Source organism: Actinomadura pelletieri DSM 43383, assembly GCF_003634705.1.
GTDB classification, from domain to species: Bacteria; Actinomycetota; Actinomycetes; order Streptosporangiales; family Streptosporangiaceae; genus Spirillospora; species Spirillospora pelletieri.
On record NZ_RBWU01000007.1, the window covers coordinates 1 to 115,343 of the forward strand.

The window sequence follows — 115,343 nt, forward strand, 5'->3', positions numbered from 1 at the left end:
CGGAAGTTAAGCTCTTCAGCGCCGATGGTACTGCATGGGAGACTGTGTGGGAGAGTAGGACACCGCCGGACATTTTTTGTAGGAAAGGGCCCCGCCGTTCGGCGGGGCCCTTTCTCGTTTTCGGGCTTGAAAGTCCCCCAGGGGCTGGCGTCGTGTTGCCCTGTCGTGATGGTGGACATCGAATACGGCGTCGATAGGTCCCGTCGCGTACAGCGCAACGTCAACCCTGTTGTCCTCGTGATCTTGATGAGCGGCGATACCTCGTCCGACATCGTCGAACTGGGCTCACGCTGCTACCAGCAGGGCTCGCTCGGGAGTCTGGCGCGGGGGCGCCATGGATCGCACGGTATTGTCCGCGTGGCGTGGAGCGCTGTGGCACGTATCTGTGGCTGACCTAGGCTGGAGGACGTGGAACGTATCCTGGTCAGCTCCTGCCTGGTGGGACGGCCCGTCCGCTATGACGGAGCGGCCAAGCCGCTGGACGCCGACCTGTTCGAGCAGTGGCGCGGGGCTGGACGTCTCGTTCCGTTCTGCCCCGAAGTCTCCGGCGGGCTCGCTGTTCCCCGCCCACCCGCCGAGATCATCGATGGTGACGGCCATGCCGTTCTGGACGGCTCCGCCCAGATCTACACCACCACGGGCCGGGACGTGACCGCCGAATTCCTGCACGGTGCCCGCCAGGCCCTCGCGGCGGCCCGCCGCACCAATGCCCGCATCGCCATCCTGAAGGAGGGCAGCCCGTCCTGCGGTACCCACCGCATCTACGACGGCACGTTCACGGGCGCCCGTATCCCCGGCGAAGGCGTCACCGCCGCACTCCTGGAACGCGAAGGCATTCACGTCTTCAGCGAGAAAGAACTACCCGCTGTGGATTCCCTCCTTCGCACACTCGAAGCCGCTGAGGACCCCACCTAGGTCACCGTTCTCAGCGCATCAGGGATCGAGGCGACATCCGGTCTTCCCCCGAACTCTCGCGACCGAGATGCATCACTCCACGTCCTACACGACATCGGTGGCATCGAGGTCGACTGCGGCCCGGCCGCTCACGCACTTCCCGCACTGATCGCCCTTAAGGACGCTGCTGCAGTCAGGACTCGAAGCGTTGGGAGTTTCGGTGATCAGTACCGTGTGCGTTCCGTTGCCGACACAGAACGGTGAGAACTTCTCCAACTACTTCGCCACTGACTCGCACATGCGGCCGAATGCACGTGTCGGGAAACATGCAGGCCAAGAGGGCGCCAGTCAACCAGTGCCACTCAACACCGGCCATCGGTGCACCCCGCGACCACAGGGCGTCGTTCAGCGAGGTGGGGGTGGTCCGCCGCGGGGGTGGACGAGGGCGTTGTCGAAGGCGAAGACGACCGCCTGGATGCGGTCCCGTAGGTCGAGTTTGGCCAGGACGCGCTTCACGTGCGTCTTGGTCGTCGCCTCACCGATGTAGAGGCGGGCGGAGATCTCGGCGTTCGACAGGCCGCGTCCCATCAGCAGCAGGACCTCGTGTTCACGATCGGTGAGGCGGTCCAGACGGCGCTGTGTCTCGGTGTCCGGTGGGGCGGGTGAGGTGCGCGCGAACTCGGCCAGCAGCCGCCGGGTCACCGAAGGGCCGAGCAGGCCTTCCCCGGAGGCGACGGTCCGCACGGCGTCGATCAGCGCCTCCGGCGGGGTGCGTTTCAGCAGGAAACCGCTGGCTCCCGCGCGTACGGCCGCGAAGACGTACTCGTCCAGCTCGAACGTGGTCAGGACCAGGACCCGGGAGGCGGGCTGCCGGGCGGTGATCTCCGCGGTGGCGGCGACCCCGTCCATGATCGGCATTCGCACGTCCATCAGCACCACGTGCGGTGCGAGCGAGACGACGCTCCGGACGGCCTGCGCGCCGTCCGACGCCTCCCCGACGACGGTGATGTCGGGCTGGGTGCGCAGCATGACGCTTAGCCCGGCGCGCATCAGCTCCTCGTCGTCGGCGAGCAGGACCCGGATCATGTGACGGCCCGCATGGTGCTGGGGACGGTGGCCTCGACACGCCAACCGCCGTCCGGGGCGGGGCCCGCGCGCAGCGTCCCGCCGAGCCGGGTGGCGCGTTCCCGCATCCCGTCGATGCCGCGGCCGGAGGGGCGCGGTGGGCCGGGCGTGGCGGCGCCGTCGTCGGTGATCGTGACACGCATCTCGTCACCGGTGGGCGCCACGACGATCCGGACGGTTCCGGCGCGGGCGTGCCGGACGACGTTGGTGAGCGATTCCTGGACGATCCGGTGCAGCGTCCGGGTGACCGGCTCCGCGATCGTGGGCAACCCACCTTCGATGATCAGTTCGGTGCGCAGTCCGGGCGGAAGACCGGCGATCAGGTTGCGTAGCTCGTCCGCCAGGTCGGACGGGTCCGCGGTGTCCGTGCCGTCCAGCAGGCCGAGGACGCGGTCGAGGTCGCCGAGGGCCGCGCGCCCGACCTCCTCGATGCCGCTCAGCGATCGGCGCACGTCCGGGCGGTCGTCGCCGAGGGTCAGCCGGGCCGCTCCGGCGTGGGTGACCATGACGGTGACGGCGTGCCCGACGGCGTCGTGCAGTTCGCGGGACATCCGGTCGCGCTCGTCGGCGAGCGCGCGCTGCCGGACGGCCGCGGCGCGTTCGGCCTCGTGCGCCCGCAGCGCGATGTCCGCCTCCCAGCGGGACCGGGCCGTGTCCCCGGCGAGCAGCGCGCCGCCGTGCAGAAACGCGCCGAGCACAACGGTCTCGGTGTTCACGGTGGCGAGCGCGGCGAGCGCCACCGCGACCGGGACGGCCGCGACGGCCAGGGCGCGCGGGCGGGGCCGGGTCTGCGCGACCATCGTCAGGGCCAGCGCGGACGCCGCCGACAGATTGGTGAGCGGCTGGTCGGCGACGGCCATCGCGGCGGTCGCCGTCGCCGCCGCGCCCAGCGCGGTCGCCGGGGCGAACCGGCGACCGGCGATCGCGGCGAACCACACCACGGCGGCGACCCGCGCGACGACCGGGCCGTGGAACGGCGACGCGGTGACATCGGATTCGCCGATGGTGATGGTCGCCGACACGTACGCGACGAGCACGTCCAGCGCGACCCAGGACCAGCGGCGTCCGGCGGTCCTGTCGGCGGACCACGGTCGGCGCGGCACGGTGCTGGACGGCATGGTCGTCAGCGTACGAAACGTCTCTGACGTGCGGGATCGACCTGTGGGAGGAGAATCCGTACCCCCGCAGGAGGACGAACCGCGTCCCGCTCGAGGGACGACCGCGACCCGCCTCCGTTCCTAGCGTCGCGGCATGACATCGACACCGATCTCCATGACCGCGTCGCTGCCGCGCCGGTTCGGTGGCGGCGCCCTGCTGTTCGTGGGTGTGCTGCTCGCCCCGTTCGCGGCGATCGTCGCGTTCCTGCTCGCCGCCGCCGCAGGCATACCGCTCCACGGGTGCTCGGCGGCCGCGCTCGTTGCCGCCGCCGCCGTCTCCGGAGGCGTCGCCTACTTCGGCGGCTGGCTCGTCCGCCTGCGCCGCCGCGGATTCGTCGCGATCGCCGTCGCCGCGGTGATGGCCGTGGTCACGACGGCCGCGGGCGTCTGGCTGGTGTTCCGCCCGCTCGGCATCGACTCCATGCCCCTGCCTCCCCAGGACACCCGGTACTGGCAGCTCTCGACCGGGTCGCGCATCGCCTACACGTTCACGCCGGGGCAGGGGCGGCGGCGGCCGGATCCCGTCGTCCGGCTGCACGGCGGCCCCGGCACCCCAGGCGCCGGACCGGACGACCTGGACCGCGCGCTCGTCACCCTCGGCTTCGACGTCTACACCTACGACCAGCTCGGGTCCGGCAGGTCGCAGCGACTGGCCGACCCCAACGGGTACACCGTCGCCCGGCAGATCGCCGACCTGGAGGCGATCCGGACGCAGATCGGAGCGAACCGGTTGATCCTTGCGGGCGGCTCGTGGGGCGCGACGCTCGCCGCCAACTATCTCTCCAGGCACCCGGGGCGCGTGTCGCACACCGTCCTCACCTCGCCCGGCGCGCTGTGGCCGAAGCGGTGGGAGAAGTCCGGCGAGGGCGAGATCTGGGACCGGCTCACCCCCGCCCAGCGCAAGGCCATGGACGAGTTGGAGAACCGTCCCCAGCTCATCGCCTGGTCGTTCGTCATGGCCGTGAACCCGCGCACCGCGCACGCCCTGCTGCCCGACAAGGACGTCGACGCGCTCTTCGACAAGCTGCTGGCATCGGTCGGGTCGGCCGCGACCTGCAATCCGGGCCGCCCGCTGGAGGAGCCCGCGTCGCGGTCGGGCTTCTACTCCAACCAGATGACGGCCGAGGACGCGCTGAAGATCCCCGACCCGGTGCCCGCGCTGCGCCGCACCGCCGTGCCGACCCTGATCCTGCGCGGCCAGTGCGACTACAAGAATTGGGAGATCGCCCGCGAGTATCGCGATGCGATCCCCGGCGCGAAGCTCGTCCAGGTCCCGAACGCCGGGCACGTCATCGACGCCGAGCAGCCGGAACTGTACCGCTCCACGGTCACCGCGTTCCTCACCGGACGTCCGCTGCCGCTGACGCCCTACACCGGTCAGGCGCCTCCCACGCCCGGCGCGCGCCGCTGACCGTCCGGTCGCCGGACCGCCGGGGACGTGGCCGATCGTCGCGCAGTGCCTCGCCGGGCGCATCTCCCCGCCTGACAGCGCGCGGCGCGGCACGGCGCGACGATCATCAGGCGCGTCGTAGATCATGGGCAGATGGCACGACTCGGTGACATCGTGTTCGACTGCTCTCATCCCGCGGCCACAGCCCGCTTCTGGGCCGCCGCTCTGGACGGTTACGCCGTCGCACCGTATGACGACGAGGAACTGGCACGGCTGCGCTCCCTGGGGATCACCAGTAGCGAGGACGATCCGACCGTGCTCGTTGAGCCGCCCGAGGGAGGGCCTCGTCTGTGGTTCCAACTCGTGCCAGAGGCCAAGAGAGTGAAGAACCGCGTCCACTTGGACCTGCTTGCTGTGGACCCGGAGGCAGAGATCCAACGGCTGGCCGCTCTCGGTGCGACCGTTCAGGCTCGGCACCCGGACAACGTCGTCCTGGCCGATCCCGAGGGGAACGAGTTCTGCTTGTCCCTACGACCTGCTTCGTGACGCTTGGCCGGCTTGGTGCCGGTGTCCTCGCGCCTGTCGGTCCGTCAGTTCCGCTGACGGGTGCGGATCATGCACCGCGCACCGCTGCCGGTGCTCGCCCGGTGCCCGACGGCGCGCTGGTGTCCGTGCGGGTTCCACCCGGCATGTTCGCCGCCAGGGATGTAGTAGTGGTCGCTTCGACGGCGCGGTGGTGCCGGCTCGTCCGGATTCGTGGTGTACCGCCGTTGGCGTACGCGGAGGTGTGGCGGTGCTTCGTGGGGAGCAGGCGGGGTGCCTCTTCTGACCCGACGACGGGCGGTGATGCGTGACGCGACGATCCGGGGCATGGGAAACGCAGCAGAAGCAAGGCGATCGATCAACGAGACATCGGGCGTGGTCACCGAGAGAGGCGGCGCCCGTACGGTCAAGCTCACCAAGGTGTACGGGTCCGGTGACATGGCGGTGCGCGCGCTCGACGATGTCAGCGTCGTGCTCCCGGCCGGGCGGTTCACCGCGATCATGGGTCCGTCCGGCGCGGGGAAGTCCACGCTGATGCACTGCGTGGCGGGGCTGGAGGACGCGACGTCCGGGAAGGTCTACGTCGGCGACCTGGAGCTCGGCGCGCTGTCGGACCGGCGGTTGACCAAACTGCGGCGGGAACGGATCGGGTTCGTGTTCCAGGCGTTCAACCTGCTGCCGACGCTGACCGCGCGCGACAACATCGTCCTGCCGATGACCCTCGCGGGGACGAGTCCCGACGCGGAGTGGCTGAACACGGTCGTGCGCGTCCTGAAGCTGGGGGAGCGGCTGTCGCACCGTCCGTCGGAGATGTCGGGCGGGCAGCAGCAGCGGGTCGCGCTGGCCCGCGCGCTCGTCACCCGGCCGCAGATCATCTTCGCGGACGAGCCGACCGGCAACCTCGACTCCCGCACCGGCGGTGAGGTGTTGAAGCTGCTCCGCGATGCCGTGGACGACCTGGGCCAGACCGTCGCGATGGTCACTCACGACCCGGTCGCGGCGGGCCATGCCGACTCGGTGGTGTTCCTCGCCGACGGGCGGATCGTCGACGTCATGGACGCGCCCACGCCCGACCGGGTGCTGGACCGGATGCGCGGGCTGGGTGACCACCGATGACGGGTCTCGTCTTCAAGGAACTCTGGGGACGCAAACGCCGGATGGTCGGCTCCCTTCTGGCCGTATTCCTCGGCGTGACGTTCCTGACGGGAACGCTCGTGCTCGGTGACACCCTCGCGGGCAGTATCGACGGGTACTACTCCAAGGCGTTCGGCCGGACGGACGTCAGCGTCCGTAACTCGACGAGCGTCAGTGACGAGCCGTGGGGGTCCCGTGGTCAGATCGACGCGTCCGTCCTCGACCAGGTGCGCCGGGTGGACGGTGTCGCCAACGCGGAACCCGTCATCGAAGGGTCCGGGCAACTGCTCGCCAAGGACGGCACGATCGTCGAGTCGCGCGGCCCGCGCCGGGCCGGGAACTGGCTGACCGACCCGAAGCTCAACCCGTACCGGCTCGCGGAGGGGCGTGCGCCCCGCGCGCCGAACGAGGTCGTCATCAACAAGATGTTCGCCGACGAGGGCAAGTTGAAGGTCGGCGACCGGACGGCGGTGCTCATGCCGGAGAAGGTCCCGGTGACCGTCGTCGGGATCAGCATGTTCGGTGACGAGGAGGCGTTCGGTGAGACGTCGTTCACGGCGTTCAGCCTGGAAGGCGCCCGCACGTACGTCGCGAAGGCGTCCGGCCGTATCACCGGCGTGTCCGTCCGGGCGGAGGACGGCGTCGGCCAGGACGCGCTCGCGGCCCGCATCAAGCCCGTCCTGCCCGCCGGGACCGAGGCCGTCACGAACGAGGCGCAGGTCGAAGAGGGCATGTCCAAGATCGAGTCCGGGTTCCTCCAGGTCTTCCGGACGGTCCTCGGCGCGTTCGGCGGGGTGGCGCTGCTCGTCGCCGCGTTCAGCATCCACAACACGTTCGCGATCACGATGGCGCAGCGGACCCGGGAGTCGGCGCTGCTGCGCGCCCTCGGCGCCGGCCGCCGCCAGGTCATGACGATCGTCGGGTTCGAGGCGCTGGTCATCGGCGCCGCGGCCACGCTCGCCGGGCTCGGTGGCGGACTCGGGTTCGCGCAGCTGCTGCGGTGGCTGTTCATGGAGTTGCGGATCGGGATCGCCATGGAGGGCCTGACCGTCTCCGCCACCTCGCTCATGATCGCGGTGCCGGTCGGGTTGCTGGTGACGCTGGTCGCGGCGCTCGGGCCCGCGGTGAAGGCGTCCCGGGTGGCGCCGCTGGCCGCGCTGCGCGAGGTCGCCGCCGAGTCGGCCCGGCCGAGCGACACCCGCGTCATCGTCGGTGCCGTGCTCGGCGCCGTCGCCGCCGGGACCGTCCTGTTCGGCGCGCTCACCGAGCAGCCGGCGATGGCCGGTGCGGGCGCGATCCTGTGCGTCGTCGCGATGGTCGCGCTCGGCCCGGTCGTGGCGCGTCCCGTCGCCGCGCTCATCGGCGGCCCCGCGGCGAGGGCGCGTGGCGTGTCGGGGACGCTGGCGCGTGACAACGCGTCCCGCAGCCCGAAACGCACCGCCGGGGCCGCGACCGCCCTGATGATCGGCGTCGGGGTCGTCACGTTGATGACGGTGTTCATCGGGTCGCTCGGCGCGTCGCTGGAGAACAGCGTCGCCGGGTCGTTCAAGGGACCGCTCGTCGTCAACGCCGGGAACAACCAGACCGGCGGGTTCAGCACGGGCCTCGCCCGCGACGCGGAGAAACTGCCGCAGGTCGAACGGGTCGCGGGCGCCGGAACCGGCAGCCTGCGGGTGGACGGCGACGCGTCCACCGTGAGCGTCGCCGACCCGTCCGCCCTCGGACGCGTCCTCGACCTCGACGTGACCAAGGGAGCGATGGCGGACGCGGGCACGTTCGCCGTGTCCACGAGCGTCGCCGACGACAAGAACTGGCGCGTCGGCTCGCAGGTTCCCGTGACGTTCGCCGACGGCACGTCGCAGCGGCTCACCGTCGGTGCCGTCTACGACAACACCGACATGACCGGCGACTACCTCGTCCCGCGGACGGTGTGGGACGCGCACGACAGCCAGCCGCTCGACACGCGCGCGTTCGTCGTCCTCAGGGACGGCGCGTCCGTCACCGACGCGAAACGGGCCCTCACCGCGCTCGTCGAACCGTACGGCGCACCGGACGTGCAGACCACGGACGAGTTCGTCACCGCCCAGACCGAGGAGGCGCAGGGTTTCATCAGCGTCGTCTACGGGATGCTGATCCTCGCCATCGTCATCGCGCTGCTCGGCATCGCCAACACGCTGTCGCTGGCCGTCCACGAACGGACCCGGGAACTCGGGCTGCTGCGCGCGGTCGGCGCGACCCGCCCGCAGATCAGGTCCATGGTCCGCTGGGAGTCGGTGATCGTCGCGGTGTTCGGCACGGGCGGCGGGCTCGGACTCGGCCTGTTCCTCGGCTGGGGCCTCGGCGGTTCGCTCGGCAACCCGTTCGCGCCACCCGTCGTCACCCTCGTGGTGGTCGCGCTGGTCGGCGCGGTCGCGGGGGCGCTCGCCGCGATCCGTCCCGCCCGGCGCGCGGCGCGGCTGGCGATCCTGTCCGCGATCTCCACGCCGTGACGGCGTTTCCCGTCCCCGCGCCCGCCGCGCGAACCGGCGCGGGGACGGGACACGCCGCTATGGTGTTGTCCATGCAGGTCAACCAGTCGGGCAAGCTCACCAGTGTCTGTTACGACATCCGCGGTCCGGTCCTCAAGCGCGCCAAGCAGTTGGAGGCCGAGGGCAACAACATCCTCAAACTGCACATCGGCAACCCGGCCCCGTTCGGCTTCGAGGCCCCGCCCGAGCTCCTCCAGGACATGATCCGCAACCTGCCGGAGGCGCACGGCTACAGCGACTCCAAGGGAATCCTGCCCGCCCGCCGCGCCATCGTGCAGCGCATGGAGGACGACGGCGTCACCGGCGTCGACGTCGAGGACGTCTACCTCGGCAACGGCGTCTCCGAACTGATCGTCATGACCTTGCAGGCGCTGCTGAACGACGGCGACGAGGTGCTGATCCCGGCACCCGACTACCCGCTGTGGACGGCCGCGGTGTCGCTGTGCGGGGGGACGCCCGTCCACTACCTGTGCGACGAGTCCGCCGACTGGGCGCCCGGCCTCGACGACATCGAGGCGAAGATCGGCGACCGGACGCGGGCGCTGGTGCTGATCAACCCGAACAACCCGACCGGCGCCGTCTACCCGCGCGAGGTGCTGACCGGCATCGTCGAACTCGCCCGCCGCCACAACCTGATCATCTTCGCGGACGAGATCTACGACCGGATCCTCTACGACGACGCCGAGCACATCCCCATCGCGTCGCTGGCCCCCGACCTGCTGTGCCTGACGTTCGGCGGGCTGTCGAAGAACTACCGCGTCGCCGGGTTCCGCGCCGGATGGGTCGCGCTGTCCGGGCCGAAGGAGCACGCCGAGTCCTACATCGAGGGCCTCGACATCCTCGCGAACATGCGGCTCTGCCCGAACGTCCCCGGTCAGCACGCCATCCAGGCGGCGCTCGGCGGCTACCAGAGCATCGACGACCTCGTCCTGCCGACCGGGCGGCTCGGAGAGCAACGCGACCGCGCCTGGAAGCTGCTGAACGACCTGCCGGGCGTGACGTGCGTCCGTCCCATGGGAGCGCTGTACGTGTTCCCGCGCCTCGACCCCGAGATGTACCCGATCGAGGACGACATGCGGTTCGCCCTCGACCTGCTGGAACAGCAGAAACTCCTCGTCGTGCAGGGGACCGGGTTCAACTGGCCGGCCACCGACCACTTCCGTGTCGTCACGCTCCAGTACGCCGACGACCTCGAAGACGCCATCGGCCGCATCGGAGATTTCCTCCGCACCTACCGCCGATGACCAACACACTTCAGGGCCTCTTTCAAGTGCCCTCAGCCCGGCCCGCGAACGCGTGACCCGCCCGGCACAGCGACGCCGAAGGCAAGCGAAACCTGGCGGATCGCGAATCGATGCGCGTTCGCCCAGCCCCGGTCATGTGGCGAGCCGTCAGGCGAGCGGAGTGGGCTGGTCCTGTAGTGAACACAGTGGCCTCGGCCTCGCGCGCGAACGCGTGACCCGCCCGGTGCAGCGACGCCGAAGGCGGGCGGAGCCGGGCGGTTCGCGAAGCGATGTCGCGTTCGCCTCAGGTCCGGTCATGTGGCGAGCCGTCAGGCGAGCGGAGTGGGCTGGTCCTGTAGTGAACACAGTGGCCTCGGCCTCGCGCGCGAACGCGTGACCCGCCCGGTGCAGCGACGCCGAAGGCGGGCGGAGCCGGGCGGTTCGCGAAGCGATGTCGCGTTCGCCTCAGGTCCGGTCATGTGGCGAGCCGTCAGGCGAGCGGAGTGGGCTGGTCCTGTAGTGAACACAGTGGCCTCGGCCTCGCGCGCGAACGCGTGACCCGCCCGGTGCAGCGACGCCGAAGGCGGGCGGAGCCGGGCGGTTCGCGAAGCGATGTCGCGTTCGCCTCAGGTCCGGTCATGTGGCGAGCCGCTAGGCGAGCGGAGTGGGCCGGTCCTGCAATCAACACAGCGAGCCGCTAGGCGAGCGGAGTGGGCCGGTCCTGTGAAGATACAGCGTCGAGGCGGCGGAGCGCGCCGCGGACCACGTCCGGGTCGGTCGTGGCCCAGAACGGCGGCAGCGTGCTCTTGAGGAAGCCGCCGTACCGTGCCGTGGCGAGCCGCGGGTCGAGGACGGCGACGACGCCCCGGTCGTCCATGGACCGCAGCAGCCGGCCCGCGCCCTGCGCGAGCAGCAGCGCGGCGTGCGTCGCGGCGACCGCCATGAAGCCGTTCCCGCCGCGCGCAGCGATCGCTCGCGACCGCGCGGACGACACCGGGTCGTCGGGACGCGGGAACGGGATGCGGTCCATGATGACGAGTTGCAGGGACGGCCCGGGGACGTCCACTCCCTGCCACAGCGACAGGGTGCCGAACAGGCACGTGCGCTCGTCCTCGGCGAACTGTTTGACCAGCAGGGACGTGGAGTCGTCGCCCTGGCACAGCAGCGGATGGGACAGGTGGTCCTTGAGTTCGTCGGCGGCCTGCCGGGCCGCCCGCATCGACGAGAACAGGCCGAGGGTGCGGCCGCCCGCCGCCTCGATCAGCTCGGTGATCTCCGTCAGGTACGCGTCGGCGAGGCCGTCGCGTCCCGGTTGCGGCAGATGCCGCGCGACGTACAAGATGCCCGCCTTCGGGTGGTCGAACGGTGACCCCACGTCCAGCCCCGACCAGACGACCTTGGTCTCTTCGCCCTTCTCCGTCGCGGTTCGCGCCAGGCCCTCGGCCGCCGCCTTCGCGTCCCCGGAGGCGCTCTCGTCCAGCGGCGGCAGGCCCCACTGCCGGGCGAGCGGCTCGAACGATCCGCCGAGCGTCAGCGTCGCCGACGTCAGGACCGCGGTGCGCTGCTCGAACAGCGTCGTCCGCAGCAGCCCGCCGACCCCGATCGGCGCGACGTGCAGCGCCGGTGGACGCTTGGGCCGCCCGTCCTGGACGAACGGCTTCTCCAACCACACCACGTCGAATCGTTCGGCCATCGCCGGTTGGAACGCCTCCAACGTCCGCACGGCCGTGTCGTGCAGCTCCTCCAGCGACGACCGGGCCGCCTTCCGTGCCGCCATGTCCCCCGGGTCCGCGTCCTTCTTCTCCGGCCCGAGCGCCGTGACGCACGCGTGCGCCGCGTCCCGGACGGCCGCGAGAGTGTTGCCCAGAGCGGGGGACAGGACGTCCATGCGAGCGGCGGGCAGATCCTCCAACAACAGCCCGAGACCTTCCGCGGCCTCCTTCAACCGGTCGGCGGTGGCCTCCTCGATGAGCCGCCCGCACCGGCGGGCCGCCATCTCGACGGCGGCCGCGCTCAGATCACCGGTAGCGACCGACGTGACCCGGTCGACGAGCTCGTGCGCCTCGTCCACGATCACCACGTCGTGGTCCGGGAGTACCTGGAACTCCTCCAACGCGTCGATCGCGAGCAGCGCGTGGTTGGTGACCACGATGTGCGCGTCACCCGCCTCCGCCCGAGCCAGTTCGGAGAAGCACACGGTGCCGTGCGGGCAGCGCTGCGCGCCCAGACACTCCCTGGCGGTGACGGCGACCTGCCGCCATGCCTGCTCGCTCACCCCCGGCACCAGCTCGTCACGGTCGCCCGTCTTGGTCTCCTCGGCCCACTCGTTCAGCCGCTTCACCTGCCGTCCGAGCGTGGACAACTGCTGCGGATCGAACAGGCTCGGCCCTTCGTCCTCCTCCGGCACACCGGTCTGCACCCGGTGCAGGCACAGATAGTTGCGGCGGCCCTTGAGGATCGCGAACTTCAGCTCCGTCCCGAGCAGCGGCCCGAGCGCCTCCGCGAGCCGCGGCAGATCACGGTCGACGAGCTGACGCTGCAACGCGATCGTCGCCGTCGAGACGACGACCGTCGTCTGCTTCTCCACCGCGTGCCGGATCGCCGGGACGAGATACGCCAGCGACTTGCCGGTGCCGGTCCCGGCCTGCGCGGCGACATGTTCCCCGGACGTGATCGCCTTCTCCACCGCCCGCGCCATCGTCACCTGCCCGGGACGCTCGGCCCCGCCGATCGCGGACACGGCCGCGCTGAGCAGCGTCGCCATGTCGGGAATCCGGGTATCGCTGTCGCTCAACAGATCAGGGGCGGGCACGTCGCACAACGCTACAGCCCGCGACGGACACCCGCGTCCCGCGCGGAGTTATCCACAATCCGCAAGCTGGTGTTCGACCAGGGTGCGTGACTGAGAGTGTCGAAGACATGACTCCCCTGGTGATCCGCACCGCAGAAGACGCCATCGCCGCCGTTCCGTACCTGTTGGGGTTCCATCCGTCCCGCAGCCTCGTCGTGATCGGTTTCGACAACCCCGTCCACGGCACCTGCGCCATCCGGCTCGACCTGCCCGCGTCCGACGCCGCCGACCGGGTCGCGGCGCTCCTCGCCGGCAACGGGTTCCGGCGTTCGCTGCTCCTCGGCTACGGCCCCGACGACGAGGTCCGCGAGTCCGTGGCCGCCCTCAGCCCCGCCCTCGCCTCCGCGGACGTGCCCGCCGCCGAGGCCGTCCGCGTAGCCGACGGCCGCTGGTGGTCCCTGACCTGCGACGACGCCTGTTGCCCCGCCGAAGGCGTCCCCTACGACAGCTCCGCCACCGTCGTCGCCGCCCAGGCGACCTTCGCGGGCCAGGTGGCCCTCGCCGACCGCGCCGAACTCGTCCGCTCCGTCCAGCCCTTCGACGGCCCCGTCCGCACCTCCATGCGCCGCGCCACCGACCGCGCCGAAAGACGCGCCCGCACCCACCCCGACACCACCCACGAGGCCGTCACCTTCATCTCCACCGTCCTCGCCCGCGCCCACACCGGCACACGCCCGACCGACGACGAAGTCGCCCGACTCGGCATCCTCCTCACCGACCTGCGCCTCCGCGACGAGGCCTGGGTCCGCATCGACGAGGAGTCCCCGACAGCCGACATCGCCTTCTGGCGCGACATCGTGCGCCGAGTGGAGGAACCGTACGTCCCGGCCCCGGCCTCCCTTCTCACCTTCGCCGCCTACGCCGCAGGCGACGGCGGCCTGGCCAACGTGGCCCTGGAACGAGCCCTGGACACCGACCCCACCTACTCCCTGGCCCGCATCCTCCGCGAGGTCATCAACGCCGGAATCCCACCCACCAAACTCCGCCTACGCATGACCCCCGACGAACTGGCCACCGCCTACGACACCCACCCCCCAAAAGCATGCTGACCCCACCACAACACAACCCACCCCCGCCCCCGACAAACTGACCACCACCCCCAACACCCACCCCGAAAGGCGCCCCTTGAACACACCTGAAGACGCCGACGTCAGGCCAACAACGTCGCTGCGCATGACCGCCGACGAGTGGGCCTCACTCCGACGACCACCACCGAAAGGCGGGCTGCCACAACTTTGATGTGACTCATTGCCGCTGAGGGGTGCACAAGAGTGGTGAACCGGCTTCGGGCGGGCCGTTCTAGGCGGTTTGGCCTCGGTGCGGGGTGGGTGGCCTGTCGGGAGCTCGGAAGAAGGGGGAGGAGAGGCGGGGATGATCAGGGGGATACGGCCTGGCCTGGGGTGCCGGGGTCGAGGCGGCGGCCGGGGTTGCGGGCGTTCCAGTCGCGCATGCGGGGCGGGTAACCGACGATCTGGACGTCGTATACCGGGAGGCCGAGGTCGCGGGCCACCTTGCCGATGACCTTGGGGGAGCCGACGCGGCGGCGGGTCCATTCGCCGTCGTGGGCGACGGCGACGGCGGTCGTGTCGGTGGCGAAGGTCTCCGGTTCGACGAAGAACTCGACGCCCCGGCGCGAGCGGGCGAAGTCGATCAGTGCCTCGATGTCGGAATCGGTCGCCTCGCGGTCGAACCTCGTCACCGTTGATCCGCGGTTCTTGCGGATACCGAATCGGTCCCGGAACCTCATTGCCCGCCCTGTCGTCCTGTGCCCCGGACCGGTTCCGGGGTCGGTCGTGGTGTAGACGATAACGACGGTCCGGCGTTCCCGGGTTCCCGACACAGGTGCGGCGTCCCCGGCGGCGCGGGGCCCGAGCCCTAGACTGGCCGCTCAGGGGGATCAGCAGCGGGGGTGTTGATGGACGGGCCGAATCTGGTCCGGAGGGGGGCCGCCGCGGTGCTCGCGGCCGCGATCTGCGGTTGGCTGAGCACGCTGGGTCAGACCCCCGCACCGGTCGAGCTCCTCGCCGCGACGCGGGGTGAGGAGCCTCCGCCGAAACCCGCTCCGAAGCCGAAGCCGCCGCCCCCGGACTGCGCTCGTGCGAAGTGCGTGGCGTTGACGTTCGATGACGGTCCGGCGGAGAGCACGAGTGAGCTGCTGGACATCCTCGCCGCCCGCAAAGTGAAAGCGACGTTCTTCCTCATCGGGGAGAACGTCGCCAAACACCCGGACCTGGTGCGGCGTGAGCATGCGGCCGGGCACGAACTCGCCGACCACAGCTACACGCACGCCGACCTCGGGGCCGCGTCCAAGGAGGACGTGCTCTCGGAACTGACGAGGACACAGGACGCGATCCGGCAGGCGTCCGGGGTGACGCCCGTGCTGCTGCGTCCGCCGTACGGGTCGACGTCCGACCGGCTGGCCGGGATCACGCGGCGGATGGGCCTGGCGCAGGTGATGTGGTCGGTGGACCCGCTGGACTGGAACCATCGCGACTCCGAGTACGTCGAGCGCCGGGTGCTGAAGGCGGTGAAGCCGGGTGACATCGTGCTGTTGCACGACATCCACCGCACCACGGTGCGAGCCGTCCCGAAGATCATCGACCGGCTGGCGGCCGAGGGGTATGTGTTCGTGACCGTGACGGAGCTGTTCGGCGAGCGCCTCAAGCCCGGGGAGGAGTACGTCCGGCGGAACTCAGGGGAGCCTCAGGGTCTTCCCTGATGGTCGGGCGCGACGGCGGCGCCGAGGATGGAAAGCATGAAGAGCAGTTACGCGGTGGGGGATCTGAGAGTTTCGGACGCCGAACGGAACGGAGTCGTCGAACGCCTTCAGGACGCGTACGCCGAGGGCATGCTGGAGCACGACGAGTTCGACATGCGCGTGCAACTCGCGATGACGGCCAAGACGCGCAGTGACCTGGCCGCCATCACCGGAGATCTGGCTCCCGCGCCTCGGTTCGGGGCGGTCGACGAGGCGCCGACGGGTGAGGACCGGATGCTCGCGGCGGCGGCGCACGCCGTAGCGGTCCCGACCCTGTTCGTCGGGCCGCTGGTGCTGATGCTGGTCAGCGGCAAACGGTCGGAGTACGTCCGGCGGCAGGCGGCGGAGGCCGTGAACCTCCATGTGACGCTGCTGCTGATCACGATCGTCACGTTCGGGGTCGGCGGCCTGCTGTACGCGGTGACATGGATCCTGCCGATCATCGCGGCGATCCACGCCCTGGCAGGCCGCACGTTCCGCTACCCGTGGATCCTGCGCCTGGTGAAGGACCAAGGCCCCGGCATCAGCGGCTGAGGCAGGCGCCTGCGCGGCGTGCCGTATCTCCCGCTGACCCCCCACACGCAGCCCGGCGCTGCGGCGGTGTCCTCTGGCCCCGTTGGGATGCTTCACGAAGAGACGGCTGTCGCGAGGTCCCTGCAGGTCCGGCCGGCGCGGTCGCATGACCCGGCCTCCATGAGCACTGCGGGGCTTCCAGCGGTGGAGCGGGTGGCCTTGCGGGGGCGGGTCGCTTTGGTGCTGGTGTAGCTCTGGCGGGTGGTCTCGTGGGCGGGTGTCCGTGTGTGCGCTTGGGCTTTCGTCGTGGCGTGTTTCGGGCTGGGGCTTGTGGTGGGTGCGTGAGGGCGTGGGGCGTCTTTGGTGTCAGGCCCCTGTGACACTGTGGGCTTTGGTGGTCGTGTTCGTGGGTGTGATGGTCTTGCCGGGGGTTGATGTTCGTGTGTTGGGCGAGGGAGTCGCGCCATGTGGCACGGTGGGGTTCTTAGGGGCGGTGTGTTCGGGGGTGGTTGTTGGGAGGGTGGGGGAGGTTGGTTTGTTCGGGTGGGGCATCGGGGAAAGTTGAGCGTGGCCGGCTTCTTGCGGTCGCGTCGCCTCCTGGAGATGAAACGACACCGATGTATGCGCCTGTGGCCTTATTCCCCTTCCTACCTGTGACTCCCCTAACGTCCGGGTCGTATGGACCGTCCATGGGATGATCGATTAACTGTGTCCGGGAGGGGTAGATGACGGAGCTTGCGATCAAGGGCGGTCACGAGCGCGCGGTGGAGGCGCTTCGGCGCTCCTATGAGGCGATTCCGGCGGGGACGCCGGTGCGGTTGGCCAAGCGGACCTCGAACCTGTTCCGGTGGCGCGACCCCTCGGAGGCGCCCGGGCTGGACGTGTCCGGGTTCGACAAGGTGCTGAGCGTCGACCCGGACGAGCGGACGGCGCAGGTGCAGGGGATGACGACGTATGAGGCGTTGGTGGACGCGACGCTGCCCCACGGCCTCATGCCGACGGTCGTCCCGCAGTTGAAGACCATCACGCTGGGCGGGGCGGTCACGGGGCTCGGGATCGAGTCGACGTCGTTCCGGGACGGGCTCCCGCACGAGGCCGTCCTGGAGATGGAGGTCCTCACCGGAGACGGCCGGATCGTCACCGCCACGCGCGACAACGAGCACGCCGATCTCTTCTACGGCTTTCCCAACTCGTACGGGACGCTGGGGTACACGCTCCGGCTGAAGATCGAGCTCAGGGCGGTCAGCCCGTACGTCCGGCTGCGGCATCTGCGGTTCCGGGACGCGGCGGAGCTGTCCCGGACGATGGGGGAGATCACCGAGTCGGGGACGTTCGAGGGCGAGACCGTCGACTTCATGGACGGCACCGTCTTCGGCGCCGACGAGCAGTACATCACGCTCGGCTTCTTCGCGGACTCGGCGCCCTACACGTCCGACTACACCGGTCAGAAGATCTACTACCGGTCGATCCGGCAGCGGTCGGTCGACTTCCTGACGATCCGCGACTACCTGTGGCGCTGGGACACCGACTGGTTCTGGTGCTCGGGCGCGTTCGGCGTCCAGAACCCGACCGTCCGGCGGCTGTGGCCCGACAAGTACAAGCGCTCGGACGTCTACCGCAAGCTCGTCACCTATGACCGGCGGTACCACATCGTGGCGCGCGTGGACCGGTGGCGGGGGCAGCGGCCACGCGAGGACGTCATCCAGGACATCGAGGTGCCGGTCGAACGGCTGCCGGAGTTCCTGGAGTTCTTCCACGACAAGGTCGGCATGAGCCCGGTCTGGTTGTGCCCGTTGCGCGCGAAGGAGCGGTGGCCGCTCTACCCGCTGGAGACGGGACGGACGTACGTGAACGTGGGCTTCTGGGGGACGGTGCGGCTCCCACCCGGGCAGATCCCCGAGTACCACAACCGGCTCATCGAGCGTAAGGTCGCGGCCCTTGACGGCCACAAGTCCCTGTACTCGACCGCTTTTTACAGCAGGGACGAGTTCTGGCGGAACTACGACGGGGAGACCTACCGGCGGCTCAAGGGGAGTTACGACCCCGGCGGGCGGCTGTTGGACCTCTACGACAAGTGCGTGCGCGGACGCTGACCATGCGGCCGCAACGGGGGATTGCCCGAGCGGGAGCGGCGACCTGTGCCGTCCCGGGCGGGTGAAGAGACAGGAGGGATCACCATGACGCTGGCCAGGGTCTTCGAGCAGCTCGCCGGGGCTGCGGCGCCAGTGGAGTTCACGGCCTACGACGGGTCCCGGGCGGGGTCACCCGGCGCCGACATCCGGGTCGACGTCCGTTCGCCGTACGCGGTGTCGTACCTGCTGCACTCGCCGGGGGCGCTCGGCCTGGCACGCGCCTATGTCAGCGGCATGATCGACATCGATGGCGACATGATCGCGGCGTTGACCACGATGCAGCAGATCCTCGGGGAGGTGACACCGCGCGACAAGGCGCGGATCCTCCGCTCGGTGCTGCGCGACCCGCTGTTGCGCGGCGCGGTGACGCGCCGGCTGGACCCTCCGCCGCAGGAGGCGCCGTTCAGCCGCATCCCGTCGTGGCTGCGGCACTCCAAGAGGCGCGACGCCAAGGCGATCTCGCACCACTACGACGTGTCCAACACCTTCTACGAGTGGGTGCTCGGCCCCTCCATGGCCTACACGTGCGCGTGCTACCCCCGAGAGGACGCGACGCTGGAGGAGGCGCAGTTCCACAAGCACGATCTGGTGGCGAGGAAGCTCGCGTTGAAGCCGGGGATGCGGCTGCTGGACGTCGGCTGCGGCTGGGGCGGCATGGTGATGCACGCCGCGCGGGAGTACGGCGTCAAGGCGCTCGGCGTCACGCTGTCGAAGCAGCAGGCCGAGTGGGCGCAGAAGGCGATCGCCGACCGGGGGCTGTCCGACCTGGCGGAGGTCCGTCATCTGGACTACCGGGACGTGAGCGAGTCCGGTTTCGACGCGGTCAGCTCCATCGGTCTCACCGAGCACATCGGCAAGCAGAACCTGCCGTCCTACTTCTCTTTCCTGTACGGAAAGCTGAAGACGGGCGGGCGGATGCTGAACCACACCATCACCCGTCCGGACAACCTGACGCCGCCCCGCAAGGAGAACGGATTCATCAACCGGTACGTATTCCCGGACGGTGAACTCGAAGGCCCCGGTTTCATCCAGATGAAGATGAACGACGCCGGGTTCGAGATCCGCCACCAGGAGAATCTGCGCGAGCACTACGCCCGCACGTTGACCGGTTGGTGCAGGAACCTCGACGAGCGGTGGGACGACGCCGTCGCCGAGGTCGGTGACGGAACCGCCCGAGTGTGGCGTGTGTACATGGCCGGCTGCGTGCTCGGCTTCAACCAGAACTGGATCCAGCTCCATCAGACGCTGGGCGTCAAGCTGGACGCGGACGGTTCGAGCCACATGCCGCTGCGTCCCGACTGGGGATCGTGACCCTGTAAGAGTTGGGTCCGCGGACCATGACGAGCCGACCGGGTGCCCGGTCGGCTCGTCGGCGTTTCGGGTCTCAAAGGTGCCCAACCCCGGGTCAACATTCGTCCTGCCGGGATATCGGCGCAGGTGGGGAGGGGTAGGCGAGGCTCAGGACCGTCGAGCTCGGGGGGACGCGAGGCATGCACATCCGGTCCCCGGTGCGGCCGATGCTGGCCACGGCCATCGACCGGATCCCGCCGCCGCGGTCGTGCCCGGGCGGCTGCCGGTACGAGCCGAAGTTCGACGGGTTCCGGGCGATCGCGATCGTGGACGACGGCGGTGCCGTCCGGCTGTCGTCCCGGCGCCGGACCCGCCTGGACGACGCGTTCCCCGAGATCGTGGCCGCCGTCCGTGAGCGGCTCGCCCCCGGAACGGTCGTCGACGGCGAGATCGTCCGCTGGGGGAGAGACGGACGCCTCGACTTCGGCGCGCTGCAACGCCGCCACGCCGCCGGACGCCGCCGGGCCGAACTCGCGAGGACGGAACCGTGCCACTACGTCGTGTTCGACGTCCTGGAATCCGGGGGCGAGGACCTGCGGCCTCGCCCGCTGCGTGACCGCCGCGCGGTCCTGGAGGCGCTGCTCGGCGACGCCGGGCCGTCCGCCCGGGTCGTGATCACACCGCAGACCTCCGAGGTGGAGGAGGCGACGGTCTGGTTCGACGCCCTCGCCGTCCAGGGGGTGGAGGGCCTCGTCGTCAAGGACGCCGACGGTCCGTACCTGGAGGGACGCCGCCGCTGGCGGAAGGTGAAGCGCCGGGTCACGACCGAGGCGATCGTCGGCGGTGTCACCGGGACACGGCAGGCCCCCGAGTCGCTGATCCTCGGCCGCTACGACGAGGACGGCCGGCTCCGGGTCGTGGCGCGGACGACGCCGCTGCCGCCCGACGCGCGCGCCGCGCTCGGTGACCTGCTACAGCACGCCGGACCCGACCATCCGTGGCCCGCGGAACTGCCCGCCGGGCTCGCGGGCGGCGTGTACGGGTCGCATCCGCCGATCCGTTACGTCCGGACGGAACCGGAGACGGTCGTGGAGATCAGCGCGGACGCGGCCATCGAACGGGGACGCTGGCGACACGCCGTCCGGTTCGTCCGCGTCCGGCCGGATCTGGAGCCGTGGCAGGTCCCGCCGTTCGGCGCCTGAGCTACCCCAGCCACTTCAGGACGTGACCGTTCACCTCGGTGGGACGGTCGAGCTGGAGGAAATGCCCCGCACCGGTCACCAGGTGGGCGCGGGAGCCGGTGGGAAGCGCCGCGAGAACGCCGCCGAGGTCACCGCGCGGCGCCACCACGTCCGCGCCCAGGCAGCCGTCCTCGGAACCGTGCAGATACAGGACGGGCACCTGCCCGGCGCCGCCGGGCGGGGACTCGGACGGACGCAACGAAACGGAGAACATGGCGCGGTAGTAGCCGATCGCGGCGGCGATGTTGTCCGGGGTGGCGAGGCAGCCCATGGCGTGGTCCACGTCCAGCGTGTGGTCACCGGACCCGGCCGGGGACCAGTCGCGCCACAGCCCCTCGACGAACGCGCGGTCGACGACCGCCTCGGCGAGCGGGGTCTGGAAGAGGAAGACGTAGAACGAACGCTTGACCTGCTCGTAGTCGAGGAACGTCGCGGCGGTCACGGGAAGCGGCGGCACGGACATCGCGACGGCCCTGCGCCACCGTCCGGAAGCGAGACCCACCGCGCCGTACGCGGCGAGGGCGCCCCAGTCGTGACCGATGAGGACGGCGTCGGAGCCGCCGCCGAGGGCCTCGTGCAGGGCGACCACGTCGGCGGCGAGGGTGTCGCCCCGGTAGTCGCCGTCGCCGGGCACACCCGTCGGCGCGTAGCCGCGCAGGAAAGGCGCGATGGCGCGGTAACCGGCGGCCGCCAGCTCAGGCAGGAGATGCCGCCAGGTGTGCGCCGAATCGGGAAAGCCGTGCAGGAGGAGCGCGAGCGGGCCGTCCACGGGACCCGCCGTGAGCAACCCGAACCGCAGCCCGTTCGCCGTGACCGTCCCGGTGGTGATGTCGCCCATGCCGCCTCCTCGGTCCGTCGCGCACGCTACCCCGCGGCCGCACCGTGCGTAGTGTGATGCGCGTCACTCGGGTGATCGGTGCGCGGACGCCGCTTTACTTTGAGAGGCTGCCTGTAAACCGAACTCGGGTGTGAAGCGATGAGGGGGCGCGGACGGTGCTGAAGGTCGACGACATCAACCTGACGGACTGGGAGTTCTGGAGGAGCCCGCACGACCACCGGCACGAGGCCTTCAAGGCACTGCGCGAACATCCCGAACTCGTGCTCTTCGAGGAACCCGACGTCGTCTTCGTGCCGCAGGGCCCCGGCTACTACGCGGTGACCCGGCACGCCGACCTCCTGGAGGCGTCCCGGCGGCCGCTGGACTTCTGCTCCGGCAAGGGCGCCACCAGCATCTGGGACATGCCCGGCGACCTGCACGAGTACTTCGGCTCGATGATCAGCATGGACGATCCGCGGCACGCGAAGATCAGACGGATCGTGTCCCGGGCGTTCTCCCCGCGGATGATCCAGCGGTTCCAGGACCAGGTCGAGACCGTGGCCGCCGAGATCATCGACCGGGTCATCGCGGGCGACGGCACGGGCGACTTCGTCTCCGACATCGCCGCCCGGCTGCCCTTAAAGATCATCTGCGACATGATGGGGATCGCCCCGGAGCACTACCAGACCGTGTTCGACTCCACCAACACCATCCTCGCGGGCAACGACAGCGAGTTCATCCCGTCCGACGACCCGGAGCAGATGGGCCTGGCGCTGCTCGGCGCGGGCGAGACCCTCAAGGGCCTGGTCGAGGAGCTCGGCCGGCAGCGTCGCGCCGACCCCACCGACGACCTGACGTCCGCGCTCGTGAACGCCAACATCGACGGCGAGTCGCTGACCGACCAGGAACTCGGGTCCTTCTTCATCCTGCTGGTCGTCGCCGGCAACGAGACCACCCGCAACGCCATCGCGCACGGCCTCGACCTGTTCACCCGCCACCCCGACCAGCGCGCCCTGCTCACGGACGACTTCGAGGCCCGTATGCCCGGCGCCGTCGAGGAGATCGTCCGGTACGTGTCACCGGTGATCTGGATGCGCCGCACCGCCACCCGCGACACCATGCTCAACGAGCACGAGATCAAGGAGGGCGACAAGCTCCTCCTCTACTACTGGTCCGCGAACCGGGACGAGTCCGTCTTCACCGACCCGGAGCGGTTCGACATCCTCCGCGACCCGAACCCGCACGTGGGTTTCGGCGGACCCGGACCGCACTTCTGCCTCGGCGCGCACCTGGCACGCCGCGAGATCACCGTGGCGTTCCGTGAACTGTTCCGCCGGACGCCCGGCATCCGCGCCACCGGCGAACCCGATCGCCTGGAGTCCAGCTTCCTCAACGGCATCAAACGCCTGCCCTACACCTTCTGAGCCGCCCACCGGACCCAGGGAACACACGCACAGAGGACTTCCGCGACGGACCCGCCACGGGCGGTGCCCCGCCCGCGCCGCCCAGGGAAAGCCCGCACAGGGGACGTTCGCGCAGAAGGGCCGCACGGCGGGGCGCCGTCCCGCCCGTGCCGCTCAGCGCCGGGACCACCTGTGCGGGGAGCCTTTGCGAGGGGCGACCGCCTCGCGTCGCTCGGTGCAGGAACAGGCGTGCAGGGAGCCTTGCGAGGGCGATCGGGCGCGTCGCTCGGTGCAGGGGACCGCGCGAGGGTGACCGCCCCGCGTCGCTCAGCGCGGGAAAATGCGCAGGGAGCGGGGGACCGTCCCGCGTCGCTCGGTGCAGAACACCTGTGCGGGGAGCTTGCGAGGGCGATCGGTGCGTCGCTTGGTGCAGGGGACCGCGGGAGGGTGACCGTCCCGCGTTGCTCGGTGCGGGAAAATGCGCAGGGAGCGGGGGACCGTCCCGCGTCGCTCGGTGCAGAGCACCTGTGCGGGGAGCTTGCGAGGGCGATCGGTGCGTCGCTTGGTGCAGGGGACCGCGGGAGGGTGACCGTCCCGCGTTGCTCGGTGCGGGAAAATGCGCAGGGAGCGGGGGACCGTCCCGCGTCGCTCGGTGCAGAGCACCTGTGCGGGGAGCTTGCGAGGGCGATCGGTGCGTCGCTTGGTGCAGGGGACCGCGGGAGGGTGACCGTCCCGCGTTGCTCGGTGCGGGAAAATGCGCAGGGAGCGGGGGACCGTCCCGCGTCGCTCGGTGCAGGAACACTTGTGCGGGGAGCCTTTCGAGGAGGGCGGCGTGGCGGTCAGCGGAGTTCGCGTTTGAGGATCTTGCCGGTGGCGGTCATGGGGAGTTCGTCCCGGAACTCGATGATTCGCGGGTACTTGTAGCTCGCGAACTGCTCCTTGCCCCACGCGACCAGGTCGTCCTCGGTGACGGTCGCGCCCGGTGTCCGGATCACGTACGCCTTGATCTCCTCGCCGAGGGACGGATGTTCGACGCCCACGACCGCGGCCAGCGACACGTCCGGATGGGTCATCAGGACCTCTTCCACCTCACGCGGGTACACGTTGTAGCCGCCGCGGATGATCATGTCCTTGGAGCGGTCGATGATGAAGTAGTAGCCGTCCTCGTCGCGGCGGGCCACATCACCGGTGCGGAACCAGCCGTCCTTGATCGCGTCGGCGGTCGCGTCGGGACGGCCGTGGTAGCCCTTCATGATGTTGTGCCCGCGGATGGCGATCTCGCCGGGCCCCTCGCCCTCGATCTCCTTCCACTCCTCGTCGATCAGTTTCATCTCGACGCCCCAGACGGGCAGGCCGATCGAACCGGGCTTGGTCGGACGGTCCGGACGGTTGAACGACGCCACCGGCGACGTCTCAGACAGCCCGTAGCCCTCCAGGACGTCCACGTCGAACTTCTGCTTGATCCCCTTGAGGACCTCCATCGGCAGCGCCGAGCCGCCCGACACCGCGACCCGCAGATTTTCCCGGATCGTCGCGATGTCCTCGTCGGAGGTGGCGTGGGTCAGGAGCCCCCAGTACATCGTCGGGACGCCCGCGAAGACGCTCACCTTCTCCTTGACCATCAGCTCGACGGCCTGCTCGGCCTCGAACCTGGTCTGCATGACGAGCGTCGCGTGACGGTAGAACCCCACGTTCATCACGCAGGTCTGCCCGAAGATGTGGAACAGCGGCAGTGTCGCCAGCATCGTGTCGTGCAGCGTCCGGTAGAAGAGCGTGTCGTCCACCATGGCGTTCAGCAGCAGGTTGTGGTGTGTCAGCTCGGCGCCCTTCGGCTGCCCGGTCGTCCCGCTCGTGTAGATGATGACGGCGGTGTCGTTCGGCTCCGTTTGTACCGTCTCGAACGTGTTCGGCTGGGCGCCGAGCGCCGCCCAGAACAGTTCCGCCCCCTCGATCGGAGACTCCGTCGCCGCGGGGTTCACCGGCAGCAGGACGAAGTGCTCGCAGCCCTCGGCCTGCTCGAAACCGGCGTGGCCCATCTCGCCGAGCGGCAGCTCCGGCGTCCCCTCGAAACAGAACAGCACCTTCGCGTCGGAGTCGCCCAGGTGGTAGCCGATCTCCCGCGGCTTGAGCAGCACGTTCAACGGGACGACCACCGCGCCCGCCTTCAGCGCCCCGAAGTACACCATCGGGAAGTACGGGAGGTTGGGGCAGGACAGGGCCACCTTGTCGCCGGGCCGGACACCACGGGCCCGCAGCAGGTTCGCGACCTGGTTCGCGACCGAGTCGATGAACGAGTAAGAGAGCCGGATGTCGCCGAAGACGACGGCGTCACGGTCTGGCGTCTCCCTGGCGGCGTCCTCCAGCAGCACGGACAGGTTGAGCATGGCACTCCTCGCGCGGAACGGTGACCGGCCGGTCGGTTACCGAAGGGTCCATGACCCGTTTCGCACATCCTCATACATGGCGTCCACCGGCGCCATCCTTCGCGCCGCGTCGACAGGCGGTTTCCGGGCGGCGGGACGGGGGAGTGCCGAGCGCCGCAGCGCCCGGAAAAGAAGGAGGGACCGGGCGGGAGCGCGGTCCCGCCCGGTCCCTCAGGTGCGGGCGACGGAGAGCGACGCGGCCCGCGGAGGGTGGTCTTGTGTCAGCTGAACTCCACGTCGGAGCACTGGTAGAACGCGTTGCCGGTGTCGGCGATGTCCCACACCGCGAGCAGAAGGTGCCTGCCCTGCTTGGGCGGCAGCGCGACCTCGTGGGAGAGGGTGCTCGGCGGACGCCGGCCACCGCCGCTGAAGGTGCCGAGCGGCTTCGATTCCAGGTCGGCGCGCGTGAGCGGCTTCGTGGGGTCCCAACCGTCCTTGGTGATGTAGTAGTGCCACGAGGTGGTGGCGTGGGGGACGGCGTGACGCCAGGTGAACGTGAACGACTGGCCGCTCGTGAGCTTGTTCGTGGGCCACTGGCCGTTGCGCGGGTCGTCGAGCTGCTTGAAGCGGCCGACACCGCCCGCGCAGATCGTGCCGTCCCGGGGGCCGCGCTGCGGGAACCCCTTCGGGCCTTCGACGCTCGAGGGCTCGTACTGGATCTCGCCACAGTTCCGCGCGGTGCCCTTCTGGCAGAAGAGGGCACGGCTGATCGGAGCGGTGGTGTAGCCGTGGGAGAGCGCCGGGGCGGTCGTCACCATGGTGATCCCGGCGGCCGCGACGGCCGCGTACGCGAATGTGCGTTTTCTGGGGGTACGGAGGTTGGCGGGCATACTCGGTGCTCCTGGCGGGGGGTGGGGCGACCTTGGTCTCGGAGTTCGGTAGCCACGAACGGACGGATGGACATCAGGCGGGGAAGCTTTTTATAGGAAACCTTCCTATTAGATTTGAGGATGGAGGATGGACGCCCATCGCGTCAAGCCCCGAATTTCCGCGATCCTCCTCCGGTCGTCCGGACCGTGGTGGAGCCGTCCCCATCGGTCGAATCCCGCCCCATCGCCCACCCCCGCACCGTTACGATGTGCGACTTCCACCGAGAAGAGGTGCGCCATTTTGATCATCTTCGGCTGGCGGGTGGTGTTCTTCACCCTGACCAGGGGAATCTTCCACTGTCCCAACTGCGGCGGCGACCGCGACTACCGGCGCAGGCAGGGCCGCAACTTCTTCACCCTGTTCTTCGTCCCCGTCATCCCGCTCACCAAGGCGGGCGGCGAGATCGTCGAGTGCGACGTCTGCCATGGACGCTGGGAACCCGCCGTCCTCGACGTGCCGACCACCGCGCAGCTCGCCCAGATGCCCGCGATGCTCCTGCGCATGACGATCGCCCAGGTCCTGCGGTCGGGCGACTACACCAACACGATCGCCCGCGGCCGCGCCGTCGCCGTCGTCCGGCAGGCGGGCGAGCACACCTACGACGACAACGCCCTCACCGCCGACCTCGGCCGACCGTTCGAGGAGGTCCGCGTCGAGATCGGCCACGCCGCGCCCGCCCTGGCGCCCGAGGCCCGCGAGAGCATTCTGCGCGCCGCCGCCGAGATCGCCCTCGTGGACGGCCCCCTCAGCGTCTCGGAGGAGGAGACCCTGTCCGCCGTCGGCGCCGACCTTCGCCTCACCCGCGTCCAGGTCACCGGCGTCATCTCCCTGGCCCGCCAGGAATCCGGCCACTGAACCGGTGTAGAGAACCCGCGGCCCGGCTTGCGATTGCGCTACTGTTGAGGTATGTCGGCAAGGCTGCTCCTCGAACGACCACGTTGACGAACCGACGTCAACGTGGTGGCCCCTCCTGCGCGAGGGGCCCTTTCATGTCAGAGGACGGCCCACCGCCTTTGGTGCAGGCAGCGAACGAGCAAGAAACCGGAGTCTGGAAACGTGAGCAGCGACGTCACCCCTCGCGCGACGACGAGGGGAGCAGGAGGGTCGTCCCCCCTGAACGACTCGTACGATCCACGGGCCGTTCAGGACAAGTGGCAGGCCCGATGGGCGGAGCTCGAACCGTTCGCGGCCGACGAGAAGGACGACACCCGGGAACGGCGCTATGCGCTGGACATGTTCCCCTACCCGAGCGGTGACCTGCACATGGGCCACGCGGAGGCGTTCGCCATCGGCGACGTCCCCGCCCGGTACTGGTTCCAGCGCGGCTTCAACGTCCTGCACCCCATCGGCTGGGACTCCTTCGGCCTGCCCGCCGAGAACGCGGCCATCAAACGCGACTCGCACCCCGCCGAATGGACCTACGCCAACATCGAGACGCAGGCGACGTCGTTCCACCGCTACGCGCCGTCGTTCGACTGGACGCGGCGGCTGCACACCTCCGACCCCGAGTACTACAGGTGGACGCAGTGGCTGTTCCTGCGTTTCTACGACCGCGGCCTGGCCTACCGTAAGGGCGGCCACGTCAACTGGTGCCCGAAGGACCAGACCGTCCTGGCCAACGAGCAGGTCGTCGGCGGGCACTGCGAACGCTGCGGCACCCTGGTCGAAAAGCGCGTCCTGACCCAGTGGTACTTCAAGATCACCGACTATGCCGACCGGCTGCTGGACGACATGGAGCAGCTGGAGGGCAAATGGCCCGAACGCGTCCTGCTGATGCAGCGCAACTGGATCGGCCGCTCCACCGGCGCCGACGTCGACTTCGTCATCGAGGGACGCGACGAGCCCGTCACCGTCTACACCACCCGGCCCGACACCCTGTTCGGCGCGACGTTCATGGTCGTCGCCGCCGACGCCGCCCTGGCCGAGGAGATCTGCGCCCCCGACCAGCGGGCCGCGTTCGAGGCGTACCGCGAGGAGGTCTCCCGCGAGAGCGAGATCGACCGACTGTCCACCGAGCGTGAGAAGACCGGTGTGTTCCTGGGCCGCTACGCGGTCAACCCGGTCAACGGAGAGCGACTGCCGATCTGGGCCTCGGACTACGTCCTGGCCGAGTACGGCCATGGCGCGATCATGGCGGTGCCGGCGCACGACCAGCGTGACCTGGACTTCGCGCTGAAGTTCGGCCTGCCCGTCCGCGTCGTCGTCGACACCGGCCTGCCCGACCCGGCCGACACCGGCGTCGCCACACCCGGCGACGGCGCGATCGTCAACTCCGGGCCGATCGACGGGCTGGCGAAGGACGCGGCGATCCCCCGCATCATCGAGATCCTGGAGTCGCGGGGCACCGGCCGCGCCGCCGTGAACTTCCGGCTGCGCGACTGGCTGGTGTCACGGCAGCGGTTCTGGGGCTGCCCGATCCCGATCGTGCACTGCGAGGCGTGCGGCGAGGTCCCCGTCCCCGACGAGCAACTGCCGGTGACGCTGCCCGAGGGGCTGCGCGGCGCCGACCTGGCCCCGAAGGGCACCTCCCCGCTGGCCGCCGCGACCGACTGGGTGAACGTCGCGTGCCCCAAGTGCCACGGCCCGGCCAAACGCGACACCGACACCATGGACACGTTCGTCGACTCGTCCTGGTACTTCTTCCGCTACTGCTCGCCCCACTACGAGGACGGCCCGTTCGACGTCGAGCAGGTCCGTAGGTGGATGCCGGTCGACCAGTACACCGGCGGTGTCGAGCACGCCATCCTGCACCTGCTGTACAGCCGGTTCTTCACCAAGGTCCTGTACGACATGGGCATGGTCACCTTCACCGAGCCGTTCCGCCGGCTGCTGAACCAGGGCCAGGTCATCAACCAGGGCAAAGCGATGTCGAAGTCGCTGGGCAACGGCGTCGACCTGGGCGAGCAGATCGCCGAGTTCGGGGTGGACGTCGTCCGGCTGGCGATCCTGTTCTCCGGACCGCCGGAGGACGACATCGACTGGGCGGACGTGTCCCCGCACGGCATGGCGAAGTTCCTGTCCCGCGTGCACCGCATCGCCACCGAGGTCACGTCCCCGCCCGGCACCGACGCCACGTCCGGCGACCAGGCCCTGCGCCGCGTCACCGCCCGCACCATCGACGAGGCCACCACCCTGATCGAGGCACAGCGGTTCAACGTGGCGATCGCCCGGATCATGGAACTGGTCACCGCGACCCGCAAGGCCATCGACTCGGGCCCCGGCCCCGCCGACCCCGCCGTCCGGGAGGCGGCCGAGGCCATGGCCGTGATGCTGTCGCTGTTCGCGCCCTACACCGCCGACGAGATCTGGGAACTGCTGGGCCGCACCGCACCGGTGATCAACGCGGGCTGGCCGACCGCCGACCCGGCCCTGCTGGTGGAGGAGTCGGTGACCTGCGTCGTCCAGGTCGCCGGAAAGGTCCGCGACCGCCTGGAGGTCCCGCCCGGCATCACCGAGGCCGACCTGGAACGCCAGGCCCTGGCCTCGACCAAGATCCAGGACGCCCTGGCCGGCGCCGAGATCGCCAAGATCATCGTCCGCCCGCCTAAGATCGTCAACATCGTCCCCAAACGCTGACCCCAGGGCTCACGCCGCATCCCGTCGACGTTCACGGCGCCCAACCGGGCGCCGTGAACCGCTGGTGGTGGCCGAGAACACCTGGCCGAGGCCGCCTTGCGGCGAGGACGACGCTCGGGCGCGGACGGCACCGACGCCGCCCGGCCGCCCCTCGCCCATGACGTGAAGAGTGATTCCGGCGGCGCCTCCGGCACCGCCCTTCAGCGGATCGAGGACCAGGGCGACGGCATCGAACGCGATCGGCGGCCGGGCCGCATGGTCCGGTCGAGCGTTGCGCTCAACCTCATCCGGCATCGCCGGGTCTCAGGGCCCGGTCGTTCACCCCCCGACCCCGCGCTTGGAGCGCTCCATGGTGACAACAAGTGCCTCAACCAGGACTAAGGGCGGGCCACCGATGGTCGACGGTGGTCCGCCCCTGGTTCGTTGCCCGGGACGGGCGCGGGGGTCACATCTTGCGGAGGACCGCCACGACGCGTCCGAGCACCGTCGCGTCATCGGCGGGGATCGGCTCGTACGCGGGGTTCTGCGGCAGCAGCCAGAGGTGCCCGTCGTCGCGGCGCTTGAACGTCTTCACCGTCGCCTCGCCGTCGATCATGGCGGCCACGATGTCGCCCTGCTCGGCCACCGGCTGCTGCCGGACGACCACCCAGTCACCGTCCGCGATCGCGGCCTCGATCATCGAGTCACCGGTGACCTTCAGCAGGAAGTGCGTGCCCTCGCCGACGAGTTGCTTCGGCAGCGTGAACACGTCCTCCACGGCCTCCTCGGCCAGGATCGGGCCACCCGCGGCGATCCGTCCGACCAGGGGCACGTATGCGGGCGCGGGCTGCGCGGAGGCGGACTGGACACCCGTGGACTCGTAGGTCTCCTCGTCCGTCCGCACCGGCGTGGCGCCGGGTACCCGCACCTCGACCGCGCGCGGCCGGTTGGGGTCGCGGCGCAGGAAACCCTTGCGCTGCAGCGCCCGGAGCTGGTGGGACACGCTGGAGGTGCTGGTCAGGCCGACCGCCTCACCGATCTCGCGCATCGAGGGCGGGTACCCACGGCGCTGGACCGAGTCGCGGATCACCTCCAGCACCATGCGCTGCCGCTGCGTCAACCCCGTCTCGTCCATGGGGCCGTCGGGCAGCTCCCGGACCTTGCTCATCGCTCGTCGCCTCCCGGGCGCCTCGATCCGTCACTCCTTGTCATGAACGCTATCGCGTCGGAGCGCGATGATCAAACAATTGTTCGAAGTGGTGCTCGCTTTCTCTCGGCGCCTCCTGGTAGAACATCGTACAGACGTTCGATCGAAAATGCATTCGACGTCGAGGAGGGTTGAGATGTCGGGTTCACCCCACAGTGAGCATGCCCCGATCCGGCTGACCCGCCGTGGACGCGCCGTCATCGTCGGCTTCGCCGCGACCTTCACGCTCGTTTCGCTGTGGCTCACCGTCGGCCCCGGCGCACTGGCCGGGGGGCGCGACTCCCGAGACGCCCCGTCCCGTGCCACCAGAATCGTCGTCGTGAAACCTGGCGACACTCTCTGGGACCTTGCCAGTGAAGCCGATCCCGACGCGGATCCCCGCCGTGTCGTCCAGCGCATCATCGACCTGAACGGCATGGGCGGCGACCCCACCGTCCAACCGGGCCAGGAACTCCGCCTTCCCGTCCGATGACAGCCTTCGCGGTGGGTGCGCGCGACCCGTTAGCGCCCCTCGGGCCCGCATTGTGGCAAAGGACCGTCTCTGATCTGAGACCGCCGTCCCCTCCGCGGGCCGGGTGTGTGTCCGCTGTGTCCGGGGTTGGTGGCCGTCTGGCCGTCGAACCCCTTGATTGCAGGGACCGGTGGGACGCATGCCGCCAGATGCCCCGATTGTGACGTCCGAGAGTCGTGGGAAGCGACACGCCCGGGGAGGAAGACGGAACAGCCGAACGTGAGCTGGCCGGACGGGCCCGATGTGACCTTCGAGGCACCGGATCAGGTTGCACATGCCTGCGCCGAGCCGTACGGTTGACCACAACATCTAGTAGTCACATCAATGTGCTTTACCCATATGTAGCATCACTCGGCGGTTGAAGCGCTTTCGTCAGGGGAGGGGACCAACGTGCACTGCCCGTTCTGCCGCAACCCTGACACCAAAGTGATCGACAGCCGTGCGACCGACGACGGGGGCGCCATTAGGCGTCGCCGGTCGTGCGCCGAATGCGGTCGGCGATTCACCACACAGGAGAATGTGCTCGTGATGGTGGCCAAGCGAAGCGGGGTCACCGAGCCGTTCTCCCGGGAAAAGATCATCGCCGGGGTGCGCAGAGCCTGCCAGGGCCGCCCGGTCGACGAGGATGCGCTCGCGAAGCTGGGGCAGCGGGTCGAAGAGGCGATCAGATCGTCCGGGTCCGCGGAAATCCCCTCCCATGAGGTCGGACTCGCGATCCTGGGGCCGCTTCGCGAACTCGACGAGGTCGCATATCTGCGATTCGCCTCGGTCTACCGGAGCTTCGAGTCCATCGACGACTTCGCCAAAGAGATCGAAGCACTGCGGCGGACCGGTTCCTCGGGGGAGCCCGGCCCGTCCCGCTAGGGACGGATTCTGAAGACACAGCAGCACAGGTAAGAGCGCCTCCGCGCGGGCATGGCCCGTGCGGCGGCGGGGTTGTTCCTGAACAGGGCCCCGGCGGGTGGGCCCGAGAGGGGGAAGGTCATGACGGAGACGGTGAGCGGCTCGACGGCACGGCGCGGCAAGGGGGGCCGCAAAGGGCTGAAGGTCGAGCGGATCTTCACCACGCCCGGCGTGCATCCGTACGACGAACTGCGCTGGGAACGTCGTGACGTCGTCATGACCAACTGGCGCGACGGCTCGGTGAACTTCGAGCAACGCGGCGTCGAGTTCCCCGACTTCTGGTCGGTGAACGCCGTCAACATCGTCACCTCGAAGTACTTCCGAGGGGCGGTCGGCACGCCACAGCGGGAATGGAGTCTCAAGCAGCTCGTCGACCGGGTCGTCCGCATGTACACGGACACGGGCCTCAAAGAGGGCTACTTCGCGTCCGAGCAGGACGCCGAAATCTTCGACCACGAACTGAAGTACGCCCTCGTCCACCAGCTCTTCAGCTTCAACTCCCCCGTCTGGTTCAACGTCGGCACCAAGTCCCCCCAACAGGTGAGCGCGTGCTTCATCCTGTCCGTGGACGACACGATGGAGTCGATTCTCGACTGGTACAAGGAAGAAGGCGTCATCTTCAAGGGCGGGTCCGGCGCCGGGCTGAACCTGTCCCGTATCCGGTCCAGCAAGGAACTGCTTTCGTCCGGCGGGACGGCCAGCGGGCCCGTCTCGTTCATGCGCGGCGCCGACGCGTCGGCCGGAACGATCAAGTCGGGTGGCGCGACGCGGCGGGCCGCCAAGATGGTCGTGCTGGACGTCGACCACCCCGACATCGGGGAGTTCATCGAGACCAAGGCGCGCGAGGAGGACAAGATCCGCGCGCTGCGGGACGCCGGGTTCGACATGGACCTCGGCGGCAAGGACATCGGCAGCGTCCAGTACCAGAACGCCAACAACTCGGTCCGCGTCTCGGACGAGTTCATGCACGCCGTCGAGTCCGACGGCGAGTTCGGGCTGCGCGCCCGGATGACCGGCGAGGTCGTCGAGACCGTCAAGGCCAAGGAACTGTTCCGGCTGATGGCACAGGCCGCCTGGGAGTGCGCCGACCCCGGCATCCAGTACGACGACACGATCAACGACTGGCACACCAACCCCGAAACCGGACGTATCACCGCGTCCAACCCCTGTTTCCCCGCCGATCAGCGGGTCGTCACGGACAAGGGGCTGGTGCGCATCGGTGACATGGTCCGGCGCGCGGCGATCGGGGAGACGTACGGGATCTACACCAACGACCTGACGTCCGAGACCGACCCGCAGGACCGCATCGTCGCGACCGACCCGGTGCGGTACATGGTGACCGGAACCAACGAGATTCTTGAGTTGCGGTTCTCGGACGGCTCCCGACTGCGCTGCACACCCGGCCACCGGATCTGGACCGCCAACCGCGGTTGGGTGCACGCCGAAGACCTGACCGAGGACGACAAGGTCGTGCGGTCCTTCCACCGCGCGAGTCGCGCCGCGGCGACGGGTGAGATGCCGATGGCCGCCCACCACGCGGCGCAGGCGGCGGCGACCCGGCACGCGCTGGAGCTGCCGGAGAAGTGGGACGAGGAGTTCGCCCACTACCTCGGCTGGTTGATCGGAGACGGCTGTGTCACCGATTCCAGTGTCGTGACGGTTTACGGCACCGAGGCCGAGCAGGAGACGGTGATGCCTCGGCATGAGGCTCTTCTGCGCGGTATCACCGGCACGGACCGCAAGCCCAGCGTCCAGGCGAACGGCACGCAGCAGCTCCGTGTGGGCCATGAGGCGTTCCGCGCGTTCCTTCGCGCGCTCGGCGTCTCCGACGGTCGCGCCGCCGACAAGACCGTTCCGGCCGCCGTCTACGAGGCTCCCGAAGAAGAGTTGGTCGCCTTCCTCCAGGGGCTCTTCGACGCCGACGGGTGCGTCGTCGACCTGGCGAACGGCACCCGGTACGTCGGCCTCGGAAGCCGTTCCGAGGAACTGCTCATCGGCGTCCAGGAACTTCTCGCCTCGCTGGGCATCGCCGCCCGGATCTACCGGACGGACGCAAAGAAGGAGAGCTTCCGCTACACCCGCAAGGACGGGAGCGAGGTGACCTACGGCTCGGACGGCCCGAGTTTCGATCTACGGATCAGCGGCCGGTCCATGGTCGAGTTCGCCGCGGTGGTCGGCTTCGGGTCGGCGGGCAAGCAGGACGCCCTGCTCCGCCTTCTGGACACCACGAAGCGGTACAAGAAGGACCTGTCGGTCCGCATGGTGTCCCGTGAGTCCAAGGGCTTCGAGACGACCTACAACCTCACCGAGCCGCGGAACCACTCCTACATCGTGAGCGGTGTGGTGGTCGCGAACTGCAGCGAATACATGAGTCTGGACAACTCGTCCTGCAATCTGGCGAGTATCAACCTGCTCAAGTTCCTCACGGACGAGGGCACGTTCGACGTGCCGAAGTTCGTGAAGCTCACCGAGCTGATCATCACGGCGATGGACGTCTCGATCACGTTCGCCGACTTCCCGACGGAGAAGATCGCGGAGACGACGCGTGACTACCGGCAGCTCGGTATCGGGTACGCCAACCTCGGTGCGCTGCTCATGGCGACCGGGCACGCCTACGACTCCGAGGGCGGACGGGCGATCGCCGCGGCGATCACGTCGCTGATGACGGGTGTCGCCTACCGCCGGTCGGCGGAGATCGCCGGTGTGGTCGGCCCGTACGCGGGCTACGCGCGCAACGCCGAGGGGCACAAGCGCGTGATGCGCAAGCACGCCGCCGCGAACGACGGCATCCGCACCCTCGACGCGATGGACAAGGCGATCCACGCCGCGGCCGCGAAGCAGTGGCAGGAGTGCCTGAAGCTCGGTGAGAAGCACGGCTACCGGAACGCCCAGGCCAGCCTGCTCGCGCCGACGGGGTGCCTGACGGGCGACACGCTGGTGACGACCGACCGCGGCCTGATGCGCCTGTCCGAGATCGGCGACGTGTACGGCGATCGCTGGCAGGACTTGGACATGATCGTGTCCACCGACGAGGGGCCGCGTCAGGCGACCAAGTTCTTCGTCAACGGTGAGGAGCCGACCCGCCTCATTCGTACCCGGGGTGGTTACACGATCCAGGGAACTCTGACTCACCGCGTGAAGGTGGTCGAGGCAGGGACGGGCGCATGGGTGTGGCGTCGATTGGCGGACATCCGTGAGGGTGACCTGGTGCCCATGCAGACGCGGACGCTCGTCGGCGACCGTCGACAGGTTCCGCTGCCGGTCCTCGATCAGGCCTACTACGCCGGTGACCGGCATATCGAAGTTCCCGACGCCGTCACTCCGGAGCTGGCCGAACTCGTCGGCTACTTCATGGGGGACGGGAGCCTTCACGCGAAGGGCCTGCGACTGTGCGTGGCGGACGACTCGTTCGACGTCGCCGAGCGGTTGCAGATTCTCGCGAAGGACCTGTTCGGCATCACGCCTGTGGTGGTCGAACAGCAGGGACATCGCGAGGTGACCCTCTCATCCATGCGGCTCGCCCGGTGGTGGAAGGCGGCGGGCTTCGCAAAGGACCTGCCCGGCGCCGACCATTCGGGCAAGGGCTGGACGCCCCGGGTGCCCTCCGCGATCCTCGAAACGAATGACGTCGAGGTCTACGCCGGGTTCCTGCGGGGGCTCTTCGAGGCGGACGGGACGGTGACCGAAGGCGTCCCCAGCCTGTCGACCGCCTCCGAGTCCTTCGCGGGCGAGATTCGGACGCTTCTGCTCGCGCTGGGCCTTGCAACGACCACACGTACGACCGTCAGCGGCTTCGGTGGGGACATCTACCAGGTTCGTCTCCGGAACCTCGACCATGCGTTGAGCTTCGACGAGATCGTGGGCTTCATCGGTGAGCGGAAGGCGCGGCTCATGGCCGCGTTGGAACCGGGGCGATCCGCGAAGAACGACTATGTGGTGCTCTCTCGGACTGATTGGGACGAGATCGTTCCGGTGGGTCATCCCTTGAGGGCCGCCGTCCTCCAGTCGATCCGGAAGAACGGTGGCGTCCCCCGGATGGTGGCGCGCTCCCTCTTCACCGAGACGTTCCATGAGCGACTCGGACACGCGCTGGAATACCTGTTCGAGCGCGTGGCGGCCAATGAGGACGGCGGCGTCCAGCCGACGTACGACCTGTCCGTGCCGGAGAACGTCACTTACGTGGCCAACGGCATGGTGAGCCACAACACCATCGGGCTGATGATGGACTGCGACACGACCGGCATCGAGCCCGATCTCGCGTTGATGAAGTTCAAGAAGCTCGTCGGCGGCGGGTCCATGCAGATCGTCAACCTGACGGTGCCGCGGGCGCTGGAGAAGCTCGGTTACCAGCAGGAGCAGATCGAGGCGATCGTCGAGTACATCGCCGAGCACGGGCATGTCGTAAACGCGCCGGGGCTGCGTCCCGAGCACTACGAGGTGTTCGACTGCGCGATGGGCGAGCGGGCGATCAGCCCGATGGGGCACGTCCGGATGATGGCGGCCGTCCAGCCGTTCCTGTCCGGCGCGATCTCCAAGACGGTGAACATGCCGGAGAAGGCGACCGTCGAGGACATCGAGAAGGTGTACTTCGAGGGGTGGCGGCTCGGCCTGAAGGCCCTGGCGATCTACCGGGACAACTGCAAGGTCGGCCAGCCCCTGTCGGCGGCGGGGAAGAAGGAGGCCGTCAAGGAGGTTCCCGCGGCGACCGGGCCGACGCCGCCGGTGCGCAGGCGGCTGCCGAAGCAGCGTCCCGCGACCGTCACGCGCTTCTCCGTCGCGGGCGCCGAGGGGTACATGACGGCTTCGTCGTACCCGGACGACGGTGTCGGCGAGGTCTTCCTCAAGCTGGGCAAGCAGGGTTCCACGCTCGCCGGTGTGATGGACGCCTTCTCGATGGCGATCTCCATCAGCCTCCAGTACGGCGTGCCGCTGGAGACCTGGGTGGAGAAGTTCACCAACATGCGGTTCGAGCCCGCCGGAATGACCGACGACCCCGACATCCGCATGGCCACCTCGGTGATGGACTACATCTTCCGTCGGCTGGCCCTCGACCACCTTCCCTACGAGGAGCGCGCGGGTCTCGGCATCCTGACCGCCGAGGAGCGGGCGATGCAGGCGAACGGGGAGGATCCCGCCGCCCTGCACGCCGAGGACGAGGTCGACCACGAGTCGCTGGCGCAGTCGGCGGCGATCGCCAGGCCCGCGGAGCCGGTGTCCGCTCCGGCGAGCGAGGCGCACTCGTCCATGGAGGTCATCGAGAGCCGGCAGGGCCGTACGGCGGACGCGCCGCTCTGCCTCACCTGCGGGACGAAGATGCGCCCGGCGGGCAGTTGCTACGTGTGTGAGGGCTGCGGCTCCACCAGCGGGTGCAGCTGACGCGTCAACGGGTTGAAGTGACGGGTCAGGGGAGCCGACTTCGGTCGGCTCCCCTGACCTGCGTTTTCGGTCGAAGCGGGGTTCTGGAGGAGGCCGCGGTTCTAGGCTCCGGCGGCTTCTTCCGCTGATTCGCCGAACGGTGTCGGCCTGGTTTCCAAGGCGGAGATGACGGAGAAGACCGCATCGCAGGTGCCGCATGTCGCGTCGCCGAAGACGTGTGTGAGGCCCCGGGCGAGCCTCGGTCGGGCGTCTCTCACCGCTGCGTGGTGCAAGTGCTGTTGGACGTGCCGTAGGTCGTTCGGGGAGGCCGGACGGAGCGGGATGGGGTGCACGTCACCGAGGTTCCAGTCGCGAATCGATGAGTAGCAGCCGTAGTCGCCGATCACGATGCTGACCTTGTCGGAGCACTGGGGGCAGGGGACGTCGCAGCAGAAGTCCAGGAAATCGTCGAGCATGTCGCTCAGCACGGGGAAACCGTCCAGCGCCAGTTTCGCGCGGAAGTAGGTCCGGTAGTCGGCTGGACGTTCCGACAGGCATTGGTCGGCCGAGGCGCTGAGCATGGCGACGGGTCGGCGGAGTTCCTCCGTCTCTTTGAGGGGCCGCCCTTCTCGCAGACCGGCGCCGAAGATCGCGCCGGCGAGTTCGACCGCGGGAAGCCTCACCGCCCGGTTCGTGTGTCGGGAGAGGGAGGCCAGCGTCGGTAGCGCCGCGATGCCGGCGTCGCAGGTGGTCTCCTGGTGCCAGAGCCGAGCCCACAGTCCTTCCCAGGCATCGTCGGCGCCGGTCTCCGCTGCCTGGAGTAGTGCGGGGACGTCGTGCGCCGGGCCGTACATACCGTGCAGGCGTGCCCAGTCGATCATCGCCGGAGTCAACCATGAACGGTGTGGTCGCGCGTCGTCCGTGGGGCCTGACGTGGGCCGGTTGGCCGGTGCGTTCGGGTGGTCAGCGGGTGCGGCCGCGGGGTTTCAGGGGGGTGGCGGGCAGGGTGGGGGCGGGAATCGGTGGGCCGTCGTAGCCGTGCACTTCGCCGAACCGGTCGCCCGTCATCCAGTCCTGCCGGGCCTGGGTGATCTCTTCGCCCATGCGCGCGACGAAGTTCCACCACATCACCAGTTTCTCCGCGAACGGTTCGCCGCCGAGCAGGACGAGTCCGCTGGTGCCGTCGGTCGCCCGGAGGGGGAGTTCGCGGCGGCCCGAGCCGAGGTACAGCATCGAGCCGGGCTCAACGAGCATTCCGTCTATTTCCGTTATTCCGGACATGGTGAGGGCGGCGTACTCGAAGTCGGGTTCGACCGGCAGCCGTGCCTCGGCGCCGTCCGCCAGGGTGATGTCCGCGCCCATGATCGGGGTGAAGGTGGTGCCGGGCGAGGTGGCCGTGTCGAGTCGGCCGAGGATCACGGTGGCGTCGAAACCGGGGCCTCGCACGGTGGGGAGTTCGGTGTGGTGCTCGAAGGCGGGGTCGGTGTCGCGGTGGGTGTCGGGAAGCGCGACCCACAGTTGGGCCCCGTGGAGGATGGGGGCGTGTGCGCGCGGTGACTCCTCCGAGTGGGCGATGGCGCGTCCGGCGGTCATCAGGCCGAGTTGTCTGGGGAGGACGGTCTGGAGGCTGCCCAGGCTGTCGCGGTGCAGGACTTCGCCGTCGTGGAGCCAGCTCACCGTCTGCAGCCCTATGTGTGGGTGCGGGGGTACCTGCATGCCGGGTTCGTCGGTGATGTCGTCCGGGCCGTAGTGATCGACGAAGCACCAGGCGCCGACCATGCGGCGTCCCAGGCTCGGCAGTAGTCGACGGACGACCGTGCTCTCCCCGAGTGGGACGCGCCGGGGAGGAAGCAGTTCGCGCACGGGACGGCCCGGCACGTCGTCCCGTCCACCGCACTCGACCGTCTTCGGTCGCACATCGAGGTTGCTCACCTGCGCCGTCCTTCCGCGCTCGCCACCGTCAACGGTTCCCCGGGACCGGTCCGTCAAGCCGACCGGAATCAGCGGTCGGACGGCGGGGTTCGAATCTACGTGATGCACGGTGAGTACAAGGTCCCCGGTGGCAAGCTCGTCGTCGCCGACGTGGACGTCGTGGACGGGCTCCTGCGCGGGCCGAGGATCAGTGGTGACTTCTTCCTGGAGCCCGACACGGCCCTGGAGGACATCAACGCGGCTCTGGAGGGCCTGCCCGCGGCGCTGGACGCCAGGGCGATCGGCGAGCGTGTCGAGGCGGGGCTGCCGCAGGGCACGGTGATGCTCGGCCTCACCGCGGAGGCGGTGGGGATCGCGGTGCGGCGTGCCGTCACGCGGGCGTCCGACTGGCGTGACCACGCCTGGCGGTTGGTCCATGAGGCCCCGCAGGATCCGGCGTTGCACATGGCGCTGGACCAGGTGCTCGCCGAGGAGGTGGGCGCCGGACGGCGTCCACCGACGCTGCGGGTGTGGGAGTGGGCGTCGCCCGCCGTGGTCATCGGGAGTTTCCAGTCGCTGCGGAACGAGGTGGACGCGGAGGCGGCCGGACGGTACGGCGTGGAGGTCGTCCGTCGAATCAGCGGTGGCGGCGCGATGTTCATCGAGCCCGGCAACACGATCACCTATTCGCTGTACGCGCCGGAGTCGCTGGTGGCGGGCATGTCGTTCGTGGAGAGTTACGCGTTCCTGGACGACTGGGTGCTGGGCGCGCTCGGCGAGTTGGGGATCAAGGCGTGGTACCAGCCGTTGAACGACATCACGTCCGACCAGGGCAAGATCGCGGGGGCGGCGCAGAAGCGGCTCGCCGCCGGCACGGTGCTGCACCACGTGACCATGGCCTACGACATCGACGCGGAGAAGATGCTGCGGGTGCTGCGGATCGGCCGGGAGAAGATCTCCGACAAGGGGGTCGCCAGCGCGGTGAAGCGGGTGGATCCGTTGCGCCGCCAGACGGGTCTCGCCCGCGAGGAGATCATCGACCGGATGATCGCGCATTTCCGGGGCCGGTACGGCCTGGTCGACGACCGTCTGGGCGAGGACGAGGTGCGGCTGGCCCGCAAGTACGTGACCGACAAGTTCAGCACGCCGGAATGGACGGCTCGCGTCCCCTGAGGTGCCGTTTCCGTGGGGAGGGCGGCGTGCTCTTCCCGGCGGGCCACGCTCTTCGAAACAGGTGTCGACGGTCGGACCGGAACTCCCCATGATTTCCGTGCGTCCCTCATTGCAGGTCGCGGGGCCGTGCGAGGGCCCGTAGGTTTGGGGACGTCGTTCGATGATGGGGAGCGTTAATGTCGATGCAGAAGGGCGCCAACACCGCGGTGCCGGTTCCCTCGGTCAGGGTCGAGCTGGGGTGGCAGGGTGGTCCGGGCGTTCCGGACGCGGACGCGTCCGCGCTCCTGCTGGCCGACACGGGTCGGGTGCGTTCGGACGAGGACTTCGTCTTCTACAACCAGCCGGCGCACAAGTCGGGTGCGGTCCGGCATGACGGGAAACAGCGGGGGCCCACGGTCCTGGACGTCCTGTCGATCGATCTGGACCGCGTCGAACCCGCCATCGACAAGATCGTCGTGGCGGCGTCGTCCGACGGGGGTACGTTCGGCCGGTTCCAGGGGTTGTACGTCCGTGTGGTGGACGCCGGGACGGGAGCCGAGGTCGCGCGGTTCGACAGCCAGGGCGCCACGACCGAGACGGCGTTCGTGCTCGGTGAGCTGTACCGGCGGCAGGGCGCGTGGAAGTTCCGTGCGGTCGGCCAGGGTTACGACTCGGGGCTCGCCGGTCTGGCCACCGACTTCGGGATCTCGGTCGACGACCCCGGTCAGGCGGCCGCGCCTCCGCCGCCCGCCCCCGCGCCCCCGCCCGCGCCCGCGCAGCCGCAGACGGTGCCGCCTCCGCCGCCCCCAGGCCAGTACCCGCCCCCGCCTGCGCCGCCCGGTGGCCAGTACACGCCGCCTCCGCCGCCCGGAGGTCAGTACGCGCCCCCGCCGCCCGGTGGCCAGTACGCACCTCCTCCGCCGCCCGGGCAGTACGCGCCCCCGCCTCCGCCCCCGCCCGCGCCGCCTCAGGCGCCGCAGCCGCAGGGCGGTACGGTCTCGCTGACCAAGAACTCTCCGTCGGTCTCGCTCACCAAGCACGGCGCGACGTCCGGTCACATGCGGGTCAATCTCAACTGGACCGCGCGTGAGGGCGTCGCCAAGGGGCGGTTCGGGAAGCGGCGCCGGGGCGTCGACCTCGACCTCGACCTGTGCTGCCTCTGGGAGCTGAAGAACGGTCAGAAGGGCATCATCCACGCGCTCGGTGACATGGGGGCGCTGGAACGTCCGCCGTACATCAAGCTCGACAAGGACGACCGCACGGGCGCGATCGAGACGGGCGAGAACCTGCACATCAACCTCGACCACACCGCGGAGTTCAAGCGGATCCTGGTGTTCGCCGAGATCTACGACGGCGCCGACGACTTCCGTGGCCTGGACGCGGTCGCGACGCTGTACCCGGTGGGCGCGCCGCCGATCGACATGCGCATGGACGACTGCGCCGACGCGTCCCGTGACGCGGTCCTCGCGCTCATCGAGAACGTGAACGGCGAACTGGTCGTCCGCAGGGAGGGCCGGTTCATCCTGCCGCCCCCCGGCCGTCCCCGCTGGGGGAAGATGACGGTCGACCAGGCGTACGGGTGGAACCTGGAGTGGGTCGCCTCACGCGGTAAGGACTGAACGTCCCCGGTCCGCATATGTGCTGGTACGGGCCCGGAACATTGGCTGATCCTGCCGATTGCTCCGGGCCCGACCGCGAGGGTAGGAACGTCGCATGAGTTCTGAGCGGCAGTATCCAGTTGTCCCCGCACCTCGTTTCGAGGTTCCGGAGGGGGAGGCGGTCCAGCGCGTCGAGGCGTTCGCCGACACGATGACGTTGCGCCGCACCGTGCGCGACTTCTCCCGCCACCCGGTGCCGATGGACGTCATCGACCACGCGATCCGTGCGGCGGCGACCGCTCCGAGCGGCGCCAACCTGCAACCGTGGCGGTTCGTGGTCGTCACCGACCCGGAACGCAAGCGGAGGCTCAGAGAGGCCGCCGAGCAGGAGGAACGCGAGTTCTACGAACGGCGTGCCTCGCAGGAGTGGCTCGACGCGCTGGCGCCGCTCGGAACGGACTGGCGTAAGCCGTTCCTGGAGGACGCCCCCGCCGTCATCGTGGTCTTCGAAGTGCACAAGGGCCCGGAGACGCCGCGTCCCTACTACGTGAAGGAGTCGGTGGGGATCGCCGTGGGGTTCCTGCTGGCCGGGCTGCATCAGGCGGGCCTTGCGACCCTCACGCACACGCCGAGCCCCATGAGGTTCCTGAACGAGGTGTGCGACCGTCCGCAGGAGGAACGGGCCTACGTCGTGATCCCGGTCGGGTATCCGGCGGACGACGCGATGGTTCCCGACATCACGCGGAAACCGGTCGAGGAGGTCATCGTCCGGCTGTGATCTCGTCGGGGCGGAGGGCCGCGTAGGGCCGCGTTGGGGCGCTCCGGCGACCTACGCGGCCTTCAGGGTGTCGGCGAGCTTCTTGTCGCGGGCGACCCGTACCAGGGCGGCGGTCAGCCGCGCCAGGTCCTTGTCGGGCACGGTGGAGGCGAGTTCGCGGGCGTCGGTGGGCAGGCCGAGCCGTTCGGCGCCCTTCTTCACCTGGCCGTCGACGTAGGGGCGCAGCCAGGGCCAGATGGACTGGGCCTCGCGGCAGAAGATGTCCACGCCGGTGGGGCCGATGCCGGGGAACTCCTGGAGCAGTTCGGCCGCCTTCCGCGGGTCGCGTCCGGCGTCGATGGCGAGGCGTCGCAGGTCTCCCTTGTACTTGTCCTGGACGATCCGCGCGGTGTCGCCCAGGCGGGACGCGGTGCTCTCGTCGTAGCGGACGTAGTGGCCGCGTCCGAGTGCGTCGACCCGTTCCTGCCAGGTCAGTCTGCTCATTCCGCGTGGTGTTCCGCCGCCCGCCTCGAACAGTTCACGGGCGGCTGCGACGGCGATGTCGGACGAGATGCGCGCGCTCAGCAGGTTGGCCAGGACGAGGAGTTTGAACAGCGCGGCCGGTTGGTCCTTCAGCGGGATGCCGGCCTGTTCGGCGAACGTCTCACCGGACTCGTGCAGCAGCTTCTTCACGACGGTGTCCATGGCATGTACCTCCCGTTGTCGCCGCCTTACCCGGGTCCGTGGAGATGACTCATGCCGGGACGCCGAACGGGGGACCCGAGGCGCGGTCACAGGAGGCTGAGCTGCCCTTCCCCTGCGAGCGGGTCGCGGTGCTTCTTCAGATGCCGCCAGCGCGGCAGGTCGTCGAGATAGGACCACGACATCCGGTGATGCGGCGTCGGCCCGAACTCCGCAAGGGCTTTCTGATGCGCGGGGGACGGGTAACCGGCGCTGTCCGCGAATCCGTAACCGGGGCATTCTTCGTCCAAACCTGCCATCAGCCGGTCGCGATGAACCTTGGCCAGGACGGAGGCGGCCGCGACGGTGACCGACCTCTGGTCGGCCTTGACCTCGCAGCGCACACGCCAGGGGCGGCGCAGAAAGTCGTGCTTGCCGTCGAGGATGACGACATCGGGCGGTAGGGGCAGCGACTCCAACGCGCGGACGGCGGCGCGTCGCAGGGCCTCGGTCATACCGACCTCGTCGATCTCCTCGGGACCGGACTCGCCGATGGCGTGACCGACGAGCCATCCGGGCAACAGTTCGGCGAACGACTCGCGGTGCGCCTCGGTCAGGAGCTTGGAGTCGGTGAGCCCGACCGTCCTGTCGCCGCGTCCCTGGAGGACGGGCGGCGGGGTCAGATCCGTGACCGCCGCGCACACCACGACGGGGCCCGCCCACGCGCCGCGTCCGACTTCGTCCACCCCGGCGATCGTGGTCGGACGGCCGCCCGGGACCGACAGGGCGAGGAGCTGGTCCTCGATCTCGTAGCCCGCGACGCGCGAGATCTCCTCGGCGGCGGGGCCGGGGGCCGGGGTGAGGCCGGGCAGCGCGCCCGGGTGATCGGTCGGGGAAGCCATGCGCTCATCATTCCAGCCGCCGCCGTCGACCGTGGGCAAGCGAACCGCTACTTCTGGACAGCACAAATGTGGTGGTGCCGAGACGCAGGTCTTCCCTGTTCCGTAGCAGGCAGGCGTGGGGACGCCAACGAACCGGGCGCGGGGAGTGCCGTTCCGGGCGGTCCTGCGCTTTACTCGCTTCTGATGGCATTGTTCGGCAGGTCTCGCTCCCGTGCGGCGAAGGACGCCGCGGCGCGGGATCTTTTCGAGCGCCTGCGGTGGCGGTACTTCCAGGTGACGCCGGGGGTGCGGTTCCTGGGCGGCCTGTTGCTCCTCGCCCTGGTGGTGTCGGCGACGGTGGTACTGGACGGGCCGTTCCTCGCCGCGGCGGCGTTCACGGCGATCCTGCTCGTCGTCGTCCATCTGACGTTGCGTTCGCCCACGGGCATGGCGGTCGTCGCCGTCGTCATGGCCTGGCTGCTCCTCCTGATTCCTCTGGGAAGGCTCTACCCGAACGACGAACACCCGCCGTATCTGAGGCCCGAGCTGCTCCTGGCGTTGCTGGCGCTGCCGGTGGCGTTCGTCGCGTTCCGGTTGCGCGGATACACGCCGTGGCGTTCCACGCTCATCGCCTTGGGCGCCGCCGGGCTGACGACGGCGGCCGCGGCGCAGCCCCTGCCGGAGGCGCACGTGGCGCCGGGCTGGATCGCGGCCCTGATCGTCCTCGCCTACCGCTGGGACCAGGCGCGGCGCACGGTGCCCGCCGAGGCGTACGAAACCGGGTGGGTCCAGGAACAGGCGGGCCCGAAGGGGGACGGAACGGTGACACCGCGTAAGAATCCGTCCGGCAACGACAAACGCGAACGGCCGGAACGTCTCGACAGGCCCACCGAAGACGACGGGCCCGGCCGCCCCGGGAAGACCGACCGGCGTGTCCCCGATGACGCCGAGGCCGGTGTCGCGCCGACCGCGGGCCGCGACCAGCGGGCCGCGGCGCAGGCGACCGACACCGCCGAGCCCGGCCGCGCGGCCTCCCCGGCGCCCGCCGAACCACGCGGAGACGCCGCGCCGGAGATCTCGGTGGCGGACGCGCTCGCCGAGCTCGAGGACATGATCGGCCTGGAACCGGTCAAACGGCAGGTCCGCTCGATCGCCGCGTCGATCGAGGCCGCGCACATGCGCGCCGCCGCCGGGGTGCCCACGGAGAAGCCGATGCGGCACTTCGTGTTCGTCGGACCGTCCGGGACGGGCAAGACGACCGTGGCACGCGTCCTCGCCAAGATCTTCTACGCCTTCGGGCTGCTGCCGGAACCGGCGCTGGTCGAGGCGCACCGCGCGGACCTCGTCGGGGAGTTCCTCGGCGCCACGGCCCTCAAGACCAACCGGCTCGTCGACTCCGCGCTGGGCGGCGTGCTGTTCGTCGACGAGGCGTACGGCCTCGTCAACTCCGCCGAGGGGCAGCCCGACCGGTTCGGGGACGAGGCCGTGCAGACGCTCCTCAAACGCGCGGAGGACGACCGCGACAACCTGGTCATCATCCTCGCGGGATACGACGCGCAGATGGCCGAGTTCCTCGACTCCAACCCCGGGCTGGCGTCCCGGTTCGGCACGCGCGTGCACTTTCCGTCGTACCGTCCGTCCGAACTGCTCCGGATTGCCGACTACCACGTCGCCCTCCGCGAGGACCGGCTCGACCCGGAGGCGCGGCGGCGTCTCGCCGCCCGGTTCGAGGAGGTCGAACGGCGCGGCATCGTCGACGAACTGGGCAACGGCCGGTTCGTCCGGTCCCTGACCGAGGCGGCCGCGCGGGCGCGCGACGTGCGCGTCGTGAACGCCGCGTCCGGTCCGGCCGCGCCCAGCGCCGACGACCTGGTCACCCTGTGCGCCGAGGACGTCGAGGCCGCGTTCGCCGAGGTCACCGAACGGTACCGCGGCTACGCGGAGACGCCGACGCTGGACGAGGCGCTCCGCTCGCTCGACGCGATGATCGGACTCGAACCGGTGAAACGGCAGGTCCGCGAGATCGCCGCCCAACTCCAGGTCGCCCGGATGCGTGAGGAACAGGGCCTGGTCACCCGCCCACCGACACGCCACTTCGTCTTCACCGGGCCACCCGGAACCGGCAAGACGACCGTCGCCCGGGTCCTCGGCCGCATCTTCGCCGCCGCCGGGCTCCTCGCCCGTCCGGAAGTGGTCGAGGCGCAGCGCGCGGATCTCGTCGGTGAACACCTGGGCGGAACGGCCCTCAAGACGAACAAGGTGGTCGACTCCGCGCTCGGCGGGGTCCTGTTCGTCGACGAGGCCTACGCGCTGAGCAACCCGGGTTACTCCGGTGGCGACGCGTTCGGCGCCGAGGCCGTACAGACCCTGCTGAAACGCGCCGAGGACGACCGGGACCGTCTCGTCATCGTCCTCGCCGGTTACGAAGCCGAGATGGACGGGTTCCTGTCGTCCAACCCCGGGTTGGCGTCACGGTTCGACGTCCGCGTCGACTTCCCCTCCTACGGACCGGACGAACTGCTGCGCATCGCGCAACTCATCGCCGAGGAGGGCGGCGACCACTGGGAGGACCGCGCCCTGGACGACCTCGCCCTGGTGTTCCAACGCGCCTGCGGATCGGGACGGATCGACGAACTGGGCAACGGCCGGTTCGCCCGGTCCATGTACGAGAAGGCATGCGCGCGGCGCGCGCTGCGGGCCGCCGGACTGGGCGACGCCGCCACCGCCGACGACCTCACGGTGCTCACCGCCGACGACGTTCGCGACGCCTTCGCCGAACTCACCCATCGCCTGGGCTGACCGCTCGGAGGAGCGGACGCGTCGAGTCCTGTCGGGGGCGTGCGCTGTAATCGGAGGATGGAATCGGTGACGTGGGCGCAGGTCCTGGCCTGGCGAATGCGACGGCAGTTCATCGAACGCGCGGGCGACGCGTCGGTGGTGGAGGTCGCGCGCCGTCTTGCCGGGGTACAGGCGCAGGTCGCCTCGTCGGCGGAGTTCGCCATCGCGGTAAGGCAGGCCGCCCCTGAAGCGGGCGCGGTACGACGAGCGCTCATCGACGAACGGACACTCGTCAAGACCTGGGCCATGCGCGGCACCCTGCATCTGCTCCCTGCCGACGAGGCCGCCGCCTACCTCGTGCTGTGCGCCGCCGTCCGCCACTGGGAGAAACCCGTCTGGCAGCGCAACTTCGGGGCCACGCCCGCCGATCTGGAGGCGATGGCCGAGGCGGCCACCGGCGCGCTGGCGAACGGTGCGACGGTCACGCGGGAAGAGCTCACCGAGGCCATCGTCGACGAGACCGGCTCGCGCCACCTCGCCGAGATCCTCAACTCGGGCTGGGGCACCGTCCTCAAACCCCTGGCGTGGTGGGGCGTCCTCTGCCACGGCCCCGCGCAGGGCACACGCGTGACGTTCACCTCACCGCAACGGTGGCTGCCCGGTTGGAGCGGGCTGCCGCCCCTGGAGGACGCCGCCCGCACCGCGATCCACACGTTCCTCGGTGCGCACGGGCCCGCCACCCCCGACATGTTCGACAACTGGCTGATGCGCAAGATGAACCGGAAGAGAGACGTCAAGAGCTGGTTCGCCGCGGCCGAGGACGGGCTCTCCACCATCGAGGTGGACGGCGTACCGATGTACCTCCTGGACGAGCACCGCGACGAACTCCTGGCCACTGAGCCGAGCGCGTCCGTCCGGCTGCTCGGAGCCTTCGACCAGTACGTGTTGGGCGCGGGAACAGGCGCGACCTACCTTGTGCCCCCGGAGCGTCGCAAAGAGGTGAGTCGGGCCGCGGGCTGGATATCCCCGGTCGTGCTGTACCAGGGACGCGTGGCAGGCGTATGGGAGACCAAGGACGACGACGTGGCCGTGACCCCATTCGAAGACATTCCCGCCGCCCCGCTCAAGGACGCGCTGAGCCGAGTGAAGCCACTGCTGTAGCGGCGTGCCGCATGGCCGAACAAGCGGCCGTTATACCGGTGGAAGCGGAGTAGTTGGCCTGGGCGTAGTTGCGCGGCGTGGGAAAGCGAGGACGGGGCGAGCACTGCGATGGCGGGGTGACCGAAGGACGCGCTGAGTGCCGGTTCAGAGCACGGTAGACCATGACCAGGAGAGAAGGTCGTCGCGGGCGAGGTCGCCGCCACTCTCTCCCACCATCCGAAGGTCCGCGACGTCGTCGTCCCCGCCGGTGTTGACCACGTCGGCGAGCCGGCCGCGGACGTGGAGCCGTCCGTTCTCCAGAACGCCGAGGTCCAAGGGTGAGGACCCAGGCGCCGTCGAGTCTGAGTGAAGCCCGCTGCTGTAGCGGCGTGCTGCATGGTCGAGCAGGCGGCTGCTACAGGTGGAAGCGTAGGTGTTGGCCTGGGCGTAGTTGCGCGGCGTGGGAGAGCGAGGATGAGGTGAGCACTGCGATGACGGGGTAACCGCCGGTCGTCGGATGGTCGGCCAGGAAGATGATGGGCGTCCCGCTGGGCGGAACCTGGAGCGAACCGGTCACCATGCCCTCGCTGCCGAGTTCGCCGCCACGGGCACGGGTCAGTGGTGGTCCGTCCAGCCGTACGCCGATCCGGTTGCTGTCCGGTGAGACCACGTAGGACGCGGTGGTGAGGGTGGTCAGCGCGTCTTCCGAGAACCAGTCGTCACGTGGGCCCGGCAGGATGCGCAGTAGCGGCGTCTCCGGGAGGGGCGGCACGGGTGCGACGTCCACGGTGATGTCACCGAGACCCTTGGTGTCGCCTACTGGGAGGCGGTCACCGGATGACAGCGGCGCGGGCCCGAGGCCGGACAGAAGGTCGGTCGAACGGCTTCCCAGTACTTCGTCGACGGTGACACCCCCGCGGACGGCGAGGTAACTGCGCAGACCGGACGTCGGCGTGCCGAACTCGACCAGTGCCCCAGCGGCGACGTGACACGGCGCGCTCATCCCGTACGGGCGGCCGTCGACGCGCAGCGGGACGGGTGCCCCCGTCACCGCGATCCAGGCGTGCCGGTGAAACCGCAACGCGGCTCCGCCGAGCGTCAGCTCCACGCCCGCCGCGCCCTCGGAATTGCCGACGAGCCGGTTGGCGAGGCGGAGCGCGGGCTCGTCCGCGGCTCCGGAACGCGGAACGCCGAACTGCGCGCGGCCCGGCCTGCCGAGGTCCTGCACGGTCGCGAGCGGTCCGGGCCGCACCACCTCGATCAAAGGGACCCCTCGGGGACGAAACGGACACGCATCCCCGGGCGGAGCAGAGACGGCGGATCGCGCGTGACGTCCCACAGCCGCAGATCGGTCCGGCCGAGGAGCCGCCAGCCGCCCGGCGACCGCGACGGGTAGACGGCCGCGTACGGCCCCGCGATCGCCACCGAACCCGCCGGGACCGACGTCCGCGGCGACGCGCGCCGCGCCACGTGCAGGCGGGGATCGAGGCCCGTCAGATACCCGAAGCCGGGGGAGAAACCCAGGTAGGCGACCGTGTACGACGCGGCGGAGTGCCGGTGGACGACCTCCTCGCGCGACAGCCCCGTATCGGCGGCGACCTCGTCCAGGTCTTCGCCGTCGTAGACCACCGGTATCTCGACCGGTTCGGTGTCTCCCTCGGCGCTCTCAGGCAGTGGCAACCGCGGAAGTCGCGCGGCGAGACGGTCCAGATCTGCGGACGGGTCGAGGACCACCAGGACGGTCTGTTCTCCGACGACGACGTCCACGATGCCTGGGATCGGTTCGTCCCGCAGGGCGGCGTTCAAGCGGTGGGCGGTCGCAAGGTCACCGGTCTCCACGAGCAGAGCCGTGTCACCGGCGCGCAGCACCCTCACGCGAACGACTCCAACACCACACCCGCCTCCGTCAGCGCCGACCGTACCGACCGGGCCAGATCCACGGCGCCGGGAGTGTCGCCGTGCACGCACATGGACCGGGCGTTGAGCACGACCTCACCGCCGTCCACCGCCCTGACGGTGCCTTGTGTCGCCATCTGGACGGCGCGCCGGGCGACGGTGTCCCGGTCGTGGATGACGGCCCCCTGTTCTCGGCGGGACACGAGCCGGCCGGACGGCGTGTACGCCCGGTCGGCGAAACACTCGGTGACGACGGTGAGCCCGTCGGCGACGCCACGCAGCGCGGAGTCGGCGAGCGTCAACAACGGAAGCGACGGGTCGTACTCCCGCACCGCCTCGGCCACCGCACCGGCCTGCACGGTGTCGCGGACCACCCGGTTGTAGAGCGCTCCGTGCGGCTTGACGTACGCCACGCGGCCCCCTTCCACGCGCGCCAACCCGTCCAGCGCCGCGAGTTGGTACAGCACCTCGGCGGTCAGCTCCGGCGCGGGAACGTCGATCTCCCGGCGTCCGAAACCGGCCAGATCCCGGTACGACACCTGCGCGCCGATCGTCACCCCGCGCTCGACGGCCGCCGCGCACACCCGGCGCATGATCGACGGATCGCCCGCGTGGAACCCGCACGCCACGTTCGCGCTCGTGATCACCTCCAGGAGGGCGAGATCGTCGCCCAGCTCCCAGACGCCGAACCCCTCACCGAGATCGGCGTTGATGTCGATGACCGCCATGCCCAAGACCTACCACCGATCTCCGTGTCTCAGACGGCCGCCCCGGCCGCGTTCCACCGCTCAAGTCGGACGTGGCTGTGCGCGCCTGTGAGACCCCGAGGTTCGGGGGAGGTCGCTCGGGTCTCGTCCGTGTCCGCGAGGGGCTCTGCGGCGGGCTGATGGCCGTACGGGCGGGAGCCGGTTCACTCGGGGCGCGGAGCCGGGAGGGCGTCGGTCCTGGCCGGGGCCCACACGCCGCCGATGGCGTCGTAGACCGCCAGGATCGCCTCGTCGTCGTCGCCGGTCGAGCGCCAGAGGCGGGCCCCGTGCGGCGGCCGCATCGGAAGGCCCGCGGACTGCCGCGCCGGGCCGTCCACCGGGCTCTTCGTCGTCGGCGCGCCCAGGGGAAGTCCCCCGACGGGCTCGGGCACGGCGGCCTCCGGAGCCGCCGGCTCCGGGACGGCGGGTTCCCGGACGGCGGGTTCCGGAGCGGCCGCTTCGGGGGCGGCGGGCTCCGGTTCCGCGGGCTTCTCGGCCGCGACCGGCTCGGGTGACAAGCCGTTCGGGTGGGTCGTGTTCGCGTCGAGCGCCGCACTCAGTTCGGCGAGCGTGTACGGGTCGATCGCGGTGTGCGACTCGTCCTGCACCCGGTCGACGCCGTTGGCGGAGCCGTTGATCGGTGGAGGCGAACCGCCGACCACCGGATTGGGCCCCGACAGCGCGTTGGGGTTCACCGTCCCGTACGGGTTGGTGACGTCCGGGGCGAGGGACGGTGCCGTGCCGGAGGTTCCGAGCATGCGGGCGATGACCGACGAGTCCAGGAGGACCTCGCTCGGCAGGCCCCAGTTGATCGCCAGCCGCCAGGTGGGATCGGGCCAGCCGGACGCGAGCCGGGCGAAGGAGGTGCGCCGGTAGAGGCCCGGGTGCCGGTCGCCGGTGCGGGCCAGGGCGGCCGGTGAGGTGAAGACCGTGACGTAGGTGCTACTGCCGATCGTGATCGTGGGGAACTCGGCGCGGTCGGGATCCTCCACGGCGGAGGCGGTCGCGGGGAGCACCAGGTCGGCGCCGGCCAGCAGCCGGAAGTACGTGGTGTTGTCGCCGTTCGCCTTGGCCTCGGCGAGACGGGGCTCCAGCGGATCGGCGTCCGCGTGGGGCAGGCCCTCCGGGAGCGGGGAGGCCCCGACGGGCGGAGCCACGGCGGGCGGTGCCGCGGGGGGCGCTATGGCGGGCGGCGCCGCGGCGGGCGGTATCGCGGCGGGCGGCGGGCCCGCCTCCGCGAACCGCTCCCCGAACGGGTGGTCGGAGGCGCCGCAGGACGAGGAGCGACGCTTGTTCACGCGCGAGGGGTCCGCGACGTCGATGCCGAAGTCCGTCAGCTCGATCAGGCCGGTGCCGTGCCGGTGGAACGACTCGTACACGAGGTCGGACGGCCGCCGTACGCCCTGGACGTCGCGAAGGGCGGTGACCATGACGTCGGCCAGCCGCGAGAAGTCGCCGTCGGTCACGGCCGGCATCCCGCCGGGCGTGCCGAACTCCGGCAGCTCCGTCCACCAGTTGCGCGGGGCGGGGTCGGCGGGCGGACGCCAGCCCACATCGCTCATGATCTCCTCGTCGGCCCTGGTGAGCAGCAGCGGCCCTTCGAGGAAGTTGTTGCTGACGGCCTCGGCGTAGAGCCGGTCGGGCTCGCGCATGGCCTGGACGTAGTGCCGGCTCTCGTCGCGCTCCCGCACGATGAGGATCGTGTCCCGTTCGAGACCCGCCAGCTCACGACCCAGCCGCCGGGCGAACTCGGACCACTCCAACAAGATCACTCCCTACGACCGGGGCCGGCCCCCCGGGTCCCCCGCGAGACCGTGTCCGAGACCTGATGATTGCCGCCGGGGACGCCGCGTGCAAACCGGGAGTTCACTCCGGTGCGGGTTCGTGGCGGAGCACACGCAGGGCCTCGTGGAGCCTGTCGGGATCGTCTTCGTGGTGGTCCAGGACGTCCATGAGTCTGTGCAAGATCTGGTGGCGTTCGTAGCCGACGTCGAGCAGCGACTGTGCGGTATCCCACAGCTGCGGCGGGTCGCCGTCCCACAACCGTCGGGTGAGGCGTTCGTGCGCGTCCAGGTGCTCCTCGTCGCCGCCGGGATGTTCGAACTCCAGGATGACGCGCCGGTCGTCGGGATCGGAGGGGTCCAGGGTCGACAGGTCGATATAGCCGTGCCGTCCGGTCCGCCTGTGCCTTCCGGACAGGAACGGCAGGGCGAACGCGCGGCGGGGGAGCGCCTCCAGGTCTCCGTCGGGCAGGAGCCGGTCGACCACCGCGCGGTCGAGGCCGAAAGCGGCCGGATCGCGGTAGGCGTCGGCGAACTTGGCGGTGGCGTCCCACAGGGCGTCCAGCGTCACCCTGATGCCCTCCTCGGGCAGCCCGGTGCGCCGACCCGCCCACCGTACCCACGCGGCCAGCACGTGCGGCACGGCCTCCTGCTCGGTCGGCGACAGCAACACCTTGCGCGGCAGCCAGTCGAGCAGGAACATCTCGCACTTGACGGGGCTGACCCGAAGTGGCCGCCCGAAATCGTGGGTGCAGCCGTAGTCGATGATGCGGTCGACGCACCGGCTGGCGGCGGACAGGTCGGACAGGCGCCCGGCCTCCTCCGACGCGAGGAACGTCGCCGCGATCGTCGCCCGCCTGTCGTGCCCGTACACCGGAGGGTCGGGCAGACGCCCGCCGGGCGGGAGGATGTCCACCCGTGCGCGGACGAAGGCGTGGTACGACCCGAAATTCTCGTTCACCGGCGGGTCGCGCGTGTCGTCGGTGACGTCCAGCGCGCTCAGCAACAACGCCCTGGCCTCCCGTGGATCGAGGGGCTCGAACCGGATGAGGGGATTCTCGCGGCCCTCTCGACGGCACTGCTCCAGAAGGTCGTCGACCCTGGACGAGACCCAGGCGTCCCTGACCATCCCGGGCATCGGCGGGCGCACGACACGCGTGGCGCGGGCGAACGGGTCACCGGTCGGGTCGACGACCCCGGCCTTGTTACGGTCGACCACCACGACAAGGGCGTGCCGTTCGGTGCCGCCGTAGGTGTAGGTACAGACGACGGAGTCCTGGTCGCCGTAGACGTCCCGGGACACGAAGCACTCCTCGGACGCGACCATTCCCACGTGGTCGGCCCAGCCCGGCCGGGCGACACCGTTCCCCATGAGATCCAGCGCGGCGCGTTCGGCCTTCGCCGCCTGGCGGGGGGTGCCCATGTAGGCCATACCGATGAGCAGACCCAGCGCGGCCGGGGTACCGGCCGCCGCGGCGTGGTCGACGAGGGCCTCGCCGATGACCTCCTCGACGTCCCCGCCCGGCACCCGCTGCCCCCACCATGACCCGAGGATCTCGCTGACGATGAGTTCGGCGTCCAAGGGGCTGCGCACGGCCAGCAGCTCGCGTGCGTGCTGGAGCATGCCGTCGAAAATCGCGGAGACCTCGTCCGGGGGCGTCGATCCGTCCCGGCCCGGTTCCCCGGAGGGACGGTGGCGACTACGGGGACTCACCCCTCTAGCCTCTCAGATCAGACGCGGGCGGTGTCCCGTACACGTCCGAAGAGGGACTTCAGCCGTCCACCTCGCCGGCCGACGCGCGTCTTGAGGGCGGCTCCGACTTCAGTCTCCCGGTGAGATGCTCGCGGGCCATCCGTTCGACCCTCGCGGAGGTGACCTCCAGACCCAGGTGGGCCATGCGCGCCTGGACGTCGGCCACGCACCGGTGCACCGTGTCCGACGGAACGGACCCGAACTCGTCGCAGAGCCGCCGGGCCAGTGCCTCGCGGATTTCGCTCCGGTGATCAGCCAGTGCGGGCATCGGCGCACACCTCCGTGCACGGGTCGCGGTTGAAGGCCCTGCCTTGATGTCCCATTCCAGTGCTTTTGTCGGGAGAGTCAATACGTTCCGGGAGGTCGTTTGGCAAATTCTGCGCCGTCCCTGGTGGAGGGCTCGTCCGGATCGGCGTCCCGCAGTCCCGCGCGGTCCCGCTGTGACGTTCGGACCGGCCCTAAGCTGGGCGCATGGCCACGAAGGTTCAACTCACCCAGCGTCCGGAAGCCGACGAACTGCTCGGCCGCAGCCCGCTGGCCGCGCTTGTGGGCATGCTGCTCGACCAGCAGATCCCGATGGAGTGGGCGTTCACCGGCCCCTACACCATCACCCAGCGGCTCGGCACCGACGACCTGGACGCGCACGAGATCGCCGCGTACGACCCGGAACGGTTCGCCGCGCTGCTGTCGGAGAAGCCCGCCGTGCACCGGTACCCGGGATCCATGGCGAAGCGCGTCCAGCAGTTGTGCCAGTACCTCGTGGACACCTACGACGGGGACGCCGAACAGGTATGGAAGGGCGCGGACACCGGCAAGGAGCTGTTCAAGCGCCTCAGCGGCCTTCCCGGTTTCGGCAAGCAGAAGGCCCAGATCTTCCTGGCGCTGCTGGGCAAGCAGTACGGGGTCAGGCCGGAGGGCTGGCGCGAGGCGGCCGGAGCGTACGGGGAAGAGGGCTCGCACCGGTCCGTCGCCGACATCACCGGCCCCGAGTCGCTCGCCCAGGTCCGGGCCTTCAAGCAGGAGCAGAAGGCCGCGGCCAAGGCCGCCAAGGCCGGCAAGGCCGCAACCTGAGCGGGCCGGTCGCCGACACGGACGATCGCGTCAACTCGCCGAAAAAGCCGAGTTGACGCCCTGTGACACCGTGGCGCCGTAACATCTGCTACTCGCCGTCCTGGCGGACCGCCTCCCGTGTCCTCCGCGACGGTGTCCGAATCCGACGTGTTCGCCGGGGCCGAAGGGGACAAGTATGTTTCAGCAGGGCTTCCGTATGCGGCGAACCATCGGGATGATGAATACCTGACTCCGACCGGTGTTGTGATGGAGGCGGGAGCGCTAGCCTGCTCCCATTCACTCATAGTGATGAAAAATTGCCGCGCGGTACGGGACCCTCTGGGGCGGAGGTGTTGTCCTTGAGCACCGAGACGTCCGTTCCGCATCCCCGCGTCTCAGGGGTGGAGGGGCAGCCCATGGATGCGACCGACGCCGCGCTGTACGCGACCTTGCTGACCGAGGCCCCCGCCGGGCTGGCGTTCTTCGACCGCGATCTGCGCTGCCGCAGGGCCAACGACGCGCTCGCCGCGCTGCTGCGCGTGCCGGTGCGCGACCTGCAGCAACGAAGGCCCCGCGAGGTGCTGCCCGAGGCGCTGGCGACGGCGTTCGAGACCGCGCTGCGCAAGGTGATCGACGAGAACCGTCCGCTGAGCGACCTCGACCTGGTCGTCCCGGCCGGTGAGCCGTCGTCCGGCGCGCACGAGACGGACGGGCCGTCCCCGCCCTCGGCGGCACCACCGTCCGCGTCCGCCGCCACGGTCACGACCGTCGACGAGCGGATCCTGGCCTGCTCGTGGCTGCCCGCCAAGGACGCCGACGGCGAGCATCTGGGGGTCGTCCTGACCGCGCTGGACGTGACCGACCGCCGCAGGGGCGAGGAGGTCATCCGCCGCAAGGAGCAGCGCTACCGCTCGCTCGTGGAGGCCAGCGCCCAGGTGGTGTGGGTCGCCGCCCCGGAGGGCGGCGTGATCGACGACGCGCCCGAATGGCGCGCGATCACCGGCCAGACGCCGGACGACTACGCGGTCGGCGGATGGCTGTCGGTGGTGCATCCCGAGGACCGTCCCCGCATCGAGGCCGCCTGGCGCGACTGCGTCGAGGAGAACCGCGTCTTCGAGACCAACTACCGGGTCCGCACCAAGAGCGGCACCTACCGCCACTTCGACGTGCGGGCCGTGCCGATCTGGCAGGGTGACGCGGTCATCGAGTGGGTCGGCGCCAACACCGACGTCACCGGGCAGCGCGAGGCCGAGGAGATGCGCGGGCGGCTGACCGAGCAGCTGTCGGCGGCGGGCGCGCCTCCAGCAGGCCACGTCGATGCTCGCCGAGGCGCTGACCGTGTCCCAGGTCGTCCAGGTCATCACCGAGGTGGGACGGTCGGCCATCGGCGCCGACTACTCCGCGGTGGCGCTCCTGGACGACGACAAGCTCCGCCTCAGGATCGTGGCGCCGTCCCAGCCGGGCGCCGAGAGCGAGACCGCGCCCGTCTCCCGCGACGAGATCAAGGTCAGTGACCAGACCGTGATGTCGGTGGCGGTGCGCGAGAGCCGGCCGTTCCTGGCCGAGCATCCCGACAGCCTGCGCCTGCAACTCGGCCACGGCGAGCGTGACCTGTTCGCCCAGCACATCGAGGAACGCGCCTGGGTGGGCCTGCCGCTGCTCGCGGCGGGCGCCCCGATCGGCGCGCTGCGCTTCTCGTTCACCCGGCCCCGGGAGATCACCGAGGAGGAGCGGGTCTTCCTGGAGGCGCTCGCGGGACAGTGCGCGCTGGCCGTGGAGCGTGCCCTGCTGTTCGAACGCGAGCACCGGACGGCCGAGGAACTCCAGCGCAGCCTGTTGCCGAGCGACCTGCCCCAGCTGCCCAGCATGGTGCTGGCCGCCCGCTACAACCCCGCGACCCGTCACGTCCAGGTCGGCGGCGACTGGTACGACGTGTTCCGGCTCCCCGACGACCGGCTCGCCATGGCCGTCGGCGACGTCATGGGCAAGGGCGTCCTCGCCGCGGCCGGTATGGGACGCGTCCGCAACGCCCTCCGGGCGCTCGCGCTGAACGATTCGCGTCCCGCCGCGGTCCTGGCCGGGCTCGACCGCCTGTTCAGCGCCACCGAGGACGAGGAACAGTTCACCACCGTCGCCTACGCGGTCATCGACCCCGAGACCGGGCACGGCGAGTTCAGCAACGCCGGTCACCCGCCACCCCTCCTGATCTCCCCGGACGCGCCCGCGCGGGTCAGCGCCCGGGAGCCCGGCACGCCCCTCGGCTGGCCGAGTCAGCGACAGCAGACAAGTTTTTCCATCGAGACCGGCAACACTGTGGTGTTCTATTCCGATGGACTTGTGGAGAACCGTAGGCGTGGGGTGGACGCAGGGCTGGAGGAGCTTGTCGCCGTCGCGGCGGACGCCCCACCTGAAGTGGTAGGAGATCCCGAGAGACTCGTCGACTTCCTGGTCGATCGGATGCTTGCCGGGTATGAGCAGGTAGACGATGTGACCGTGCTTGCTCTGCACGTCCCGCCCAAGTTCGCCTGAAACGCGCCGGAGACGACGCGAAGACGGCGGAGCACGTTCGAAGGACCGTCCCGGGCCCTCTAAGGTGGAGAGTTACCGGGTAGGACTTCACAGGCGGAATGCGCAGCAGTGCCAGAATGCTTGACCCAAAGAGAGCGGGTACGCTGCGGTCCCGCACCGGGAGGTCCGTTCCGTGTGTGGTCCCACCCAGTGTGAGGCCGGGCCCATCAGGGCACTTGGGTCAGCCAAGCCACACGTTCGTTCGAGAGGTATTTGTGTCGCCTGCTAGCTCGACCTCGAAAGCGTCAGATCTGCACGATCACGTCATCGCGCAACTGATCGAGCGTGGACGGTCCCAGGGCAATCGCCTCGAAGCCGACGACGTACGACGTACGTTCGAGGAGGCCGACATCCCCGTGTCTGCGGCCTCCAGCATTCTGCGGAGCCTCAGCAAGGAGGGTGTGACCGTCATGGTGAGCGCTGCCGACTCCGCGGCGCCCAAGCGTTCGCGCAAACGCGCGTCGCAACCGGTGCGCAGGCCCAAGACCGCCGCGGCGGCCAAGGAGCAGCCCGACACGGTGACCGCGGTCGTCGGCGACGACGCGGTCCCCGGGGGCGCCGAGGAGATCGCGGCCGAGCCGCGCCCCGCGGCCGTCAAACCCACGCCGAAGAAGGCCGCGCCCGCCAAGGGCGCCAAGTCCAAGAAGGCCGCGCCCGCCAAGAAGGGCGTGGCGCAGGCCGCCAAGGCGGCCGTCCCGGCCAAGCCCGACGCCAAGAAGGCCTCCGACGACCCCGAGGTCGAGGACGATGTGGACGTCGACATCGACGCCGACCTCGCCGACCTCGACGTCGACCTGGAGGACGACACGGCCGCCGAGGTCGTGGACGCCCCCGACGACGACGAGGCCGCCGCCGCGCCCGCCGCGAAGGCCGCGCCCACCGGCAAGCCGACCGAGGGCGCCGCCAACGAGGAGGAGGGCTTCACCCTCGGCGACGACGACGAGGACGCCCCCGCGCAGCAGATCGCGGCCGCGGGCGCCACCGCCGACCCGGTCAAGGACTACCTCAAGCAGATCGGCAAGGTACCCCTGCTCAACGCCGAGCAGGAGGTCGAACTCGCCAAGCGCATCGAGGCCGGCCTGTTCGCCGAGGAACGCCTCGCCGTCGCCGCGTCCGCCATGTCCGAGGAGGACCTGGAGGACTTCGAGTGGATCGCCGAGGACGGCCGCCGCGCCAAGAACCACCTCCTGGAGGCCAACCTCCGACTGGTGGTGTCGCTGGCCAAGCGCTACACCGGCCGCGGCATGCTGTTCCTGGACCTGATCCAGGAGGGCAACCTCGGCCTGATCCGCGCCGTGGAGAAGTTCGACTACACCAAGGGCTACAAGTTCTCCACGTACGCCACCTGGTGGATCCGGCAGGCGATCACCCGCGCCATGGCCGACCAGGCCCGCACCATCCGCATCCCGGTGCACATGGTCGAGGTCATCAACAAGCTGGCCCGCGTGCAGCGCCAGATGCTCCAGGACCTGGGCCGCGAGCCCACCCCGGAGGAGCTCGCCAAGGAACTCGACATGACCCCGGAGAAGGTCGTCGAGGTCCAGAAGTACGGCCGCGAGCCCATCTCCCTGCACACCCCGCTCGGCGAGGACGGCGACAGCGAGTTCGGTGACCTCATCGAGGACTCCGAGGCCATCGTCCCGGCGGACGCGGTCAGCTTCACGCTCCTCCAAGAGCAGCTCCACTCCGTCCTGGACACGCTCAGCGAACGTGAGGCCGGCGTGGTGTCGATGCGGTTCGGCCTCACCGACGGCCAGCCGAAGACCCTGGACGAGATCGGCAAGGTGTACGGGGTGACCCGGGAACGCATCCGCCAGATCGAGTCCAAGACCATGTCGAAGCTCCGCCACCCGTCCCGCTCGCAGGTCCTCCGCGACTACCTCGACTGATCACACCCGGCACCACGCAACAGGGCCCCTCCCACCGGAGGGGCCCTGTTCCGTACACGCGTCAACACCCACCCTTCCTGACCACCCACGTCTCCCACCCACTCGAGCACCCGCCGCAGCTCATGGGCGCTGAGATGGCGCTGGGCGCGTCGGACGCACTCTCCAGGGACTGGGGCCCGGCTGCGCGGTTTCCAGAGCCGTGGTGAGATCAGGCGGCGTCTCGTCAGGTGTTGGCTAGGGAGAGGCCGTGTGGTTCGGGCGGGATGCGGTGCTTTGGTGGCGCACCGGGACGGGGGTCATCGTCGTGGTCATCAGGGTGGTCATGCCCGGGTGGACAGTGACTTGTGCGTAATGGGGTGAAGAATGTCACCAGTGGGTGACGGTTTGGCGAACTTGGTGGTCCGCGTCACTGGACGGGGCGTTTCTCGCTACGGTTCGCTGTCGATCAATAGCGTTATGTAGTCGGGTCCGATTGGCTTGGCGAGTGGTGAAATGCGAACGGCGGCCACCGTTTCCGGTGGCCGCCGTTCGTGGCTCCTGCTATATGGGGATCACCGCTCGTCGTTGGGGGCGGTGGCCGGGGTTTCGTTGAGCCGGTCGGTCTCGTCCTGAATGTCGGCCCCGTTGGCGCGGAGGGCCTCTGCGTACTTGCGTCCGTGGTGGGCGCAGAACAGAAGGTCGCCGCCGCCTACAAGGACTGCACGGACGTAGGCCTGAGCGCCGCAGCGGTCGCATCGGTCAACGGCTTGGTTGGGGCAAGGGCTCCAGTCACGGCACCTTCCTCATGCTCGGGGTCGGTACTTAGGACAACATCTAACCCGACGCCGACGTTCCCAACCTGGTTCTTCGTACGCCCACAGCAGAATGGCCCAATAAGTGACCGACATCACATTAGGCGGTACGATGCGGCCGGACGCGTGACCGTTCGCGTGTGATCAGTCGTCGGAAGGGCGGCCGGACGGCCGTGGCGGACCGTGATCCGCGACCGGCGACCGGGGCGGGGCCGATCGGGGTAGCCTGCCAAGGGTCGGATTTCGCCGTGCGGGCGCGCTGGAACGTCCGTGGCGGCGAGCCTTTCGGAGGACTGTCGGTGCCCGGGGGTACTCTTCTGCCGACCGTCCGACCCCCGAGGAGCACAGGCACGTTGACCGCCGCTACCGCAGAAGCCACCACCGAAGACCCGCACGGCTACTCCGCCCGGCACCTGTCGGTGCTGGAGGGCCTGGAGGCCGTGCGCAAGCGACCCGGCATGTACGTGGGGTCGACCGACAGTCGGGGCCTCGCGCACTGCCTGTGGGAGATCGTCGACAACAGCGTCGACGAGGCCCTGGCGGGCCACTGCACGCACATCAGCGTGACGTTGCACGCCGACGGGTCCTTCGAGGTGGCCGACAACGGCCGCGGCATCCCGGTCGACATCGAGCCGAAGACAGGCCTGCCCGGCGTCGAGCTGGTCATGACGCGGCTGCACGCGGGCGGCAAGTTCGGCGGGGTGTCCTACACGGCGTCCGGTGGCCTGCACGGTGTCGGCGCGTCCGTGGTCAACGCGCTCTCCGCCCGGCTGGACGTGGAGGTCGACCGCGACGGGCACACCCACGCGATCAGTTTCCGCCGCGGGCTGCCCGGCGAGTTCGCCGACGACGGCCGTCCGAACGCCCGCTTCCGGAAGAAGTCCGGCCTCCGGCAGGTCCGCAAGGTCGCCAGGAAGGTCACCGGCACCCGGACCCGCTTCTGGCCCGACCAGCAGATCTTCCTGAAGGACGCCACGGTCGACCAGGCCCTCGTCCTCGACCGGATGCGGCAGACCGCGTTCCTCATCCCGGGGCTCACCATCGACGTCCGGGACGAGCGCGGTGAGGAGACCGTCGACGAGACGTTCCGGTTCGACGGCGGCATCAGCGAGTACTGCGCCTACCTGACCAAGGACGCCCCCATCGTCGACGTGCTGCGGCTCCAGGGGCGCGGCCACTTCACCGAGACCGTTCCCGTCCTGGACGACCAGGGGCACCTGACGCCCACCGACGTCGAACGCGATCTCGAGGTCGACGTCGCGATGCGGTGGGGCACCGGCTACGACACGGTCACCAAGTCGTTCGTCAACGTGATCGCCACCCCGAAGGGCGGCACCCATGTGCGCGGCTTCGAGCGGGCCGTGCTGAAGGTGCTCAACGAGCAGCTCCGCGCCACCAAGCTGCTGAAGAACGGCGACGAGGACGTCGTCAAGGAGGACGTCCTGGAGGGCCTCACCGCGGTGGTGACGGTCCGGTTGCCCGAGCCGCAGTTCGAGGGTCAGACCAAGGAGGTCCTCGGCACCTCCGCCGCCACCCGCATCGTCTCCCAGGTCGTCCTGCGGGAGCTGCGCGCGGTCTTCGAGAACCCGTCGCGCGGGCGCAAGCAGCCGTTGCGGGCCGTCCTGGAGAAGGTCGCCGGGGCCGCCAAGACCCGTATCGCCGCCCGCACCCAGCGCGACAACCAGCGCCGCAAGAACGCGCTCGAGAACTCGGCGCTGCCGGCCAAGCTCGTCGACTGCCGCGCCACCGACGACCGCAGCGAGCTGTTCATCGTCGAGGGCGACTCGGCGCTCGGCACCGCCAAACTCGCCCGCGACTCCGAGTTCCAGGCGCTGCTGCCGATCCGCGGCAAGATCCTCAACGTGCAGAAGGCGTCCGTCGCCGACATGCTCAAGAACGCCGAGTGCGCCGCGATCATCCAGGTCATCGGCGCCGGTTCGGGCCGTACCTTCGACATCAACGCCTCCCGGTACGGCCGGATCATCCTGATGGCGGACGCCGACGTCGACGGCTCCCACATCCGTACCCTGCTGCTCACCCTGCTGTACCGCTACATGCGGCCGATGCTGGAGGAGGGCCGCGTCTACACCGCCGTCCCGCCGCTGCACCGCATCGAGCTGGTCAAGCCGAAGAAGGGGCAGGACAAGTACGTCTACTGCTACAGCGACGGCGAGTTGACCCGCAAGCTGGTGGAGTTCGAGCGCAAGGGCCAGCGCTGGAAGGAGCCCGTCCAGCGCTACAAGGGCCTCGGTGAGATGGACGCCGACCAGCTCGCGGAGACCACCATGGACCCGCGTTACCGCATGCTGCGCCGGATCCGTGTCGAGGACGCCGACGAGGCGTCCAAGATCTTCGAGCTGCTGATGGGCAGCGATGTTGCCCCGCGGCGCGCGTTCATCACCGCCGGCGCCTCGGAACTCGACGCCGAACGCATCGACGTCTGACCGGCCCCTCGCGCACCCGACCGGTGCGCGAGGGCGCGTTCTGCATGGTCACGGGGTTGATCGTCGATCATCGGGCGGCAAGACCTCGGTCAACTCCCGCGCGCGGCCGCTTCGGTGCCCCGAGCATGAGGACCGTGCTCAGAACCCGCATGATCGCGCAGTACCTGCGCCCGTACGCGCAATGGCGGATCAACCGTCCGGACCCGTGTGACGACGGCCGCAACGCCCGCGCCGCCATCGGTCTCATCGACGCGGCGACCTACGTGACGCAGCTGGACGACGGTGAGCCCGTCATCGTCCGCATGGCCCTCGCCGGTTGCTTCGACCGGGGCCATTTCGACCCGGGCCCCGACGGCGAGCGACTCGTCCGCTTCTGGCACTACGACAGCGTGGACGGCGGCCCGCCGGACCTCCTTGAGGCCCTGGCGGCGTCCGCCGAACTGCATCGGGTGCATGAGGTGCGCCAGGGACACGACCTGGCGACGTTGCCACGCCCCCGCCAGGGCGAAGCCACACCGGCGTAGTTCGCCCGCCGTGCTCCACACGGTGTGGTTGGACGCGCTTTCTAGCACTACGGCGGCGTCAACGGCGGTCCACCGGACTTCCTCTGGCCTGGAAGCTGCATCGGGGGCATGAGGCGTGCTGGAGACAGCTCCGGCGATGTTGCCGCGTCCGAGCCAGGGCGAAGCCCCTCCGGCGTAATTCGCCCGGTGTGGTCCACGCGGTGTAGTTACCGCGCTGAAATTACGCCGGGTCGTCCTCGGGCTTCCATTTGATGCTGCAGCCGAGGCTCGGCGTGTGCGGCTCCGGAACTTCCCGGCCCGCGAGGACCAGGTCGAGCGCGGCCCTGAGCGACGCCCCGTCCGACGGAACGTCGTTCTTGGGCCGCGCCCCGTCGAACTGGCCCCGGTACGCGAGCCGACGCCGCCCGTCGTACAGGAAGAAGTCCGGGGTGCAGGCGGCCCGGAAGGCCCGGCCGGTCTCCTGCGACTCGTCCACCAGGTAGGGGAACGTGAATCCTGCCCGCTCGGCCTGCTCACGCAGACGCTCGGCGCCGTCGTCCGGATAGTTCTCCACGTCGTTGCTGCACACGGCGACGGTGGCGAGCCCCCTGCCCGCGTACTCGGCCGTGACGGCGCCGATCCCATCCTCGATGCGCCGCACGTACGGGCAGTGGTTGGACAGGAACATGACCAGCAGCGCCGACGCCTCCGCGAAGTCGTCGTGCGACACCGTCCGGCCGTCGATGGACGGCAACGTGAACGCGGGAACCGCGGACCCGAGCGGCACCATGAAGGATTCGATCGCCATGCGCGCCATTGTCGCGTACCCCGCCGCGCTCGGGGGAGCCGCGCAGCCCCCGGTCGGCCGGCGAGCCCGGGGTACCGCCGCACCGGCGCGCAGCCCGCGCTCACCGGCACCCGCCCCCCATCCAGCCACCATTGCGGGCCCCGACGCCGGCCGCCTCGTCTTCCGAGCGCGCCGCGCCCTTGCGCGGTCAGCCCTGGTCCTCCTCCCGGGGGTGGCGGTCCGAGGTCAGGGTAGGCGCGAAGGCCTCGAACGGATGGCGAGACCGGGGTGTCGTCGCGCCGGTGCGCGGGCCGGGTTCACCGGTGCGTGCCCGCGATCCGGCCGCCGGCCTGGCGGTCCGGCGCTGGAGGTCGGCCGCCTCACACGGCGCTCGGGCGCCGGTCCCTTTCGCGGTCTCCCTTCGTCCTCCTCCGGGGGCGGCGGCCCGAGGGGTCGCTCCCGAGAGGCCGGGGAGGCGCGAGGTGCCGGACGGACGGTGAGCCGGGAGGCCGGCGTGTGGGTCGCGTCTACCGGAACGTGCCCGTGGTCCAGCGCCCGGCGTCGGGCGCTGGACGGCTCGCGTGGCGTTCGGGCGTGGCCGCGTCCTTAGGGGTCAGCCTTCGTCCTCCTCTGGGGGCGGGGGGCCCAGGGGGCCGCTGACGGAGGTCAGGGGGCCGTCGAGGCGCTCGCCCGAGCCGTCACGGCGTCCCATCGTCACGTTCAGTGTCGCCGGTCGGCCGCCCGCGGCGGCGGCGCGTAGCGGTGTCGGGGCCGCCCAGGCCTGGAGTAGGACGTCCTCGCCCTTGAGGAACCGGTGTGCGCGGACCCCGCCGGTGGCGCGGCCCTTGGACGGGAAGTCGGCGAAGTCGGCGAGTTTGATCGCGCCGGTCTGCGTGCCGGGCAGGGCGGACGACGAACCGGAGACCGTGATGACCCGCGCCTCACGGGTCGGGTCGATGGCGCCGAACCACAGGACGCGGGCGCCCGCGCCGAGTTTGATGCCGGCCATGCCGCCCGCGGCGCGGCCCTGCGGTCGGACGAGCGAGGCGGCGAAGTGCAGGAGTTGCGCGTCGGTGGTGATGAACACCAGGTGCTGGTCTTCGGCGAGCAGTTGGACGGCGCCGACGACGCGGTCGCCCTCCTTCAACGAGATGATCTCGAACTCGTCGCGGTTGGCGGGGAAGTCGGGGACGACCCGTTTGACCACGCCCTGGGCGGTGCCGAGGGCGAGGCCACCGCCCACCTCGGACACGGCCGCCAGGCCCACGACCGTCTCGTCGGGCTCCAGATCGACGTACTCGGTGACCGGTGCCCCGCCCGCCAGCGACGGCGGTGACGCCGAGGGCGGCAGCCCTGGCAGGTCGAGGACGTCGATACGGACCATCCGGCCCAGCGACGTCACCGCGCCGACCTGCGCCCGGACCGTGGTGGGCACGACGGACGTCAGCACGTCATGCGCGGCGCGGGGGCCGCTGTCGGGCAGCGGACCGGCGTCCTGGGTGCGGGCCAGCAGGCCGGTGGACGACAGCAGCACCGTGCACGGGTCGTCGGCCACCTCCAGCGGCACGGCCGCCGCGGCGGTGTGGCCCGAGGACTCCAGCAGGATCGTCCGGCGCGGCGTCGCGAACTCCTTCGCGACCTCGCCGAGTTCCCGGGAGACGACACCGCGGAGCTTGCGCTCCGACTCCAGGATCGCGGTCAGCTTGGCGATCTCCTTGGCGAGCTGCTCCTTCTCCTTCTCCAGTTCGAGCCGGTCGTACCGGGTGAGGCGGCGCAGCGGGGTGTCCAGGATGTACTGGGCCTGAATGTCGGAGAGCTCGAAGATCTGCATCAGCCGCTGCTTGGCCTGCGCGGCGTCGTCGCTCTGCCGGATGACCTGGATGACCTCGTCGATGTTGAGGAGCGCCACCAGCAGGCCCTCCACGAGGTGCAGGCGGTCCTCGCGCTTGGTGCGGCGGTACAGCGACCGGCGCCGGACGACCTCGATGCGGTGGTCGATGTAGACCTGCAGCATGTCGCGCAGGCCGAGGGTGCGGGGCTGGCCGTCGACGAGCGCGACGTTGTTGATGCCGAACGTCTCCTCCATCGGCGTCAGCCGGTAGAGGTCCTGCAGGACGGCCTCCGGGTTGAACCCGTTCTTGATCTCGATGACCAGGCGGAGGCCGACGTTGCGGTCGGTGAGGTCCTTCAGGTCGGCGATGCCCTGGAGCTTCTTCGCGTTGACCAGTTCCTTGATCTTGGCCTTGACGCGTTCCGGACCGACGGCGTAGGGGAGTTCGCTGACGACGATGCCCTTGCGGCGGGGCGTGACGTTCTCGATGGACGTGGTGGCGCGGGTGCGGAACGTCCCCCGGCCGCGCTCGTAGGCGTCGCGGATCCCGTCCAGGCCGACGATCTTGCCTCCGGTGGGCAGGTCGGGCCCGGGGACATGACGCATCAGCTCGTCCAGCGTGGCGTCCGGGTGGTCGATCAGGTGCCGGGCCGCGGCGATGACCTCGCCGAGGTTGTGCGGCGCCATGTTCGTGGCCATGCCGACCGCGATGCCGGACGCGCCGTTGACGAGCAGGTTCGGGAACGCGGCCGGAAGGACCTCCGGCTCGGTCTCCTGACCGTCGTAGTTCGGGCGGAAGTCGACCGTGTCCTCGTCGATGGAGGCGACCATGAGCATCGCCTCGCGCGACAGGCGGGCCTCGGTGTACCGCATGGCGGCGGGCAGGTCGTCGCCGCCCAGCGACCCGAAGTTGCCGTGCCCGTCCACCAGCGGCATCCGCATCGCCCAGGACTGCGCCATCCGCACCATCGCGTCGTAGATGGCGCTGTCGCCGTGCGGGTGCAGCTTGCCCATGACCTCGCCGACCACGCGGGCGCACTTGACGTGCCCGCGGTCGGGGCGCAGCCCCATCTCGTTCATCGAGTACAGGATCCGGCGCTGGACGGGCTTCAACCCGTCGCGCACGTCGGGAAGCGCCCGCTGGTAGATCACCGACAGGGCGTACTCGAGGTAGCTGCCGCGCATCTCGTCGGAGACGTCGACATCGACGATGTTCTCCTCGAAGTCCGGCGGTGGGGGAGGTGCCTGGGATCCGCGTCGTGCCATGCCCCACATTGTGGCCGGTCCCGGGGACATCTTTCGCCCACCCCACCGGGTGTGGCACCCGGTTCGCCGAAATAGGTCCCGTCCCGACACCTCCGTGACCCGGCGGATCGGGGACGAGTCGTTCGGTCGCCGCAGGCCGGGTGCCTTTCGGTGCCCGACCTAACGGCGGGCCATGACGAGGCTTCCCCGTTTGGTCACGGGAAGGGGAGTGCGAAGGTGCCGGGCCGCCTCCACGGCCTCCGGTCGGGGGACGCGCCGGGCGACCAGATAGTCGCGGATGGCGTCGTGGTCGGGAAGCGTGAGCAGGGGCGCGTCCCAGCGCTCCACCTCGACCTCGTCGAACACCTCGCAGACCCGTTCGGCGGCTTCCTCCGCGTCGAACGTGGTCGGCCGGGGCCGCCAGACGGGCGCAAGTTCGGGGCTGTCGTTCCGGCAGACGGCGGTGGCGAGCAGGACACCGCCGGGGGCGAGGACGCGGCGTGCCTCGCGGAGGGCGACGCGCGGATCGTCCAGGTGGTAGAGCATGTTCACCGCGACGGCGGCGTCGAACGATCCGTCCCGGAAGGGGAGACGAACCGCGTCCGCCCGAACGCGCGGGGCCGGATGGGCCCGCAACAGGGCCGCGGACGCGTCCAGCCCGACGAGCCGGAACGGCGGCGGGTCGGGGAGCGCGTCGCGGAGGGCGCCCTCCCCGCAGCCGATGTCCAGGACACGGGACGGTCCTTCGTCCAGCAGCTTCATGGCGATGTGGTCGTGCAGGCTCCGCGCCCCGATCAGGTACTTCCGGGTGACCCTCGCGGCGAGGCGGAAACGCTCGGAATCGGAGTCGTGGTCGGGTGTGAGCGCCATGAACTGAGTTTGCCCGGTGAACCGCCCCGGAAAGCGTCGTCAGGCCGTCGCGCCGCCGTCGACGACCAGGTCGTGCCCGACCACGTGGCTCGACGCGTCCGACGCGAGCCACAGCACCGCCTCGGCGATCTCGGACGTGTCCGCGACCCGTCCGGACGGCGCGGCGGTGCGCATCCGCTCCGCGCGCTCGTCCCGGGTCTCGCCGGGCAGCAGCGACATCGGCGTGTCGCTGGCGCCGGGGCTGACGGCGTTGATCCGGACACCGTCGGCGATGTGGTCGAGGGCGGCGGCGCGGGTGAGGGCGCTGACCGCCGCCTTGGACGCCGCGTACGCGGCCAGGCCGGGGCGGCGGCGGTGCGCGCCGATGTTGGACGAGACGTTCACGATCGCTCCGCCGCCATGCCGCCGCATGTACGCGATCTCGTGCTTCATCGACAGGAACACACCGGTCACGTTGACCGCGAGGACGTCGTTCCAGGCGGCCTCGTCCACGTCGGCGACGGGGCCGGTCGCGCCGAGGATCCCGGCGTTGTTGACCGCGACGTGCGGCCCGCCGTGCCGGGCGGTCACGGTTTCGACCATGCGGGCGACGGCGGAGGTGTCGGTCACGTCGGCGACGACGTGGTCGGCGTGGTCCGAGCCGACCTCCTTGACGGCGCCGGCGAGCGCGGTCGCGTCGCGGCCGGCGAGGACGACGGTGCCGCCCGCGCGGGCGAATGCGTGCGCGAGGGCACGGCCGATGCCGCCCGCGCCGCCGGTGATGAGGACGGTTCTGCCGTCGAACGACATGGGCTGTCTCCTCAGAATACTAGACCGATCGTTCTTGAATCGGCGTGGAAGGGTTCGTGTGGCGGAGCGGTAGGAGGTCAGTCGAAGAGGGCCAGAGCCTCGCGGGTCGCGTCGCGGAGGCGGTCGTCGTCGCCGGGCGCCCGGCCCAGCACGCGAAGGCCCTGGAAGAAGACGACCAGGAAGCGGGCCAGCGCGCGGGGATCACGGTCTTCGGGCAGTTCGCCCTGCGCGCGGGCGCGGGTCAGCGCGGAGGTCAGCGACGCCTCCAGGAAGGTCCAGCTCGCCTCCACCAGGCGCGCGGCCTCGGGGTCGCGGGCGGCGAGCTCCACCGCCGTGTTCACGACGAAGCAGCCGTTTCTCGGCCGGCCCCGGAACGACTGCTCGGCATAGCTCTCGATCAGCCGCTTCACCTGCGGCAGGACGGGCCCCGGCTGCGACAGCGCCTCCGCGATCGCCGGGTCGGTGGTCCGGAGGTAGTGCTCCAACGCCTTCAGGTAAAGGTCGTGCTTGCCGCCGAACGTCGCGTAGATGCTGGCTCGGGCGACGCCCAGACGTGCCACGAGGTCGGCCATGGAGGTCGCCTCGTACCCGCGCTCCCAGAACAGTTCCAGCGCGCGCCGCAGCGCCTCCTTCGGGTCGAACTCCTTCGTCCTGGCCATGGCGGAAGCGTAGGGCTATCGAGAATGAGCGGTCAAATATCGGCGCTGAGGACGGGGCGGGCGAGGCGGGTGTTGAGATCGAGGGCGTCCAGGACCGACCCGTCCGGGGCGAGGGCCTCGACGATCGGGCCGCGGCGCGCGCCCCACACCACGACGGCGTGGCCGTGCGCGGGAACGTCCAGCAGCCGCTGACCGATCCGGATCCGCGCGACCTCCGCCGCCGCGTGCAGGCGCGCCTGGTTCACCCATTTCGCGCCCCACGGCAGCAGCCGGTTGGCGTTGCGGACCGTCCGGCCCGAGCCGTACTTCAGCAGGTGACGCCCCATCTCCATGGACGAGCGGCGCGTCAGTGGCTCGGCGGGCGCCGAACCGCCGCCGCCACCGAGTTCCCGCCACTCGCCCTCACGGCGGTGGAACGTCCAGCCCTCGATGAAGTCGGCGCACCCGGACGAGACGTCGCCCGAACGGTAGAGGAACGTGACGACGGCGACGTCACCGTCGATATCGAGCCCCAACGGCAGGAAGCCCCGTCCTTCGTCGAAGGTGGCGGGGGCCGGGTCGGGCAGGCCGTCCCTGAGGAGTCGCAAGCACTCCTCGAGCACCTCGTCGTCGTTCATGGTGGGGACCTCTGGATCGTGCGGGTGGGAACGGTTCGAGCATGGACGTGCCGGCGGAGCGGTGCCGGCGGAACGGCGCAGGCAGGACTGCGAGCAGAACAATCGCGTGCAGAACAACGGGGCCTTCCCGGGAGAAGGCCCCACGCTGGACTCACTTTAGACGTCCGGCTCGCCTGGTTTCACCCATCTGACGCACTTCCGTCGGCGCTCCGCAATGAGGCGTTCATCTCACTCCGACCGCGGTTCCACCTGGTGTGACCGTACGAGAGCGGGGGCGTGTCGAACGCCTCACCCGAAAAGGTTTGCGTAAGTTGCATGGAGCGGGTTAACTGCTGACATGACCTCCGTACGCCTGTTCCATGAGCCTCCGCTGATCTCGCGGGCCATGCGGCGTATGCGGTGTTGTCGAATGTGCGACCGCTGAGGGCCCCCGTCCAGGACTCGCGCCCCGAAGCGAGCCAGCCCCGAGCCGGAAGCCGCGCATGCACTTCGTTCGCCATCTGCTGAGCCACGGCCCGTACCCGCCCGGCCTGGCCTGACCACGCCGTGCCCGGGTCGTGCCCGGTTCGGTCGTGCCCGACCGAACGTGCCCGGTTGACCGGCCCGCCGGGGTCGATGCCCGGCTGATCGCGCCCCTGACCGTGCGCCGCGCTCGCGGCTCGCGTTCCACCCAGACCGCCGCCCATCCGGCGGCCCTCCGTCACGCATGGATTGATTTCCTGTGATTCAGATCGAAAAACTCCGAAAGGTGTACCGCGGCCGAGACCGCGAGATCACCGCCGTCGACGGCGTCGACCTCACCGTCGCCGAGGGCGAGGTCTTCGGCGTCCTCGGACGCAGCGGCGCCGGCAAGAGCACGCTGCTGCGCTGCGTCAACCTGCTGGAACGTCCCGACGACGGCCGCGTCGTGATCGACGGCCGTGAGCTGCTCACCCTGCGCGGCGCCGAACTGCGCCGGGCGCGCCAGGGCATCGGCATGATCCACCAGCATTTCGGGCTGCTCGGCAGCCGCACCGTCGCCGGAAACGTCGCGTTCCCCCTGGAGATCATGGGCGTGCCCCGCGCGGAGCGGGCCCGGCGCGTCGCCGAACTGCTCGACCTCGTCGGCCTCGCCGACCACGCGAAGGCCTATCCGGCGCAGATCTCCGGCGGCCAGAAACAGCGCGTCGGCATCGCCCGCGCCCTGGCCGGACGTCCGAAGGTCCTGCTGTCGGACGAGGCGACGTCCGCGCTCGACCCCGAGACCACGGCATCGATCCTTAACCTGCTGCGCGACCTGAACCGGCGGCTCGGCCTGACCATCCTGCTGATCACCCATGAGATGGACGTGGTCAAGAGCATCTGCGACTCGGCCGCGATCATGCGCGACGGCCGTCTCACCGAGTCGGGCCCGGTGCCCGAGCTCCTCGCCCGTCCGGACTCCGAGCTGGCGCGCGACCTGTTCCCGCTGCCACCCGCCGAACCCCGTGACGGCACCACCCTCGTCGAGGTCACGTTCGTCGGCGCCGTCGCCGACGAACCGTTCGTGTCGGCCCTGGCCCGCAAGTACGCCCTGGACGTCAACATCCTCGGCGGCGCGGTCGAGACCGTCGCCGGTGAGCGGGTCGGCCGCCTCCAGCTCGAACTGCCCGGCGACCCGTCCCTGAACGCCGCCCAGCTCGCGTTCCTGCGCGAGTCCGGCCTGACCGTGACCGTGCTGAACCCCACGAACCCCGAGGAGAAGGCGCGATGAGCTGGGACGAGGTCACCCCGCTGCTGTGGCCGGCCACGGTCGACACGCTCGTCATGACCGGTGTTGCCACGCTGTTCACCGCCGTCCTCGGGCTGCTGCTCGGGGTGCTGCTCGTGGTCACCGGGCGCGGCGGGCTGCTGCCCGCGCCGCCGGTCAACCGGGTGCTCGGCCTGGTCGTCGACATCGGACGGTCGCTGCCGTTCCTGATCCTGATGGTGGCGATCATCCCGTTCACCCGGGCGGTCGTCGGCACCAGCATCGGGAACGCGGCCGCGATCGTCCCGCTGACGGTGGGCGCCATTCCGTTCTACGCGCGGCTCGTCGAGATCGCGTTGCGCGAGGTGGACCCCGGCGTCGTCGCCGCGGCGAACGCGATGGGCGCCACCCGCCGCGAGATCGTCGGCAAGGTCCTGCTGCGGGAGGCGCGGCCGGGCCTGGTGTCCGGGCTGACCGTCACCGTGATCGCGCTGATCGGCTACACGGCCATGGCCGGGACGGTCGGCGGCGGTGGGCTCGGCAACCTCGCCGTCGTCTACGGCTACGAGCGCTTCGAGACCAGGGTCATGGTCGCCACGGTGGCGCTGCTCGTCGTGATCGTCCTGGCCGTCCAGGCGGTCGGGGATCTCGTCGCCCGCCGCCTGACCCACAAGTAACCGCTGAAGACACAGAGAAAGGCACCTGTCGTGCTACGCAAGATCACTGTCGCGCTGGCCTCCGTCGGGCTCCTCGCGGGACTGACCGCGTGCGGCTCGTCGTCGGCGTCCGACGATCCGGACGCCCCGCTGAAGGTCGCGGTCAACCCCGTCCCGCACGGCGACATCCTGACCTACGTCAAGGACAATCTGGCGGCCGAGAACGGGCTGAAGATCGACGTCGTGACGTTCAACGACTACCAGCAGCCGAACACGGCGCTGAAGGAGAAGCAGGTCACGGCCAACTACTTCCAGCACGTCCCCTTCATGAAGGAGTTCGAGAACGAGTCCGGGACGAAGCTGACGTTCGTCGCGCCCGTCCACCTGGAACCGCTCGGCGTCTACTCCAAGAAGGTCAAGAACCTGGGGGCGGTGCCGCGCGGCGCGACGGTCGCCGTACCGAACGACCCGGCCAACCAGGGCCGCGCGCTCAAGCTGCTCGCCGCCAACGGGCTGCTCACCCTGAAGCCGGACGCCCCGGCCACCGCCACCGAACGCGACATCGCGAGCAACCCCAAGGAGCTGAAGGTGAAGCCGCTGAAGGCCGCGCAGCTGCCCCGGTCGCTGGCGGACGTGGACCTCTCGGTGATCAACGGGAACTACGCGATCGAGGCGGGTCTCGCCCCCAACAAGGACGCGCTCGCCGCCGAGAAGCCCGCGGGCAACCCCTACGCCAACGGCGTCGTCACGCTGCCCGAGAACAAGGACGATCCGCGCGTGCGGAAGCTCGTCCGGCTTCTCCAGGGTCCCGAGGTCAGGAAGTTCGTCGCGGACAAGTACCAGGGATCGGTGCTCGTGGCGTCCTGACCCCAACAAAGCGGGCGAATCAGAGGAAACCCGGGGATTGCGCGGTGTACTGTCCGTCGCTCCTGATAGGACAGGGCCCGACGATCTCGCTCGCGAAGGGGACCCATGGGCGTTTACCAGCACCTCGAAGAGTACGTCGGCCTGCCGGTGGTCACGTTCAACGAAGAGACGCGACCGGACGAGACCGAGGACGACGGCCGCGGGTCGGGACCCGCCGGAGATCTCCCGCCCGCGGCCGAGGCCGCCTGGTTCATCGGGACCTCCTACGACGAGGAGCCCTTCGGGGACGTGTTCGCGCGGTTCCTCCAGACGGTCGACACCACCGAGGTCACGGCCCTGATCATCGGCTACTGGGGCGCGTCCTATGACAACGACGTCGCCGACCCGGTCGATCTGCTGGAGAAGGCCGCCGCGTCGTTCCCGAAACTGAAGGCGCTGTTCCTCGGCGACATCACCGGGGAGGAGTCGGAGATCTCCTGGATCGAGCACTCCGACATCTCCCCGCTGTTCACCGCGTTCCCCGGCCTGGAGCGGTTCGAGGTCCGCGGCGCGCAGGGGCTGCGGCTCGAACCGATCAAGAGCGACCGGCTGAGGGTGCTGCGGTTCGAGTCGGGCGGGTTGCCCGCCCACGTCGTCCGGACCGTGGGAGCGAGCGACCTGCCGAACCTGGAGCATCTCGACCTGTGGCTCGGCGACGGCAACTACGGCGGTGACGCGACCGTCGCCGACCTCGCGCCGTTCCTCAGCGGCGAACGGTTCCCCGCCCTGCGCCATCTCGGCCTGGAGGACAGCGAGATCCAGGACGAGATCGCGGCGGCGGTCGCGGGCGCGCCCGTCGTGGCCCGGTTGGAGTCGCTCAGCCTCGCGATGGGGATCCTCACCGACCAGGGGGCCGAGGCGCTGCTGTCCGGTCAGCCGCTGACCCATCTGCGCGAGCTCGACCTGCACCACCACTTCCTGTCGGACGCCATGGTGGAGCGGGTCAAGGCGGCGCTGCCCGACGTCGAGGTCGACCTGGACGAGCAGGAGAAGCCGGACGACGACTGGCGGTTCGTCGCGGTGTCGGAGTGACGTTCGTTGTCGTCGGCACCCCCGGCGACCGGCGTCCCGCGTTGTTCGCGGCGGCATGCCGGTCGTCGGGGCTGCCCGAGCCCCGGCTCGTCGCCTGGACGGACGTGCTCCGCGGCGCCGACCTCGACCTGCGCCCCGGTGACCTGCTGCGCGTCGACTCGCCGGGGGAGGACCCGGAGGCCGACGCGCTGTTGCGCGGCCCGGGCGACCCGGCCCGGGTCGGGGGCGGAGCGCGCTGGTACCGGACGTTCACGACGGCCCTCGGACGGCTGTCGGCGGCGGCGTCGGCCGCGGGGGCGCGGCTTCTCGGCGATGTCGGGGAGATCGCGGTCATGTTCGACAAGCGGCTCGCGCATGCCCGTCTCAGCGCGGCCGGGGTGCCCGTCCCGCCCGTCCTACCGGAGGTCGACGGCTACGCGGCGCTTCGTTCGTGTATGGACGAGTCGGGGGAGCGGCGGGTGTTCGTCAAACCGGCACACGGCTCGTCCGCGTCGGGGGTCGTCGCGTTGCAGGTCGCGCCGGGCCGGGTGAAGGCGGTCACGTCGGCGTCCATGTCGGAGGGCGGCGTGGTCAACTCGCTGCGCGTGCGCGCCTACGAGACCGAGCACGAGGTCGCGGCCCTCGTCGACCGGCTCGCGCCCGACGGGCTGCACGTGGAGCGGTGGATTCCGAAGGCCACGGTCGGCGGTCGCGTGTTCGATCTGCGGGTCGTCGTCATCGACGGTGAGCCGACGCACGCGGTCGCCCGGACGAGCCGTCACCCGATGACGAACCTGCATCTGGGCGGTGCGAGAGGCGATCTGGCCGCGGTGCGACGCGCCCTCGGACCGGGCGGGTGGCGGCGGGCCCTCGCCGTGTGCGAGCGGGCCGCCGCCTGCTTCCCAGGGAGTCTCATGGTCGGCGTCGACCTGCTCGTCGGTCGGGGGATGAAGCGGCTCGCGGTCTGCGAGGTCAACGCGTTCGGCGACCTGCTGCCCGGGCTGACCGGTTTCCCCGGCGGCCCCGCGGAGCGGCTCGACACCTATGCCGCCCAGGTCAGAGCCGTCCTCGCCGGCACAACGGGGAAAACGGTATGCGTCACGACATGAATGACATCGTCGGCAGTCATGACCTGCTGATGGTCACGCTCGACACCCTCCGCCACGACGTGGCCGCCGAACTGGCCGCGTCCGGTGAGACGCCCACCTTGGCGGGGCTTCTCCCGGACGGCCGCTGGGAACGCCGCCACACGCCGGGCAGCTTCACCTACGCCGCCCACGCGGCGATGCTGGCCGGATTCCTGCCGACACCCGCGACGCCCGGACCGCACCCGCGTCTGTTCGCCGGAACGTTCCCGGGCAGCGCGACGACCACCGACGGCACCTGGACGTTCGACGCCCCCGACCTGCCGTCCGGGCTCGCCGCCGCCGGGTACCACACGGTCTGCGTGGGCGGTGTCGGGTTCTTCAACAAGCTGACACCGCTCGGTTCAGCGCTGCCGTCACTGTTCGCCGAAAGTCATTGGGAGCGCGAGTTCGGCGTGACCGAACCGAAGTCGCTGTCCAACCAGATCGACCGCGTCGCCGAAATCATGGCGCGTCTGCCCGCCGACCGTCGCCTGTTCATGCTGGTGAACGTCGCGTCCCTGCACCAGCCCAACTGGTTCTACCTGGACGGCGCCACACCCTCGGACGGAGACACCCGCGCAAGCCACGCCGCCGCGCTCCGGCACATCGACGCGCACATCGACCGCCTGTTCGCACTGATGCGCCGCCCTTGCTTCGTCATCGTCTGCTCCGACCATGGGACGGCGTACGGCGAGGACGGCCACACCGGGCACCGCATCGGCCACGAAGTCGTCTGGACCGTCCCGTACGGGGAGTTCGTTCTGTCGTGAATCCGTACCAGGCGTACGTCTACGCCTATCCGCACAAGACCGCGTACCGTCCGTTTCCCGTCCCGCCCGCACTGCGCGATGTCTGGGCCGGTGAGTCAGTCGACGCGCTCTTCCTCTACATGCACGTGCCCTTCTGCGAGATGCGGTGCGGCTTCTGCAACCTGTTCACCCGCACCGGCGCGCCCGAAGAGCTGACCGGCGCCTATCTGGACGCCCTCGACCGCCAGGCCACCGCCGTCCTGGACGCCCTGGGCGATACCGGCTCGTTCGCGACGGCCGCGTTCGGCGGAGGCACTCCGACCTACCTCACCGCGCACGAACTGGAACGCCTCTGCGACATCGCCGGCCGATTCCGGGGATTCGGCGCGATTCCGCTCGGTGTGGAGACCTCACCGGCCACCGCGACCACCGACCGGTTGACCGTCCTCGCCGACCGGGGAACGACCCGGATCTCCATCGGCGTGCAGAGCTTCCTCGACGACGAGGCCCGCGCGGCCGTCCGGCCACAGAAACGCGCCGAGGTCGAGGCGGCGCTGGACCGGATCCGCGCCGTGGGCTTCCCGACCCTCAACATCGACCTCATCTACGGCATCGACGGCCAGACACCCGCGACCTGGACCCGTTCCCTGGACGCCGCGCTCGCCTGGCGTCCCGAGGAGATCTACCTCTATCCCCTCTACGTCCGGCCACTGACCGGCCTCGGCCATCGCGCGAAGGACTGGGACGACCACCGCCTCGGCCTCTACCGGATCGGCCGGGACCACCTCCTCGCCGAAGGCTACGAACAGGTGTCGATGCGGATGTTCCGCCTGCCCTCCGACACCGCCAACGGCACCGAATACTGCTGCCAGACCGACGGAATGGTCGGACTGGGCTGCGGAGCCCGCTCGTACACCTCACGCCTGCACTACTCGTTCGAGTACGCGGTCGAGACGCGTGCGGTGCGTTCCATCATCGACGACTACGTCCGCGAGGACGACTTCACCACCGCCCGCGTCGGTTTCCAGATGGACGACGACGAACGCCGCCGCCGCCACCTCATCCAGTCGCTCCTGCAAGCGGAAGGATTGGACCGAAGCCTCTACAGATCCCGCTTCGGCACAGACCCGCTGGACGACTTCCCCCTCGACCTCAAGACCTTCCAAGACCGCGGATGGCTGGACACGTCCGAGAACACGCTACGGCTGACACCGGAAGGGCTCGCCTACTCCGACGCCATCGGCCCCGCATTGTTCTCACCACACGTCCAGGCGCTGATGGCGTCCTACGAGGCCCGCTGATGGAACACCTGACCATCCTCTACCGGGGCCCGCTCGCCAGTTGCGACTACGACTGTCCGTACTGCCCGTTCGCCAAACGCCGCGACACCACCGACCAACTCCGCGCCGACCGTGCCGCACTCGAACGCTTCACGGCATGGGTCACCGCCCAGGAGCACCGGATCTCCGTCCTCTTCACACCCTGGGGCGAGGGTCTCGTCCGATCCTGGTACCGGCGCGCCCTCGTCGAACTGAGCCACCTGCCGCACATCGAACGCGTCGCGATCCAGACGAACCTGAGCCACCGCGTGTCATGGACGTCCGACGCCGACCCCACCCGCCTGGCGTTGTGGGCCACGTACCACCCCGGACAGGTGCCCTACGACCGGTTCCTCGGCAAATGCCATGACCTGGACGCCCGCGGGGTGCGGTTCAGCGTCGGCATCGTCGGGCTGCCGGACCACCTCGACGACGCCCGACGCCTCCGCGCCGACCTGCCCGCCGGAACGTACCTGTGGGTCAACGCCGCCGAAGGCCACCGCTACAGCGACGCCGAGGCGGACTCCTGGACGGCCATCGACCCCCTGTTCCCGGTGAGCCGCCACCCGCACCGCAGCCGGGGCCTTCCCTGCCGAACGGGCGACACCGTCATCTCCGTCGACGGCGACGGAACCGTCCGCCGCTGCCACTTCGTCCCCACCGTCCTGGGCAACCTCTACGACGACTCGTTCCGTACCGCCCTCGCTCCCCGCCCCTGCCCCCTCGACACATGCGACTGCCACATCGGCTACGTCCACCTGGAACCCCTCGGCCTGTACAACACCTTCGCCGGAGGCATCCTGGAACGCATCCCCACCCTCCTCACCCACAGCTAGACCCGGAACGGGTGCCCGCCCGGGGTTGGGTTGCCCCGGGCGGGTGGGGTCAGGTCTGCTTTTCGGGGTGGTAGTCGGCCTCGTCCACGCCGAACGTCCAGGCGACGCCCGCGCGGGCCGTGCGGGTGTCGGGTGGGACGCGCAGGTAGTAGGTGCGGTGGCTGCCGTCAGGCTCCGGGGTGGAGTTCACCACCTCCACCATGACCACCGGTTCGTCGCCGGGCAGGTCGATCGACCACAGGACGCCCGTCTCGTCGCGGTGCAGGGGACGCGCGCCGGTCTCGGCCAGGTAGCGGTCGTAGCCGAAGATCTCCAGCATCACCCGGCGCAGCTCGGCGTTCTCCTCGGAGAGGATGCGCGCCGCCGTGAGGCCGGTCAGCGAGTCGATGAAGTCGTGGGGGATCGGCATGCCGCGCCAGGCGTGCAACGCGAAACCGTCGGGGTAGGCGAGGGCGGGGCCGTCGCCGCGGTGCAGCCGGCCGGGCTCGTCGCGGTGCAGCTCGGACGGGCGTTCCGAAAGGATCGCCAGCCGCTCGTAGGGCCACCACCAGCCGGTGGCGCGGGCCGCCTCGGCGAGACCCGCGAGCGGGCCGTCCAGCCGTCCGAGCGTCTCGAACAGTGCCAGCCACGGCGCGTCGTGCTGGCCGAGGACCGCGTCGAGCGACGCGCTGCGCAGGAGGGACGCCGCCTCCGTCCGCTCGGCGGACGCCTCGCCCTCGCCCTCGGCCACCGCCCCGATCGCGGCGCGGACTCGCGTGACCAGGGACTGCACCTGGTCCCAGAGGAGACCACCCGTCTCGGCCCACACGCGGCCACTGCTCCGGCCCCTGTTCGGAACAGGCCGCGGCGCGTTCGGTCTCCCACGGCTGCGTTCGCACCGAGGCGAGGACGCTCGCCCCGGCGGCGGCGCCCGCAAGGTCGGTTCTGGCGCTGTCGACGAGGTCACCGAGCCCCGCGGCGTTCAGCGTGTCGCCGTGCCCGGCCAGGACGGCCGCCGCCGCGGCGCCGCGGACGGGGGAGGGCACCCAGATGTACCGTTCGGGGGCGTCCAGACCGGCGGCCGTGTACGCCGCCGCGACGGCGGCCTCCGCCCGGTCGCGGTCGGCGGGGCCGGTGTCGAACGCGACCGACTGCCAGTCGCCCACCACGTAGTGGGCCTCGCGTGCTGTGACGGTGAGCATCCCGGCCCCTTCAGTCGGCCACGACACGGACGGAGCCCGGCACGTACTCGCGCTGGCGGATCACCCGGTACCAGCCCTTCGGCAGGCTGATCGCGGCGTGCTCCTCGTGGACCAGGCGCCCGCCCGACGGCAGGTGCAGATGGTCCGGCGCGAGCGGGTCGGGGACCCGCAGCAGCGACCCGGGCGCGGACAACGCGTGCGCGTGGCCGGTCGCCTCGCCGAGCGCGAGGACCATGCGGCCACGGCCGTCCCGCGGTGCCGGAGGCAGGTCGCGCACGGTCTGCGGAACCTCCGCCTCGGACACGGGCATGATCAGGATGTCTCCCTGTCGGTACATGCGGCGAACGTAACGTCCGACACCGACAGAACGTCCGCGTCGCGCTAGAACCCGCGGGTGCGGCGGGCCGCCGGGCGGGCCCAGCGTCCGGACGCGGTCAGGCCGACGTGCTGGAACGCCCGGACGAGCTCACCGCCGAGGTTGACGCCGGCGCCGAGCGCGAGGGCCACCGACACCGCGCCGATCAGGCTCAGCACACCCGACTCGGGCGAGCCGGTGTTGAGTTCGACCATGCCTCGGTAGAGGGCCGTTCCCGGCAGCAGGGGTCCGATGGCGGGGACGACGTACGGCATGACCGGCTGTCCGTGCCTGCGCGCCAGCCAGTTCGCCAGGACGCCCACGACGGTGGCGGACACGGCCGCCGCCAGTACCGGTGGAACCTGCCATCCGCGGACGAGGACGTACAGCACCCAGATCAACCCACCGCCCAGGGCGGCGGCGGTCAGCACGTCCCGTGGCACGGCGAGCGACACCGCGAACGTCAGCGAGATCCCGGCGGCGGCCAGCACGGCGATCGGTTCGAGCGACGCCGCTGGAGTGGGCAGGTGCCGGACGTCGATCGGCACGCCCAGGGAGACCGCGATGTAGACGACCGCGCCCAGGCCCGACACGATCGCCGCGATCATGAAGAAGACCTCCAGTACCCGCGCGCCCGCGCTGACCAGGTCACCGGTGATGCCGTCCTGGATGCTGGCGACCAGCGGACGTCCCGGCAGCAGCGCCAGGATCGCGCCCGTGACGACCGTCGCGGCCTGGCCCGGATTGCCCATTCCCACCACGATCACGGCGGCCCCGGCCCCGATCGCGGCGGCTACGGTCAGCTGGAAGAACTCAGCGATGCCCCGGCGCGCCAGCGCGGCGGCGGCGCGGTCGCCGAGCAGGGTGGCGACGAAGGCCGTCCCCGCCACGAGCGGTCCACCGCCGGTCAGCACACTGCCGGACGCCGCGATCAGCCCCAGCGACACGACCAGCAACCACGCCGGGTAAGGAGGGCGGGCCATCTTGATCCGCGCGAGCCTCGCATGGGCCTCGTCGAGTTCCAGCATCCCGATGGACGCCTGCTGGACGAGTTCGTGCAACGCGGTGAGCCGCCAGAACGCCGGTGTACGACGGCGGATGGCCCGCGTCCCCGTCACCGGGAACCGCCCCTTCCCCGGATGCGCCGAGACGAGCAGGCTCGTCAGCGTGACCTGCACCTCGCAGCGAGGAAGTTCGTAGGCGAGCGCCAGACCGAGCATGGCCTCGTTCACCCGCTCGGTCGTCTCACCGCTCGCCAGAAGCAGCTCGCCGACCCGCAGGACGAGGTCGACGGCCCGCGGATCGACCTCTTCGCCGGGTTCCTCTTCCGGGGGTTCGGGAGGTGTGTGGTCCATCAGGACCTGCCACGTCCGTCGCAAGCGTTCCCCCGCGCCCATCCCCGCCCGTGTTCCTTCCCCCGCGGAAACCGATCTTGAGGGGCAGGCTACCCGCGCCGCCGCGTCCGAAAGCTGCGGCCGCTTATCCACAGAACGAGGTTCTGGTGCGGGGTGCTCCGCGCCGCTGGTACCAAGGACGCATGAGCAATCCCGACGCGCTCCGTGACGAGGCCGGGCGCTGCCTGCGCGCACTCGCGGGCGACCACGCCCGGCTCCGCGACGACCAGTGGACGGCGATCAGCGCCCTGGTCGTGGAGCGACGCCGGGCGCTGGTCGTCCAGCGCACCGGCTGGGGCAAGTCCGCCGTCTACTTCGTGGCCACCCGGCTGCTCCGTCAGCGCGGCGCCGGGCCCACCGTGATCGTCTCGCCGCTGCTGGCGCTGATGCGCAACCAGATCGAGGCCGCCGACCGTGCGGGCATCCACGCCCGCACCGTGAACTCGGCCAACACCGCCGACTGGGACCAGATCTTCGCCGAGGTCGAGGCGGGCGCGGTCGACGTCCTGCTGGTCAGCCCCGAACGGCTCAACAACCCCGAGTTCCGTGACCTCGTGCTGCCCAAGCTCGCCGCCGGGGCCGGGCTCGTCGTCGTGGACGAGGCGCACTGCATCTCCGACTGGGGCCATGACTTCCGTCCCGACTACCGGCGGCTGCGGACCCTGCTGGCCGAGCTGCCGCCCGGCACCCCGGTGCTCGCCACCACGGCGACCGCCAACGCCCGTGTCACCCAGGACGTGGCCGAACAGCTCGCCGGTGACGACGCCCTCGTCCTGCGGGGTCCGCTCGAACGCGAGTCCCTCCACCTCGCCGTCGTCACGCTGCCCACCGCCGAACAGCGCATCGCGTGGCTGGGCGAGCGGCTCGACGAACTCCCCGGCTCGGGCATCATCTACACCCTCACCGTCGCCGCCGCCCACGAGATCGCGGGCTACCTCCGCGACCGTGGTCACGACGTCGCCGCCTACTCCGGCCAGACCGAACAGGCCGAACGGCTCCAGGCCGAACAGGACCTCCAGGACAACAAGCTCAAGGCCCTCGTCGCCACGAGCGCCCTCGGCATGGGCTTCGACAAACCCGACCTCGGCTTCATCGTCCATGTCGGCGCCCCGCAGTCCCCGGTCGCCTACTACCAGCAGATCGGACGCGCGGGACGCGGCGTCGACCGCGCCGAGGTGATCCTCCTCCCCGGCCGGGAGGACCGCGACATCTGGGCCTACTTCGCCGGTCTCGCGTTCCCACCGGAGCCCGTCGTCCGGCAGACCCTCGACGTGCTGGAGGCGGCCGACCGTCCGCTGTCCACGGGCGCCCTGGAACCCCACGTCGACCTCACCCGCACCCGCCTCGAAATGATGCTGAAGGTCCTCGACGTGGACGGCGCCGTCCGCCGCGTCAAGGGCGGCTGGACCGCGACCGGCCGTCCCTGGGCCTACGACCGCGAACGCTACGAACGCGTCACCGCGGAACGCCGCCGCGAACAACAGGCGATGCTCGACTACATAGCGACCTCCGCCTGCCGGGAGGAGTACCTACGCCGCCAACTGGACGACCCCGCCGCGGCCCCCTGCGGCCGCTGCGACAACTGCACAGGACGCCACCGGCCCGCCGCCGTCACCGAGAAGGGCGCACTCCAGGCCCGTGACCGCCTGCACCGCCCCGGCGTCGACATCGCGCCCCGCCGCATGTGGCCCGCCGGCGTCAAGGACGACCTCGGCGTCTCCGGCCGCATCGCCCCCGCGCTCCAGGCCGAGACGGGCCGCGCCCTGGGCCGTCTCACCGACATCGGCTGGGGGAACCGTCTCCGTGACCTGTTCGCCGCCGACGACACCGACGTCCCGCCGGACATGCTGGACGCCGTGGTGAAGGTCCTCGCCGCCTGGGACTGGCCCGCCCGCCCCACCGGCGTCGTCACCATCGGCTCCCGCTCCCGCCCCCGCCTGGTCACCACCTTCGGCCGCCGCGTCGCCGACATCGGCCGCCTCCGCTACCTGGGCGAACTGACCCCGATCGGCGACCCCGCCCCCCGCCGCCACAACAGCGCCCAACGCCTCCGCTCCGTCTGGCACACCCTGACCGTCCCCGACTCTCTGGCCGCGGCCCTCCCCGACACCCCCGGTCCCCTCCTCCTGATCGACGACCGCGTGGAAACCGGCTGGACCATGACCGTCGCCACCCGCCTCCTCAAACAATCCGGCGCCCAATCCATCCTCCCCCTAACCCTCGCCACCCCCACCTGACCCACCGGCCCCACCCACACTCCCCAGGCCCGCCTGCCCCGACAAACCTGCCTAGACCTCCATTACCAGAGCCACCCACCCAGGCCTGTACCGCCGGGCCTGCCCTATCCAAGCCGCTTCGCACGGGTTGCCCGTTAGGCCTGCCCCGCCGAGCCGTTCCGCTCGGCCCTCCATCACCCTGAGCCACCTACCTGCCCTGCCTCTACGAAGCCGGTCGCGGCTGGGCTTGCCCGCCTGGGCCTCACCTCGGCTGACCCCCTAACCTGCCTCACCGGCCCGACCCGCCTCGGTCTGTCTTGTCTTGGGTGTCTCCGGTGGGACCGGCCTTGGGGTGCGGTGGGCGGAACCGGGGCGGTGCCTCCTCGCCCCGCGCGGGGAGGCACCGCCCCGGGGTGGGTGGGCCGCCCGCGCGCCCCCGTGGGCGCGGGCGGGTCGCCGGTTCCGTCGCGCGTGCCCGTGTGGGCGGCGGGACGATCGAAGCCGGCCCGTGCGCGCGGCCCCGCGCACGGGCCGGGTTCCGGCCCCGGCGCCGCGGCGGAGAAGAGCCGCGGCGAACGGGAGTTCGGGTGTCCGAGCGGCGGCCCCGGCGGCCGGCACCGCCGGGGCGCGCCCGGGAGCGCCGCCGTCCTGTTGGGACGGATGACGGCGGCGAGCGAATGGCCCGGGAGAAAGTGTTCTAGAGGTTAGAAAACTCTGTCCAGCTGTTTGGTCGAACATCTTGAGATAAGTTCAGCGGGAAATGTCATCACTTCCCGTCAAAGTGACCGTTCGGCCATTTCGGCGGGCTCCGGAGCAGGTAGTAGGGTCCCCTTCCGTGTCATCGAACCTCGACGCACTCCTCGACTGCCCGTCCGGGCTGTTGGACATGACGTTCGACCAGCTGCGCACTCTGCTGGTCGTGCACGAGACGGGGTCCGCGCTGCGCGCCGCCCGGGTCATGGGGCGCGAGCAGTCGAGCGTCCAGAAGCAGCTCGACACCCTGAACCGCAACAGCCAGACGCTGTGCGGCGAGGTGCTGACCGTCCGGCAGGGGCGTGGCAAGGACTACCTGTTCACGCCGACCGGCGAGACGACGGTCGAGCTGGCGCGGACGACGTTCGAGAAATGGCTGGAGTCGATCCACTGGAGCCGGCGCCGTCTCGGCAGGATGCTCACCGTCGGCACCACCGAGTTCACGTTGCCGATCGTGTCGCGGGCGTGGAACCGCGTGTCGGAGGAGTTCCGGCAACGCGAGGTGGAGTTCAAGGTCGCCCACGTCCGGACCAAGGATCTGTGGTCGCGGCTGGAGACCCGGCAGGTCGATCTGATCTGCGGCAGCATCGTCAGCACGCCCGAGGGTGACCTGCGGCTGAAGGAGTACGAGGTCATCGAGTACGCCCGGGGGCAGGCGCTGTTGCTCACCAACCTGCCGGAGGCGGAATTGCCGAGCACGCCGGTCGAGACCAGCCGTCTCGGCGGGGTGCCGCTGGTGGTGCCGCCCGCCGGGCTGGTGGCCGACCTTCTCGCCACCTGGTACGGGCCTAACTTCCGGGAACGGCTCACGGTGGTCGCCGACATCGACGACGTGCACTACGGGCTGTCGCTGCTGCGCTCCGGGTTCGTCCGCGGCTGCATGATCGTCACCGGGTCGATCGGCCGGGGGATGGCCGCACAGGATGAACCGGACGCCGTTCCGCTCCGCACGATCTCCCTGCACGACGATCTGGAGCCCAGGGCCGAGCTCATGACCGGCGCCTTCGTCCGGCGGGCCGACCTCGAACGCTATGACGCGGCGCACCCCCTGAACCGGCTGTGGGACGCGGTGAGGGAGGACGTTCGCACCTATACGCCGCTCGCCTGAGCCGGTTTCGTTGAAGCGGTTCGACCTGCGACTGTACGATTGTCAGCGGTCTCAAGTGCGCCAACCGGTGCTAACCGGCACACATGGCGCATAGAGTCGTTAAGTGAGCAAAGCACCCGGCGCCCTGACGGACGTCCTTCAAAGGCTCGAGAACATCCGGGCGATCACCGACGAATCGTTCGCGGACATGGACGTCGACAAGTTTCTCGACACCCTGCTGGAACGCGTCCAGCAGGTGCTGGACGTGGACACCGCCGTTGTGCTGCTGCTCGACCGCCAGGCACGGTACCTCGTGGCCGCCTCGGCAAGGGGCATCGAGGAAGAGGTCAGCCAGGCCGTCCACGTTCCAGTGGGAGAAGGGTTCGCCGGGCGCATCGCCGCTGATAGGCGAGCGGTCGCCATCACCCGCATCACTGGCGAAGACGTGTACAGCCCCCTCCTGATCCAGCGGGGCCTGCGTTCTCTGCTCGGTGTCCCGCTTCTCGCCAGCGGCACGCTCGTGGGCGTCATGCACGTCGGAACGGTCCGTGAACGTCGGTTCACCGCGGAGGAGGTCGAGTTCCTGCAACTCGCGGCCGGGCAGGCCGCGCTGGCCGTCCAGTTCCTGCTCGGCCGGGCGGAACGCGCCGGGGCCCGGGAACTGCAACGGAGCCTGGTGCCGTCCGTGCCGTCGAGCGTGCCGGGCATCGAGGTTTCCGCCCGGTACCGTCCCGGCAAGGCCGACGTCGGCGGCGACTGGTACGACGTGTTCTCGCTTCCTTCCGGGGAGACGGGCGTCGTCATGGGCGATGTCGTCGGGCACGGGCTTTCGGCCGCCGTCGTGATGGGACGGATGCGCAGCGTCCTACGAGCCTATTCGTTGGACAGCGATGATCCCGCCGAGGTGCTGGGCAAGCTCGACCGCAAGTTCCGGCATTTCGAGCCCGAGGTGACGGCGACCGCGCTGTACGCGGTGTGCGAGTCCACGCCGGACCGGGTCCGGCTGTCCTCGGCGGGGCATCTGCCGCCGATTCTGGCGTTGCCGGGACAGTCGGCGCAGACGGTCGACATGAAGTCCGACGTGCTGATCGGCCTCGGCGAGGACGTCGCCCGCCACACCGCCGTCATCGAGTTCCCGCCGGGCGCCGTGCTGTGCTTCTACACCGACGGTCTGGTGGAGCGGCGGGACAGCGAGATCGACAGTGGGATCTCCCGGTTGTGCGACACCGTGTACGCCGGGCCGCCCGAGGCGGTCGGGGCCGCGGTCATGAGCGCGCTCGTCGGCCGCCTGTCGGCCGAGGACGACGTCGCGCTGCTGGTGCTGCGCCGGTCGCTCTCCTGAACCCGCCCGCCCGGACGGGCACCTGCCGCAGGTCGGTGTAGTGCTGTGGGTGGAGCCGGTCAGATCGGGGGCGGTTCTTCGGACCAGTTCGCTGATGGGACGGCCAGGCCCTGGAGGTGGGGGAGGACGCGGCCGACCTGGCGAAGTTCGGCGCGTCGGAGCGGTTCGCGGATCGTCTTGGGGGCGCGGCGTCCAGGCACGCGTTCACCCCGAACAACACGGTGAACGCCACGAACGCCGCCGTCGTCGCCCCCGGCGTTGAAACCGATCACCGGCGGGGACGCTACGACCGCGAGATACCAGCCGTGGTGGGCGGTGATTTGGTGGTCGAGGTCTAGGCGGGTGTGCGGCGGGTCGTCGCGGACGGGGCGTCCAGGCATGCGTTCACCTTGAACAATGCGGTGAACGCCACGAACGCCGTCGCCCCCCGGTGTTGAAGCCGATCACCGGCGGGGACGCTACGACCGCGAGATACCAGCCATGTTGGGCGGTGATTTGGTGGTCGACCCTTTAGGCGGGTGTGCGGCGGGTCGTCGCGGACGGGGCGTTCAGGCATGCGTTCACCTTGAACAATGCTGTGAACGCCACGAACGCCGTCGCCCCCGGGTGTTGAAACCGATCATCGGCGGGGATGCGATGGCCGTGAGGTACCAGCCGTGGTGGGCGGTGATTTGGTGGTCGACCCTTTAGGCGGGTGTGCGGCGGGTCGTCGCGGACGTCGCCGAGCCGGAGCGCGAACAGGCCGCAGATCAGCAGGGCGAGCGTGCCGGGGATCGCGGCGGCGTGTCCTGTTCGGCCAGGAGGCGCGCTGGAGCCGGACCGGCATCCTGGGCGCCGTTGACGGGCGGTGTTACTTGATCTGGTTGTCGACGACGTCGAGGGTGGGTCGGGCGCCCAGGTGCTGCATGGCTCGGGCGGCCAGGCGGCAGCCCGCGGTGAGGGCGTCGGCCGGCTGCTTTCCGTCCAGCCAGGGCGGGAGGAAGCCCGCGACGAACGCGTCACCCGCGCCGGTGCCGTCGACGATCTTCTCGACGGGTTCGGCGGCGACGGTGACGGGCTCGGGACGGCCGTTGGTGTACCAGAGGGCGCCGTCCGCGCCGCTCTTGATGACGACCTGCGGGTACCAGGCGGTGAGGACCTTCGCGGCCTGCTCGGGGGTGTCGCGGCCGGTGAGGATCTCGGCCTCCTTGGCGTTGACCACGAGAAGGCGGGCGCCCTGCGTCCACTCGAGGAAGGGCTCGGCGCCCATCCGCTTCAGCGGCGAGGACGAGCCGCCGTCCACCGACACCGACATCTGCGCCTTGCGGGCGAGGTCGAGGGTGTGGATGGCCGCCTTGCGGGAGCCCTCGTTGATCAGCGCGTAGCCGGACAGGTGCAGGTGCGTCCCGTGCGAGAACAGGTCCTTACAGCGTTCGATGTCCTCCGGCAGGAGCGCCGCGTTGGCGCCGGGGTCGGAGAGCATCGTCCGGTCGCCCTTGTGGGTGACCATCACCACGCAGGTGCCGGTGGGACGCTCCTGGTCCATGACGAGGCGGGCGTCGACGCCGTACCCCATCAGCTCCATGTCCCGGTTGCGGCCCGCGATGTCGGAACCACGTCGGCCGACGAAGGCGACGTCGACCCCTTCCACGGCGAGCCAGGCGGCCACGTTGGCGCCCGAGCCGCCCCCGTGGATCGTCACGGCGGCGGGCGTGTCGCTTCCCTTGGCGAGAGGAAAGGCGGCACGCGCCACGGTGTCTGTCATGAGATCGCCGACCACGACCACGCGCGTCATGGAGTCATCACCTCGATCAACACGGCCCGCGCGAGCGGCAATTCTGGGCGTGTGCTCGACCGTAACAGCTCCGGAGCCCCGATTAGGTCTCGAACGCGCAGCGATCCCCGAGGAAGCCCGGATTTTCCTCGCGCGGGGGCGGAGCGTCCGTGCCTTACTCTCGGGTACGTGACCGACCGTTACCCGGATCAATGGGAGGCCGACGTCGTCCTCAGTGACGGCGGAACGGCGCATCTGCGCCCCATCCGGCCCGCGGACGCCGAGCTCCTGCGCGACTTCCACGCGCGGCTGTCGCCCGAAACGATCTACTACCGGTTCTTCTCGCCGCGGCCGCGACTGTCGGATCGTGATGTCGAACACTTCACGACCGTCGACCACGATCGGCGAGTCGCGTTGATTGCCACGATTGCCACGGAAATGGTGGCGGTCGTCCGTTATGACCGGCTCAATGATCGGCCGGAGACGGCGGAGGTGGCGTTCCTGGTGGAGGACGCGCACCAGGGCCGCGGGCTGGGGCCGGTACTGCTGGAGCACATCGCCGCGGCGGCGCGGGAGCGAGGGGTGCGCCGGTTCGTCGCGAGCGTCCTGCCCGACAACCGCCGGATGACTCGGGTGTTCCGGGAGGCGGGATACCGGGCGGAGCAACGGTTCGAGGAGGGCGTGATCGAACTCGTCCTGGATCTGGAGCCGACCGAGACGTCGATGGAAGTGATGGCGGCCCGTGAGCACCGGGCCGAGTCGCGGTCGATCCAGCGGCTGCTGTTCCCCCGCTCGGTCGCCGTGATCGGGGCGAGCCGGGCCGAGCACAGCGTCGGGCAGACCGTGCTGCGGAACCTGCTCTCCGGAGACTTCACCGGGCCCGTCTACCCGGTGCACCCGACGGCGGTGGCGGTGGCGGGCGTGCGCGCCTACCCGTCGGTCCTGGACATCCCGGACGATGTGGACCTCGCCGTCGTCGCCGTGCGGGCCGACGCCGTCCACGAGGTCGTGCAGGAGTGCGCGAGCAAGGGCGTGCGCGGACTGATCGTCGTGTCGTCCGGCTTCGGGGAGATCGGGGACGACGGCCGCGCCCGGCAGGAGGAGCTGGTGCGACTCGCGCGCGCCTACGGGATGCGCGTGGTCGGCCCGAACTGCCTGGGGATCGCCAACACGGACGGGGACGTCCGGCTGAACGCGACCCTGGCGCCGACGATGCCCGGACGGGGGCCCGTCGGGTTCTTCTCACAGTCGGGCGCCCTGGGAATCGCGATCCTCCAGCGGACGGCCGAGCGCGGTCTGGGCCTGTCCACGTTCGTCTCCGCCGGGAACCGGGCCGACGTGTCGGGCAACGACCTCATGCAGTACTGGGAGGAGGATCCGGCGACCAAGGCCGTCCTGCTGTATCTGGAGTCGCTCGGCAACCCCCGCAAGTTCGCGCGGCTGGCGCGCAGGCTCGGCCGCCGCAAACCGATCGTGGCGGTCAAGAGCGGGCGCGGCACGCAGGGCGTCCCGCTCGGACACGCGGCGCGCGCCCTGACGCTGCCCGACCACGCCGTCAGCGCCCTGTTCGAGCAGGCCGGAGTGATCCGGGTCGAGGACCTGTCGGAGCTGTTCGACGTGGCCCAGATCCTGGCCTACCAGCCGCTTCCCAAGGGCGACCGGGTCGCGATCATCGACAACTCGAACTCCCTGGGACTGCTGGCGCAGGACGAGGCCGTGGCGCTCGGCCTCGACGTCCGGCCGCGCGTCGACCTCGGCCCGCGGGCGGACGCCGACGACTACGAGGCGGCGCTCGCCTCCACGCTGGAGGACGAGTCGGTCGACGCGGTGGTGGCGCTGTTCACTCCGCCGACGATCGGCGGCTACGACGTCCGCGTCCCGGAACGGATCGTGCGGCTGGCGTCCACGGCCGGCAAGCCGGTCGTGGCGACGTACCTCGGCACGGAGGGCATGCCGGTCGACCTTCGCGTGCCCGGACCGGACGGAACGGCGGCGGAGGGTTCGGTGCCGTCCTACCCCTCGCCGGAGGACGCCGTCCGGGCACTGGCGTACGTGATCCGGTACGCGCGCTGGAGGCGGCGGCCCACGGGCCGAGTGCCGGAACTCGACGGGGTGGATCGCGACCGGGCTCGCGCGCTCGTCGCCGACTGGCTCGGGGGAGGCGCGGACGGTCCGGTCGAGACCACGGCGGGGCAGGCGGCCGAGCTGCTGGCCTGCTACGGCATCGAAGTCGCCGGGGACGGGGACGCGGGCGGCGTACCGGTCCGCGTCCTGGTCAGGGAGGATCCGTCGTTCGGCGCGGTCGTCTCGTTCGGCGTCGCCGACGAGATCGCGGCCCTGCTCGACGACCGCGCCCACCGCCTGTCCCCGCTCGCCGACGTGGACGCCGCGGAGATGATCCGCGCCATCCGCACGGCGCCGCTGCTGCTCGGGCATCGCGGCGCGGAGCCGGTGAACCTGGCGGCCCTGGAGGAACTGCTGCTCCGCGCGTCCCGCCTCGGCTACGACCTGCCCGAGGTGGCGCGGCTCGAACTGAGCCCGATCATGGCGGACGCGTCGGGCGTCGCCGTCCGGCACGCGACACTGACCCTGGACAGACCCGTGGGCCCGCGCCCCGAACTGGAGCCACGCCGACTCTCCTGATCCACCGACGACCGCCCGTGCGCCGGCCGTCTGCCAGGGACGCCGGGGACGGCGCCCCCACGGCTCCGAGGAGCCGACGCCGCGGGCGCGGCGGGCGACACATCCACGCGGCGCCGTTCCCCTCCTCATCACGTGGGGATCACCTGCGCCGAGCGGCGTGCCGCCCGCGACCGCGCGGCTCCGAAGAGCCGGCGCGGCGGCCGTCGTCCTCCCACGACGCCGGGATCACGGGCTTTCCTCTCCTCGTCCACGGTGGCGTGCCCGTGGCCGTGTGTGTGAGGAGTCGGCGTGGCGGTCGTTGTCCTCCCGCCGCGCCGGGATCACCGGCGTTCCCCTCCTCACCCACGACAGCGTGCTGAGCGCGTGCCGCTCGCGACCGCTCGGTTGCGAGGAGCCGATGCGGCGGCTGTCGTCCTCTGGCGACGCCGGGATCACCGGCTTTCCTCTCCTCGTCTGCGGTGGTGTGCCGGCGTGGCCGAGTGTGCGTGGACGGCGTCGCGGGTGTCGTCCCTCTACGGCGCCGGGATCACCGGTCTTCTGCTTCTTGGCCGCGGTGGTGTGCTCGGTGCGACCGTGTCGTTCAGCGCGGTGGTCCGGGTGGGCCCGGTGGGGCGGGTTCCGGGGTCGGCGGGATCGGGTCGGGTTCCGGGCCCGGCGGGACCGGATCAGGGTCGGGTGTCGGTGGGGACGGGTCGGGTGCGGGCCCCGGCGGTGTGGGCTCCGGCGGCGGTCCGGGCGGGACCGGTTCGGGGGACGGGCCAGGCGGCACGGGTCCAGGGGGCTGCGGCGCGGGGCCCGGGGACGGGCCGGGCGCCGGGTCGGTGGGCGGGACCAGCGGCCCCGGGGGCGGCGCCGGGTCCGGTGTGGGGGGCGGCACCGGCGGCGGCTTCGGAAGCGGCTTCTCGTCCATGCCGATCCCGTACCCGCGATGCGCCCGCGCTAGCGCCGATCAGGGTCCGATGGGCCACCGTGTGCGCGTCCGCCCCCGGACAGGGCAGGATGGGGCCATGAGGGAAACCCGAGCGACCGCCGGCGGTCTGCGCACGGCGATCGAGCGCAGCGGTTACTACCCGGATCTGGTCGCGGACGCGGTCGAGTCGGCCATCGGGGACGAGCCCGTCGTCGCCTACGTGGTCCACCACGAGGCGACGTTCGACCCCGCCATGGAGGTGCGGCGGCATGTGACGGTGCTGGTGCTGTCGGCGAGCCGGCTGCTGGTGTGCCACACCGACGAGCACCCGCCCGGCGAGGGCATGGCCCAACCGCACGCGTCCACCACCACCGAGGCCGTCAAGCTGGAACGCGTCCAGTCGGTCGCGGTGACGCGGGTCGTCCCGGACCCGGCGTCGTACGTGCCAGGGGTGCCGCCGACGGAGGTCGTGCTGACCATCGGCTGGGGCGCCATCGCCCATATCGACCTCGAGCCCGCGACGTGCGGCGACGAGAACTGCGAGGCCGACCACGGCTACACCGGCAGCGTCACGGCCGACGACCTGTCCCTGCGGGTCAGCGAGGCCGCCGACGGCGCGGACGCCGTCGGGCAGGTGCTGGCGTTCGCCGAGGAACTGTCCGCCGCGACGGCCCGATGACGATGACCGCGGCGGGTCCCGGCGGCCCCGAGCCGCCCGTCCCGCGGTACGGGGCGGGCGCGCTCGCCGACCTGCCGCCGTCGGTGCTGGCGTCGCTGGGCGTTTCCGGGGCGGTGAACGTCCTCGGCCTGCCGCCCGTGCCGCGCGTCTGCGTCCTGTTGATCGACGGGCTCGGCTGGGAGCAGTTGACGGCGCACCCGGACGAGGCGCCCTTTCTGAACGCGATGGACGGCGGCCCGATCACGTCCGGATTCCCGGCGACGACGGTCAGCAGTCTCGGCTCGCTCGGCACCGGCGCGCCGCCCGGCGAGCACGGGTTGCTCGGCGTCCAGGTCGCGATCCCCGGCACCGGCAGGCTGCTGAACTGCCTGCGCTGGCAGGACGGCTCCGTCGTTCCGGAGGAGTTCCAGCCCGTGCCGACCGTGTACGAGCGGGCCGCGGCGGACGGTGTCGAGACCGCCTATGTCGCGCTCCGCCAGTACAGCGGCACCGCGCTCAGCCGCGCCACCGCACGCGGCTCCCGGTACGTCGCCGCCCAGAGCCTCGGGCAACTCGTCGGACGCACCGAAGCGGCCCTCCGCCAGGGCGACCGCTCGTTCGTCACCGTGTACCACGCCGACCTCGACGCGACCGGGCACCGGTTCGGGACCGGCTCCGCCGACTGGCGGCACCAGCTGCGCTTCATGGACATGCTCGTCCAGGAGATCGCGGCCGTCCTGCCCCCCGGGTCGGCCCTGCACGTGACCGCCGACCACGGCATGGTCGACCCGACGGAACGCGTCGACGTCGACGCCGTGTCCGAACTGCGGGACGGCGTCGCGCTCCTCGGCGGCGACGCCCGCGCCCGGTACGTTTACAGCGAGCCCGGCGCCCACGCCGACGTCCTCGCCGTCTGGACGGAACTGCTCGGCGACCGCGCATGGGTCGTGTCCCGTGAGGAGGCCGTCGCGAACGGCTGGTTCGGGCCACTCGGACCGGGGATGCGGGAACGCGTCGGGGACGTGATCGCCGTCCCGCACGCGGATCTCGCGATCGTCGCGTCCGAGCGGGAACCGTGGCTGAATCGGATGGTCGGCATGCACGGCTCCCTCGTTCCGGCGGAACAACTCGTCCCGATGCTGACCACGTCCCGACCCTGAGAGCGCAGATGCCCGAGATGAAACCGGATTCGCCCCTCCCTAATCCGGGCGACGACGGTCAAACTGACCGTGTGCACCCTCTCATCGAAGTGCCCGCGCTGGACTCTCTGCTCCGGCGGCAGAAGCCCGTGGTCCTCCTCGACGTCCGATGGCATCTGGCCGGCCCCCCGGGGATCGAGTCCTACCGCAGAGGGCACCTGCCCGGCGCCGTGTTCGTCGACCTCGACCGGGACGTGGCCGGGCCGCCGGGGCCCGGCGGCCGCCATCCCCTGCCCGACGCCGTCGCCTTCGAGTCGGCCATGCGCCGCGCCGGAGTGTCGCAGGACGTCCTCGTCGTCGTCTACGACGACGCCGACTCCACGGCCGCGGCGCGCGTCTGGTGGTCGCTGCGGTACTTCGGGCACGACAAGGTCCGGGTCCTCGACGGCGGGTACCGCGCGTGGACGGAGGCGGGCCGTCCGGTGAGCGCCGAAGAACCGGAGGTCAAGCCGGGCGACTTCATCGCCAACCCGGGCCGGCTGCCCGTTCTGGACGCCGAGGGCGCCGCCGAACTCGCCACTGCCGGGGTCCTGCTCGACGCCCGCGCCGCCGAGCGGTACCGCGGCGACCAGGAGCCCGTCGATCCGGTCGCCGGGCACATCCCCGGCGCCCGCAACGCCCCCACCTCGGGCAACGTCGGCGTGGACGGCCGGTTCCTACCGAGCGAGCTGCTGCGCGAACGCTTCGCCAAACTCGGCGTGACGGACGCGGTCGACGTCGGCGCCTACTGCGGATCCGGGGTGACCGCCGCCCACGAGATCCTCGCCCTCCACCTCGCCGGAATTCCCGCCGCCCTCTATGTCGGCTCCTGGTCCAACTGGGTGACGGACCCGTCCAACCCGATCGCCACCGGCGACACCTGACCGACCGCATCGGCCCCGAGCCACGACGGACCGGTCGTGTCGCCCTCGGCAACGACTGGGCAACCTCGTCGCCGCCGGCGGCGATCGGCTGGCTGGCGTCGCCGCCGGTGACGGCTGACCGGCCGTGTCGCCCCCGGCGGCGGCTGGGTGGTCGTGGTGCCGGGGGGACGACGGACCAGGGTGCGTCCGCGCGCCGGTGGGTTAGCCCTCGCCCATGCACAGGAGCCCGAGGACGCCCGGTGGGCGGGGGACGGAGGCCAGTGCCCGGGCCGGGTCGTGTCCGGCGGAGAGCGCGGTGTGGAACCGGGACATGAACTCCGGTGTGGTCTCGTCCCGGACGGGTGTCACGCTGGCGATCACCGTGGCGGCGCCGAGGGCGAGGAGCACGCCGGCCATGCCGAGCACGGCGTCGCCCTCGTCGGCGCGGCCGATGTCGCAGGCGGACAGGACGATCACACGCGGTGGAACGGTCAGCTCGTCCAGGTCGTGCACCGTCAGGTGCCCGTCGGCGAGGCGCAGCCGCGAGAACAGGGCGTTGCCCTGCCGGAACTCGCCGTGGGCGGCGATGTGGGCGAGGGACGCGCCGTCCAGGGCGTCGAGGACGGTGTCCGCGCGGGCGTCCGGGCCGTCCAGGACGACGGCGTCCGGGTGCAGCTCCCGCAGGGCCGTGATCTCGCGTTCGGTGTGCTGGAGCCCCGGGCCCGCGACCAGGACGGTGTGCCCGTCCGCGGGTTCGATGGCGCGGGCGTGCAGCCAGGCCCCGGCGGACGGGACGATCGTGAACGCCCGCCCGGACAGCGACGGCAGCACCGCCCAGGGCAGCGCGTGCAGCACGCCGGTCGGGGCGATGACGAGGTCCCGGTCGCCGAGGTCGGCCCGCAGCGGGGCCAGCAGGCGGCCGTCGAGGCGGACGGCGGTGTCGTCGAGGGCCGACAGCGCGCGCGGGTCGTCGCCCTCGGCGAGGCGGCGCGCCGCATAGCGGACCAGGCCGATCTCCCGGGCGGCGGTCTCGTACGGGCCCAGGTGGTGGCGGCGCGGTACGCCGTCGACGACGGTCACGGCGTGCAGATCCGGGCCGATCGCGATCAGCTCGACGAGCGCGCGTTCGCCGAGCGCCGTGGCGATGTCGGCGAGCCCGGCGGGCCGCGGCGGGGCGGCGCCCGCCGGACGGCCGCGCGTCCGGGCCCGGACCTCCGCCTCCAGACCGGCCAGGTCCTGGGACAGCGCGGCTGAGGCGCCTCCCCGGGCCGTGCCCGCCGTGTGCTCGGTGCTGAGGACGCGGAGCGCGGTCAGCGTCGCCGCGCGCTCGGGGTCCTTCGGCGGACGGACGCGGGCCGGCCGCGCGATCGCCCGCCGCCGCTCCTCGACGGCGAGCAGTTCCCGCGCCGAGCGGGCCAGGTCGAGGCCGAGCCCGGCCAGCTCGGTGGCGAGTCCCGACGCGCGGGCCCTCAGGTCCAGCGCGCCGAGCGCCTCCGCGTGCTCCTCGGTCACCCGCAGCCCCGCCCCGACCGCGGCCAGGGCGCCGGTCCGGTCGGCGCGCGCGGCGCGTTCGAGGGCGACGGCGTGCCAGGCGGCGATCCGCGCGGACGCCGGGCCGCGCCACCGTCCGACCGACGACAGCAGATGCCCGGCCGGTCTGCCCAGGGCCAGCGCCACCCGAGCGGCGACGATCCGGGCCTCGTCGGCGGCGTCGGCCCAGCCGCCTTCCCGCAACCGGTCGGCCGTGGCCACGGCGGAGCGCAGCAGCACGGCCGAGCGTTCACCGGACGCCCATCGCGCCCGGAGCAGCACATGCTCGGCCAGCGGTATCCATCCGGTGCGTTCCTGCTCGGCGAACGCCGCCCGTGCGCGTTCGGCGGCGTCGGTGCACTGCTCTGGGTACCCGGCGGCCAGTTCGGCGTGGGCGAGCAGAAGGAAACCGTCCGCGATGTCGCATCGGTAGCCGTTCGCCGTCGCCGCGTCCAGGGCCGCGGTCAGGACAGGACGCGCCTCGCCCGGCAGACCCGCCATGATGAGGGTCTCCGCCTGATCGAGACGGCACTGCGCCAGGCGCTCACCGGTCAGGTGCGCCTCGGCCTCGGCGAACAGCCGAAGCGCGCGCGGGACGTCCCCACGCCGCGACACCGCGAACGCGAGGTTCCCCCGGGACATCGCCGTCTGGTGACGCAGCCCCGCCGCCTCGCCGACCGCGACCGCCTCCTCCAGCGCCGACTCCGCCCCGGCGACGTCACCGCGTAACGCGCGCGCGAGCCCCAGATTGGTGAGGAGCCCGTTGAGGACGGCCGGGTCGTGGCCTCGCCGCAGGCGCGGTAACGCCCCCGCGGCCACGGCGTGCGCCTCGTCCAGCCGTCCGGCCCTCGCCAGGGCGCACGCCTTGTTGGCGGCGAGCCGGTCGGCGTCCGCGCCGTCCAGCACGGTCTCCGCCTGCGCCGCGTGGGCCAGCGCCCCGGCGACGTCGCCACGGGCCGTGAGCAGCCCGACGAGGTTCATGCGCACCTGGGCGGCGGCGTACCCGTCCGACCGGGCCAGCGCGCGTTGGAGGAACACGACGCCCTCGTCGAGCCTCCCCAGCTCCTTCGCGGCGAGCCCGGCCACCCGCAGCGCGAGCACCCCGCCGCCCTCGTCGAGGAGGGCGCACGCCCGCGCCAACGCGGCGGCCGGGTCGACCGCCGCGAGGTGAAGGAGGGCGCGTTCGTCGACCGCGCCCTCCGGCACCCTGGAACGGTTCCCGCGGCGTCCCCACCGGAGGAACGCGCCCGTCACAGCCGGATCCAGCTGGTGACGATCGTCGTGCCGTCGTCCAGCCGGAAGGCGAGACTCACCAGGCCCGCGGGCACGCGCGGCACGCAGAACAGCCCGGCGTGCTCCGCGCGCGTCGTGATCTCCGCCCTCGGCAGGTCACGGTGCCGGACCTCGACGTGGGCGGGCATCGACGGGACGAGCCGTCCCATCAGCTCCCGGTCCCGGCCGTTCTCCGACACCTCGATCTCCACCGAACCGTCCGGGCACGCGAACGTCAGTACGCGGCTCGCCGCGCCACGGACCCCGGCCGCCGCCCGCGCGGACCGGTCGCGTTCCAGCTCCGCCAGCGTCGCGGACGGCGCCAGCCACGCGATCGACGCCCGGGCCGCCGCCAGCACGTCCGCCGGCACCGGATCGAGCACGGTGAACGCCTCGCGGACACCCGCCAGCAGTTCGTCGTCGTTCACTGGACGAGCCTCCTCAGCGCGTCCAGGCACCGCGCCCGGGTCGGTCCGACGCTGCCGACCGGAATGCCGAGCGCGGCGGCCAGTTCGGCCTGGCTCGACACGGCCGCGAACAGCCGCAGCAACGTCCGGCACCGCCGTGGCAGCGCACCGAGCGCCGCACCGACCCGGCCGACGCGGTCCCGGCCGATCACCACCCGCTCGGGGCTCGCCTCCGGAGCGCGCGGCGCGGGCACCACCGGCAGGTCGCGCCCCCGCAGGCGCACCAGCCGCAGGCTCTCGCGCCGCGCGGTCGTCGCCAGCCAGCATCCGGTGGCGGACGGGTCGCGCAGCCCGCCGATCCGCTCCACCAACCGCAGCCACGTGGTCTGCACCACGTCACCGGAGTCGGCGTCGTTCAACCCGTGCGAGCGGGCGATCGACCACAGCAACCCGCTGTACCGCTCCACCAGCCGGGCCCACGCGGCACCGTCGCCGTCGCGCGCCCGGACCACAAGCTCGCCCGTACCGTCGTCCTTATGGGCCACTGAAGTCTCCTCCCGAGGCCCCCCGCTGACGTTCACCCTAAGGCATAGCGCTGTCACTGCGCGTGGGCGGTCGCCGGTTCCCGGCCGCGCAATGCTCACGAGCCCACGACCACGCCGAGGTCCGGCAGGACGGGGCGCCCGGCCGGATCCAGGACGCGGTCGGCGGCGGTGACCGCGTCGACGTCCTCGGCCGCCGCGAGCCCGGCGATCCGTCCCGCGACGACCGGCGCCGCGAACGACGTTCCGCTCCAGGTCGCGTAGCCCTCGAACAGGTCGGGATCGACACCGTTCACGGGCGGGCGCGTCCCGTCGAACCGTACGAACGCGCTGGTCACGTCCACGCCCTGAGCGCACGCGTCCACCCACCAGCCGTGGTTGGAGAACGCGGCACGGTCGTCGCCGTCCAGCGCCGCCACACCGACCACGGGCTTCATCGCGGCCGGCCAGAACGGCCGGTCCGTCGCCGTGTTCCCGGCGCACGCCACCACGACGGTGCGGCGGCCGAGCGCCGCCATGGCCCGCGCCAGCAGCGGCGACGGACGGTCGTCGTAGGTGTGGCAGCCGAGCGAGAGGTTGACCACGTCGACGTCGCCCCGGCCCGCGAGCCACTCCAGCGCCCGGATCACCGTCAGTTCGTCGCCGACCCCGTCGCCACCGAGGACGCGGCGGGCCAGCAGCCGCGCCGACGGGGCGTGCCGCAGCACCACTCCCGCGATGAACGTGCCGTGACCGGCCTGCGCGTCCAGTTCGAAGTCCAGGTCGGCGTCCAGGACCTCCTCGACCTCGGCGCGCTGCTCCCGGTACCAGCCGGTGTCGGCGTACCAGGGGTGCGGCGACAGGCCGGTGTCGAGGATCGCGACCGTCACGTCCCGGCGCGACGCGGCCGCGGCCTTGGGGGCGGGCGGCGGCGAAGCCGGACGCGGCAGGTCCGCGGGGCCGCTCCACCACATCGGCTGCCCGTGGACGAGATGGTTCGGCGACACGCTCAACCGCCGGGACCCCCGTTCCGCGCCGAGTTCGGCGGCGAGCCCGCACACGTCCACCTTCGACCGGGCGCGCAGCCGCAACCGCGTGACACCGCGCTCGTCCTGCCGCGAGTCGCACCAGCGCCGCACGAACGTCTCGGCGACGCCGGCGTCCGGCCCGGCGACCAGGATCTCATCCCGCCGGATCAGCGCCGGACGCCCCGGCACGGGCTCCACCACGACCGCGTCCGGGTGCCGCGCCAGGACCCGCTCCAACCGCGCCTGTTGATCGAACATCCGTCCTCGCTTCCGTCACCTGCCCGGCCCCGCACACATCGTGCACGTTCGACGACGCCTTGTGACCGGAAACGGTCGTGCTGGAACGGCCGGAGGCGGCCGTCCCCATGCCCGGGTTTCGCCGCGCGCCTCCTCACGAGGCCCTAGGCTTGGTCGGGAAGGCCCGGTGAACGGTGTGCATCCTGTGGTCAAGCGTTCGATAATCCGTGAACTCACAGTGGTGCGACACGTGCCGATGATGCACAATGAGGGACGCGGACGCCGACTTGGGACGTACGAGGCCGTAGGGGAAGACGAGCCTCGGTACAGATCCAGGAGGTCCGGTGACCGCACGTGGCGTTTTCTACGTCCACTCCGCGCCGCCTGCGCTGAGCCCGCACATCGAGTGGGCCGCCGCAGGTGTTCTAGGTGTGCCCGTTTCCCTTGAATGGACCGATCAGGCGGCCGCGCCGGGAACGCTGCGCGCCGAACTTCATTGGGAGGGGAGGCCGGGTACCGCCGCGGGCATCACCTCGGCGCTGCGAACGTGGAAACTGGTGCGCTTCGAGGCCACCGAGGATCCCACGCCGGGCACCGACGGCGTCCGCTTCAGCTTCACCCCGTCCCTCGGGGTGTTCTCGGGCGTGATCGGTGCCAACGGCGACATCATGGTCCCCGAGGACCGGCTCCGCTCCGTCATGGCGAACGCCGCCGTCGGCAAGACCACCCTGGAGTACGAGCTGGACCGCCTGCTCGGCACGCCCTGGGACAACGAACTGGAGCCCTTCCGCCGGGCCGGCGACGGCGCTCCCGTCCGCTGGCTGCACGCCGCCGTGTGATCCCGGTGACCGGCTGAACGCCGTCCCCGCGGAGCGTGCCCGCCCCGCAACGTGCGCGCCCCGCCCGGGAAACCTCCGGCACGGCAGCTGAGCGGCGGCCACACCCCCACACCGAGGCCGCCGCCGCACAGCGAAACGGCCCGGCGAGCACCCGCTCGCCGGGCCGTCCCCGTCCCGGCCCACAACCGCTCCTGAAGCGCGCGTCAGCATGACGGCGATTGGGCGATGGTGGCGTCCGATGGCGGAGGCGTTGGGGCGGGTGGGTGCGAAAGGGCCCGGCGAGCGTGTGCTCGCCGGGCCCCTTGAGTGGTGGTGGTCAGAGGGCGCGTTCGAAGACGACCGACACGTTGTGGCCGCCGAAGCCGAACGAGTTGCTGAGCGCCGCGGCCGGGCCGTCCGGGAGTTTGCGCGGCTCGTCGCGGACGATGTCCAGGTCGACCTCGTCGTCGAGGTCCTCCAGGTTGGCGACGAACGGGACGAGGCCCTCCTTCAACGCCAGGATCGTGAAGATCGACTCCAGTGCGCCGGCGCCGCCGAGGAGATGTCCGGTCATCGACTTGGTGGCGGTGATGATCACCTTGCGGGCGACCTCCTCGCCGAGGCCCGCCTTGGTCGAGGCGAGTTCGGCGACGTCACCGGCGGGTGTCGAGGTGGCGTGGGCGTTGATGTGGATGATGTCGGACGGTTCGAGCCCGGCGTCGGCGAGGGCCCGCTGCATCGCCTTGGCCTGCCCGGAGCCGGTCGGCTCGGGCAGCACGATGTCGAACGCGTCGTTGGAGTAGCCCGCGCCGGACGCGATGCCGTAGACCCGCGCGCCACGGGCTCGGGCGTGCTCCTCCGATTCGAGGATCATCACCGCCGCGCCCTCACCGAGGACGAATCCGTCCCGGTTCTTGTCGTAGGGCCGGGACGCGCGCTCCGGCTCGTCGTTGCGGGTCGACAGGGCGCGCATGGAGCCGAACGACGCCATCTGCAGCGGGTGGATGCACGCCTCGGTGCCCCCGCAGATGATCACGTCGGCGCGGCCCGCGCGAATCATGTCGATGGCGTAGCCGACGGCCTCGCCGCTGGACGCGCACGCGCTGACCAGGGCGTGTGAGCCGGCCGTCGCGCCGAACTCGATCCCGACGTGCCCGGCCGCGCCGTTCGGCATCAGCATCGGGACGGTGAAGGGCGACACTCGCGCCCAACCCTTCTCCTTGTACACGTCGTAGCTGTTCAGCGCGGTGTGCAGGCCGCCGATGCCGCTGGACACCACGACTCCGAGCCGATCGCGGTCCACCACGAAACCGCCCTCGACACCGGCCTTGTCCATGCCCTTCTGCGGTTTGCCGCCGGTGGACGGCGCGAACCCGGCGTCCGCCCAGGCCTCCCGCGCGGCGATCAGCGCGATCGCCTGGTTGCGGTCGAGGCGGCGCAGCGACTGTTTGGGCAGGACCGTGTCCGGTTGCACCTTCAGCGTGGCGGCGAACCGGACCGGCAGGTTCTCGACGTCGTCCCAGTCCAGTCTCCGTACCCCGGACTCTCCGGCGAGCAGGGCGGACCAGGTCGACGGCACGTCTCCGCCGAGTGGGGTCGTTGCACCGAGACCCGTCACGACGACTCTGGTCTGGCTCTTGCTCATGGTGGGCGCTCCTTGCGGGCTGGAGAGGGGATGGGACCGGGCGCGCCGCGGGGTTCCCGTCCGGAACCCGCGGCGCGCCCGCCCCGCGTCGTTCAGCTCTTGGCGGGGGACTTCTGGACGTAATCCACGACGTCCTTGACCGTCTTCAGGTTGCGCAGCTCGTCGTCGGGGATCTCGACGCCGAACTGGTCCTGGGCGGCCACGGCGATCTCCACCATCGACAGCGAGTCGATGTCGAGGTCGTCGATGAAGTTCTTCTCCGGGGTCACCTCGGCCTTGTCGATGCCGACGATGTCGTCGATGATCTCCGCGAGGCCGTCCAGGATCTGCTGTTCGGTGGCGACTTCTGCCATGGTCTGCGTTTCTCCTTCGATGGTTGGTCCAGAGCCTGCGATAAGGCGTGACGGCCTACGGGATCTGGATGACTTGGGCAGCGTAGGACAGCCCGGCACCGAACCCGACCAGCAGGGCCGGGGCGCCGGACGGCACGTCGCCGCGTTCGATCATGCGGGACAGGGCCAGGGGGATGGAGGCCCCGGAGGTGTTGCCGGACTGGACGATGTCGTCGGCCACGACCGCGTTGACGGCCTTCAACTTACGGGCGATCGCCTCGATGATCCGCAGGTTGGCCTGGTGCGGGACGACGGCGGCCAGCTCCTCCGGCTTGATCCCGGCGCGTTCGCACGCCTGCGCCGCGACCGGGGCGATGGCCGTGGTCGCCCAGCGGAAGACCGACTGTCCCTCCTGCCGGATGAACGAATGCCGGTCCTCAATGATGATCTTGTCGTACTTGTCACCGGCGCTGCCCCACACGACCGGGCCGATGCCGGGGGAGTCGCTTCCCGCGACGACCGCGGCGCCCGCGCCGTCCGCGAAGATGATGCAGGTCGAGCGGTCCGTCCAGTCGATCCACTGGGACATCTTCTCCGCGCCGACGACCAGCACGTTGCGGGCGTTCCCGGCGCGGACGGCGGCGGCGGCGGTGGCCAGCGCGTAGCAGAACCCGGCGCACGCGGCGTTCAGGTCGAACGCGCCGGGCGCGTCGATGCCGAGGCGGTGCGCGACCTGCGGGGCGTAGCCCGGCATCGGCGATTCCGCCGAGCAGGTCGCGAGGATCACCAGGTCGATGTCGGACGGGTCGAGCCCGCTGCCCGCGAGGGCCTTGCCGCCCGCGTGCACGCCCAGTTCGACGATGCCCTCGTCGTCGCCCGCGATGCGGCGCTCGGCGATGCCGACGCGGGTGCGGATCCACTCGTCGTCGGTGTCGACGGTCCGCGCGATCTCGTCGTTGGTGACGATCCGCGCGGGACGGTAGTCGCCGAACGCCAGGACGCGGGCGCCGGCCCGCGCGTCGGGAATGCGCAGTCCGCCGCTCATGACGCGTGCGCCTTGATCAGCTCGCGGGCCTTGTCGAGATCGTCGGGTGTCTTGAGGGCGACGCGCTCGACCCCCGGCAGTTCGCGGCGGGCCAGCCCGGTGAGCGTCCCCCCGGGCGGCAGTTCGATGATCGCGGTGACGCCGAGGTCGCGCATGGTGTTCATGCACAGGTCCCAGCGGACGGGTGCGCTGACCTGCTCGACCAGCCGTTCCACGAAGTCGCGCCCGGACCCGACGACGGCGCCGTCGCGGTTCTGCAGCAGCCGCGTCCCCGGGTCGGTGACGGGCGCGCCGGACGTGACGCGGCGGAGCGCGTCGACGGCGGGCGCCATGTGCTCGGTGTGGAACGCCCCGGCGACCGACAGCGAGCGCAGCCGCGCCTTCGCGGGCGGTTCGTCCGCGAACTCGGCGAGGTTCCGCGTGGTCCCGGCGGCGACGACCTGACCGGCGCCGTTGACGTTGGCGGCGGTGAGGCCGTGCTTGTCGATGGACGCGAGGACCTCGTCGGGGTCACCGCCGAGCACCGCGGTCATCCCGGTCTCGGTGACGGCGGCGGCGTCGGCCATCGCGCGTCCCCGCTCCCGGACGAGGACCAGCGCCGTCTCCGGCGACAGGACCCCGGCGATCGCGGCGGCGGCCAGTTCCCCGACGCTGTGCCCGGCGACCACGTCCGGGACGCCGTCGACACCGTCGTAGAGGGCCTCGTGGCCGGCGAGCGCGGCGGCGACCAGCAGCGGCTGGGCCACCGCGGTGTCACGGATCTCCTCGGCGTCCGCGACCGTCCCGTACCGGACCAGGTCGAGCCCGGTCACGGCGGACCACCACGCCAGACGATCGGCGACACCGGATATCTCTAGCCATGGCTGCAGAAAGCCGGGGGTCTGGGCGCCCTGGCCGGGCGATGCGAGGAGGATCACAGCGTCCAGCCTGCCGTGATCTCACCACACCTCACGATGCGGATCGGCACGAACTTTGGTCGGACCCCTTTGTACGACCCCTACAAGCTCACGGTCATCAGCGCTTCTGGAATCGACCGAGGACGAGCGCGATACGGAGGGTGAACGCGTTCCGGCCGTCCGTCGGTGCGAGCCCGGTCAACTCGCTGACCCGCCGCAGCCGGTAACGGACCGTGTTGGGGTGGACGAACAGCAGCCGCGCGGTGGCCTCCAGCGACGAGCCCTGTTCGAGATAGGTGGTGAGCGTGTCGAGGAGCGGGGCGCCCGCGGCGAGCATCGGGTTGTAGACGTTGTCGACGAGATAGCGGCGCGCCTCGTCGTCGCCGTCCAGCGCCCGTTCGGGCAGCAGTTCCGTCGCGTGGACGGGACGCGGCGCGTCCGGCCAGCCCGCGGCGGCGCGGAGCCCGGCGACGGCGGCGTGGGCGGAGCGGGTCGAGTCGTAGAGGTCGGCGACGCGGGGACCGACGACCACCGGCCCCGGCCCGCACTTGGCGGCGATCGGGCGGGCCGCCTCCATCGGGTCGGCGTCGCCGCCGACGATGACGATGACGCGGTGCCCCTGCACGCCCGCCAGCACGTCGGAGCGGGCGCGGCGCCCGGCGAGCTGCATCTGGTCGATGGTGACCTCGGGCTCCTCGTCCTCCGGGGTGAACCCGGCGACGACGGTGACGGGCTTGGACGTCCAGCCCAGCGCGGCGGCCCACGAGTGCATCCCGTCGTCGACCTCGCCGCGCAGCACCGCGTTGACGACGAGGGCCTCCAGCCGCGCGTCCCAGGCGGCGCGGGTCTCGGCGGCGCGCGCGTACACCTGCGCGGCGCCGAACGCGACGTCCCGGGTGTACCGGAGGATCGCCTCCCGGAGCTGGGCCTCGCCGCCGGGCGCGGCCAGCTCGTCCAGCCGGGTCTCGACCACGTCGATGATGACGCGGACCATGTCGATGGTGTGCTGGAGCTTGATGGCGCGGAGCAGGTCGCGGGGCGCGGTGCCGAACACCTCACCGGCGATGGCCGGACGGGTCCGCTCGTTGTTCTTGAACCATTCGACGAACGCGGCGATGCCCGCCTGGGCGACGAGACCGATCCAGGAGCGCTGGTCGGCGGGCATGCGCCGGAACCAGGGGAGCTGTTCCTCCATGCGGTTCAGCGCCGCGGTGCCGAACGTCCCCATGGCCTTCTCCAGGCGCTGGGTCGTCTGCTCGCGTATCTCGGTCTCGCTCGCGGTGTCCACCTCCTTAGGGTGCCACCACGTCGGTGATGACCGGTCCCGAGGTCGGCCGGGTGTCACCTGGACGGGCCGTCCGAGGCCGAGGGTACGGTGCGAGGCGTGGAGCCCGTCGAAGCCCTGCGCCGCATCGCGTTCCTGTTGGAGCGCGCCCATGAGCCGACCTACCGTGTCCGCGCGTTCCGCACGGCCGCCGACCTCGTCGACCGGACGCCCGCCGACGAACTCGCCGCCCGGGCCGGCGCGGGCATGCTGACCGCCCTCCCCGGCATCGGCAAGGTCACCGCCCTCGTGATCGAGGAGGCCCTGCGCGGCGAGACCCCCGTCTACCTGCGCCGCCTGGAGGCCACCGAGGGCGAGCCCGTGGACGAGGCCTCCGCCGCCCTCCGCGCCGCCCTGAAAGGCGACCTGCACACCCACAGCGACTGGTCGGACGGCGGTTCCCCCATCAGGGAGATGGCGGAGACGGCACGCGCCCTCGGCCACGAGTACATCGCCCTCACCGACCATTCACCGCGCCTCAAGGTCGCCAACGGGCTGAGCGCCGAGCGCCTGCGCCGCCAGCTCGACACCGTCGCCGAACTCAACGAGACCCTCGCGCCGTTCCGCGTGCTCACCGGCATCGAGGTCGACATCCTGGACGACGGATCCCTCGACCAAGACCCCGCCCTACTCGAACGCCTCGACGTCGTCGTCGCCAGCGTCCACTCCAACCTCCGCATGGACCGCGTCGCGATGACCGAGCGCATGGTCGCGGCCATCGCGAACCCCCGCGTGAACGTCCTCGGCCACTGCACCGGACGCATCGTCAAGGCGGGCGGCAAGCGCGGCGGCCTGCGCCCCGAGTCGCAGTTCGACGCCGCCCTAGTCTTCGACGCCTGCGCCGCCTACGACGTCGCCGTCGAGATCAACTCCCGTCCGGAACGCCTCGACCCCCCGAAACGCCTCCTCCGCCTCGCCGTCGAGGCGGGCTGCCGCTTCGCCATCGACTCCGACGCCCACGCCCCCGGCCAACTCGACTGGCAGCCCGTCGGCTGCGAACGGGCCGCCCGCTGCGCCGTCCCCCCGTCCCAGATCGTCAACACCCTCCCCGCCGACACCCTCACCACCTGGGCCCGCTCCAAGCTCTGAATGTCGGGGGTGGCGCGTACGGTCGGCTCGTGAATCGCACCGACCGGTTGTACGCACTGGTGGAGGAGTTGCGCGCGTGCGCGCCGCGGCGGGTCAGCGCGCGGGAGCTGGCCGCGCGGTACGAGGTGAGCGTCCGGACGATCGAGCGTGACATCGGCGCGTTGCAGCAGGCCGGGGTGCCGATCTTCGCCGATGTGGGCCGCGGCGGCGGGTACACCCTCGACAGGAGCCGGACGCTGCCGCCGCTGAACTTCACGCCCGCCGAGGCCGTGGCCGTCGCGATCACCCTGGCCCGGGCGGGCGGGTCGCCGTACTCCCGGGCCGCCCGCACCGCCCTGCACAAGATCGTCGCGGCGATGTCGGCGGACGACAGCGCGTCGGCGCGGGAGCTGGCCGACCGCGTCCGGTTCCTGACTCCGGCCGACGGGGGCGAGCCCGCGTCCGTGCCCGCCGTTCTGGAGGAGGCGGTGTCGGCCCGGCGGGTCGTCCGGCTGGACTACGTCGCCGCGGACGGAGCGGAGACCCGGCGCGACGTCGAACCCGTCGCGTTCACGGCCGTGTCGCTGTGGTGGTACCTGATCGGCTGGTGTCGCCTCCGCGGTGGGGCCCGCGTCTTCCGCATCGACCGCGTCCGCCGGGCCGCGCTGCTGGACGAGCCCGCGCCCGAACGCAGCTACGAGGAGCTGGCCCGGCCCCCGGGCGAATTCGTGGTGCGCCCTCTCGAATTCGTCTGAGAAACCCCGACAGGGGGCTGTCGCGGGTCGGCCCGAGGCTGGTGGCGAACCAGTTGAAAGGCAGAGGAGAGGCCATGACAGTTCCCGCGTTCAACACCGTCACGTGGTTCCAGGTCGGGTCCGACGCGCCGGAGGAGGCGCGGCGGTTCTACGGCGACATGTTCGGCTGGAAGTTCGCGGTGAACCCGGACGACGACGGCTACGACCTGATCAGCTACCCGGGAACCGAGGAGCCGACCGGCGGTGTCGCCTACTCCGCGGACCCGTCCGAGAACCACGCGATGTTCCTGGTGCTGGTGGAGGACGTCGACACGGTCTGCGCGCAGACGGAGAAGCACGGCGGAAAGGTCGCCATGCCGACGGTGACCACGGGCAACGGCCTCTCGTTCGCCTACTTGGAAGACCCGGCGGGCAACCGTTTCGGCGTGTTCACGCCTCCGGCGTCCTGAAGAACGACGGGCCCCGAGCGTGCGCTCGGGGCCCGTCCGGGTGATCGCGGCCTACGCCTCTGCGGTCACCGGGGTCAGCTCTCCCCGCCGGTGTTGCTCTCGGGGCTGCCGGCGCCGCCCGCGAACACGTCGCCGACGTCCGCGTTCAGGCGGTAGCGCTCGATGGCCTGCTGCGGCGTCTCCGACTTGATCTCGCCGTTGCGGGCCAGCCGGGTCAGGACCGCCAGGACGATCGACGCCGCGTCCACGTGGAAGAAGCGGCGGGCGGCGGCGCGGGTGTCGGAGAAACCGAAACCGTCGGTGCCGAGGGCGGTGAAGTCGGCGCGCACCCAGGGCGCGATCTGGTCGGGTACGGCGCGCATGAAGTCCGACACGGCGACGATCGGCCCGGGGACGTCGTCGAGCCTGCGGGTGACGTACGGGACGCGCTGCTCGGTGTCCGGATTGAGCAGGTTCCACTCGTCGCACTCGCGGGCCTCGCGGGCCAGCTCGTTCCACGAGGTCGCCGACCACACGTCCGCGGCGACGCCCCAGTCCTCGGCGAGGAGCCGCTGCGCCTCCAGGGCCCACCGGCCGCCGACGCCGGACGCCAGGATCTGCGCCCGGGGCGCCTCGCCGTTGCCGGACGCCACCTCGGGCGCGGCCTTGTACCGGTAGAGGCCCTTCAGGACGCCGTCGACGTCGAGGTCGTCGGGCTCGGGTGGCTGCTGATACGGCTCGTTGTAGACGGTGAGGTAGTAGAAGATGTCCTCGCCGTCCGGGTGCTTCTCGGACGTTCCGTACATGCGGCGCAGCGCGTCCTGGACGATGTGCGCCAGCTCGAACGCCCACATCGGGTCATAGTGGACGCATGCCGGGTTCGTCGCGGCGAGCAGCGGAGAATGGCCGTCGGCGTGCTGGAGGCCCTCGCCGGTGAGCGTGGTACGGCCCGCGGTGGCGCCGAGAAGGAACCCGCGGCCCATCTGGTCGCCGAGGGCCCACATCTGGTCGCCGGTCCGCTGGAACCCGAACATCGAGTAGAAGATGTAGACGGGGATCATGTGCTCGCCGTGGGTGGCGTACGAAGTGCCCGCGGCGATGGTGGACGCCATCGACCCGGCCTCGCTGATGCCCTCGTGCAGCATCTGCCCGCTCTCCGACTCCTTGTAGGAGAGCAGGAGCTTGCGGTCGACGGCCTCGTAGGTCTGCCCGTGCGGCGAGTAGATCTTGGACGTGGGGAACAGCGAGTCCATGCCGAACGTGCGGTACTCGTCCGGGGCGATCGGAACGAACCGGGCGCCGATGTTCTCGTCCTTGATCAGGTCCTTGAGCAGCCGGACGAACGCCATGGTCGTCGCGACGTTCTGCTTGCCGGACCCCTTCTTCAGCTCGCCGTAGACCGGGTCGCCGGGCAGCTTCAGCGGCTTGGCGCGCACCACCCGTTTCGGCAGGAACCCGCCGAGGGCCGCGCGGCGCTCCCGCATGTACTGGATCTCGTCGGAGTCCTCGCCCGGGTGGTAGTAGGGCGGCAGCGGCTCCTCCAGCGCCGAGTCGGGGATGTCCAGGTAGAGCCGGTCCCGGAACTCCTTCAGCTCGGCCTTGGTGAGCTTCTTCATCTGGTGGGTGGCGTTGCGCGCCTCGAAGTCGGAGCCGAGCGTCCAGCCCTTGATCGTGTGCGCGAGGATGACGGTCGGCTGCCCGACGTGCTCGCGGGCCGCCTTGAACGCCGCGTACACCTTGCGGTAGTCGTGCCCGCCGCGCGACAGCTTGCGCAGCTCGTCGTCCGACAGATGCTGGACGATCCTGCGCAGCCGCGGGTCGGCGCCGAAGAACTTCTCCCGGATGTAGGCGCCGGACTCGACGCTGAAGGTCTGGAACTGGCCGTCCGGGGTGGTGTTCATCTGGTTGACCAGCACGCCGTCGACGTCCTGGGCGAGCAGCGGGTCCCAGTCACGGCCCCAGATGACCTTGATGACGTTCCAGCCGGCGCCGCGGAAGAACGACTCCAACTCCTGGATGATCTTGCCGTTGCCGCGGACCGGTCCGTCCAGCTGCTGCAGGTTGCAGTTGACGACGAAGGTGAGGTTGTCCAGCTCCTCGCGGGCGGCGAGGCCGATCGCGCCGAGCGACTCCGGCTCGGACATCTCGCCGTCGCCGAGGAACGCCCACACGTGCGACCGGGACGTGTCCTTGATCTTCCGGTTGTAGAGGTAGCGGTTGAACCGCGCCTGGTACACCGAGTCGATCGCCGTCAGACCCATCGAGACCGTGGGGAACTCCCAGAAGTCCGGCATGAGGCGGGGGTGCGGGTACGACGACAGCCCGCCGCCCGGATGCGAGTGCTCCTGCCGGAACCCGTCGAGCTTGTCGCCCGGCAGCCGTCCCTCCAGGTAGGCGCGGGCGTAGATGCCCGGCGAGGCGTGGCCCTGGATGAAGACCTGGTCGCCGGACTCGCCGTGGTCCTTGCCGCGGAAGAAGTGGTTGAAGCCGACCTCGTACAGCGAGGCGGCGGAGGCGTAGGTGGCGATATGCCCGCCGACCCCGATGTCGGGACGGTTCGCCCGCGACACCATGATCGCGGCGTTCCACCGGATATAGGCGCGGATGCGCCGCTCCACGTGCTCGTCGCCGGGGAACCAGGGTTCGTGCTCCGGCGGGATCGTGTTGATGAAGTCGGTGCTGCGCAGGCCCGGCACGCCGACCTGCAGCTCCCGGGCCCTCTCCAGGAGCCGGAGCATCACGTAGCGCGCCCTGCCACGGCCCTCGGTCTTGATGACCGTGTCCAGCGACTCCAGCCACTCCCGGGTCTCGTCCGGGTTGATGTCCGGCAGCTGGCTCGGCAGGCCGTCGCTGATGATCGAAAAGCGTTGACGTCCGGAAGCCACGGGGTCCCCTTTGTCCTTGCCGTCCTTGCTGGTGAGACCGGTGCCGCCAGGAGGGAGGCCGCCGGTCACCGGCCGACTGTTCGTCGCCTCGGTCTGTGATCCATCGTCGCCGTTCACGACGGCTAACGCATCTCTACCAGCCGGTAACCATTGTCCCCGCTGTCACGGGGTACCGCCCCCTGCGGCGCCGTCGTCACGGGCTCTTGTCGCGGGCCAACGTCGTGGGCCGCTTTTTCACGTGTCGGGAAGATTCCCCTCGACGGGGGGAGGGGAACGTATGAGGCTGGGAACATACGGCACCACGTGCCCGGCACGGTCCGTCCAGGTGGCGGACGTACGAGCTTGGGGGAGTGATGAACGGACAGGTCGGAGATCGGCTGCACGTTCACGGCAACGTCGTGGGCCAGCCGGACCGGATAGGAGAGATCGTCGAGGTGCGCGGGCCGGACGGCGGGCCGCCGTACCTGGTCCGCTACGCCGACGAGCATACGGCGCTGGTCTACCCGGGGCCGGACGCGGTGATCGAGCCCGGGGAGCGGATGAGTCACCAGCGCTGAGACGCGTCCGGGGATTTCGGAGGCGTCCGAGCCTCTGGATCGGGTAAACACGGGATCATGGAGAGCACCGTGGTCCGGGTGACCACCGGTACACGCGAGGTCGTGCACGACATCACGGCCGAGTGCGAGGAGTTCGCCGCGTCGGCGGGCGGCGACGGGTTGCTGCACGTCTTCGTCCCGCACGCCACCGCCGGTGTGGCGATCCTCGAACTCGGGTCCGGCAGCGACGACGACCTGCTCGCGGCGCTGGGCGATCTGCTTCCGGCCGACGACCGCTGGCGGCATGCCCACGGTTCGCGGGGGCACGGCCGTTCACATGTCATGCCCGCCCTCGTCCCGCCGTTCGCGACGCTCCCGGTCGTCGGCGGACGGCTCGCGCTGGGCACCTGGCAGTCGGTGGCCCTGGTCGACCTCAACGTCGACAACCCCGATCGCCAGGTCAGGTTGTCCTTCGTCAAAGGATGACCCGGAAGGTGTCACTCTTCGTGAGCTTTTCATGACAGCGATTCTCGTATTCGGGCCAATGAGGCCACCAAAAGCCGGGAAGACACTTGCGCTAGGGGCCCTCACTTGTGTGGACTGTCCCGCAAACACCGCACGGGTGCGGGCGGGCCACCCGGCCCGGGGGCCGGAGCGCACGCGCACGACACCGTGCGGACGACGACAATGGGAGGACTTTCGTGAGCGCGACCGCGGGTCAGGCGCAGTCTGAGCGCAGCCTGGCCGAACGGCTCGGCCTGAAGGCGGGCCAGGTGGTGCAGGAGATCGGCTACGACGACGATGTCGACGAGGATCTCCGGGAATCCGTCGAGGCCGTCACGGGGAACGAGCTGGTCGACGAGGACTACGACGACGTCGCCGACGTCGTGCTGCTGTGGTGGCGCGAGGACGACGGCGACCTGTTCGAGGGCCTGACCGACGCGATGATCCCCCTTGCCGGTGGCGGCGACATCTGGCTTCTGACGCCCAAGGCGGGCCGGGACGGCCACGTGGAGCCGAGCGACATCGGCGAGGCCGCGCAGACGGCCGGCCTGTCGCAGACCAGCAGCGTCAGCGCCGCGAAGGAGTGGTCCGGGACGCGACTGGTCGCACCCAAGGTCCGCAAGTAGCGCGGACGCCCACGGCGCCCTGGTCCGGCGGCGCCGCGGGATCGCACAGACCGGGCCCGTCTCCCACGTCCGTGGGGACGGGTTCATCCCTGCCGTCGGTGGGGTCGAAATCCATGGGAGAGGCTTTGGCGCTTGAGGTGGGCGACCGCGCACCCGACTTCGAACTGAAGGACCACCACGGCACTCCGGTGCGGTTGTCGGACTTCCGGGCGGACGGGCAGGGCAAGAACGTCGTCCTGGTCTTCTACCCGCTGGCGTTCAGCGGCGTCTGCACGGGCGAGCTGTGCCAGATCCGGGACGAGCTGTCCACCCTGGGCGGTGACGGTGTGCAGGTGCTCGCCGTGTCGGTCGACTCGATGTTCGCGCTGCGCGCCTGGGCCGACCAGGAGAAATACCAGTTCCCGCTGCTGTCGGACTTCTGGCCGCACGGCGAGACGGCCCGACGTTACGGCGTCTTCGACGAGGACAGGGGCGTCGCCCAGCGCGGCACCTTCATCATCGACACCGAGGGCGTGGTCCGGTGGAAGGTCGTGAACGCGATCCCGGACGCACGCGACATCGGCGAGTACCGTAAGGCGCTCGCCGATCTCTGAGTGAACGGGCCGGTCCGGCGCGCCGGGCGGGCCCCCGCACCCTGGAGGTGTGATGCCCTGCTTCCGTTGCGGGGCGCGGCAGACCGATCCCGTGCGCGGCGTGAGCCTGTGGAAGCGCGGGGTCCGGGCGGACCGCCAGATCCTGATCTGCCCAGGCTGCCAGTCCACCCACGACTGGGCGGACGATCTCGACCGCTGCGCGGCGTGCGGCTCCGTCGCGCTGGTGTGCCGCCTCGGCGAGGTCGAGTGCCGCGACTGTCACCACACCCGCGAGGCCGCCCCCGCCGACCTGGTGCACTCGGGCGCCGCGCCGCCCACGTCCGGCGACCGCGACCTGTCCGAGGAGGTGGCCGCGGCGCTGAACCGCGTCCTGCGCCGAGGCCGCGGCACCTGACCCGCGCGCCGTCCCCGACCTCGAACCCCGACACCACTCCTGGCCGCATGAGGTCACGCCCCGCCCCGTAACGACTCAAACGTCCACGCGGCGTCCCGTCCCTCGCGTCGTGGTAGTTGCGGCGTTTCTGGTGGAGGTCAGGTCGGGGTGAGGACGCGGAAGGTGATGCCCGCGCGGGTGAGGCGGGTGATGAGGGCGTCGCCCATCGCGGTGGCGGTCGTGACCTGGCCGGCGGTGGCGGGCAGGTCGTCGTGGGCCAGGCACAGTGCCGACTCGGCGATCATCTTGGCGGTCTCGTCGTAGCCGGGATCGCCGCCCGCGACCTCGGTGACGACGCGTTCGCCGCCGCCCTCGCCGGTGAACGTCACGCTGAACCAGTGCCGGGCGCGCCGTTCCTCGGACGGTCCGTCCCCCGGCCGGCGGAGCCCCAGCAGGAGTCGGCGGGTGGGCGGCAGCGCGGAGAGGACGACCAGGGCGCCCGCGCCCGCCACCAGCCCGGCGGCGCGGGAGAGGCGCCTGACGGCGAGGTGGTGGCCGTAGGTGAAGTCCGGTCCGTAGCGGTCCAGTGCCGCCGCCGAGCGGATGACGACCTGCGGGTCGAGGGTGGGAAGTGGCAGCGTCCAGCCGTCCCCGATTCGGGTCTTGGGCACCGCGCGTCGCGAGACGCGTGCCGTGCGCGCGGCGGGGCGCTCCTTGGGACGGCGGCCGGAACGCCGGGGGCGTGCCGCGTCCGCGAGGGCCCCGACCAGCGAGTGCAGGGTGCCGCCGGACGCGTCGGCGCGCACGCGCACGAACCCCTCGACGCGTAGCGGGACGTTCTCCGGGAGCCGCTGGACCGTGAAGTAGACGCCCAGGTCGGCCGGGATCGAGTCGAACCCGCAGGCGTGCACGATCCGCGCGCCGCTGCGCACGGC

The 115,343-nt window shown here is 70.8% G+C and carries 94 protein-coding genes, 1 rRNA gene and 2 pseudogenes (1 of these 97 running past the window's edge); 55 read left to right on the top strand and 42 right to left on the bottom strand.

What is annotated here, in order from left to right; genetic code table 11:
- The 3 genes from rrf to BZB76_RS28305 form a co-directional block, all read left to right on the top strand.
- Window positions 1-71 (top strand): 5S ribosomal RNA (gene rrf / locus BZB76_RS36850); the annotation flags it as partial.
- A 97-nt stretch (window positions 72-168) separates the two neighbouring features.
- Entirely contained in the window at window positions 169-393 is a 225-nt protein-coding gene (locus tag BZB76_RS28300) for a hypothetical protein (protein WP_147449584.1), read from the top strand.
- 15 nt (window positions 394-408) lie between these two features.
- Complete coding sequence (locus BZB76_RS28305) at window positions 409-915, top strand: 2-thiouracil desulfurase family protein (protein WP_121437513.1); 507 nt, start codon at window positions 409-411, stop codon at window positions 913-915.
- 384 nt (window positions 916-1,299) lie between these two features.
- Here the strand turns inward: BZB76_RS28305 and BZB76_RS28310 are convergent, their stop codons facing one another.
- Both BZB76_RS28310 and BZB76_RS28315 read right to left on the bottom strand, forming a co-directional pair.
- Window positions 1,300-1,980, bottom strand: a complete 681-nt coding sequence (locus tag BZB76_RS28310) for a response regulator (RefSeq protein ID WP_121437514.1) — start codon at window positions 1,978-1,980, stop codon at window positions 1,300-1,302.
- On the bottom strand, window positions 1,977-3,137 hold the full coding sequence (locus BZB76_RS28315; protein ID WP_121437515.1) for a sensor histidine kinase: 1,161 nt from the start codon (window positions 3,135-3,137) through the stop codon (window positions 1,977-1,979). Before BZB76_RS28315 ends, BZB76_RS28310 begins: the two co-directional genes overlap by 4 nt.
- A gap of 133 nt (window positions 3,138-3,270) precedes the next feature.
- Here BZB76_RS28315 and BZB76_RS28320 point away from each other — a divergent pair, with 133 nt between their 5' ends.
- From BZB76_RS28320 to BZB76_RS28340, 5 genes are all read left to right on the top strand, one after another.
- On the top strand, window positions 3,271-4,587 hold the full coding sequence (locus BZB76_RS28320; protein ID WP_121437516.1) for an alpha/beta fold hydrolase: 1,317 nt from the start codon (window positions 3,271-3,273) through the stop codon (window positions 4,585-4,587).
- A gap of 132 nt (window positions 4,588-4,719) precedes the next feature.
- Window positions 4,720-5,112, top strand: a complete 393-nt coding sequence (locus tag BZB76_RS28325) for a VOC family protein (RefSeq protein ID WP_121437517.1) — start codon at window positions 4,720-4,722, stop codon at window positions 5,110-5,112.
- A gap of 372 nt (window positions 5,113-5,484) precedes the next feature.
- A complete protein-coding gene (locus BZB76_RS28330) occupies window positions 5,485-6,225 on the top strand; it encodes an ABC transporter ATP-binding protein (RefSeq protein ID WP_246007269.1) in 741 nt (246 codons plus the stop codon).
- A complete protein-coding gene (locus BZB76_RS28335; RefSeq protein ID WP_121437518.1) occupies window positions 6,222-8,732 on the top strand; it encodes an ABC transporter permease in 2,511 nt (836 codons plus the stop codon). The genes BZB76_RS28330 and BZB76_RS28335 overlap by 4 nt, the downstream gene beginning before the upstream one ends.
- A gap of 71 nt (window positions 8,733-8,803) precedes the next feature.
- Window positions 8,804-10,015, top strand: coding sequence for a pyridoxal phosphate-dependent aminotransferase (locus BZB76_RS28340; RefSeq protein ID WP_121437936.1), 1,212 nt, complete (start codon window positions 8,804-8,806; stop codon window positions 10,013-10,015).
- Between the two features lie 676 nt (window positions 10,016-10,691).
- On the opposite strand, the gene BZB76_RS28345 is transcribed toward BZB76_RS28340, so the two are convergent.
- The gene (locus BZB76_RS28345; protein WP_281273931.1) at window positions 10,692-12,758 is read right to left on the bottom strand and encodes an ATP-dependent DNA helicase; all 2,067 of its coding nucleotides are present in this window, start codon (window positions 12,756-12,758) and stop codon (window positions 10,692-10,694) included.
- 155 nt (window positions 12,759-12,913) lie between these two features.
- Between BZB76_RS28345 and BZB76_RS28350 the strand changes: the two genes are divergently transcribed.
- Complete coding sequence (locus tag BZB76_RS28350) at window positions 12,914-13,894, top strand: DUF4192 domain-containing protein (RefSeq protein ID WP_121437520.1); 981 nt, start codon at window positions 12,914-12,916, stop codon at window positions 13,892-13,894.
- Between the two features lie 326 nt (window positions 13,895-14,220).
- On the opposite strand, the gene BZB76_RS28355 is transcribed toward BZB76_RS28350, so the two are convergent.
- On the bottom strand, window positions 14,221-14,592 hold the full coding sequence (locus BZB76_RS28355; RefSeq protein ID WP_117403957.1) for a hypothetical protein: 372 nt from the start codon (window positions 14,590-14,592) through the stop codon (window positions 14,221-14,223).
- A gap of 168 nt (window positions 14,593-14,760) precedes the next feature.
- Here BZB76_RS28355 and BZB76_RS28360 point away from each other — a divergent pair, with 168 nt between their 5' ends.
- The 5 genes from BZB76_RS28360 to BZB76_RS28385 all read left to right on the top strand — a co-directional run bounded on the left by BZB76_RS28360 (window position 14,761) and on the right by BZB76_RS28385 (window position 20,740).
- Window positions 14,761-15,564, top strand: a complete 804-nt coding sequence (locus tag BZB76_RS28360) for a polysaccharide deacetylase family protein (protein WP_121437521.1) — start codon at window positions 14,761-14,763, stop codon at window positions 15,562-15,564.
- A gap of 36 nt (window positions 15,565-15,600) precedes the next feature.
- The gene (locus tag BZB76_RS28365; RefSeq protein ID WP_246007270.1) at window positions 15,601-16,137 is read left to right on the top strand and encodes a DUF1707 and DUF4870 domain-containing protein; all 537 of its coding nucleotides are present in this window, start codon (window positions 15,601-15,603) and stop codon (window positions 16,135-16,137) included.
- Window positions 16,138-16,841: 704 nt separating this feature from the next.
- Entirely contained in the window at window positions 16,842-18,209 is a 1,368-nt protein-coding gene (locus BZB76_RS28375) for an FAD-binding oxidoreductase (protein ID WP_121437524.1), read from the top strand.
- Between the two features lie 84 nt (window positions 18,210-18,293).
- Window positions 18,294-19,559: a class I SAM-dependent methyltransferase gene (locus tag BZB76_RS28380; RefSeq protein WP_121437525.1), complete on the top strand. Its 1,266-nt coding sequence runs from the start codon at window positions 18,294-18,296 to the stop codon at window positions 19,557-19,559.
- Between the two features lie 179 nt (window positions 19,560-19,738).
- Window positions 19,739-20,740 carry an ATP-dependent DNA ligase gene (locus BZB76_RS28385; protein WP_246007271.1) on the top strand — a complete coding sequence of 334 codons (1,002 nt, stop codon included), beginning with the start codon at window positions 19,739-19,741 and terminating at the stop codon, window positions 20,738-20,740.
- A 1-nt stretch (window position 20,741) separates the two neighbouring features.
- On the opposite strand, the gene BZB76_RS28390 is transcribed toward BZB76_RS28385, so the two are convergent.
- A complete protein-coding gene (locus BZB76_RS28390) occupies window positions 20,742-21,617 on the bottom strand; it encodes an alpha/beta fold hydrolase (protein ID WP_121437526.1) in 876 nt (291 codons plus the stop codon).
- Between the two features lie 158 nt (window positions 21,618-21,775).
- Here BZB76_RS28390 and BZB76_RS28395 point away from each other — a divergent pair, with 158 nt between their 5' ends.
- Window positions 21,776-23,020, top strand: coding sequence for a cytochrome P450 (locus tag BZB76_RS28395; RefSeq protein WP_420534835.1), 1,245 nt, complete (start codon window positions 21,776-21,778; stop codon window positions 23,018-23,020).
- Window positions 23,021-23,838: 818 nt separating this feature from the next.
- Here BZB76_RS28395 and BZB76_RS28400 read toward each other — a convergent pair.
- Window positions 23,839-25,383 (bottom strand): long-chain-fatty-acid--CoA ligase, encoded by a 1,545-nt coding sequence (locus BZB76_RS28400; protein ID WP_121437528.1) that lies wholly within the window; start codon window positions 25,381-25,383, stop codon window positions 23,839-23,841.
- 260 nt (window positions 25,384-25,643) lie between these two features.
- Window positions 25,644-26,252: a lytic polysaccharide monooxygenase auxiliary activity family 9 protein gene (locus tag BZB76_RS28405; protein ID WP_121437529.1), complete on the bottom strand. Its 609-nt coding sequence runs from the start codon at window positions 26,250-26,252 to the stop codon at window positions 25,644-25,646.
- Between the two features lie 280 nt (window positions 26,253-26,532).
- Between BZB76_RS28405 and BZB76_RS28410 the strand changes: the two genes are divergently transcribed.
- Window positions 26,533-27,147, top strand: coding sequence for a tellurite resistance TerB family protein (locus BZB76_RS28410; RefSeq protein WP_121437530.1), 615 nt, complete (start codon window positions 26,533-26,535; stop codon window positions 27,145-27,147).
- Window positions 27,148-27,405: 258 nt separating this feature from the next.
- Window positions 27,406-29,868 (top strand): leucine--tRNA ligase, encoded by a 2,463-nt coding sequence (leuS, locus tag BZB76_RS28415; protein WP_121437938.1) that lies wholly within the window; start codon window positions 27,406-27,408, stop codon window positions 29,866-29,868.
- A gap of 445 nt (window positions 29,869-30,313) precedes the next feature.
- Here the strand turns inward: leuS and lexA are convergent, their stop codons facing one another.
- Complete coding sequence (lexA, locus tag BZB76_RS28425) at window positions 30,314-31,015, bottom strand: transcriptional repressor LexA (RefSeq protein WP_121437531.1); 702 nt, start codon at window positions 31,013-31,015, stop codon at window positions 30,314-30,316.
- Between the two features lie 175 nt (window positions 31,016-31,190).
- Here lexA and BZB76_RS28430 point away from each other — a divergent pair, with 175 nt between their 5' ends.
- The 3 genes from BZB76_RS28430 (at window position 31,191) to BZB76_RS28440 (ending at window position 37,844) form a co-directional block, all read left to right on the top strand.
- Window positions 31,191-31,526: a LysM peptidoglycan-binding domain-containing protein gene (locus tag BZB76_RS28430; RefSeq protein WP_170180797.1), complete on the top strand. Its 336-nt coding sequence runs from the start codon at window positions 31,191-31,193 to the stop codon at window positions 31,524-31,526.
- Between the two features lie 429 nt (window positions 31,527-31,955).
- Entirely contained in the window at window positions 31,956-32,429 is a 474-nt protein-coding gene (nrdR, locus tag BZB76_RS28435) for a transcriptional regulator NrdR (protein ID WP_121437533.1), read from the top strand.
- A gap of 120 nt (window positions 32,430-32,549) precedes the next feature.
- Window positions 32,550-37,844, top strand: a complete 5,295-nt coding sequence (locus BZB76_RS28440) for an LAGLIDADG family homing endonuclease (RefSeq protein WP_121437534.1) — start codon at window positions 32,550-32,552, stop codon at window positions 37,842-37,844.
- Window positions 37,845-37,945: 101 nt separating this feature from the next.
- On the opposite strand, the gene BZB76_RS28445 is transcribed toward BZB76_RS28440, so the two are convergent.
- The gene (locus tag BZB76_RS28445; protein ID WP_121437535.1) at window positions 37,946-38,704 is read right to left on the bottom strand and encodes a hypothetical protein; all 759 of its coding nucleotides are present in this window, start codon (window positions 38,702-38,704) and stop codon (window positions 37,946-37,948) included.
- Between the two features lie 82 nt (window positions 38,705-38,786).
- Window positions 38,787-39,755, bottom strand: coding sequence for a pirin family protein (locus BZB76_RS28450; protein ID WP_121437536.1), 969 nt, complete (start codon window positions 39,753-39,755; stop codon window positions 38,787-38,789).
- Window positions 39,756-39,857: 102 nt separating this feature from the next.
- Here BZB76_RS28450 and BZB76_RS28455 point away from each other — a divergent pair, with 102 nt between their 5' ends.
- From BZB76_RS28455 to BZB76_RS28465, 3 genes are all read left to right on the top strand, one after another.
- Window positions 39,858-40,907, top strand: a complete 1,050-nt coding sequence (locus tag BZB76_RS28455; protein ID WP_121437537.1) for a lipoate-protein ligase LplAB — start codon at window positions 39,858-39,860, stop codon at window positions 40,905-40,907.
- Between the two features lie 176 nt (window positions 40,908-41,083).
- Window positions 41,084-42,505 (top strand): TerD family protein, encoded by a 1,422-nt coding sequence (locus BZB76_RS28460; protein ID WP_121437538.1) that lies wholly within the window; start codon window positions 41,084-41,086, stop codon window positions 42,503-42,505.
- A 94-nt stretch (window positions 42,506-42,599) separates the two neighbouring features.
- Entirely contained in the window at window positions 42,600-43,262 is a 663-nt protein-coding gene (locus tag BZB76_RS28465; protein ID WP_121437539.1) for a nitroreductase family protein, read from the top strand.
- Between the two features lie 51 nt (window positions 43,263-43,313).
- Here BZB76_RS28465 and BZB76_RS28470 read toward each other — a convergent pair whose 3' ends face one another.
- Complete coding sequence (locus BZB76_RS28470) at window positions 43,314-43,946, bottom strand: HhH-GDP family DNA glycosylase (protein WP_121437540.1); 633 nt, start codon at window positions 43,944-43,946, stop codon at window positions 43,314-43,316.
- An 86-nt stretch (window positions 43,947-44,032) separates the two neighbouring features.
- On the bottom strand, window positions 44,033-44,824 hold the full coding sequence (locus tag BZB76_RS28475; protein ID WP_121437541.1) for a ribonuclease HII: 792 nt from the start codon (window positions 44,822-44,824) through the stop codon (window positions 44,033-44,035).
- 183 nt (window positions 44,825-45,007) lie between these two features.
- Here BZB76_RS28475 and BZB76_RS28480 point away from each other — a divergent pair, with 183 nt between their 5' ends.
- Both BZB76_RS28480 and BZB76_RS28485 read left to right on the top strand, forming a co-directional pair.
- Entirely contained in the window at window positions 45,008-47,602 is a 2,595-nt protein-coding gene (locus BZB76_RS28480) for an AAA family ATPase (protein ID WP_121437542.1), read from the top strand.
- A 57-nt stretch (window positions 47,603-47,659) separates the two neighbouring features.
- Window positions 47,660-48,742: a winged helix DNA-binding domain-containing protein gene (locus tag BZB76_RS28485; protein WP_121437543.1), complete on the top strand. Its 1,083-nt coding sequence runs from the start codon at window positions 47,660-47,662 to the stop codon at window positions 48,740-48,742.
- Between the two features lie 144 nt (window positions 48,743-48,886).
- On the opposite strand, the gene BZB76_RS34355 is transcribed toward BZB76_RS28485, so the two are convergent.
- The 7 genes from BZB76_RS34355 to BZB76_RS28515 form a co-directional block, all read right to left on the bottom strand.
- Window positions 48,887-49,057 (bottom strand): long-chain fatty acid--CoA ligase, encoded by a 171-nt coding sequence (locus BZB76_RS34355; RefSeq protein WP_147449585.1) that lies wholly within the window; start codon window positions 49,055-49,057, stop codon window positions 48,887-48,889.
- A 79-nt stretch (window positions 49,058-49,136) separates the two neighbouring features.
- Window positions 49,137-49,985 (bottom strand): 5-oxoprolinase subunit C family protein, encoded by an 849-nt coding sequence (locus BZB76_RS28490; RefSeq protein ID WP_121437544.1) that lies wholly within the window; start codon window positions 49,983-49,985, stop codon window positions 49,137-49,139.
- A complete protein-coding gene (pxpB, locus tag BZB76_RS28495; RefSeq protein WP_121437545.1) occupies window positions 49,982-50,596 on the bottom strand; it encodes a 5-oxoprolinase subunit PxpB in 615 nt (204 codons plus the stop codon). Before pxpB ends, BZB76_RS28490 begins: the two co-directional genes overlap by 4 nt.
- Window positions 50,593-51,345 carry a LamB/YcsF family protein gene (locus BZB76_RS28500; protein WP_121437546.1) on the bottom strand — a complete coding sequence of 251 codons (753 nt, stop codon included), beginning with the start codon at window positions 51,343-51,345 and terminating at the stop codon, window positions 50,593-50,595. The genes pxpB and BZB76_RS28500 overlap by 4 nt, the downstream gene beginning before the upstream one ends.
- Window positions 51,346-51,527: 182 nt before the next feature.
- Window positions 51,528-53,129, bottom strand: a complete 1,602-nt coding sequence (locus tag BZB76_RS36125) for an SseB family protein (RefSeq protein WP_246007272.1) — start codon at window positions 53,127-53,129, stop codon at window positions 51,528-51,530.
- 100 nt (window positions 53,130-53,229) lie between these two features.
- Window positions 53,230-54,768 carry a hypothetical protein gene (locus BZB76_RS28510; RefSeq protein ID WP_121437547.1) on the bottom strand — a complete coding sequence of 513 codons (1,539 nt, stop codon included), beginning with the start codon at window positions 54,766-54,768 and terminating at the stop codon, window positions 53,230-53,232.
- 148 nt (window positions 54,769-54,916) lie between these two features.
- Window positions 54,917-55,165 carry a hypothetical protein gene (locus tag BZB76_RS28515; RefSeq protein WP_121437548.1) on the bottom strand — a complete coding sequence of 83 codons (249 nt, stop codon included), beginning with the start codon at window positions 55,163-55,165 and terminating at the stop codon, window positions 54,917-54,919.
- Window positions 55,166-55,368: 203 nt separating this feature from the next.
- Here BZB76_RS28515 and BZB76_RS28520 point away from each other — a divergent pair, with 203 nt between their 5' ends.
- The 3 genes and pseudogenes from BZB76_RS28520 (at window position 55,369) to BZB76_RS28530 (ending at window position 60,404) form a co-directional block, all read left to right on the top strand.
- Window positions 55,369-55,968, top strand: a complete 600-nt coding sequence (locus tag BZB76_RS28520; protein WP_121437549.1) for an HhH-GPD-type base excision DNA repair protein — start codon at window positions 55,369-55,371, stop codon at window positions 55,966-55,968.
- A gap of 395 nt (window positions 55,969-56,363) precedes the next feature.
- Window positions 56,364-58,476: pseudogene (locus BZB76_RS28525) on the top strand (SpoIIE family protein phosphatase).
- 254 nt (window positions 58,477-58,730) lie between these two features.
- Complete coding sequence (locus BZB76_RS28530) at window positions 58,731-60,404, top strand: RNA polymerase sigma factor (RefSeq protein WP_170180798.1); 1,674 nt, start codon at window positions 58,731-58,733, stop codon at window positions 60,402-60,404.
- A 551-nt stretch (window positions 60,405-60,955) separates the two neighbouring features.
- Here BZB76_RS28530 and BZB76_RS36760 read toward each other — a convergent pair.
- Window positions 60,956-61,090 (bottom strand): annotated as a pseudogene (locus BZB76_RS36760) (DUF7455 domain-containing protein); the annotation flags it as partial.
- 458 nt (window positions 61,091-61,548) lie between these two features.
- Between BZB76_RS36760 and BZB76_RS28540 the strand changes: the two are divergent.
- Both BZB76_RS28540 and BZB76_RS28545 read left to right on the top strand, forming a co-directional pair.
- Complete coding sequence (locus BZB76_RS28540; RefSeq protein ID WP_121437551.1) at window positions 61,549-63,639, top strand: DNA gyrase/topoisomerase IV subunit B; 2,091 nt, start codon at window positions 61,549-61,551, stop codon at window positions 63,637-63,639.
- A gap of 134 nt (window positions 63,640-63,773) precedes the next feature.
- Window positions 63,774-64,163: a hypothetical protein gene (locus BZB76_RS28545; protein ID WP_147449586.1), complete on the top strand. Its 390-nt coding sequence runs from the start codon at window positions 63,774-63,776 to the stop codon at window positions 64,161-64,163.
- A 220-nt stretch (window positions 64,164-64,383) separates the two neighbouring features.
- On the opposite strand, the gene BZB76_RS28550 is transcribed toward BZB76_RS28545, so the two are convergent.
- The 6 genes from BZB76_RS28550 to BZB76_RS28575 all read right to left on the bottom strand — a co-directional run bounded on the left by BZB76_RS28550 (window position 64,384) and on the right by BZB76_RS28575 (window position 70,940).
- The gene (locus tag BZB76_RS28550; RefSeq protein ID WP_121437939.1) at window positions 64,384-64,950 is read right to left on the bottom strand and encodes a thioredoxin family protein; all 567 of its coding nucleotides are present in this window, start codon (window positions 64,948-64,950) and stop codon (window positions 64,384-64,386) included.
- 592 nt (window positions 64,951-65,542) lie between these two features.
- On the bottom strand, window positions 65,543-68,026 hold the full coding sequence (locus tag BZB76_RS28555) for a DNA gyrase/topoisomerase IV subunit A (RefSeq protein WP_121437553.1): 2,484 nt from the start codon (window positions 68,024-68,026) through the stop codon (window positions 65,543-65,545).
- A gap of 159 nt (window positions 68,027-68,185) precedes the next feature.
- Window positions 68,186-68,875 carry a class I SAM-dependent methyltransferase gene (locus BZB76_RS28560; protein ID WP_121437554.1) on the bottom strand — a complete coding sequence of 230 codons (690 nt, stop codon included), beginning with the start codon at window positions 68,873-68,875 and terminating at the stop codon, window positions 68,186-68,188.
- Window positions 68,876-68,914: 39 nt separating this feature from the next.
- Window positions 68,915-69,664, bottom strand: coding sequence for an SDR family NAD(P)-dependent oxidoreductase (locus tag BZB76_RS28565; protein WP_121437555.1), 750 nt, complete (start codon window positions 69,662-69,664; stop codon window positions 68,915-68,917).
- 77 nt (window positions 69,665-69,741) lie between these two features.
- Window positions 69,742-70,323 (bottom strand): TetR/AcrR family transcriptional regulator, encoded by a 582-nt coding sequence (locus tag BZB76_RS28570; RefSeq protein ID WP_121437556.1) that lies wholly within the window; start codon window positions 70,321-70,323, stop codon window positions 69,742-69,744.
- A 32-nt stretch (window positions 70,324-70,355) separates the two neighbouring features.
- Window positions 70,356-70,940: a hypothetical protein gene (locus tag BZB76_RS28575; RefSeq protein WP_246007273.1), complete on the bottom strand. Its 585-nt coding sequence runs from the start codon at window positions 70,938-70,940 to the stop codon at window positions 70,356-70,358.
- A gap of 721 nt (window positions 70,941-71,661) precedes the next feature.
- Between BZB76_RS28575 and BZB76_RS28580 the strand changes: the two genes are divergently transcribed.
- The 8 genes from BZB76_RS28580 (at window position 71,662) to BZB76_RS28615 (ending at window position 79,252) form a co-directional block, all read left to right on the top strand.
- Window positions 71,662-72,672: a methionine ABC transporter ATP-binding protein gene (locus BZB76_RS28580; RefSeq protein WP_121437557.1), complete on the top strand. Its 1,011-nt coding sequence runs from the start codon at window positions 71,662-71,664 to the stop codon at window positions 72,670-72,672.
- Window positions 72,669-73,325, top strand: a complete 657-nt coding sequence (locus BZB76_RS28585) for a methionine ABC transporter permease (protein ID WP_121437558.1) — start codon at window positions 72,669-72,671, stop codon at window positions 73,323-73,325. The genes BZB76_RS28580 and BZB76_RS28585 overlap by 4 nt, the downstream gene beginning before the upstream one ends.
- 30 nt (window positions 73,326-73,355) lie before the next feature.
- Window positions 73,356-74,171, top strand: a complete 816-nt coding sequence (locus BZB76_RS28590) for a MetQ/NlpA family ABC transporter substrate-binding protein (RefSeq protein WP_121437559.1) — start codon at window positions 73,356-73,358, stop codon at window positions 74,169-74,171.
- A gap of 105 nt (window positions 74,172-74,276) precedes the next feature.
- Window positions 74,277-75,242, top strand: a complete 966-nt coding sequence (locus tag BZB76_RS28595; protein ID WP_121437560.1) for an STM4015 family protein — start codon at window positions 74,277-74,279, stop codon at window positions 75,240-75,242.
- Window positions 75,239-76,330 (top strand): STM4014 family protein, encoded by a 1,092-nt coding sequence (locus BZB76_RS28600; protein WP_121437561.1) that lies wholly within the window; start codon window positions 75,239-75,241, stop codon window positions 76,328-76,330. Before BZB76_RS28595 ends, BZB76_RS28600 begins: the two co-directional genes overlap by 4 nt.
- Window positions 76,327-77,118 (top strand): STM4013/SEN3800 family hydrolase, encoded by a 792-nt coding sequence (locus tag BZB76_RS28605; protein WP_211343238.1) that lies wholly within the window; start codon window positions 76,327-76,329, stop codon window positions 77,116-77,118. Before BZB76_RS28600 ends, BZB76_RS28605 begins: the two co-directional genes overlap by 4 nt.
- Complete coding sequence (locus tag BZB76_RS28610) at window positions 77,115-78,398, top strand: STM4012 family radical SAM protein (protein ID WP_246007274.1); 1,284 nt, start codon at window positions 77,115-77,117, stop codon at window positions 78,396-78,398. The genes BZB76_RS28605 and BZB76_RS28610 overlap by 4 nt, the downstream gene beginning before the upstream one ends.
- A complete protein-coding gene (locus BZB76_RS28615) occupies window positions 78,398-79,252 on the top strand; it encodes an STM4011 family radical SAM protein (protein WP_121437563.1) in 855 nt (284 codons plus the stop codon). The genes BZB76_RS28610 and BZB76_RS28615 overlap by 1 nt, the downstream gene beginning before the upstream one ends.
- Window positions 79,253-79,301: 49 nt before the next feature.
- Here BZB76_RS28615 and BZB76_RS28620 read toward each other — a convergent pair whose 3' ends face one another.
- Window positions 79,302-80,060 (bottom strand): DUF6745 domain-containing protein, encoded by a 759-nt coding sequence (locus BZB76_RS28620; RefSeq protein ID WP_246007275.1) that lies wholly within the window; start codon window positions 80,058-80,060, stop codon window positions 79,302-79,304.
- 158 nt (window positions 80,061-80,218) lie between these two features.
- Between BZB76_RS28620 and BZB76_RS36135 the strand changes: the two genes are divergently transcribed.
- Window positions 80,219-80,404, top strand: a complete 186-nt coding sequence (locus tag BZB76_RS36135; RefSeq protein ID WP_246007276.1) for a hypothetical protein — start codon at window positions 80,219-80,221, stop codon at window positions 80,402-80,404.
- 39 nt (window positions 80,405-80,443) lie between these two features.
- Here the strand turns inward: BZB76_RS36135 and BZB76_RS28625 are convergent, their stop codons facing one another.
- Both BZB76_RS28625 and BZB76_RS28630 read right to left on the bottom strand, forming a co-directional pair.
- The gene (locus BZB76_RS28625) at window positions 80,444-80,770 is read right to left on the bottom strand and encodes a hypothetical protein (RefSeq protein ID WP_121437564.1); all 327 of its coding nucleotides are present in this window, start codon (window positions 80,768-80,770) and stop codon (window positions 80,444-80,446) included.
- Window positions 80,771-80,814: 44 nt separating this feature from the next.
- Complete coding sequence (locus BZB76_RS28630) at window positions 80,815-82,143, bottom strand: threonine/serine exporter family protein (RefSeq protein WP_170180799.1); 1,329 nt, start codon at window positions 82,141-82,143, stop codon at window positions 80,815-80,817.
- Window positions 82,144-82,325: 182 nt separating this feature from the next.
- On the opposite strand from BZB76_RS28630, the gene BZB76_RS28635 reads away from it, so the two are divergent.
- From BZB76_RS28635 to BZB76_RS28650, 3 genes are all read left to right on the top strand, one after another.
- The gene (locus BZB76_RS28635; RefSeq protein ID WP_121437566.1) at window positions 82,326-84,419 is read left to right on the top strand and encodes a RecQ family ATP-dependent DNA helicase; all 2,094 of its coding nucleotides are present in this window, start codon (window positions 82,326-82,328) and stop codon (window positions 84,417-84,419) included.
- An 814-nt stretch (window positions 84,420-85,233) separates the two neighbouring features.
- Entirely contained in the window at window positions 85,234-86,259 is a 1,026-nt protein-coding gene (locus BZB76_RS28645) for a LysR family transcriptional regulator (protein WP_211343239.1), read from the top strand.
- Window positions 86,260-86,362: 103 nt separating this feature from the next.
- The gene (locus BZB76_RS28650; RefSeq protein WP_211343240.1) at window positions 86,363-87,580 is read left to right on the top strand and encodes a PP2C family protein-serine/threonine phosphatase; all 1,218 of its coding nucleotides are present in this window, start codon (window positions 86,363-86,365) and stop codon (window positions 87,578-87,580) included.
- A gap of 59 nt (window positions 87,581-87,639) precedes the next feature.
- Here the strand turns inward: BZB76_RS28650 and BZB76_RS34360 are convergent, their stop codons facing one another.
- Complete coding sequence (locus tag BZB76_RS34360; protein WP_147449587.1) at window positions 87,640-87,960, bottom strand: hypothetical protein; 321 nt, start codon at window positions 87,958-87,960, stop codon at window positions 87,640-87,642.
- 470 nt (window positions 87,961-88,430) lie between these two features.
- Window positions 88,431-89,354 (bottom strand): carbohydrate kinase family protein, encoded by a 924-nt coding sequence (locus tag BZB76_RS28660; protein WP_121437568.1) that lies wholly within the window; start codon window positions 89,352-89,354, stop codon window positions 88,431-88,433.
- Between the two features lie 168 nt (window positions 89,355-89,522).
- On the opposite strand from BZB76_RS28660, the gene BZB76_RS28665 reads away from it, so the two are divergent.
- The 4 genes from BZB76_RS28665 (at window position 89,523) to BZB76_RS28685 (ending at window position 95,606) form a co-directional block, all read left to right on the top strand.
- The gene (locus BZB76_RS28665) at window positions 89,523-91,976 is read left to right on the top strand and encodes a bifunctional acetate--CoA ligase family protein/GNAT family N-acetyltransferase (protein WP_121437569.1); all 2,454 of its coding nucleotides are present in this window, start codon (window positions 89,523-89,525) and stop codon (window positions 91,974-91,976) included.
- A gap of 1,007 nt (window positions 91,977-92,983) precedes the next feature.
- Window positions 92,984-93,565 (top strand): DUF5998 family protein, encoded by a 582-nt coding sequence (locus BZB76_RS28675; protein WP_117404037.1) that lies wholly within the window; start codon window positions 92,984-92,986, stop codon window positions 93,563-93,565.
- Window positions 93,566-93,567: 2 nt separating this feature from the next.
- Window positions 93,568-94,704, top strand: coding sequence for an alkaline phosphatase family protein (locus BZB76_RS28680; RefSeq protein WP_121437570.1), 1,137 nt, complete (start codon window positions 93,568-93,570; stop codon window positions 94,702-94,704).
- Window positions 94,705-94,775: 71 nt separating this feature from the next.
- Complete coding sequence (locus tag BZB76_RS28685) at window positions 94,776-95,606, top strand: sulfurtransferase (protein ID WP_246007277.1); 831 nt, start codon at window positions 94,776-94,778, stop codon at window positions 95,604-95,606.
- A gap of 201 nt (window positions 95,607-95,807) precedes the next feature.
- Here the strand turns inward: BZB76_RS28685 and BZB76_RS28690 are convergent, their stop codons facing one another.
- The 4 genes from BZB76_RS28690 to BZB76_RS28705 all read right to left on the bottom strand — a co-directional run bounded on the left by BZB76_RS28690 (window position 95,808) and on the right by BZB76_RS28705 (window position 100,601).
- Window positions 95,808-98,321, bottom strand: a complete 2,514-nt coding sequence (locus BZB76_RS28690) for a CHAT domain-containing protein (protein WP_246007278.1) — start codon at window positions 98,319-98,321, stop codon at window positions 95,808-95,810.
- A 44-nt stretch (window positions 98,322-98,365) separates the two neighbouring features.
- Window positions 98,366-98,815, bottom strand: coding sequence for a hypothetical protein (locus tag BZB76_RS28695; protein WP_121437571.1), 450 nt, complete (start codon window positions 98,813-98,815; stop codon window positions 98,366-98,368).
- The gene (locus BZB76_RS28700; RefSeq protein WP_121437572.1) at window positions 98,812-99,339 is read right to left on the bottom strand and encodes an RNA polymerase sigma factor; all 528 of its coding nucleotides are present in this window, start codon (window positions 99,337-99,339) and stop codon (window positions 98,812-98,814) included. The genes BZB76_RS28695 and BZB76_RS28700 overlap by 4 nt, the downstream gene beginning before the upstream one ends.
- A gap of 95 nt (window positions 99,340-99,434) precedes the next feature.
- Window positions 99,435-100,601, bottom strand: a complete 1,167-nt coding sequence (locus BZB76_RS28705) for a S8 family peptidase (RefSeq protein WP_121437573.1) — start codon at window positions 100,599-100,601, stop codon at window positions 99,435-99,437.
- Between the two features lie 323 nt (window positions 100,602-100,924).
- Between BZB76_RS28705 and BZB76_RS28710 the strand changes: the two genes are divergently transcribed.
- Window positions 100,925-101,419, top strand: a complete 495-nt coding sequence (locus BZB76_RS28710) for a DUF3145 domain-containing protein (protein WP_121437574.1) — start codon at window positions 100,925-100,927, stop codon at window positions 101,417-101,419.
- Between the two features lie 316 nt (window positions 101,420-101,735).
- On the opposite strand, the gene BZB76_RS28715 is transcribed toward BZB76_RS28710, so the two are convergent.
- From BZB76_RS28715 to BZB76_RS28735, 5 genes are all read right to left on the bottom strand, one after another.
- Window positions 101,736-103,043, bottom strand: coding sequence for a beta-ketoacyl-[acyl-carrier-protein] synthase family protein (locus tag BZB76_RS28715; protein WP_121437575.1), 1,308 nt, complete (start codon window positions 103,041-103,043; stop codon window positions 101,736-101,738).
- Between the two features lie 92 nt (window positions 103,044-103,135).
- Window positions 103,136-103,396 carry an acyl carrier protein gene (locus tag BZB76_RS28720; protein ID WP_121437576.1) on the bottom strand — a complete coding sequence of 87 codons (261 nt, stop codon included), beginning with the start codon at window positions 103,394-103,396 and terminating at the stop codon, window positions 103,136-103,138.
- Window positions 103,397-103,451: 55 nt separating this feature from the next.
- Window positions 103,452-104,420, bottom strand: a complete 969-nt coding sequence (locus tag BZB76_RS28725; RefSeq protein ID WP_121437577.1) for a beta-ketoacyl-ACP synthase III — start codon at window positions 104,418-104,420, stop codon at window positions 103,452-103,454.
- Complete coding sequence (locus BZB76_RS28730; protein WP_121437578.1) at window positions 104,417-105,337, bottom strand: ACP S-malonyltransferase; 921 nt, start codon at window positions 105,335-105,337, stop codon at window positions 104,417-104,419. Before BZB76_RS28730 ends, BZB76_RS28725 begins: the two co-directional genes overlap by 4 nt.
- A 97-nt stretch (window positions 105,338-105,434) precedes the next feature.
- Window positions 105,435-106,604 (bottom strand): PucR family transcriptional regulator, encoded by a 1,170-nt coding sequence (locus BZB76_RS28735; RefSeq protein ID WP_121437579.1) that lies wholly within the window; start codon window positions 106,602-106,604, stop codon window positions 105,435-105,437.
- A 96-nt stretch (window positions 106,605-106,700) separates the two neighbouring features.
- On the opposite strand from BZB76_RS28735, the gene BZB76_RS28740 reads away from it, so the two are divergent.
- The 3 genes from BZB76_RS28740 to BZB76_RS28750 all read left to right on the top strand — a co-directional run bounded on the left by BZB76_RS28740 (window position 106,701) and on the right by BZB76_RS28750 (window position 108,912).
- Window positions 106,701-107,729 carry a PHP domain-containing protein gene (locus BZB76_RS28740; protein WP_211343241.1) on the top strand — a complete coding sequence of 343 codons (1,029 nt, stop codon included), beginning with the start codon at window positions 106,701-106,703 and terminating at the stop codon, window positions 107,727-107,729.
- A 29-nt stretch (window positions 107,730-107,758) separates the two neighbouring features.
- Entirely contained in the window at window positions 107,759-108,463 is a 705-nt protein-coding gene (locus BZB76_RS28745) for a helix-turn-helix transcriptional regulator (RefSeq protein WP_121437581.1), read from the top strand.
- Between the two features lie 74 nt (window positions 108,464-108,537).
- Window positions 108,538-108,912, top strand: a complete 375-nt coding sequence (locus BZB76_RS28750) for a VOC family protein (protein WP_121437582.1) — start codon at window positions 108,538-108,540, stop codon at window positions 108,910-108,912.
- A 74-nt stretch (window positions 108,913-108,986) separates the two neighbouring features.
- Here the strand turns inward: BZB76_RS28750 and aceE are convergent, their stop codons facing one another.
- On the bottom strand, window positions 108,987-111,776 hold the full coding sequence (gene aceE, locus BZB76_RS28755) for a pyruvate dehydrogenase (acetyl-transferring), homodimeric type (protein WP_121437946.1): 2,790 nt from the start codon (window positions 111,774-111,776) through the stop codon (window positions 108,987-108,989).
- 353 nt (window positions 111,777-112,129) lie between these two features.
- On the opposite strand from aceE, the gene BZB76_RS28760 reads away from it, so the two are divergent.
- The 5 genes from BZB76_RS28760 to BZB76_RS28780 all read left to right on the top strand — a co-directional run bounded on the left by BZB76_RS28760 (window position 112,130) and on the right by BZB76_RS28780 (window position 114,429).
- On the top strand, window positions 112,130-112,333 hold the full coding sequence (locus BZB76_RS28760) for a DUF1918 domain-containing protein (RefSeq protein ID WP_121437583.1): 204 nt from the start codon (window positions 112,130-112,132) through the stop codon (window positions 112,331-112,333).
- Window positions 112,334-112,390: 57 nt separating this feature from the next.
- Complete coding sequence (locus BZB76_RS28765) at window positions 112,391-112,798, top strand: YjbQ family protein (protein ID WP_121437584.1); 408 nt, start codon at window positions 112,391-112,393, stop codon at window positions 112,796-112,798.
- A gap of 215 nt (window positions 112,799-113,013) precedes the next feature.
- Window positions 113,014-113,442 carry a DUF3052 domain-containing protein gene (locus BZB76_RS28770; protein ID WP_117404063.1) on the top strand — a complete coding sequence of 143 codons (429 nt, stop codon included), beginning with the start codon at window positions 113,014-113,016 and terminating at the stop codon, window positions 113,440-113,442.
- Window positions 113,443-113,567: 125 nt separating this feature from the next.
- Window positions 113,568-114,035, top strand: coding sequence for a peroxiredoxin (locus BZB76_RS28775; RefSeq protein WP_121437585.1), 468 nt, complete (start codon window positions 113,568-113,570; stop codon window positions 114,033-114,035).
- A 52-nt stretch (window positions 114,036-114,087) separates the two neighbouring features.
- Window positions 114,088-114,429, top strand: coding sequence for a hypothetical protein (locus BZB76_RS28780; RefSeq protein ID WP_121437586.1), 342 nt, complete (start codon window positions 114,088-114,090; stop codon window positions 114,427-114,429).
- Window positions 114,430-114,566: 137 nt separating this feature from the next.
- Here BZB76_RS28780 and BZB76_RS28785 read toward each other — a convergent pair whose 3' ends face one another.
- Window positions 114,567-115,343, bottom strand: partial view of a saccharopine dehydrogenase family protein gene (locus tag BZB76_RS28785; RefSeq protein ID WP_121437587.1) — the 3' portion only. 393 nt of this gene lie beyond the right edge of the window; 777 of the gene's 1,170 nt are visible here — the last part of the coding sequence; the start codon falls outside the window, past its right edge — the gene reads right to left on this strand; its stop codon occupies window positions 114,567-114,569.

Coding starts and splice junctions, on each gene's coding strand:
- BZB76_RS28335 (WP_121437518.1), top strand. CDS start 6,222: ATGACGGGTCTCGTCTTCAAGGAACTCTGGGGACGCAAACGCCGGATG.
- BZB76_RS28630 (WP_170180799.1), bottom strand. CDS start 82,143: ATGGACCACACACCTCCCGAACCCCCGGAAGAGGAACCCGGCGAAGAG.
- BZB76_RS28400 (WP_121437528.1), bottom strand. CDS start 25,383: ATGCTCAACCTGTCCGTGCTGCTGGAGGACGCCGCCAGGGAGACGCCA.
- BZB76_RS28550 (WP_121437939.1), bottom strand. CDS start 64,950: ATGGCGATCGAATCCTTCATGGTGCCGCTCGGGTCCGCGGTTCCCGCG.
- BZB76_RS28715 (WP_121437575.1), bottom strand. CDS start 103,043: ATGAGCAAGAGCCAGACCAGAGTCGTCGTGACGGGTCTCGGTGCAACG.
- BZB76_RS28350 (WP_121437520.1), top strand. CDS start 12,914: ATGACTCCCCTGGTGATCCGCACCGCAGAAGACGCCATCGCCGCCGTT.
- BZB76_RS34360 (WP_147449587.1), bottom strand. CDS start 87,960: ATGCCTGGACGCCCCGTCCGCGACGACCCGCCGCACACCCGCCTAGAC.
- BZB76_RS28565 (WP_121437555.1), bottom strand. CDS start 69,664: ATGTCGTTCGACGGCAGAACCGTCCTCATCACCGGCGGCGCGGGCGGC.
- BZB76_RS28680 (WP_121437570.1), top strand. CDS start 93,568: ATGACCGCGGCGGGTCCCGGCGGCCCCGAGCCGCCCGTCCCGCGGTAC.
- BZB76_RS28310 (WP_121437514.1), bottom strand. CDS start 1,980: ATGATCCGGGTCCTGCTCGCCGACGACGAGGAGCTGATGCGCGCCGGG.
- BZB76_RS28705 (WP_121437573.1), bottom strand. CDS start 100,601: ATGTTCGATCAACAGGCGCGGTTGGAGCGGGTCCTGGCGCGGCACCCG.
- BZB76_RS28315 (WP_121437515.1), bottom strand. CDS start 3,137: ATGCCGTCCAGCACCGTGCCGCGCCGACCGTGGTCCGCCGACAGGACC.
- BZB76_RS28345 (WP_281273931.1), bottom strand. CDS start 12,758: ATGGCGACGCTGCTCAGCGCGGCCGTGTCCGCGATCGGCGGGGCCGAG.
- BZB76_RS28500 (WP_121437546.1), bottom strand. CDS start 51,345: ATGGCGGTCATCGACATCAACGCCGATCTCGGTGAGGGGTTCGGCGTC.
- BZB76_RS28480 (WP_121437542.1), top strand. CDS start 45,008: ATGGCATTGTTCGGCAGGTCTCGCTCCCGTGCGGCGAAGGACGCCGCG.
- BZB76_RS28325 (WP_121437517.1), top strand. CDS start 4,720: ATGGCACGACTCGGTGACATCGTGTTCGACTGCTCTCATCCCGCGGCC.
- BZB76_RS28340 (WP_121437936.1), top strand. CDS start 8,804: ATGCAGGTCAACCAGTCGGGCAAGCTCACCAGTGTCTGTTACGACATC.
- BZB76_RS28605 (WP_211343238.1), top strand. CDS start 76,327: ATGAATGACATCGTCGGCAGTCATGACCTGCTGATGGTCACGCTCGAC.
- BZB76_RS28675 (WP_117404037.1), top strand. CDS start 92,984: ATGAGGGAAACCCGAGCGACCGCCGGCGGTCTGCGCACGGCGATCGAG.
- BZB76_RS28515 (WP_121437548.1), bottom strand. CDS start 55,165: ATGCCCGCACTGGCTGATCACCGGAGCGAAATCCGCGAGGCACTGGCC.
- BZB76_RS28460 (WP_121437538.1), top strand. CDS start 41,084: ATGTCGATGCAGAAGGGCGCCAACACCGCGGTGCCGGTTCCCTCGGTC.
- BZB76_RS28560 (WP_121437554.1), bottom strand. CDS start 68,875: ATGGCGCTCACACCCGACCACGACTCCGATTCCGAGCGTTTCCGCCTC.
- BZB76_RS28570 (WP_121437556.1), bottom strand. CDS start 70,323: ATGGCCAGGACGAAGGAGTTCGACCCGAAGGAGGCGCTGCGGCGCGCG.
- BZB76_RS28440 (WP_121437534.1), top strand. CDS start 32,550: ATGACGGAGACGGTGAGCGGCTCGACGGCACGGCGCGGCAAGGGGGGC.
- BZB76_RS28455 (WP_121437537.1), top strand. CDS start 39,858: ATGCACGGTGAGTACAAGGTCCCCGGTGGCAAGCTCGTCGTCGCCGAC.
- BZB76_RS28555 (WP_121437553.1), bottom strand. CDS start 68,026: ATGGCACGACGCGGATCCCAGGCACCTCCCCCACCGCCGGACTTCGAG.
- BZB76_RS28595 (WP_121437560.1), top strand. CDS start 74,277: ATGGGCGTTTACCAGCACCTCGAAGAGTACGTCGGCCTGCCGGTGGTC.
- BZB76_RS28385 (WP_246007271.1), top strand. CDS start 19,739: ATGCACATCCGGTCCCCGGTGCGGCCGATGCTGGCCACGGCCATCGAC.
- BZB76_RS28725 (WP_121437577.1), bottom strand. CDS start 104,420: ATGAGCGGCGGACTGCGCATTCCCGACGCGCGGGCCGGCGCCCGCGTC.
- BZB76_RS28390 (WP_121437526.1), bottom strand. CDS start 21,617: ATGGGCGACATCACCACCGGGACGGTCACGGCGAACGGGCTGCGGTTC.
- BZB76_RS28780 (WP_121437586.1), top strand. CDS start 114,088: ATGCCCTGCTTCCGTTGCGGGGCGCGGCAGACCGATCCCGTGCGCGGC.
- BZB76_RS28520 (WP_121437549.1), top strand. CDS start 55,369: ATGGCCACGAAGGTTCAACTCACCCAGCGTCCGGAAGCCGACGAACTG.
- BZB76_RS28445 (WP_121437535.1), bottom strand. CDS start 38,704: ATGATCGACTGGGCACGCCTGCACGGTATGTACGGCCCGGCGCACGAC.
- BZB76_RS28475 (WP_121437541.1), bottom strand. CDS start 44,824: ATGGCTTCCCCGACCGATCACCCGGGCGCGCTGCCCGGCCTCACCCCG.
- BZB76_RS28365 (WP_246007270.1), top strand. CDS start 15,601: ATGAAGAGCAGTTACGCGGTGGGGGATCTGAGAGTTTCGGACGCCGAA.
- BZB76_RS28355 (WP_117403957.1), bottom strand. CDS start 14,592: ATGAGGTTCCGGGACCGATTCGGTATCCGCAAGAACCGCGGATCAACG.
- BZB76_RS28510 (WP_121437547.1), bottom strand. CDS start 54,768: ATGCTCCAGCACGCACGCGAGCTGCTGGCCGTGCGCAGCCCCTTGGAC.
- BZB76_RS28760 (WP_121437583.1), top strand. CDS start 112,130: ATGAACGGACAGGTCGGAGATCGGCTGCACGTTCACGGCAACGTCGTG.
- BZB76_RS28720 (WP_121437576.1), bottom strand. CDS start 103,396: ATGGCAGAAGTCGCCACCGAACAGCAGATCCTGGACGGCCTCGCGGAG.
- BZB76_RS28380 (WP_121437525.1), top strand. CDS start 18,294: ATGACGCTGGCCAGGGTCTTCGAGCAGCTCGCCGGGGCTGCGGCGCCA.
- BZB76_RS28430 (WP_170180797.1), top strand. CDS start 31,191: ATGTCGGGTTCACCCCACAGTGAGCATGCCCCGATCCGGCTGACCCGC.
- BZB76_RS28625 (WP_121437564.1), bottom strand. CDS start 80,770: ATGTACCGACAGGGAGACATCCTGATCATGCCCGTGTCCGAGGCGGAG.
- BZB76_RS28660 (WP_121437568.1), bottom strand. CDS start 89,354: ATGACGCGCGTGGTCGTGGTCGGCGATCTCATGACAGACACCGTGGCG.
- BZB76_RS28320 (WP_121437516.1), top strand. CDS start 3,271: ATGACATCGACACCGATCTCCATGACCGCGTCGCTGCCGCGCCGGTTC.
- BZB76_RS28360 (WP_121437521.1), top strand. CDS start 14,761: ATGGACGGGCCGAATCTGGTCCGGAGGGGGGCCGCCGCGGTGCTCGCG.
- BZB76_RS28635 (WP_121437566.1), top strand. CDS start 82,326: ATGAGCAATCCCGACGCGCTCCGTGACGAGGCCGGGCGCTGCCTGCGC.
- BZB76_RS28300 (WP_147449584.1), top strand. CDS start 169: ATGGTGGACATCGAATACGGCGTCGATAGGTCCCGTCGCGTACAGCGC.
- BZB76_RS28375 (WP_121437524.1), top strand. CDS start 16,842: ATGACGGAGCTTGCGATCAAGGGCGGTCACGAGCGCGCGGTGGAGGCG.
- lexA (WP_121437531.1), bottom strand. CDS start 31,015: ATGAGCAAGGTCCGGGAGCTGCCCGACGGCCCCATGGACGAGACGGGG.
- BZB76_RS28615 (WP_121437563.1), top strand. CDS start 78,398: ATGGAACACCTGACCATCCTCTACCGGGGCCCGCTCGCCAGTTGCGAC.
- BZB76_RS28465 (WP_121437539.1), top strand. CDS start 42,600: ATGAGTTCTGAGCGGCAGTATCCAGTTGTCCCCGCACCTCGTTTCGAG.
- BZB76_RS28585 (WP_121437558.1), top strand. CDS start 72,669: ATGAGCTGGGACGAGGTCACCCCGCTGCTGTGGCCGGCCACGGTCGAC.
- BZB76_RS28485 (WP_121437543.1), top strand. CDS start 47,660: ATGGAATCGGTGACGTGGGCGCAGGTCCTGGCCTGGCGAATGCGACGG.
- BZB76_RS28405 (WP_121437529.1), bottom strand. CDS start 26,252: ATGCCCGCCAACCTCCGTACCCCCAGAAAACGCACATTCGCGTACGCG.
- BZB76_RS28575 (WP_246007273.1), bottom strand. CDS start 70,940: ATGAACGACGACGAGGTGCTCGAGGAGTGCTTGCGACTCCTCAGGGAC.
- BZB76_RS28765 (WP_121437584.1), top strand. CDS start 112,391: ATGGAGAGCACCGTGGTCCGGGTGACCACCGGTACACGCGAGGTCGTG.
- BZB76_RS28470 (WP_121437540.1), bottom strand. CDS start 43,946: ATGGACACCGTCGTGAAGAAGCTGCTGCACGAGTCCGGTGAGACGTTC.
- BZB76_RS28750 (WP_121437582.1), top strand. CDS start 108,538: ATGACAGTTCCCGCGTTCAACACCGTCACGTGGTTCCAGGTCGGGTCC.